At 68.7% G+C, this 112,533-nt stretch carries 108 protein-coding genes, 1 tRNA gene and 1 pseudogene (2 of these 110 only partly in view); 66 read left to right on the forward strand and 44 right to left on the reverse strand.

Features of this window, described 5'->3' with window-relative positions; translation table 11 throughout:
• From MOX01_RS04010 to MOX01_RS04025, 4 genes are all read left to right on the forward strand, one after another.
• On the forward strand, window positions 1–157 hold the 3' portion of the coding sequence (locus MOX01_RS04010; RefSeq protein WP_046747569.1) for an alpha/beta fold hydrolase. The gene continues 695 nt to the left of window position 1, outside the view; the window shows 157 of its 852 coding nt (coding positions 696–852); the start codon falls outside the window, past its left edge; it ends in the stop codon at window positions 155–157.
• Window positions 158–420: 263 nt separating this feature from the next.
• Window positions 421–1,158, forward strand: coding sequence for a DUF1684 domain-containing protein (locus MOX01_RS04015; protein WP_046747570.1), 738 nt, complete (start codon window positions 421–423; stop codon window positions 1,156–1,158).
• Between the two features lie 38 nt (window positions 1,159–1,196).
• A complete protein-coding gene (gene lplAB, locus MOX01_RS04020) occupies window positions 1,197–2,246 on the forward strand; it encodes a lipoate-protein ligase LplAB (RefSeq protein ID WP_046747571.1) in 1,050 nt (349 codons plus the stop codon).
• Between the two features lie 137 nt (window positions 2,247–2,383).
• Complete coding sequence (locus tag MOX01_RS04025; RefSeq protein ID WP_230977860.1) at window positions 2,384–3,334, forward strand: DNA-methyltransferase; 951 nt, start codon at window positions 2,384–2,386, stop codon at window positions 3,332–3,334.
• A gap of 34 nt (window positions 3,335–3,368) precedes the next feature.
• On the opposite strand, the gene MOX01_RS04030 is transcribed toward MOX01_RS04025, so the two are convergent.
• Window positions 3,369–3,938: a TetR/AcrR family transcriptional regulator gene (locus tag MOX01_RS04030; protein WP_141368474.1), complete on the reverse strand. Its 570-nt coding sequence runs from the start codon at window positions 3,936–3,938 to the stop codon at window positions 3,369–3,371.
• 166 nt (window positions 3,939–4,104) lie between these two features.
• On the opposite strand from MOX01_RS04030, the gene MOX01_RS04035 reads away from it, so the two are divergent.
• Window positions 4,105–5,412, forward strand: a complete 1,308-nt coding sequence (locus MOX01_RS04035) for an MFS transporter (protein ID WP_141368476.1) — start codon at window positions 4,105–4,107, stop codon at window positions 5,410–5,412.
• A gap of 29 nt (window positions 5,413–5,441) precedes the next feature.
• Window positions 5,442–6,950 (forward strand): carboxylesterase/lipase family protein, encoded by a 1,509-nt coding sequence (locus MOX01_RS04040; RefSeq protein ID WP_141368478.1) that lies wholly within the window; start codon window positions 5,442–5,444, stop codon window positions 6,948–6,950.
• A gap of 24 nt (window positions 6,951–6,974) precedes the next feature.
• Here the strand turns inward: MOX01_RS04040 and MOX01_RS04045 are convergent, their stop codons facing one another.
• From MOX01_RS04045 to MOX01_RS04055, 3 genes are read right to left on the reverse strand one after another with little or no spacing between them, the layout of a single operon-like run.
• Complete coding sequence (locus MOX01_RS04045; protein WP_058632923.1) at window positions 6,975–7,322, reverse strand: cupin domain-containing protein; 348 nt, start codon at window positions 7,320–7,322, stop codon at window positions 6,975–6,977.
• Window positions 7,319–8,722: an NAD(P)/FAD-dependent oxidoreductase gene (locus MOX01_RS04050; protein WP_113681565.1), complete on the reverse strand. Its 1,404-nt coding sequence runs from the start codon at window positions 8,720–8,722 to the stop codon at window positions 7,319–7,321. The genes MOX01_RS04045 and MOX01_RS04050 overlap by 4 nt, the downstream gene beginning before the upstream one ends.
• A gap of 28 nt (window positions 8,723–8,750) precedes the next feature.
• Window positions 8,751–9,218 (reverse strand): Lrp/AsnC family transcriptional regulator, encoded by a 468-nt coding sequence (locus tag MOX01_RS04055; RefSeq protein ID WP_046747577.1) that lies wholly within the window; start codon window positions 9,216–9,218, stop codon window positions 8,751–8,753.
• A gap of 99 nt (window positions 9,219–9,317) precedes the next feature.
• Here MOX01_RS04055 and MOX01_RS04060 point away from each other — a divergent pair, with 99 nt between their 5' ends.
• Complete coding sequence (locus MOX01_RS04060) at window positions 9,318–10,769, forward strand: gamma-aminobutyraldehyde dehydrogenase (RefSeq protein ID WP_141368480.1); 1,452 nt, start codon at window positions 9,318–9,320, stop codon at window positions 10,767–10,769.
• A 26-nt stretch (window positions 10,770–10,795) separates the two neighbouring features.
• On the opposite strand, the gene MOX01_RS04065 is transcribed toward MOX01_RS04060, so the two are convergent.
• Both MOX01_RS04065 and MOX01_RS04070 read right to left on the reverse strand, forming a co-directional pair.
• Window positions 10,796–11,320, reverse strand: coding sequence for a GNAT family N-acetyltransferase (locus MOX01_RS04065; protein ID WP_058632920.1), 525 nt, complete (start codon window positions 11,318–11,320; stop codon window positions 10,796–10,798).
• Window positions 11,321–11,371: 51 nt separating this feature from the next.
• Window positions 11,372–12,139, reverse strand: a complete 768-nt coding sequence (locus tag MOX01_RS04070; protein ID WP_046747580.1) for a M23 family metallopeptidase — start codon at window positions 12,137–12,139, stop codon at window positions 11,372–11,374.
• Between the two features lie 984 nt (window positions 12,140–13,123).
• Between MOX01_RS04070 and MOX01_RS04075 the strand changes: the two genes are divergently transcribed.
• From MOX01_RS04075 to MOX01_RS04090, 4 genes are all read left to right on the forward strand, one after another.
• Entirely contained in the window at window positions 13,124–14,650 is a 1,527-nt protein-coding gene (locus tag MOX01_RS04075; protein ID WP_170224114.1) for an HNH endonuclease signature motif containing protein, read from the forward strand.
• A gap of 242 nt (window positions 14,651–14,892) precedes the next feature.
• Window positions 14,893–16,041: an ROK family transcriptional regulator gene (locus MOX01_RS04080; protein ID WP_061015520.1), complete on the forward strand. Its 1,149-nt coding sequence runs from the start codon at window positions 14,893–14,895 to the stop codon at window positions 16,039–16,041.
• Between the two features lie 91 nt (window positions 16,042–16,132).
• Window positions 16,133–17,062 (forward strand): polysaccharide deacetylase family protein, encoded by a 930-nt coding sequence (locus MOX01_RS04085; RefSeq protein ID WP_058632961.1) that lies wholly within the window; start codon window positions 16,133–16,135, stop codon window positions 17,060–17,062.
• Window positions 17,059–18,411 carry an MFS transporter gene (locus MOX01_RS04090; RefSeq protein ID WP_141368484.1) on the forward strand — a complete coding sequence of 451 codons (1,353 nt, stop codon included), beginning with the start codon at window positions 17,059–17,061 and terminating at the stop codon, window positions 18,409–18,411. Before MOX01_RS04085 ends, MOX01_RS04090 begins: the two co-directional genes overlap by 4 nt.
• Before the next feature lie 3 nt (window positions 18,412–18,414).
• On the opposite strand, the gene galE is transcribed toward MOX01_RS04090, so the two are convergent.
• The 3 genes from galE to galT are packed head-to-tail and all read right to left on the reverse strand — an operon-like array spanning window position 18,415 to window position 21,845.
• Window positions 18,415–19,395, reverse strand: coding sequence for a UDP-glucose 4-epimerase GalE (galE, locus tag MOX01_RS04095; RefSeq protein WP_113680804.1), 981 nt, complete (start codon window positions 19,393–19,395; stop codon window positions 18,415–18,417).
• Window positions 19,396–19,443: 48 nt separating this feature from the next.
• Window positions 19,444–20,646, reverse strand: a complete 1,203-nt coding sequence (gene galK / locus MOX01_RS04100) for a galactokinase (RefSeq protein WP_141368486.1) — start codon at window positions 20,644–20,646, stop codon at window positions 19,444–19,446.
• Complete coding sequence (gene galT, locus MOX01_RS04105; protein WP_141368488.1) at window positions 20,643–21,845, reverse strand: galactose-1-phosphate uridylyltransferase; 1,203 nt, start codon at window positions 21,843–21,845, stop codon at window positions 20,643–20,645. Before galT ends, galK begins: the two co-directional genes overlap by 4 nt.
• 162 nt (window positions 21,846–22,007) lie before the next feature.
• On the opposite strand from galT, the gene MOX01_RS04110 reads away from it, so the two are divergent.
• The 6 genes from MOX01_RS04110 (at window position 22,008) to MOX01_RS04135 (ending at window position 28,610) form a co-directional block, all read left to right on the forward strand.
• Window positions 22,008–22,964 (forward strand): LacI family DNA-binding transcriptional regulator, encoded by a 957-nt coding sequence (locus MOX01_RS04110; protein ID WP_141368834.1) that lies wholly within the window; start codon window positions 22,008–22,010, stop codon window positions 22,962–22,964.
• Window positions 22,965–23,111: 147 nt separating this feature from the next.
• Window positions 23,112–24,275 (forward strand): Gfo/Idh/MocA family protein, encoded by a 1,164-nt coding sequence (locus MOX01_RS04115; RefSeq protein ID WP_046747686.1) that lies wholly within the window; start codon window positions 23,112–23,114, stop codon window positions 24,273–24,275.
• 7 nt (window positions 24,276–24,282) lie between these two features.
• On the forward strand, window positions 24,283–25,446 hold the full coding sequence (locus tag MOX01_RS04120) for a dihydrodipicolinate synthase family protein (RefSeq protein WP_141368490.1): 1,164 nt from the start codon (window positions 24,283–24,285) through the stop codon (window positions 25,444–25,446).
• Window positions 25,443–26,321, forward strand: coding sequence for a sugar phosphate isomerase/epimerase family protein (locus tag MOX01_RS04125; protein WP_058632967.1), 879 nt, complete (start codon window positions 25,443–25,445; stop codon window positions 26,319–26,321). Before MOX01_RS04120 ends, MOX01_RS04125 begins: the two co-directional genes overlap by 4 nt.
• A gap of 76 nt (window positions 26,322–26,397) precedes the next feature.
• The gene (locus MOX01_RS04130; protein WP_141368492.1) at window positions 26,398–27,462 is read left to right on the forward strand and encodes a LacI family DNA-binding transcriptional regulator; all 1,065 of its coding nucleotides are present in this window, start codon (window positions 26,398–26,400) and stop codon (window positions 27,460–27,462) included.
• A complete protein-coding gene (locus MOX01_RS04135) occupies window positions 27,459–28,610 on the forward strand; it encodes a glycerate kinase (protein ID WP_141368494.1) in 1,152 nt (383 codons plus the stop codon). Before MOX01_RS04130 ends, MOX01_RS04135 begins: the two co-directional genes overlap by 4 nt.
• A 31-nt stretch (window positions 28,611–28,641) precedes the next feature.
• On the opposite strand, the gene pgm is transcribed toward MOX01_RS04135, so the two are convergent.
• Window positions 28,642–30,285: a phosphoglucomutase (alpha-D-glucose-1,6-bisphosphate-dependent) gene (pgm, locus tag MOX01_RS04140; protein ID WP_141368496.1), complete on the reverse strand. Its 1,644-nt coding sequence runs from the start codon at window positions 30,283–30,285 to the stop codon at window positions 28,642–28,644.
• Between the two features lie 169 nt (window positions 30,286–30,454).
• Here pgm and pheA point away from each other — a divergent pair, with 169 nt between their 5' ends.
• On the forward strand, window positions 30,455–31,405 hold the full coding sequence (pheA, locus tag MOX01_RS04145; protein ID WP_045264466.1) for a prephenate dehydratase: 951 nt from the start codon (window positions 30,455–30,457) through the stop codon (window positions 31,403–31,405).
• A gap of 30 nt (window positions 31,406–31,435) precedes the next feature.
• Here pheA and MOX01_RS04150 read toward each other — a convergent pair whose 3' ends face one another.
• The 3 genes from MOX01_RS04150 to MOX01_RS04160 form a co-directional block, all read right to left on the reverse strand.
• Window positions 31,436–31,645: a hypothetical protein gene (locus tag MOX01_RS04150; RefSeq protein ID WP_045264467.1), complete on the reverse strand. Its 210-nt coding sequence runs from the start codon at window positions 31,643–31,645 to the stop codon at window positions 31,436–31,438.
• An 83-nt stretch (window positions 31,646–31,728) separates the two neighbouring features.
• A complete protein-coding gene (locus tag MOX01_RS04155) occupies window positions 31,729–32,769 on the reverse strand; it encodes an LLM class flavin-dependent oxidoreductase (protein WP_127012689.1) in 1,041 nt (346 codons plus the stop codon).
• Between the two features lie 113 nt (window positions 32,770–32,882).
• Window positions 32,883–33,305, reverse strand: coding sequence for an Hsp20/alpha crystallin family protein (locus tag MOX01_RS04160; protein WP_058632973.1), 423 nt, complete (start codon window positions 33,303–33,305; stop codon window positions 32,883–32,885).
• 134 nt (window positions 33,306–33,439) lie between these two features.
• Here MOX01_RS04160 and MOX01_RS04165 point away from each other — a divergent pair, with 134 nt between their 5' ends.
• Window positions 33,440–33,766, forward strand: a complete 327-nt coding sequence (locus MOX01_RS04165) for a MerR family transcriptional regulator (protein ID WP_046747595.1) — start codon at window positions 33,440–33,442, stop codon at window positions 33,764–33,766.
• A gap of 54 nt (window positions 33,767–33,820) precedes the next feature.
• A complete protein-coding gene (locus MOX01_RS04170; RefSeq protein WP_058632974.1) occupies window positions 33,821–35,551 on the forward strand; it encodes a cation:proton antiporter in 1,731 nt (576 codons plus the stop codon).
• Window positions 35,552–35,738: 187 nt separating this feature from the next.
• On the opposite strand, the gene MOX01_RS04175 is transcribed toward MOX01_RS04170, so the two are convergent.
• From MOX01_RS04175 to MOX01_RS04190, 4 genes are all read right to left on the reverse strand, one after another.
• Window positions 35,739–37,163 (reverse strand): dicarboxylate/amino acid:cation symporter, encoded by a 1,425-nt coding sequence (locus MOX01_RS04175; protein ID WP_174799748.1) that lies wholly within the window; start codon window positions 37,161–37,163, stop codon window positions 35,739–35,741.
• Window positions 37,164–37,307: 144 nt separating this feature from the next.
• Complete coding sequence (locus MOX01_RS04180; RefSeq protein ID WP_046747597.1) at window positions 37,308–37,544, reverse strand: helix-turn-helix domain-containing protein; 237 nt, start codon at window positions 37,542–37,544, stop codon at window positions 37,308–37,310.
• The gene (locus MOX01_RS04185; protein ID WP_141368498.1) at window positions 37,541–38,188 is read right to left on the reverse strand and encodes a hypothetical protein; all 648 of its coding nucleotides are present in this window, start codon (window positions 38,186–38,188) and stop codon (window positions 37,541–37,543) included. The genes MOX01_RS04180 and MOX01_RS04185 overlap by 4 nt, the downstream gene beginning before the upstream one ends.
• Window positions 38,188–38,817, reverse strand: a complete 630-nt coding sequence (locus MOX01_RS04190; RefSeq protein ID WP_141368500.1) for a hypothetical protein — start codon at window positions 38,815–38,817, stop codon at window positions 38,188–38,190. Before MOX01_RS04190 ends, MOX01_RS04185 begins: the two co-directional genes overlap by 1 nt.
• A gap of 204 nt (window positions 38,818–39,021) precedes the next feature.
• Here MOX01_RS04190 and MOX01_RS04195 point away from each other — a divergent pair, with 204 nt between their 5' ends.
• From MOX01_RS04195 to MOX01_RS04215, 4 genes are all read left to right on the forward strand, one after another.
• Window positions 39,022–41,556, forward strand: a complete 2,535-nt coding sequence (locus tag MOX01_RS04195) for an ATP-dependent Clp protease ATP-binding subunit (protein ID WP_046747599.1) — start codon at window positions 39,022–39,024, stop codon at window positions 41,554–41,556.
• Between the two features lie 275 nt (window positions 41,557–41,831).
• Entirely contained in the window at window positions 41,832–42,332 is a 501-nt protein-coding gene (locus MOX01_RS04205; RefSeq protein WP_046747600.1) for an amino-acid N-acetyltransferase, read from the forward strand.
• A 71-nt stretch (window positions 42,333–42,403) separates the two neighbouring features.
• Entirely contained in the window at window positions 42,404–43,054 is a 651-nt protein-coding gene (locus tag MOX01_RS04210; protein WP_046747601.1) for a hypothetical protein, read from the forward strand.
• A 374-nt stretch (window positions 43,055–43,428) separates the two neighbouring features.
• Window positions 43,429–43,839 (forward strand): hypothetical protein, encoded by a 411-nt coding sequence (locus MOX01_RS04215; protein ID WP_046747602.1) that lies wholly within the window; start codon window positions 43,429–43,431, stop codon window positions 43,837–43,839.
• Window positions 43,840–43,919: 80 nt separating this feature from the next.
• On the opposite strand, the gene radA is transcribed toward MOX01_RS04215, so the two are convergent.
• A complete protein-coding gene (gene radA / locus MOX01_RS04220) occupies window positions 43,920–45,287 on the reverse strand; it encodes a DNA repair protein RadA (protein ID WP_058630739.1) in 1,368 nt (455 codons plus the stop codon).
• Between the two features lie 100 nt (window positions 45,288–45,387).
• Here radA and MOX01_RS04225 point away from each other — a divergent pair, with 100 nt between their 5' ends.
• The 5 genes from MOX01_RS04225 to cydC are packed head-to-tail and all read left to right on the forward strand — an operon-like array spanning window position 45,388 to window position 51,895.
• Window positions 45,388–46,098 (forward strand): helix-turn-helix transcriptional regulator, encoded by a 711-nt coding sequence (locus MOX01_RS04225; RefSeq protein ID WP_029259881.1) that lies wholly within the window; start codon window positions 45,388–45,390, stop codon window positions 46,096–46,098.
• Entirely contained in the window at window positions 46,085–47,500 is a 1,416-nt protein-coding gene (locus MOX01_RS04230) for a cytochrome ubiquinol oxidase subunit I (RefSeq protein WP_029259882.1), read from the forward strand. The genes MOX01_RS04225 and MOX01_RS04230 overlap by 14 nt, the downstream gene beginning before the upstream one ends.
• Before the next feature lie 14 nt (window positions 47,501–47,514).
• The gene (gene cydB, locus MOX01_RS04235) at window positions 47,515–48,543 is read left to right on the forward strand and encodes a cytochrome d ubiquinol oxidase subunit II (RefSeq protein ID WP_029259883.1); all 1,029 of its coding nucleotides are present in this window, start codon (window positions 47,515–47,517) and stop codon (window positions 48,541–48,543) included.
• On the forward strand, window positions 48,540–50,210 hold the full coding sequence (cydD, locus tag MOX01_RS04240) for a thiol reductant ABC exporter subunit CydD (protein ID WP_141368502.1): 1,671 nt from the start codon (window positions 48,540–48,542) through the stop codon (window positions 50,208–50,210). The genes cydB and cydD overlap by 4 nt, the downstream gene beginning before the upstream one ends.
• Entirely contained in the window at window positions 50,207–51,895 is a 1,689-nt protein-coding gene (gene cydC, locus MOX01_RS04245) for a thiol reductant ABC exporter subunit CydC (protein WP_141368504.1), read from the forward strand. Before cydD ends, cydC begins: the two co-directional genes overlap by 4 nt.
• Window positions 51,896–51,935: 40 nt before the next feature.
• On the opposite strand, the gene MOX01_RS04250 is transcribed toward cydC, so the two are convergent.
• Window positions 51,936–52,712 (reverse strand): hypothetical protein, encoded by a 777-nt coding sequence (locus tag MOX01_RS04250; protein ID WP_046747607.1) that lies wholly within the window; start codon window positions 52,710–52,712, stop codon window positions 51,936–51,938.
• A gap of 128 nt (window positions 52,713–52,840) precedes the next feature.
• Here MOX01_RS04250 and MOX01_RS04255 point away from each other — a divergent pair, with 128 nt between their 5' ends.
• The 3 genes and pseudogenes from MOX01_RS04255 to MOX01_RS19560 all read left to right on the forward strand — a co-directional run.
• Complete coding sequence (locus MOX01_RS04255; RefSeq protein WP_141368506.1) at window positions 52,841–53,887, forward strand: hypothetical protein; 1,047 nt, start codon at window positions 52,841–52,843, stop codon at window positions 53,885–53,887.
• A 51-nt stretch (window positions 53,888–53,938) separates the two neighbouring features.
• Window positions 53,939–54,029: transfer RNA gene (locus MOX01_RS04260), tRNA-Ser, on the forward strand.
• 50 nt (window positions 54,030–54,079) lie between these two features.
• A pseudogene (locus MOX01_RS19560) lies at window positions 54,080–54,232 on the forward strand (hypothetical protein); the annotation flags it as partial.
• Window positions 54,233–54,304: 72 nt separating this feature from the next.
• Here MOX01_RS19560 and MOX01_RS04265 read toward each other — a convergent pair.
• Together MOX01_RS04265 and MOX01_RS04270 are read right to left on the reverse strand one after the other, a co-directional pair.
• Entirely contained in the window at window positions 54,305–54,922 is a 618-nt protein-coding gene (locus MOX01_RS04265; RefSeq protein ID WP_141368508.1) for a hypothetical protein, read from the reverse strand.
• Window positions 54,923–55,197: 275 nt separating this feature from the next.
• On the reverse strand, window positions 55,198–56,139 hold the full coding sequence (locus MOX01_RS04270; protein ID WP_141368510.1) for a LysR family transcriptional regulator: 942 nt from the start codon (window positions 56,137–56,139) through the stop codon (window positions 55,198–55,200).
• Between the two features lie 121 nt (window positions 56,140–56,260).
• On the opposite strand from MOX01_RS04270, the gene MOX01_RS04275 reads away from it, so the two are divergent.
• The 4 genes from MOX01_RS04275 (at window position 56,261) to MOX01_RS04290 (ending at window position 60,985) form a co-directional block, all read left to right on the forward strand.
• Window positions 56,261–57,265, forward strand: coding sequence for a DUF1852 domain-containing protein (locus tag MOX01_RS04275; protein WP_058630750.1), 1,005 nt, complete (start codon window positions 56,261–56,263; stop codon window positions 57,263–57,265).
• 20 nt (window positions 57,266–57,285) lie between these two features.
• On the forward strand, window positions 57,286–58,320 hold the full coding sequence (locus tag MOX01_RS04280) for a methionine synthase (protein WP_058630749.1): 1,035 nt from the start codon (window positions 57,286–57,288) through the stop codon (window positions 58,318–58,320).
• 141 nt (window positions 58,321–58,461) lie between these two features.
• The gene (locus MOX01_RS04285) at window positions 58,462–59,211 is read left to right on the forward strand and encodes a dienelactone hydrolase family protein (protein ID WP_141368512.1); all 750 of its coding nucleotides are present in this window, start codon (window positions 58,462–58,464) and stop codon (window positions 59,209–59,211) included.
• Window positions 59,212–59,560: 349 nt separating this feature from the next.
• The gene (locus MOX01_RS04290; protein WP_141368514.1) at window positions 59,561–60,985 is read left to right on the forward strand and encodes a serine/threonine-protein kinase; all 1,425 of its coding nucleotides are present in this window, start codon (window positions 59,561–59,563) and stop codon (window positions 60,983–60,985) included.
• A 33-nt stretch (window positions 60,986–61,018) separates the two neighbouring features.
• Here the strand turns inward: MOX01_RS04290 and MOX01_RS04295 are convergent, their stop codons facing one another.
• The gene (locus tag MOX01_RS04295; RefSeq protein WP_141368516.1) at window positions 61,019–61,453 is read right to left on the reverse strand and encodes a hypothetical protein; all 435 of its coding nucleotides are present in this window, start codon (window positions 61,451–61,453) and stop codon (window positions 61,019–61,021) included.
• A 216-nt stretch (window positions 61,454–61,669) separates the two neighbouring features.
• Between MOX01_RS04295 and MOX01_RS04300 the strand changes: the two genes are divergently transcribed.
• On the forward strand, window positions 61,670–62,008 hold the full coding sequence (locus tag MOX01_RS04300) for a DUF7882 family protein (RefSeq protein ID WP_141368518.1): 339 nt from the start codon (window positions 61,670–61,672) through the stop codon (window positions 62,006–62,008).
• Window positions 62,009–62,076: 68 nt separating this feature from the next.
• Here MOX01_RS04300 and MOX01_RS19080 read toward each other — a convergent pair whose 3' ends face one another.
• A complete protein-coding gene (locus tag MOX01_RS19080; RefSeq protein ID WP_170224116.1) occupies window positions 62,077–62,226 on the reverse strand; it encodes a hypothetical protein in 150 nt (49 codons plus the stop codon).
• Window positions 62,227–62,329: 103 nt separating this feature from the next.
• Between MOX01_RS19080 and MOX01_RS04305 the strand changes: the two genes are divergently transcribed.
• The 3 genes from MOX01_RS04305 to MOX01_RS04315 all read left to right on the forward strand — a co-directional run bounded on the left by MOX01_RS04305 (window position 62,330) and on the right by MOX01_RS04315 (window position 63,831).
• Window positions 62,330–62,860 carry a hypothetical protein gene (locus MOX01_RS04305; RefSeq protein ID WP_141368520.1) on the forward strand — a complete coding sequence of 177 codons (531 nt, stop codon included), beginning with the start codon at window positions 62,330–62,332 and terminating at the stop codon, window positions 62,858–62,860.
• Between the two features lie 65 nt (window positions 62,861–62,925).
• The gene (locus MOX01_RS04310; RefSeq protein ID WP_058630721.1) at window positions 62,926–63,222 is read left to right on the forward strand and encodes a DUF7882 family protein; all 297 of its coding nucleotides are present in this window, start codon (window positions 62,926–62,928) and stop codon (window positions 63,220–63,222) included.
• A gap of 36 nt (window positions 63,223–63,258) precedes the next feature.
• Window positions 63,259–63,831, forward strand: coding sequence for a hypothetical protein (locus tag MOX01_RS04315; RefSeq protein ID WP_141368522.1), 573 nt, complete (start codon window positions 63,259–63,261; stop codon window positions 63,829–63,831).
• Window positions 63,832–63,881: 50 nt separating this feature from the next.
• Here the strand turns inward: MOX01_RS04315 and MOX01_RS19085 are convergent, their stop codons facing one another.
• From MOX01_RS19085 to MOX01_RS04320, 3 genes are all read right to left on the reverse strand, one after another.
• The gene (locus MOX01_RS19085) at window positions 63,882–64,052 is read right to left on the reverse strand and encodes a hypothetical protein (protein ID WP_157543558.1); all 171 of its coding nucleotides are present in this window, start codon (window positions 64,050–64,052) and stop codon (window positions 63,882–63,884) included.
• A gap of 46 nt (window positions 64,053–64,098) precedes the next feature.
• Window positions 64,099–64,248, reverse strand: coding sequence for a hypothetical protein (locus MOX01_RS19090; RefSeq protein WP_170224118.1), 150 nt, complete (start codon window positions 64,246–64,248; stop codon window positions 64,099–64,101).
• 146 nt (window positions 64,249–64,394) lie between these two features.
• Window positions 64,395–65,795 (reverse strand): threonine/serine exporter family protein, encoded by a 1,401-nt coding sequence (locus MOX01_RS04320; RefSeq protein ID WP_058630719.1) that lies wholly within the window; start codon window positions 65,793–65,795, stop codon window positions 64,395–64,397.
• 361 nt (window positions 65,796–66,156) lie between these two features.
• Here MOX01_RS04320 and MOX01_RS04325 point away from each other — a divergent pair, with 361 nt between their 5' ends.
• The 3 genes from MOX01_RS04325 to MOX01_RS04335 all read left to right on the forward strand — a co-directional run bounded on the left by MOX01_RS04325 (window position 66,157) and on the right by MOX01_RS04335 (window position 67,265).
• Window positions 66,157–66,507: a hypothetical protein gene (locus tag MOX01_RS04325; RefSeq protein WP_058630718.1), complete on the forward strand. Its 351-nt coding sequence runs from the start codon at window positions 66,157–66,159 to the stop codon at window positions 66,505–66,507.
• Between the two features lie 63 nt (window positions 66,508–66,570).
• The gene (locus MOX01_RS04330) at window positions 66,571–66,825 is read left to right on the forward strand and encodes a hypothetical protein (protein ID WP_046747623.1); all 255 of its coding nucleotides are present in this window, start codon (window positions 66,571–66,573) and stop codon (window positions 66,823–66,825) included.
• Complete coding sequence (locus tag MOX01_RS04335; RefSeq protein ID WP_113680136.1) at window positions 66,822–67,265, forward strand: BLUF domain-containing protein; 444 nt, start codon at window positions 66,822–66,824, stop codon at window positions 67,263–67,265. The genes MOX01_RS04330 and MOX01_RS04335 overlap by 4 nt, the downstream gene beginning before the upstream one ends.
• 18 nt (window positions 67,266–67,283) lie before the next feature.
• On the opposite strand, the gene MOX01_RS04340 is transcribed toward MOX01_RS04335, so the two are convergent.
• From MOX01_RS04340 to MOX01_RS04355, 4 genes are all read right to left on the reverse strand, one after another.
• Window positions 67,284–67,934, reverse strand: a complete 651-nt coding sequence (locus MOX01_RS04340; RefSeq protein WP_141368524.1) for a TetR/AcrR family transcriptional regulator — start codon at window positions 67,932–67,934, stop codon at window positions 67,284–67,286.
• On the reverse strand, window positions 67,931–70,111 hold the full coding sequence (locus MOX01_RS04345; protein ID WP_141368526.1) for a YhgE/Pip domain-containing protein: 2,181 nt from the start codon (window positions 70,109–70,111) through the stop codon (window positions 67,931–67,933). Before MOX01_RS04345 ends, MOX01_RS04340 begins: the two co-directional genes overlap by 4 nt.
• Window positions 70,108–73,044 carry a YhgE/Pip domain-containing protein gene (locus MOX01_RS04350; RefSeq protein ID WP_141368528.1) on the reverse strand — a complete coding sequence of 979 codons (2,937 nt, stop codon included), beginning with the start codon at window positions 73,042–73,044 and terminating at the stop codon, window positions 70,108–70,110. Before MOX01_RS04350 ends, MOX01_RS04345 begins: the two co-directional genes overlap by 4 nt.
• A 66-nt stretch (window positions 73,045–73,110) precedes the next feature.
• Entirely contained in the window at window positions 73,111–73,665 is a 555-nt protein-coding gene (locus tag MOX01_RS04355; RefSeq protein WP_058630715.1) for a P-loop NTPase family protein, read from the reverse strand.
• Between the two features lie 122 nt (window positions 73,666–73,787).
• Here MOX01_RS04355 and MOX01_RS04360 point away from each other — a divergent pair, with 122 nt between their 5' ends.
• The gene (locus tag MOX01_RS04360) at window positions 73,788–74,615 is read left to right on the forward strand and encodes an SDR family NAD(P)-dependent oxidoreductase (RefSeq protein ID WP_058630714.1); all 828 of its coding nucleotides are present in this window, start codon (window positions 73,788–73,790) and stop codon (window positions 74,613–74,615) included.
• Here the strand turns inward: MOX01_RS04360 and MOX01_RS04365 are convergent, their stop codons facing one another.
• Both MOX01_RS04365 and MOX01_RS04370 read right to left on the reverse strand, forming a co-directional pair.
• The gene (locus MOX01_RS04365; protein WP_061015057.1) at window positions 74,616–75,269 is read right to left on the reverse strand and encodes an NADPH-dependent F420 reductase; all 654 of its coding nucleotides are present in this window, start codon (window positions 75,267–75,269) and stop codon (window positions 74,616–74,618) included.
• A gap of 11 nt (window positions 75,270–75,280) precedes the next feature.
• Window positions 75,281–76,381: an LLM class flavin-dependent oxidoreductase gene (locus tag MOX01_RS04370; RefSeq protein ID WP_141368836.1), complete on the reverse strand. Its 1,101-nt coding sequence runs from the start codon at window positions 76,379–76,381 to the stop codon at window positions 75,281–75,283.
• Window positions 76,382–76,477: 96 nt separating this feature from the next.
• On the opposite strand from MOX01_RS04370, the gene MOX01_RS04375 reads away from it, so the two are divergent.
• Entirely contained in the window at window positions 76,478–76,984 is a 507-nt protein-coding gene (locus tag MOX01_RS04375) for a MarR family winged helix-turn-helix transcriptional regulator (protein ID WP_141368530.1), read from the forward strand.
• 49 nt (window positions 76,985–77,033) lie between these two features.
• On the opposite strand, the gene MOX01_RS04380 is transcribed toward MOX01_RS04375, so the two are convergent.
• Window positions 77,034–77,606: a GNAT family N-acetyltransferase gene (locus MOX01_RS04380; RefSeq protein ID WP_141368532.1), complete on the reverse strand. Its 573-nt coding sequence runs from the start codon at window positions 77,604–77,606 to the stop codon at window positions 77,034–77,036.
• Between the two features lie 2 nt (window positions 77,607–77,608).
• On the reverse strand, window positions 77,609–77,920 hold the full coding sequence (locus MOX01_RS04385; protein WP_046747632.1) for an NIPSNAP family protein: 312 nt from the start codon (window positions 77,918–77,920) through the stop codon (window positions 77,609–77,611).
• A gap of 77 nt (window positions 77,921–77,997) precedes the next feature.
• Between MOX01_RS04385 and MOX01_RS04390 the strand changes: the two genes are divergently transcribed.
• Both MOX01_RS04390 and MOX01_RS04395 read left to right on the forward strand, forming a co-directional pair.
• Window positions 77,998–78,891, forward strand: a complete 894-nt coding sequence (locus MOX01_RS04390) for a formylglycine-generating enzyme family protein (protein ID WP_061015054.1) — start codon at window positions 77,998–78,000, stop codon at window positions 78,889–78,891.
• Between the two features lie 87 nt (window positions 78,892–78,978).
• Entirely contained in the window at window positions 78,979–80,481 is a 1,503-nt protein-coding gene (locus tag MOX01_RS04395; RefSeq protein WP_141368533.1) for an arylsulfatase, read from the forward strand.
• A 47-nt stretch (window positions 80,482–80,528) separates the two neighbouring features.
• Here the strand turns inward: MOX01_RS04395 and MOX01_RS04400 are convergent, their stop codons facing one another.
• Window positions 80,529–81,557, reverse strand: coding sequence for a LacI family DNA-binding transcriptional regulator (locus tag MOX01_RS04400; protein ID WP_058630710.1), 1,029 nt, complete (start codon window positions 81,555–81,557; stop codon window positions 80,529–80,531).
• 127 nt (window positions 81,558–81,684) lie between these two features.
• On the opposite strand from MOX01_RS04400, the gene MOX01_RS04405 reads away from it, so the two are divergent.
• The 7 genes from MOX01_RS04405 (at window position 81,685) to MOX01_RS04435 (ending at window position 92,244) form a co-directional block, all read left to right on the forward strand.
• Complete coding sequence (locus MOX01_RS04405) at window positions 81,685–82,920, forward strand: amino acid ABC transporter substrate-binding protein (protein WP_174799749.1); 1,236 nt, start codon at window positions 81,685–81,687, stop codon at window positions 82,918–82,920.
• 7 nt (window positions 82,921–82,927) lie between these two features.
• Window positions 82,928–83,812 carry a branched-chain amino acid ABC transporter permease gene (locus MOX01_RS04410; RefSeq protein WP_141368535.1) on the forward strand — a complete coding sequence of 295 codons (885 nt, stop codon included), beginning with the start codon at window positions 82,928–82,930 and terminating at the stop codon, window positions 83,810–83,812.
• Window positions 83,796–84,911, forward strand: a complete 1,116-nt coding sequence (locus MOX01_RS04415; protein WP_230977798.1) for a branched-chain amino acid ABC transporter permease — start codon at window positions 83,796–83,798, stop codon at window positions 84,909–84,911. The genes MOX01_RS04410 and MOX01_RS04415 overlap by 17 nt, the downstream gene beginning before the upstream one ends.
• Window positions 84,908–85,687, forward strand: a complete 780-nt coding sequence (locus MOX01_RS04420) for an ABC transporter ATP-binding protein (RefSeq protein WP_046747638.1) — start codon at window positions 84,908–84,910, stop codon at window positions 85,685–85,687. The genes MOX01_RS04415 and MOX01_RS04420 overlap by 4 nt, the downstream gene beginning before the upstream one ends.
• On the forward strand, window positions 85,677–86,429 hold the full coding sequence (locus MOX01_RS04425) for an ABC transporter ATP-binding protein (protein WP_046747639.1): 753 nt from the start codon (window positions 85,677–85,679) through the stop codon (window positions 86,427–86,429). The genes MOX01_RS04420 and MOX01_RS04425 overlap by 11 nt, the downstream gene beginning before the upstream one ends.
• Before the next feature lie 261 nt (window positions 86,430–86,690).
• Window positions 86,691–90,809, forward strand: a complete 4,119-nt coding sequence (locus tag MOX01_RS04430) for a PQQ-dependent sugar dehydrogenase (protein ID WP_230977799.1) — start codon at window positions 86,691–86,693, stop codon at window positions 90,807–90,809.
• 136 nt (window positions 90,810–90,945) lie between these two features.
• On the forward strand, window positions 90,946–92,244 hold the full coding sequence (locus tag MOX01_RS04435) for an MFS transporter (RefSeq protein WP_052748684.1): 1,299 nt from the start codon (window positions 90,946–90,948) through the stop codon (window positions 92,242–92,244).
• A 15-nt stretch (window positions 92,245–92,259) separates the two neighbouring features.
• Here MOX01_RS04435 and MOX01_RS04440 read toward each other — a convergent pair whose 3' ends face one another.
• From MOX01_RS04440 to MOX01_RS04450, 3 genes are read right to left on the reverse strand one after another with little or no spacing between them, the layout of a single operon-like run.
• Window positions 92,260–93,477, reverse strand: coding sequence for an LCP family protein (locus MOX01_RS04440; protein WP_141368539.1), 1,218 nt, complete (start codon window positions 93,475–93,477; stop codon window positions 92,260–92,262).
• Window positions 93,478–93,536: 59 nt separating this feature from the next.
• A complete protein-coding gene (locus MOX01_RS04445; protein WP_141368540.1) occupies window positions 93,537–94,922 on the reverse strand; it encodes a sensor histidine kinase in 1,386 nt (461 codons plus the stop codon).
• Window positions 94,919–95,584 carry a response regulator transcription factor gene (locus tag MOX01_RS04450; protein WP_061016657.1) on the reverse strand — a complete coding sequence of 222 codons (666 nt, stop codon included), beginning with the start codon at window positions 95,582–95,584 and terminating at the stop codon, window positions 94,919–94,921. The genes MOX01_RS04445 and MOX01_RS04450 overlap by 4 nt, the downstream gene beginning before the upstream one ends.
• A 125-nt stretch (window positions 95,585–95,709) precedes the next feature.
• On the opposite strand from MOX01_RS04450, the gene MOX01_RS04455 reads away from it, so the two are divergent.
• Window positions 95,710–96,090: a hypothetical protein gene (locus MOX01_RS04455; protein ID WP_046747641.1), complete on the forward strand. Its 381-nt coding sequence runs from the start codon at window positions 95,710–95,712 to the stop codon at window positions 96,088–96,090.
• A 27-nt stretch (window positions 96,091–96,117) separates the two neighbouring features.
• Window positions 96,118–96,969 (forward strand): hypothetical protein, encoded by an 852-nt coding sequence (locus MOX01_RS04460; RefSeq protein WP_141368542.1) that lies wholly within the window; start codon window positions 96,118–96,120, stop codon window positions 96,967–96,969.
• Window positions 96,970–96,997: 28 nt separating this feature from the next.
• On the opposite strand, the gene MOX01_RS04465 is transcribed toward MOX01_RS04460, so the two are convergent.
• Window positions 96,998–97,363, reverse strand: a complete 366-nt coding sequence (locus MOX01_RS04465; protein WP_046747643.1) for a winged helix-turn-helix transcriptional regulator — start codon at window positions 97,361–97,363, stop codon at window positions 96,998–97,000.
• A 99-nt stretch (window positions 97,364–97,462) separates the two neighbouring features.
• Between MOX01_RS04465 and MOX01_RS04470 the strand changes: the two genes are divergently transcribed.
• Entirely contained in the window at window positions 97,463–98,818 is a 1,356-nt protein-coding gene (locus MOX01_RS04470) for an MFS transporter (RefSeq protein ID WP_170224120.1), read from the forward strand.
• 9 nt (window positions 98,819–98,827) lie between these two features.
• Here the strand turns inward: MOX01_RS04470 and MOX01_RS04475 are convergent, their stop codons facing one another.
• Window positions 98,828–99,424 (reverse strand): TetR/AcrR family transcriptional regulator, encoded by a 597-nt coding sequence (locus tag MOX01_RS04475; RefSeq protein WP_058630700.1) that lies wholly within the window; start codon window positions 99,422–99,424, stop codon window positions 98,828–98,830.
• A 46-nt stretch (window positions 99,425–99,470) separates the two neighbouring features.
• Between MOX01_RS04475 and MOX01_RS04480 the strand changes: the two genes are divergently transcribed.
• The 3 genes from MOX01_RS04480 (at window position 99,471) to trpS (ending at window position 103,098) form a co-directional block, all read left to right on the forward strand.
• Complete coding sequence (locus MOX01_RS04480) at window positions 99,471–100,490, forward strand: DMT family transporter (protein WP_230977800.1); 1,020 nt, start codon at window positions 99,471–99,473, stop codon at window positions 100,488–100,490.
• A 77-nt stretch (window positions 100,491–100,567) separates the two neighbouring features.
• Entirely contained in the window at window positions 100,568–101,869 is a 1,302-nt protein-coding gene (gene aspS / locus MOX01_RS04485) for an aspartate--tRNA(Asn) ligase (protein WP_141368546.1), read from the forward strand.
• 188 nt (window positions 101,870–102,057) lie between these two features.
• Window positions 102,058–103,098 (forward strand): tryptophan--tRNA ligase, encoded by a 1,041-nt coding sequence (trpS, locus tag MOX01_RS04490; RefSeq protein ID WP_141368548.1) that lies wholly within the window; start codon window positions 102,058–102,060, stop codon window positions 103,096–103,098.
• A 29-nt stretch (window positions 103,099–103,127) separates the two neighbouring features.
• Here trpS and MOX01_RS04495 read toward each other — a convergent pair whose 3' ends face one another.
• Window positions 103,128–103,883: a class I SAM-dependent methyltransferase gene (locus MOX01_RS04495; RefSeq protein WP_058630697.1), complete on the reverse strand. Its 756-nt coding sequence runs from the start codon at window positions 103,881–103,883 to the stop codon at window positions 103,128–103,130.
• A gap of 118 nt (window positions 103,884–104,001) precedes the next feature.
• Between MOX01_RS04495 and MOX01_RS04500 the strand changes: the two genes are divergently transcribed.
• Window positions 104,002–105,810 (forward strand): oleate hydratase, encoded by a 1,809-nt coding sequence (locus MOX01_RS04500; RefSeq protein ID WP_141368549.1) that lies wholly within the window; start codon window positions 104,002–104,004, stop codon window positions 105,808–105,810.
• Window positions 105,811–105,824: 14 nt separating this feature from the next.
• Here MOX01_RS04500 and MOX01_RS04505 read toward each other — a convergent pair whose 3' ends face one another.
• A complete protein-coding gene (locus MOX01_RS04505) occupies window positions 105,825–106,421 on the reverse strand; it encodes an HAD family hydrolase (RefSeq protein ID WP_141368551.1) in 597 nt (198 codons plus the stop codon).
• An 86-nt stretch (window positions 106,422–106,507) separates the two neighbouring features.
• Here MOX01_RS04505 and MOX01_RS04510 point away from each other — a divergent pair, with 86 nt between their 5' ends.
• Window positions 106,508–107,278 carry a glycosyltransferase family 2 protein gene (locus tag MOX01_RS04510; protein ID WP_141368553.1) on the forward strand — a complete coding sequence of 257 codons (771 nt, stop codon included), beginning with the start codon at window positions 106,508–106,510 and terminating at the stop codon, window positions 107,276–107,278.
• Between the two features lie 25 nt (window positions 107,279–107,303).
• Here MOX01_RS04510 and MOX01_RS04515 read toward each other — a convergent pair whose 3' ends face one another.
• On the reverse strand, window positions 107,304–108,194 hold the full coding sequence (locus MOX01_RS04515; RefSeq protein WP_230977801.1) for an alpha/beta fold hydrolase: 891 nt from the start codon (window positions 108,192–108,194) through the stop codon (window positions 107,304–107,306).
• 93 nt (window positions 108,195–108,287) lie between these two features.
• Between MOX01_RS04515 and MOX01_RS04520 the strand changes: the two genes are divergently transcribed.
• From MOX01_RS04520 to MOX01_RS04535, 4 genes are all read left to right on the forward strand, one after another.
• Complete coding sequence (locus MOX01_RS04520) at window positions 108,288–110,042, forward strand: MDR family MFS transporter (protein WP_218867287.1); 1,755 nt, start codon at window positions 108,288–108,290, stop codon at window positions 110,040–110,042.
• Between the two features lies 1 nt (window position 110,043).
• Entirely contained in the window at window positions 110,044–110,499 is a 456-nt protein-coding gene (locus tag MOX01_RS04525) for a MarR family winged helix-turn-helix transcriptional regulator (protein ID WP_046747651.1), read from the forward strand.
• Window positions 110,500–110,565: 66 nt separating this feature from the next.
• Window positions 110,566–111,081, forward strand: a complete 516-nt coding sequence (locus MOX01_RS04530; RefSeq protein ID WP_141368557.1) for a MarR family winged helix-turn-helix transcriptional regulator — start codon at window positions 110,566–110,568, stop codon at window positions 111,079–111,081.
• Window positions 111,082–111,144: 63 nt separating this feature from the next.
• Window positions 111,145–112,233 (forward strand): alkene reductase, encoded by a 1,089-nt coding sequence (locus MOX01_RS04535; protein WP_230977802.1) that lies wholly within the window; start codon window positions 111,145–111,147, stop codon window positions 112,231–112,233.
• A 15-nt stretch (window positions 112,234–112,248) separates the two neighbouring features.
• Here MOX01_RS04535 and MOX01_RS04540 read toward each other — a convergent pair whose 3' ends face one another.
• A protein-coding gene (locus MOX01_RS04540; RefSeq protein WP_141368561.1) for a DNA/RNA non-specific endonuclease crosses the window boundary here: on the reverse strand, window positions 112,249–112,533 show its end. The gene runs 501 nt beyond the window's last position; only the last 285 of its 786 coding nucleotides appear in the window; the start codon falls outside the window, past its right edge — the gene reads right to left on this strand; it ends in the stop codon at window positions 112,249–112,251.

Genomic DNA, 112,533 nt, shown 5'->3' on the forward strand with positions numbered 1-112,533 from the left:
CAAGCTCGCCGACGAGTACCGCAACCGTTCAGGTCTCACCGACGTCACCACGCTCGTCTACCCCGACGCGCGCCACGAGATCTTCGCGGAGCTGCAGCAGGACGAGGTGCGCGCCGACGTGCTCGCCTGGCTCGACACGCACATCCCCGCACGCTGAGCTCCCGGCTCCACCGCCGAGACCCATGCTCCTCGTCCACACCCACTGTGGCGACCGCTCGCCGCGGTGGGTCTCGGCGGGGAGCGTGGGTCTCGGGCGAGATGTTCCCGCGTGGTGCGGATGTAACGCGACGTTACGCGCGGTGAAGGCGTGTGACACGGGCGTCTCGCGCGCCGCGGGGTCACCGTAGATTCGGGGCAATATTCCGCGCATGAGCGAGGAGTGCCCGCTCGGCGGCACCCCGCACGGGAGGGAGCGCTCCGATGAGCTTCGTGAAGGACTGGCAGGACTGGCACGCGTCCAGGGAGCGGTACGCGGGATCGGAGTACGGCCCGTCGGCACTCGAGTCGACGAACTGGCTCATCACGGAGGCCGCGGCCGTGGACGGCATCCCCGGGCTCTGGGCGCTCACCGGCGACGGCGGCATCCGCGGCAGCGAGCTGGGCCAGGCGGGATCCACCGTCACGCTGCGGGGCACGCAGAGCATCCGGCTCGGGCGCCGCGAGCTGCGCGTGTTCGAGCGCCACGGCACGATAGCGCTGCGTGTGCTGAATCCGGCTCGTCCGCAGCGCGAGTGGTTCACTGCGATCGATGCCTATGCCCCCGACGAGCGCTGGCGTCTGCCGGCTGTCTTCGAGGAGACACCCGACGAGCAGATCGTGATCACGTCGGTCGACGGCGATGCGCGGGAGACGCCCGTCGCCGGTCGGCTGCGCTTCGAGCTGGCGGGCGCGCCGCAGACGCTCACCGTGACCCGAGGTGCTCAGGGCGGGCTGAGCGCGGTGTTCGCAGACGGGACGAACGGCCTCGAGACCTACCGCTTCCGGTTCCTTCCGGTCGACGAACCGGCCGTGGACGGCACTGCCGTGATCGACTTCAACCGCGCCTATCTGCCGCCGTGCGCATTCTCCGACCAGTTCGTGTGCCCGCTGCCGCCCGCCGGGAATCGATACTCGACCCCGATCCGCGCGGGTGAGCGCGTCGTCGTGCTCGGAGGCTGACCCGCCGTAACAGGGGCCGCGCGCCTTAAGCTGGAACCGTGCACGGTGAATACAAGGTCCCAGGTGGAAAGCTCGTCGTCGTCGACCTCGAGATCGAGGACGACCGGATCTCCCGCTTCCGGCTCGCCGGCGACTTCTTCCTCGAGCCCGACTCGGCGCTGGACGACATCAACGCCGCCGTCGACGGACTGCCCGTGGAATCGGACGCGACGGCGATCGCCGCAGCCGTCCGCGCCGCGCTGCCCGACGGGGCCCAGCTGCTCGGGTTCACACCGGAGGCCGTCGGAACCGCGGTGCGTCGCGCACTCGTGACCGCCCCTGGGTGGCGCGACTTCGACTGGGAGATCGTGCACGAGAAGGCTGCGTCGCCGCGCATGAACCTCGCGCTCGACGAGGTGCTCACCTCCCGCGTCGGCGAGGGGCGTCGCCGTCCCACCCTGCGCATCTGGGAGTGGGACCAGTCGGCCGTGGTGATCGGATCGTTCCAGTCGTACCGCAACGAGGTCGACCCCGAGGGAGCTGCGAAGCACGGATTCGACGTCGTCCGTCGTATCTCGGGCGGTGGGGCGATGCTCATGGCCGCGGGGCAGATCATCACCTACTCGCTGTATGTGCCGGCTTCACTCGTGGCGGGGATGACCTTCGCCGACTCCTACGCCTTCCTCGACGACTGGGTGCTGCAGGCGCTGCGTTCGCTCGGCATCGATGCCGTCTACCAGCCGCTCAACGACATCGCGAGCCCGACCGGCAAGATCGGCGGCGCCGCCCAGAAGCGGTTGGCGAACGGCGGAGTGCTCCACCATGCGACCCTGTCGTACGACATCGACGGTCAGGTGATGACCGAGGTGCTGCGCATCGGACGCGAGAAGCTCAGCGACAAGGGAACCGCCTCTGCCGCCAAGCGCGTCGACCCGCTGCGCAGCCAGACCGGCCTCGAGCGCGCGGAGATCATCGAACGGTTCAAGGACACCTTCCGCTCGCTGACCGACGCCGAGACCGGGTCGATCTCGGCCGACGAGTACGCCGCCGCCGAGGCGCTCGTCGAATCGAAGTTCGCCACCGAGGCCTGGCTGCATCGGGTGCCGTGACGGCGCCGGACACTCACCTCCCCCCTGCGGCGGACACCCCTGACGTCGTGTCAGACACCGTGTCCGTGCCGCAGCCGGTCGTGCCCCACCCGGTCGTGCCGGAGCCGGTCGTGCCGCAGCCGCTCGTACCGGGTGCGGTGACGATCGTCGAGGGCGACAACCTCGCCGTCGCCGCGACCCTGCCTTCCGGTTCGTTCACGCTCGTGTACCTGGACCCGCCGTTCAACACCGGCCGCACGCAGGAGCGTCAGGTGGTGACCGCACGGCGGACGTGGGCAACTCCTCAAGAATCGGTGCCGGCCACGGAACCGGTCCCGGGGATCCACGACCTCGGGGGAGTGACCGGCACGGATCTGCGGAGTTCTTCACCGGAGCCGGGAGAGACCGCGCCGGCCGCTGACACCGAGGTGCGGCACGGCTTCCACGGCCACGCCTACGAGCGGGTGCGCGGGATGCTGCGCGCCTATGACGACCGCTTCGACGACTACGGCTCGTTCCTGATGCCGCGGCTCGAAGAGGCCTGGCGGTTGCTCGCCGACGACGGCACGCTGTACCTGCACCTCGACTACAGGGAGGCGCACTACGCGAAGGTCATGCTCGACGCGGTGTTCGGGCGGGACTGCTTCCTCAACGAGCTGATCTGGGCGTATGACTACGGCGCCAAGTCGCGCAGCCGCTGGCCCACCAAGCACGACACGATCCTGGTGTACGTGAAGAACCCTCGAGGGTACGTGTTCAACTCCGACGAGGTCGACCGCGAGCCGTACATGGCGCCTGGGCTCGTCACCGCCGAGAAGGCGGCGCGCGGCAAACTGCCGACCGACGTGTGGTGGCACACGATCGTGCCCACCACCGGTCGGGAGAAGACCGGCTATCCCACGCAGAAGCCCGAGGGGATCCTGCGGCGCATCGTCACGGCGTCGAGTCGTCCTGGCGACCGTGTGCTCGACCTCTTCGCGGGCAGTGGGACGACGGGAGCGGTGGCCTCGGCCCTCGGACGCGACGCCGTGCTGGTCGACGACAACCCCGAGGCCGTCAGGATCATGAAGACGCGGATGCCGCACGCCGAGGTGACGTCGCTTCGCTGAACCACACTCAGCCGGAGTAGCCGCGACCGTTCCGTCAGGAGGGGCGGAGCAGCACGAGGAACCGCTCGATCTCTGCGGCCATGTCGAGCGAGGGATCGAGCATCCACGCAGCCTGCAGCCCATCGGCCAAGGCATGCAGGGTGCGGACGACCCATGCCGGGTCGAGGTCGGCGCGGATCCGCCCCTGTTCTTGGTCGATGATGAGCTGAGCGCGGGTGAAGGTCTCGATGCGCTCGGTGCGCTCGCGGAAGTAGGCGTGGGCGGGGTGGGCAGGATCCCCGGCTTGGGCGGCCAACTGCGCGTAGAGCTGCACGAGACCGGGGACGGATGCGTTGTGACGGATGACCGCAAGGAACGCGGCCGAGGCGTCTTCGCCGGCGTACTGCTGCTCGTCGCGGTCGTCTCTGGCGCGGAGGATCGCGACGAACAGCTCCTCCTTGCTGCCGAAGTAGTGCAGCAGGCCCGCCGGGCTGAGTCCGGCGGCGTCCGCGATCTCCCGGACCGACGCCTTGCGGTAGCCGTGCTCGGCCACGACGGCGAGTGCGGCCTCGAGGATCTCCTCGCGCTTGGCGACGCCCTTCGCGTATGCCCCCCGTGTAGCCATCGCTCCAGGGTAACCGTCACGCTCGGATCACAAAAACCAAACAACGTTCGTGAAACGCTTGCGCGGACAGTCGACGATCTGTCAGCATGTCCGACGAATACCAAACACCGTTTGGTATTGACCTGATCACGCTCACCGACCCGATCACGCTCAACGAGGAGCCGACATGTCCGTGTCCCCGCTCGACCCCGCCGCTGAAATCGCCCCGACCGGCACCATCCGCGCCGTTCCGCCCGCCGCGGGGGAACCGGCGGCGAGTCCGCCCGCGAATCGGCGGCTGCTGCCCAGCTTGCTGATCGCCTCGCTGACCCTGTTCGCCACCTACGGCGGACTCATCGCGATCCTGCTGCCCAGCCAGGTGCTGATGATCGACGAGGCGAACAAGGTCGGCAACCTCGCCGTCGTGACCACGATCTCCTTCGTCTTCACGCTGTTCGCGCAGCCGATCGTCGGGGCGTTGAGCGATCGCACGCGCTCGCGGTTCGGACGCCGGGTGCCGTGGATGGTGCTCGGCGCGATCATCGGCGGCATCTTCCTGTTCGGCATGGGCTCATTGACCGACATCCTCTGGATCACGGTGTTCTGGGTCATCATCCAGGTGGCGCTGAACTTCTTCCAGGCTCCGCTGACGGCCATCACCGCCGACAGGTTCCCGCGGTCGAAGCGCGGCGGCGCGAGCGCGATGATCGGTATCGGCACGCAGGTCGGCATGACGGTGGGCATCATGCTCGCCGGGGCGTTCGCCGCGCAGATCGGCATCGGCTACGCGGCGTTCGGCGGTGCCGTGATCGTGGCGGCGCTGCTGTTCGCCGTGGTGAACCGCGACTGGTCGTCGAAGCACGCCGCGGTGGCCCCGTTCCGATGGGGCGCCTTCTTCCGGGGCTTCTGGATCGACCCGCGCCGCCACCCCGACTTCGCCTGGGCGTTCGGGGCGCGGTTCCTGCTGATCCTCGGCTACTTCGTCGTCAGCTCGTACCAGCTCTACATGCTCACCGACTACATCGGGCTGCCCCTGGCGGAGGCCCAGGGCGCCGTCGTCACGCTCACCCTCGTGGCCTTCATCCCGACCCTGGTCGCCATCGGTCTCTCCGGGTGGTGGAGCGACAGGGTCGGTCGCCGCAAGGTCTTCATCTACGCTGCGTCCGTCGTGATGGTGGCAGGGCTGGCGATGCCGCTGCTGCAGCCGAACATGACCGGCATGATCCTGATGAGCATCATCAACGGCGTCGGGTTCGGGTTGTACATGTCGGTGGACGCCGCGCTCATGACCGAGGTGCTGCCGAACGAGGGCGTCTCCGCGGGGAAGGACCTCGGCATCCTGAACGTGGCGACCAACGTGCCGCAGGCCCTGAGCCCCGCGATCGGCGGTGTCATCATCACGGCGCTCGGAGGCTACGCGATGCTGTTCGTCTTCGCGACCGTGTTCGTGATCCTCGCCGCCGTGGCGACCGCGCCGATCAAGGGAGTGCGCTGATGACCGGGAACGACCGGGAGAATACTGTCATGACCGATACCGATTCCGAGACGACCGCCGACTTCGTCGAGGTGGCCACGGCCGCGGGACGAGTGCGTGGCCGCTGGCGTCCGACCACGGGAGGGCGGGGCAATCCCCGATCGGCGGCTTTCCTCGGCATCCCGTTCGCCGAAGCACCGATCGGTGCGCTGCGCTTCCAGGCGCCCGTGCCGAAGGCACCGTGGGAGGGCGTGCGCGATGCGCTCGAGTTCGCGGCGACCGCGCAGCGCGGAGACCCCGGCGTCACGCTCATCCCCGAGCCGAGCATCGAGGGTGACGCCACGCTCAACGTGAACGTGTTCACCCCGAACCCGAGCCGCGCGGGGCAGGGGGACGGGCTCCCGGTACTCGTGTGGATCCACGGCGGCGGCTACTTCGCGGGCTCGCCAGCCAGCCCCTGGTACGACGGCCGCAACTTCAACCGCGACGGTGTCGTCACGGTCTCGCTCTCCTACCGGCTGGGCTTCGACGGCTTCGGCTGGATCGAGGATGCGCCCTCGAACCGTGGTGTGCGCGACTGGCTGCTCGCCCTCGAATGGGTGCAGCAGAACATCGCGGAGTTCGGCGGGGATCCGTCGCGTGTCACGATCGCCGGACAGTCCGCGGGCGGCGGTGCGGTGCTCACCCTGCTCGGCATGGAGCAGGCGCAACACCTGTTCCACGGCGTCTACGCGATCTCGGGCGCGCTCGCCGATGTGAGTGCCACCCGGTCGGAGGCCTTCGGGCGTGCGCTCGCCGCGGCGGCGGGGGTCGAGCCGACCGTGGCTGGGTTCTCGCCGCTGCGCGAAGAACGCATCCTCGAACTGCAGAAGAAGGCCACGGAGCTCGGTCCCTCGTCCCTGGGCAGCGTGATCGACGAGGGGCTCCCGCTCGGGCCGACGGTCGACGGTGATCTGCTGCCGCGCTCCACGCGCGAGGCTCTGCGGGCCGGCGTCGGCGCGGACAAGCCGCTCGTCCTCGGGGCGACGGACGACGAGTTCACGATGGTCCTCTCCGGGGCCGAGAAGAAGCTGCGCTGGGTGCCGAGGTCGCTCCTGCTGAACAAGCTGGGACTGCCGAAAGCCGTACGGAGGGAATACCTCGCCGCGAACGCCGACATCGCAGGCCTCGGCAAAGCGCGCCTGGGCGGGCGTCTGCTGACCGACCGGATGTTCCGGACGGCGCTGCTGAACGTGCTCGCCGACCGCGGCTCGGCACCCACCTGGCTGTACCGGTTCTCCTGGCCGTCAGGGCACTTCGGCTTCGCCGAGCACTGCCTCGACGTGCCGTTCTTCTTCGACTGCCTCGACGGCCCCGCCATGGAGCCACTCGCCGGACCGAACCCTCCACAGGAGCTGGCCGACGAGGTGCACGGAGCGGCCGTCGCGTTCATCGCCGGAGGTGACCCCGGGTGGCCGCGCCATCGGGGTGCCGCGGGCATCGCCCGGGTCTACGACGTGCCGACGCGCGACGTCGCCGATGCCTACGCGTCCGTGCGTCCGCTGCTGCGCGCGACCTGATTCGAGAGCGCCCGCGGTGCGGACTCAGGCGACGTAGATCTTGCGGAGGGTCTCGGTGACGGTCCAGGTCGTGCGCATTCCCTCGGCGAGACGCACGACGGAGCCGGGTCCGACCTCCAGATCGGGCAGCCCGGACGAGGCGAACGCGATCGTGGCGTGACCGGACAGCACCACGAACACCTCATCGGCTTCGGTGTCGGTCGCGGTGCCAGGGGTCATCTCCCAGACGCCGATCTCGATGCCGCCTAGCGTCGCCAGCTCGCGGATCGCGGTCGTCGGCGTGCCGGAGAGCACGTCGTCGGAGGGCAGCGGCTCATGCGCGAGGGGCAGGGCCCCGACATCCACCGCACTCCCCGCGGCGAGACCGTTCACGAGTCGAAGCCCATGCCGACGGCGTCGAGCGCCTTGAGGAACAGGTTGCGCCTGCCCTGGTTGTGGTCGGCCTGGTTCATGGCGGCGCGCACGAGATTGACGCCGATCGATGCCGCGGGCTCCGGCGGGAACGGGATGGGCTTCTCACGTACCATCCGAAGCTCCGTGCGCTCCGTCTGCTCCCCGGACAGCTTGTCGAGCATGACGTCGGCGGCGAAACGCGCCGCGCCGACCCCCAGGCCCGTGAAGCCGGTCGCGTACGCCACGCGTCCCTTGCGGGCAGTGCCGAAGAACGCGCAGAAGCGGCTCGACGAGTCGATGGCTCCCGCCCAGCGGTGCGTGAATCGGAGACCCTCCAACTGCGGGAAGGTCGTGAAGAAGTGGGAGGCGAGCTTGCGGTGGCTCTCGATGCGGTCCTCGTACTCCGCACGCACCTTGCCGCCGAAGTGGTAAATGGCGTCGTAGCCGCCGAACAGGATGCGGTTGTCCCCGGTGAGCCGGTAGTAGTGGAACTGGTTGGCGCTGTCGGCCAGACCCTGACGATTCGACCATCCGATGGATGCCAGCTGCGCGGTCGAGAGCGGCTCGGTCATCAGCACGTAGTCGTACACCGGAACGGTCATCAGCCGGTTGCGCTTGAGGAGCGAGGGGAAGACGTTGGTGCCGAGGGCGACGGCGTCCGCGACCACACGGCCGTCCGGAGTGACCAGGGTGATCGGACCGGACCCGTCGCCCTCGATCGCGCGGACGATGCTGTGCTCGTGGATCTCGACGCCGAGGTCGGCGGCCACACGTGCCAGCTCGACGCCGAGCTTGGCGGGGTGCACCATGGCGCAGCCGTCGCGATCCCAGTCTCCGGCGAGGAAGGTCTCCGAGTGCACCTCGGCCTGCACGGCTTCGCGGTCGAGGAAGCCGGGCTCTTCGCGATACCAGTCCACCTGATGCGGCTCGACGGCGACCGCCAGCTGACCCGTGCGCTCGAACTCCGCATCCATGCCGTACCGCTCGACCGTCTCACCGATCCCATCGAGGTTCGCGTGGCCCAGCTCCTCGAGCCGATCGATCTCCTCCGGCCATCGGTTGACGCCGTTCTCATGGCCGTGGGTGAGGCTCGACTCGCAGAATCCGCCGTTGCGCCCGGAGGCGGCCCAGGCGATGCGCGAGGCTTCGAGCAGGACGACACGACGTTCGGGGTCGCGTTCCTTGGCGCGCACCGCGGTCCACAGTCCGGCGTACCCTCCGCCGACGATGGCGAGGTCGGCACGGACAGTGCCGTTCAACGGCGGGTGCGTCGGCCGCTCGACGTCGTCGAGCCAGAACACCCGCAGGGCGGTGTCCCGGAGCGAGGCGTCGATGACGCTCGCTGAAGGTCGTTGGCGTTCGAAGACGGTGGTGCCCATCGTTCTCTCCGTTCCTCGGAGGCTCGCGTCAGCGCGTGCCCCAGTTGTAGAGGTCCTTGTACAGGCCGGCGTAGAGCAGGCTCTCGGTGTGCGTGATGCCGGGGATCGTGCGGATGCGGGTGGCGATGAGTTCGATGAGGTGCTCGTCGTTCTCGCACACCGCCTCGACGAGGATGTCGAAGGTGCCGAGCGTCACGACCACGTAGGCCAGCTCAGGGATCGTTGTGAGCTCCTGCGCGATCTCGCGCGGGTTGCCGGAGACTCGGATGCCGATCATCGACATGCGGTGGAAGCCGAGCTGCATCGGATCGGTGACCGCCACGATCTGGATGATGCCCGCCTCGGTCATCCGCTGCACACGCTGACGAGCGGCGGCTTCGCTCAGCCCGACCTCCCGCGCGATCTCGGCGTAGGGGCGGCGGCCGTCCTCCTGCAGCAGTTCGACGATGCGCTTCGAGATGTCATCAAGGGCAGGCTGGGACGGCTTCGTGCTCATGTGTCGATATTGTCAGTCGATGTGTGATCCCGCAACTGATTCAGTCGAATCTACGGGAGGTATCTTCAGATTCCGCAGGGATGTCGATACCATGACCCCATGTCGACTCATCTTCTGAAGGATTCAGCGCCGTTGCAGAACTTCATCGGCGGACAGTACGTGCCCGCACACGGCGCCGGTCGGATGCCGCTTCTGGATCCTGTCACGGAAGACGCGTACGGCGAGCTCCCGGTGTCGGACGTCACCGACGTCGATGCCGCCTACGCAGCTGCGGCTGCGGCCTTCCCGATCTGGCGCGACACCACGCCAGGGGAGCGGCAGCTGGCGCTCTTCCGCATCGCCGACGAGATGGAGTCGCGCGCAGACGAGTTCGCCGACCTCGAGTCGCAGGACACCGGCAAGCCGCGCGCGAGCCTGGTCTCGGACGAGATCATGCAGTCGATCGACCAGCTGCGCTTCTTCGCGGGTGCTGCCCGCAGCCTCGAGGGCAGGGCCGCGGGGGAGTACCTCGCCGGACACACCTCGTTCGTGCGTCGCGAGCCGGTCGGTGTGATCGGCCAGGTGACCCCGTGGAACTACCCGCTGAACATGGCGGTGTGGAAGATCGCGCCCGCGCTCGCCGCCGGCAACACGGTCGTGCTGAAGCCCGCCGAGTCGACACCGCTCACGACGCTGCTTCTCGCCGAGATCGTCGCGCTGCACACGCCGGTGGGCACCCTCAACGTGGTGCTCGGCGACCGCAACACCGGTGTCGCCCTGGTGGAGCACCCCACGCCGCAGATGGTCGCGATCACGGGTTCGGTGCGGGCGGGCATGGCCGTCGCACGCTCGGCGGCGAACGACGTCAAGCGGGTGCATCTCGAACTCGGCGGCAAGGCTCCGGCGATCGTGTTCGCCGACGCCTCGATCGAGAAGGCCGTCGAGGGCATCACCACCGGCGCCTTCTTCAACGGCGGACAGGACTGCACCGCCGCCACCAGGGTGCTGGTGCACGCCTCACTCCACGATGAACTGGTCGCCGCGCTGGTCGCGAGGGCGCAGACGCACGCCCGCACCGGGGGGCCGCGCGAGGAGGGTGTGCTCTACGGGCCGCTGAGCAGTGCGGCCCAGCTCGCGCAGGTGCAGGGCTTCATCGACCGCCTCCCCGCGCACGCGACGATCGAGACCGGTGGACGCCGCCAGGGAGATCGCGGCTACTTCTGGGAGCCCACCATCATCTCCGGTGTGCATCAGGACGACGAGGTCGTGCAGGGTGAGATCTTCGGACCCGTTCTCACAGTGCAGTCGTTCACCGAGGACGCCGAGGCCCTGGGGATGGCCAACGACGTGCCCTATGCGCTCGCCGCCTCGGTGTGGACGACCGATCATGCTCGAGCGATGCGCTTCTCGCGCGACCTCGACTTCGGGTGCGTATGGATCAACACGCACATCCCGTTCGTGTCGGACATGCCCCACGGCGGATTCAAGCACTCCGGCTACGGCAAGGACCTCTCGCAGTACGGCTTCGACGACTACACGCGCATCAAGCACGTGATGAGTGCGCTCGACTGAAGGGGCCGGCGAGGGGCCCCGGGCGCTCAGGGGGCGAGCTGCTTCACACGACGGTGCTCACGCAGGGTGAGCTGGGGGCGCTCCTCGATCTTGACCGCGCCGTCCTCGTCCCAGCCGTGGCGTGCGTAGAACGCATCCGCGCGATCGTTCCCATCGAGCACCCACAGGTACGCGCGTGCGTACCCGGCCTCGGCGATCCGCTGCTCCGCCGCCTCGAGCAGGGCGTGGCCCGCACCCGTCGACCAGGCGGCGGGGTCTGCGTAGATGCCGTAGACCTCGCCGTCGGCGAGCCCGTCGGGGTCGCGGCCGGAGCCCAGCGATGCCCAGCCGACCAGGCGGTCGCCCCGCACGGCGACGAGGGTGCCGAGGCCCGTGGGCAGCGGCTCCGCGATGATGCGCCGCCAACCCTCGGCTCGCTCCTCGACGGACAGTCCGTCGAGGACGGACTGATCGATGAGTCCACGGTAGGCCGCCTGCCAGGAGCGGACGTGCACGCCGGCGATGCTGTCGGCATCTTCGGCGCGGGCGTCGCGGATCACCAGCGGAGTCATCCATCCAGCCTAGGGGGATCGCCGTGGCCGGAGGGGGGTGGACGCTGCGGGTCAGCTCACGTTCTTCTTGAGCCAGGGCAGGGGATCCACGGCGACGGTGTTGATGTGGACCTCGAAGTGCAGGCACGACCCGAAGACGTAGCCGGTCGATCCGACGTCTCCGATGTACTGGCCTTCGTCGACGCAGTCGCCGACCTCGACAGCCCGGCTTCCGTAGGTCATATGCGAGTAGACGGTGCTCACGGCCTGTCCGTCGACGATGCTCTCGATCTGGATCGTCACGCCGTAGCCCTGGTAGCTCTCCGTCGATCGGGAGACGCAGCCCTTCATGGCGGCGTTGATCGGAGTGCCGACCGGCGCGGCGAAGTCCTGTCCGAGGTGCGATCGCCCCGGTCGTGAAGCGCCGAACCCGTCGGTGAAGGAGTATGTTCCGTCGGCCATCGGCATCACGATGCGTCCGGCGAGGGGGATGTCCAGCGCGCTTCCCAGCGGCATGCCTGCGGCGATCGCGGCGGCCGCGGCACGGGAGCGCGTCTCCTTGATCTCCTCGGGCGTCGTCGCCGAGAAGTTGCCGCGCGGGGCGATCTCCGCCCGGATCTCGTTCTTCGATGTGTAGGACTGGGACATTCCGTCGGCAAGAGTCGAGACGGGGGCGCTGGCAGCAGCCGCGGGGCCGCTGGTGGGGTTCAATGCAGGAAGCGCGGCTCCGGTGATCAGGACCCCGATCGCCAGGGTGGCGCCGAGTGCCTTGGACTTCGCCCACGTGCGCTTCTCGCGGCGGACCCGGGTCTGAGGAGTCGACGCCGCGCGAGGAGCCATGTGTCGGGGGCGCAGGCGAGGATCCCAGGAACGGGGGCCCTGTGCTGCCTGGGGCTGGGGGTCCGTGGTCTGGGGCTGTGTTGGCTGGGACTGCGTTGGCTGGGGCGCCGCGGTCTGGGGCACCGCGGTCTGGGGTGCCGTCGTCTGGGGCTGCGTTGCGCGCGGTGCCGTCGCTGGAGTCGGCTTCGTCTGAGACCGTGCCTGAGTCTGCGTCGCCTGCGAGTGGAGGGCTGTGGCGTCCTGGGCCGAGTCCGCGGCTGCGGTCGCTGTGTGAGCTGCCGCGGCTCTGCGGCGTGCGCGCGAGGACCTGAGTGACGGGGCGGCAGGCGCGACGTCTGCGTCGAGCGCGAGGTCGGCTGCGGGTGCGGGGTCTGCTTCGGGTGCGGGGCGGGCTTCGGGTGCGAGGCGGGCTTCGGGCACGAGGGCTTCGGCGGACGAAGAGGTCGCGTCGGCGAGGGGGAGCGTGTCGGCGGCGTTCGACGGAAGGGGGGAGTGCGCGTCTGCGGTCGCCTGGCGTCGACGATGACGACGGAGAAGCGGTCGAGTCGGATCGGGGACTTCTGTCGGAGCTTCCGAGGCTTCGTGAGCGCGCTCGGGGGGCAGGGAATTCGTGACGGGATCCTTCCGGGAGGCAGATGTACGCGGCGGTCGATCCCCCCGGATGCCACCGTTACCGATCTGTAATTTAATTCGTGAACTCGCGAGCGTCAAATCGAGATCGGACGCGTCGGCATCGATGTGGCCTTCGCCGCGCTCTGTCGTCCATCGATATCCGCGGAGAGCGTGACGCCAGGGGGTGTGTCGATTCTGCATCCGGTGCGGAGTGCTCGGGGTGCCCTGGCTTCTCGGTGCGCGGCAGCTGTGGAGTACTCGCTTTCCGCCGGCTTGGTGGAGTGTTGGAGGCCTCTATCTGTGTTCTGGAATATCGCTCTGAACTGGGCTTATCCCGGGATGAATGTCGGTGGCCCCGAGTTGACTTCGGGTATGAACACTCCTGTGGATGCGCTCAGCCAGGTCGTCGCCGACCTGGATGCGGTGCTGCGTTCCGAGGCGGTGGTGGGTTTGAGCGACGAATCGAAGATGGAGCTGCTGCGAATGGCGGGTGAAGCGCAGCGGCGCGTGGAGGCCGTGGTGGTGGGGGTCGTCGCATCGGTGGAGTCACGCCCGGCGGGTTCGGGCGACCTCGCGTTCTGCGGCCTCTTCGGGTGCCGAACCGTCGGCGAGCTTCTGCAGCGGGTGCTGCGGGTGGATGCGACGGGTGCCACCCGGGTCGTGAAGGCCGCGAGGGCGGTGCGGCGGGAGGTCGATCTGACGTCGGGCGGCTGGTTGCCGGCACGGTGGCCGGCATTGCGCGCGTCCCTCCTCGACGGGACGGTGGGGGTCGACGGGGTTCTCGCGGCGATCGGTCCGATCGAACGGGCCGGCGCCAGGGTGGGGACGGCGGACAGGTTGCGGGCCGATGCGGAGTTGGCGGCGTATGCGCGCGGGCTTCCGGTCGCCGAGCAGCGCGCGGATGACCACGGCGGTGCGGAGTCGGGGGTCGACGACGACACCGCTCCTCCGGCGACTCCGGAAGACCTGCGGGTGCTGGCGCAGGTGATGGTGCAGTATCTCGATCCGGATGGTGCCGAGCCTGCGGACGAGATCGCCATGCGGGCGCGGGGGATCGTCCTCGGTCGGGCCAAGGACGGGGTGATCCCGATCCGGGGTGGGCTGCTCCCCGAGGTCGCAGGACAGCTGCGACGCCTCTTCGACGCGTACCTGAACCCGAAGGTCGACGGCCCGCCGCAACCTGGTGTCGCTTTCCGGCCCTCCGACACGGCGCGCACCTCTTCGCCGGAGGTCGAGGGGGCGGATCATGGCTTCCTGCCATCCGAGGACCCGGTGCGGACGATCGACCCCCGGACGCGCGCGCAGAAGCAGCACGACACGCTCGCCGCCGTGCTCTCCATCGCTGCACGTCACGATGACACGCCCCGCCTGGGAGGTGCCGCACCGACGCTGGTCGTCACCGTCACCGCCGAGGACTACGCCACCGGTTCCGGGTGGGCTCGCATCGAAGGGATCGACACCCCCGTGTCCACCGGAGTCGCCGCGCACACCGCGTGCGGGGGCGGCGTGCAGCGGGTCCTGTTCGACCCGGCTGGGCGCATCATCGGAATCCACACCTCCGACCGCATCTTCAATGCCCATCAACGCCGGGCGATCACTCTCCGCGACCGTGAATGCCTCATCCCCGGCTGCCATGTGCCCGCGGCCTGGTGCGAGATCCATCACGTGGACGAGCACGCCCGCGGTGGAGCGACTCATACCGACAACGGCGTCGCGCTGTGCTGGCACCACCACCGAACCCTCCCCACCAGTGGATGGGAGATCCGGATGCGACATGGCGCACCCTCCGTCCGCGGCCCTGCCTGGTGGGATCCGAGCCGGCGATGGCGAACACCACGACCGACCAGCGCTGCTCGTTCCCGACCGACGGTTCGACGCAAGGAGCTGCTGCGGACATGAAACCCGGTGGCAGCGGAACCTTTGGTGGCAGTGGAGGTGGAGGTGGAGGTGGAGGTGGAGGTGGAGGTGATGGAGGAGGAGGAGATGTGCCTGTGCCTGTGCCTGGTTCTGCGCGCATGCGGTCCGACGGAACCGGTCCGGGGTGTCGACTGGTGCGACACGATGTGGCATGCTTGCGGGCACTGCGCCCGGCACAGCCAGTGGTGCACGACGCGACGAAGAGAGGCGAACCCGCAACCCCTATGTCCAGACCACTCGCGGGACCGCAGGGCCTGCTCCGCACGCTCAACGGCCGCGCGATCCTCGAAGCTCTCGCGCGCAGCGGTCCGCAGACCCGTTCGGACCTGATGTCGACCACCGGACTCTCACGGACGGCGGTGACCCAGGTGCTGCGGATGCTCGAGAATGCCGGTGCCGTCGCCCCCGCGGGCATCGACCGTGACACGAGGGGTCCTGCTGCAGGACGCGTCGCCCTGCACCCCCGGCTCGGTTTCGCCGCGGCCGTGCACGTCGATCATCACGCCGCCCACGTCGTGCTGGTCGACGCGACCGGCACTGTGCAGGCGGAGGAACACGGGCCCTTCGCCGAAACGGATGACCGCGTGGCCCACATCGTCGGGCTCGTGGAACGCTGCCGACGCTCGGTGAATGCGGCGAAAGCGGCCGTGCACCTGGCGGTGGTCGGAGTCCCCGGCATCGTCACGGCGGACGGAGGCATCCGAGACGACTTCGGCCCCGACGGCGGCCTCTTCCGCTCGGCTCTTTCCACGGCCCTGGACTGCCCCGTCCGCGTCGAGAACGACGTCAACCTCGCAGCCCTCGCCGAGCTCACGGGCGGTGAAGGCGGCACGCTCGCGAGCTTCGCGCTGCTGCTGCTCGACGACGGGCTCGGTGCAGGCATCGTCATCGACGGGGAACTCCACCGCGGGTTCTCCGGCGTCGCAGGCGAAGTCATGTACTTGCCGCAGACGCCCATCCCGATCGGTGCGCCCCTCGCCGGCGACGCGGTGGTCGGAGACCTGGCTCTCGGCGTCGGACGAGACCCCGATGCGTCGCTCGACGACCATCTGGAAGCAGCCGAGCGCGGAGACGAGGCGGCTGTCCAGATCGTGTCAGAGCTCGCCCGCCGCATCGTCCTCGTCGCGGGCACCGTGGGGCTGGTGCTCGACCCCGAGGCGTTCATCCTCAGCGGCAAGGCCGCACACCCGGCCCTCGTCGCCGCGATCGAGCGCATCGCCGCCGAGTACGAGGCGCAGCTTCCGCTCCGGTTCCTGGTCTCGTCGTTCGGCACCGAGGCTCCGCTCATCGGTGCGGTCGACCAAGCCGCGGCAGCGCTCCGCAGCGACCTCTTCAGCCGCATCCTCACGCCCGCACCCAAGGGTGGCCGCTGAACGACCACCCTGACTCGACCGCCGAAGCCCACTCACCGGCACCACGCCACGCCTCCGAGCAACGCCGCTCGACCACCGACAGGATCATCCGATGACCGCACCCTCCGAACTCGCCGACCGCCTCGGACTCGCGCCCGGCACGCGGGCCATCATCCTCAATGCGGATGACTTCGGCATGTGCCATGCCGCGAACACCGCCATCGTCGACCTGCTCACGTCCTCGCGCATCGACTCGAGCACCGTGATGGTCCCGTGCTCCTGGTCGCCCGAAGCGCTCGCCTTCGCCGCCTCCCGTCCGGATCTCGACGTCGGTGTGCATCTCGTGCTCACGAGCGAATGGGCGCGCTACCGGTGGCGTCCGCTCACCGGCTCGGACACGAGCCTCGTCGACGCTGCGGGTTTCTTCCCGACCGATGTGCTCTCCGTCGAGCAGAACGCCTCAGACGAGGATGTCGCCGCCGAACTCTCCGCCCAACTGCAGACCGCGCTCGATGCCGGCGTGGATGTGACGCACCTCGACAACCACATGGGGTCGGTCTACGGGCTCGTGACGGGACGGGACTTCCTGCAGCCGGTCTTCGAACTCGCCGCACGGCACGGCCTGCCCTTCCGGCTGCCCCGCAGCATGGACGGTGTGGGCGAGAACCCCGCCCTGCAGGCTCAGCTCGATCGCGCCGCAGCGGCCGCCGACGCGTCCGGCGTCGAGATCATCGATCGCCTCTGGTCGCATCCGTTCGAACTCCTGCGCGAAGGCGCACCCGACGAGGAGACGTATGAGGAGGTGCGAGCCGGTTTCATCGCGCTGCTGCGGGCGGTGCCGGCCGGAGTCACCGAGATCTACCTGCATCCGATGGTCGACGACGACGAGCTCCGCGCGGCCGTCGACTTCAGCGCGAGGAAGCGCGGCTATGAGCTGCGTCTGCTGAGCGACCCGGTCGTGCTGCAGGCCATCGAGGATGAGGCGCTCGTGCGCATCGGCTGGCGCGACCTGCGAGACCTGCAGAGGGGCAGCGCCCGGTGACCTCTCTGCGCGAACGCGTACGGGACCGACGACTGGATGCGGCGCCCACCAGAGCGCAGACGATCGCCTTCGGCGCATCCGGCTTCCCGACGCAACTGATGGCGCAGACCTTCTCGGCCTTCGTCGTCTACTTCTACGTCTCGCACCTCGCGGTCCCGGCGACGGGCGTGGCGATCGCCATGATCGCCCACGGGGTGCTGAACGCCGTGCTGAACCCCGTCGTCGGCACGATCTCCGACCGGCTGCGCACGCCCTGGGGTCGGCGCATCCCGTGGATCGGCCTGGGCATCGTGCCACTCGTCGTCGCCTTCGCGCTGGTCTGGATGCCGCCGGATCTCCCGGTCACCGGCCTCATCGTCTGGTTCCTCGTCGTCGTGGCCGTCTACGACGTGGCCTTCGTGGTGGTCGTGCTGAACATCTCGGCGCTGTTCCCTGAGATCTTCCGCACCACCGAGGAGCGGGCCCGCGGCAACGCGCCGCGACAGATCTTCGCGATCCTCGGCATGGTGCTCGGCACGGCCGGCGCTCCCGCCCTGTACGGCGCCATCGGCTGGCCGGGAATGGCCATGGTGCTCGGGGCCGTCTGTCTCGTGCTGCTCGTGTGGTCGTTCCTCGGAGGCATGATCGAGCGCCGGACGCCGGAGACATCAGCGGAGTCGTCATCGCCCGACAACCCGGGGGAGGCCATGCGCTGGCGTGATCAGCTGACCTATACCTTCCGCAACCGTGCGTTCGTCCCGTACGTCCTCGGCTCGCTGTTCGTGCAGACGTCGATCGCCGTGATCCTCGCCGCCGTCCCCTTCTACGTGCGCTACTCGCTGCACGCGCCGGAGGGAGAGGGCAGTCTGCTGCTCGGGTCGATCTTCGTGACAGCGATCCCCTCGATCGTGTTGTGGAGCGCGGTCGTCCGCCGCACCTCGCCGCGCACGGCCATGCTGTGGAGCGTCGCGGTGTTCGGGACGGCCGTTGTCGGCTATCTCGCCCCCTCGACCGTGCTCGGCGCTGCGCTGGTCGGCGTGGCCGTCGGTGTGGGTGTCGGGGGTCTGCTGCAGCTGCTCGAGGTCATGCTCGCGCAGATCATCGACGATGACGCGACCCGCACCGGGCGCCGTCGAGAAGGCGCCTACTTCGGGGTGAACGGATTCGTGGTCCGTGGCTCGGTCGTGCTGCAGGCGATCGTCGCCGCAGTGGTGCTGAACGCTGCCGGGTTCGATGCCACTCTCGGCGACGCACAGCCGGACAGTGTCGACGGAGGCATCCGGCTGATGCTCGCGGTGATCCCGCTCGGGTTCACGGCCGTCGCCTGGCTGTGCTTCTGGGCATACCCGATCCGCGCCCGCGACGTCTGACCGTCAGGGGCGAGCTGCCTGTCGGGCCTCCCAGCCCGTGCGCACCATCTCGTCCACCGAGTACCGCATGGTCCAGTCGAGGTCGCGTGCGGCGAGCTCGCCCGTCGCCACGATGCGGTCGGGGTCTCCGGGGCGCCGGGGGCCGACTTCGGGGGTGAAGTCGATTCCGGTCACGCGGGCGACGGCATCCATGATCTGCTTCACGCTGAGGCCGTCGCCGGAGCCGAGGTTGTATGCCGCTTCGAGGGGCTGGCCGGACGTGAGGCGCTGGGCCGCCGCGACGTGGGCGGCCGCGATGTCGCCGACGTGCACGTAGTCGCGTACGTTCGTCCCGTCTTCCGTGTCGTAGTCGTCGCCGTTGATGCGCGGGGTCTTCCCCGCGATCAGCGCCTCGAACACGATGGGGAACAGGTTGTGCGGGCTGACGTCGTAGACCGTCGGATCGGCGGATCCCACCACGTTGAAGTACCGCAGCGAGGTGTGCCGCAGCGGGCGCTCCGAGTCCGCCGTCGCGATCGCCTGGTCGCGCAGCAGCCACTCGCCGATGAGCTTGGATTCCCCGTAGGGGCTGGCAGGCTTCTTGGCGGTGTCCTCGACGACGAGGGCGACGTCTGGGGTGCCGTACACCGCGGCGGACGAGGAGAAGACGATGTTCGCGACACCGGCGGACTCCATGGCCTCGAGGATCACGCGTGTGCCGTCGACGTTCTGCGCATAGGTGTGCAGGGGGCGCTGCACCGAGACGCCGGCGTACTTGAAGCCGGCGACGTGGATCACCCCTTCGGCGTCATGCTCGCGCAGCGTGCTCTCGACGAGCGCGCGGTCGAGGATGCTGCCCTGCACGAACTCCACGCCTTCGGGCACGAAAGACGGGACACCGCTGGAGAGGTCGTCGAGCACGACAGGCGTGAGCCCCGCGTTCGCAAGCGCACGCACGACGTGGGAGCCGATGTAGCCGGCCCCGCCGGTCACGATCCAGGACATTGCTTCCTCTCCTGCCGCGGATTCGTCGCGGCCCGATGGATCATTCTGTCATGCGTCGCGCCGAGGACCGGCTGAGGGGAGGACCGCGAACAGCAGGGGTTCCACGAACCCGTGCGCCGCGAAGGAATCCCTCACGGCCTCCGAAACCGAGGCGACGTCGGACGCTTCGACCAGAGCGATCGCCGCACCGCCGAAACCGCCGCCCGTCATCCGCGCCCCCAGGGCGCCGGCGGCCAGGGCGGTGTCGACGGCCGTGTCGAGCTCGGGGGTCGAGATCTCGAAGTCGTCCCGCATCGATGCGTGCGAGGCGACCAGGAAGTCGCCGATCGCTCGCACGCCCCGCTCGCGCAGCACCCGCACCGTGTCGAGCACCCGCTGGTTCTCGGTCACGATGTGGCGCACGCGGCGGAAGGTCACGTCGTCCATCAGACCCTGCGCCCGCGGCAGGTCGTCCACCGTGACGTCGCGCAGTGCCGGCACACCCAGGAGCGAGGCGCCGAGCTCGCAGGAAGCGCGCCTCTCGCGATAGCCGCCGGTGGAGTGGGCGTGCTTCACGCGCGTGTCGATCACGAGCATCGCGAGGCCCGTCTCGGCGACGGCGAGTGGGACGAGTTCGGCGTCCAACGAGCGGCAGTCGAGGAAGATCGCGGTGTCGGGCTGACCGAGCATCGACGCCATCTGGTCCATGATGCCGGTCGGCGCGCCCACCGCTTCGTTCTCGGCACGGCGCCCGATGCGGGCGAGGTGCGTGCCGTCGAAGCCGGTGTTCCACAGGTCGTTCAGCGCGGAAGCCGTCGCGCCCTCGATCGCGGCGGACGAGGAGAGTCCCGCCCCGACGGGCACGTCGGACGCGATGGTGAGGTCGAATCCTCCGAAGGGCCCGCTCTCCGTCGCGGCCTGTCGCATCGCCCAGGCGACTCCGAGGGGGTACGCGGCCCATTCGGGGACGGCAGGGTGGGCGCCCGCGGGGGTGGGGAAGAGCCGATCCAGATCGTCCAGGTCGACCTCGACCGGCTCCTCGGCGAAGGTGGAGGCGACTCGGACCCGGTCGTCGTCGCGCAGGCCGACGGCGGCCACCGTGCGCTGCGGGATGGCGAACGGCAGCACGAACCCGTCGTTGTAGTCGGTGTGCTCGCCGATGAGGTTCACGCGTCCGGGTGCCGACCAGAATCCGTCCGGCTCGCGGCCGGTGAGGCGCGCGAACAGGGATCCGGCGTCATCGTGTGCGGCGTCGTCGTGTGCGGCGGTCATGCGGAGGCTCCCGGATCGGTCTGGTCGTCTGCTGTGCGCTCGATGGCCTCGCGGAGTCGCGCGGCTCCGACCTCCGGCGGCACCTCTGCCGCCCACGCCCACATCGCGGCCTCCGAGCCGGCGAGGAACTTCAGCTTGTCGGCGGCACGGCGCGGGCTCGTCAGCTGCAGGTGCAGGCGCACGGTGTCGCGGCCCACGTGCACCGGTGCCTGATGCCAGGCGGCGATGTACGGGGTGGGGGAGTCGTAGAGGGCGTCGACGCCGCGCAGCAGACGCAGGTACAGGGGTGCGAGTTCGTCCCGCTCGGCCGCCGAGGTCTCGGCGAAATCCGCCACGTGACGGTGCGGCATCAGGTGCACCTCGAGCGGCCAGCGCGCGGCGAACGGCACGAACGCCGTCCAGTGCTCGCCCCGGAACACGACGCGCTCGGACGCCTGCTCGGAATCCAGGATGCGCTGGAAGAGGTCGGGCGCCGTGCGGTCGATCGACTCCAGCACGCGAGCGGTGCGCGGGGTCACGTACGGGTAGGCGTAGATCTGGCCGTGCGGGTGGGGCAGCGTCACGCCGATCGCCTCGCCGCGGTTCTCGAACGGGAAGATCTGCTCGATGCCGGGCAGCCGGGAGAGCGCGGCCGTGCGGTCGGCCCACGCCTCGATCACGGTGCGCGCGCGGGTGACCGACTGCGTGCCGAAGGAGCCTGCGTGCTCGGGGCTGAAGCAGACGACCTCGCAGCGTCCGACCGAGGTGCGCGTGCGACCGAGGCCCAGGGCGACGAGGTCGTCGAGACCGCGGGGAGCATTCGCAGCCTGCGGTGCGGTGCCCACCGCCTCGGCGAGAGCAGGACCGAATGCGGGGGAGCGGTTCTCGAACACCGCGACGTCGTAGCGGGACGGCACCTCCGACGGATTGCTCGGCGTCTGCGGGGCCAGGGGGTCGGCATCCGAACCCGGCATCATCACGCGGTTCTGCCGGTTCGCGGCCACCGTGATCCAGTCGCCGGTGAGCACGTCGAGGCGCATGGTCGCGGTGTCGGGTCGAGGGCCGAGGGTGCGGGCATCCACGGAGCGCTCCGGTCCGAGTGTCGTCCCCGGGTCGTCGTAGTAGATCAGATCGCGGCCGTCGGCGAGGGTGGTGGCGCGTTTGACGACGCCGGCGCCGAGGGTCTCGGTGCGCGTCTCCGGAAGCTCGGGCGTGTTCACGTAAACATGGTAGGCGCAGCCCCGTGATAACGTCAACACGAGCGAGTCGCGCATCCACCGTGCGCGGGACGGAGGCGGCGGGTGCGAGCACGCGGGAGTGGCGGAGAAGGCGTCGACGTGCCCGGTTCCGACCGCGGGCGTTCGTCCTCCCGCCGGGTGTCGATGGCCATGGTCGCCGAGCGTGCCGGTGTCTCGGGTCAGACGGTCTCCCGTGTCGTCAACGGCAGCCCCCGCGTGGACCCCGATACCAGAGCGCGTGTCGAGACCGCGATGGTCGAGCTCGGATACCGCCCGCACCGCGCGGCCCGCGCCCTGCGCACCGGGCGTTCGCAGACCATCGGACTCGTCGTCACCACGCTCTCGACGGTCGGCAACTCCCGCATGCTCCAGGCGACGGCGGAGGCGGCGGCGGAGCGCGGATACGCCCTCACGCTGGTGACTGCCGCCCGGGGCATCGGTGAGGCGTTCGACCGGCTCGCCGAGCAAGAGGTGGACGGCGCGATCGTCCTGAACGAGGCGTCGGCCCTGGTCTCCGACACCGAGCGCCCGAGCGGGCTCAGGCTCGTGGTCGTCGACGCCCCGACCGAGGCCGGCTTCGCCTCGGTGCACAGCGATCATGCCGGTGGCGCAGCGGCGGCCACGGAACGGCTCCTGGAGCTCGGGCACTCCACGGTCCATCACCTCGCCGGTCCCGCCGACTCCTTCGCCGCCATGGAGCGGGAACGGGGCTGGCGCGAGACCCTCGCCGCTGCCGGCATCGATGCTCCGCCCGTCGTCCGGGGTGACTGGAGCGCCGATTCGGGCCACCGGGCGGCAGCTGCACTGACGGCGGCCACCGCGGTCTTCTCCGCCAACGACCAGATGGCGCTGGGCTTGCTGCGCGCGCTCTCCGACGCGGGGCGCCGGGTGCCGGAGGATGTCAGCGTGATCGGCTTCGACGACGTGCCGGATGCGGCGAACTACCGCCCTCCACTGACCACCATCCGGCAGGACTTCACGGCCCTCGCCCAGTGCGCGGTCTCGTCGTTGATCGACGCCATCGAAGGGGTGTCGAAGGCTCGCGCCGCCTCGGTCGTCGGAACCGAGCTCGTCGAGCGCGCCAGCACGACATCGCGCTGACCGTCACACCCTCCTGATGCGCCTGTTGCAGTTCGCCTCGATGTCGTGCCATGATGCCGGAAAGCGTTTTCCCATCTGGTGGCCTACCAGCAGGTCCGACCACCGGGGAAGCGCACCGACGGCCTCCTGCGACAGAAACGGAACACCATGGCACAGGCGAACACCCGCGAGATCGGGATCATCATGAACGGCGTCTCCGGGCGCATGGGCTACCGGCAGCATCTGGTGCGCTCGATCCTCGCGATCCGCGAGGAGGGCGGCATCGAACTCGCCGACGGCTCCCGCATCACGGTGAAGCCGATCCTGGTCGGACGCAACGAGGCCAAGCTGGCCGAGCTGGCGGCGAAGCACGGCATCGACGACTACACGACCGATCTCGACGCGGCGCTCGCCGACCCGCAGTGGGAGATCTACGCCGACTTCCTCGTGACCAAGGCCCGCGCCTCCGCGATCCGCAAGGCCATCGCCGCAGGGAAGGCGATCTATACGGAGAAGCCCACTGCGGAGTCGCTCGAGGAGGCACTCGAGCTCGCGCGCCTGGCGGACGAGGCGGGCGTCAAGACCGGCGTCGTGCACGACAAGCTGTATCTCCCCGGTCTGCAGAAGCTCAAGCGCCTGATCGACTCCGGATTCTTCGGCCGCATCCTCTCCGTACGCGGCGAGTTCGGGTACTGGGTGTTCGAGGGCGACTGGCAGCCCGCGCAGCGTCCGAGCTGGAACTACCGCACCGAGGACGGCGGCGGCATCATCACAGACATGTTCCCGCACTGGAACTACGTGCTGGAGAACCTGTTCGGCGAGGTCAAGAGCGTGTACGCGCAGGCCGCCGTGCACATCGCCGACCGCTGGGACGAGAAGGGCGAGCACTACACCGCCACTGCGGAGGACGCTGCGTACGGGATCTTCGAGATCGAGGGCGGCGTGATCGCCGAGATCAACTCCTCCTGGACCGTGCGCGTGAACCGCGACGAGCTCGTCGAGTTCCAGGTCGACGGCACCCACGGATCCGCCGTGGTCGGACTGTTCGGCGCGAAGATCCAGCCGCGCAACGCCACCCCGAAGCCCGTGTGGAACCCCGACCTCGAGGACACGCGCGACTACGACGCCGACTGGCAGGACGTGCCGACCAACGACGTCTTCCTCAACGGCTTCCGCCAGCAGTGGCAGGAGTATCTGGTCTCCTACGTCGAGGGCACCGAATACCCGTTCGACCTGCTCGCCGGTGCACGGGGTGTGCAGTTCGCCGAGGCGGGACTGACCTCCAGCGCCGAGGGTCGCAAGATCGCCCTGTCGCCGCTGACCCTGGGCTGAGGCGCGCATGAGCACTCTGCGCCTCCTCCGCCCCAGCGGTGAGACGTTCGCCGCCGCCCTCAACGACTCGGGCGCATACGCCCGCCCGACGACGCCGCTGCAGAGTCGTGTCGCCTACGCCGCTGCACACGTCGTGCCGAAGGTGCATGCCGACAACACCCCGGGACAGCCCGCCGACATCGACTGGGATTCCACCCTCGCCTTCCGCCGCAACGTGTACTCCTGGGGTCTCGGCGTCGCCGACGCGATGGACACGGCGCAGCGGAACATGGGTCTCGATGCCGCAGCCACCCGTGAGCTGATCGCCCGCAGCGCTCAGGTCGCGCGCGAGGAGGGCGGTTCGGTCGTCGTCGGCGTCAACACCGACCACATCGCCGAGACGCACATCCCCCTCGAGCAGGTGATCACGGCCTACACCGAGCAGTTGCACTTCACCGAGGAGCAGGGCGCCGGACCCGTGCTGATGGCCTCGCGCCACCTCGCCCGTGTCGCCGCCGACGCCGCCGATTACCGCCGCGTGTATCGGGAGGTGCTCTCGCGCGCGACGACCCCCGTGGTGCTGCACTGGCTGGGTACGGCTTTCGACCCCGAGCTCGCCGGCTACTTCGGTGCGGAGGATTGGCAGACGGCGTCCGAGGTGCTGCTGCAGATCATCGCCGAGAGCCCTGGCAAGGTCGCGGGTGTCAAGATGAGCCTGCTGAACGCCGACTCCGAGATCGCGGTGCGCTCGCGCCTCCCCGAGGAGGTCAGGATGTTCACCGGCGATGACTTCAACTACGTGGACCTGATCGACGGCGCTGCGGACCGTGCCCACTCCGACGCGCTGCTGGGAGCCTTCGCCGCGATCACCCCTGTCGCGTCCGCGGCGATCCAGGCGTTGGATGCGGGTGACGCTGCGGAGTACCGGCGGGTCCTCGGTCCGACCGAGGCACTGAGCAGGCAGGTGTTCGCGGCACCCACCTTCTACTACAAGACGGGTGTGGCGTTCCTCTCCTGGTTGAACGGGCACCAGCCCGCGTTCCAGATGGTCGGCGGGCTGCATTCCGCGCGCAGCCTGCCGCATCTGAGCCGCATCGTCGAGCTCGCGAACGACTCGCTCGCGCTCGAGCAGCCCGACCTCGCCCGCGAGCGGTGGCACAGCATGTTGCGTGTGAACGGAGTGGACGCATGACCCGCGAAGCGCAGACTCCGGATCCGCGACTGTCGATCAATCAGGCGACCATCAAGCACGCCGACCTCGCGACGGCGCTGCGGGTCACGGCCGCCGCCGGCGTACGGTCGATCGGACTCTGGCGTGAGCCCGTGAACGACGTCGGGCTCGACGTCGCGGCGCGGATGCTCCGAGACTCGGGGCTCCGGTTCTCGACGCACTGCCGAGGCGGATTCTTCACGCTGCCGGACGGCCCGGAGAGGCGCGCGGCGCTCGACGACAACCGCCGTGCGATCGAGGAGACGGCGACGCTCGCGGCCGCGGGAGCCGCGGGATCCACCGCTGTGCTGGTGCTCGTCGCCGGGGGGCTGCCCGCGGGATCGCGCGACCTGATCGGAGCGCGCGAGCGCGTGCGCGATGCCATCGGCGTGCTGGCCCCCGAGGCGAAGGCGGCGGGTGTGACGCTCGCGATCGAGCCGCTGCACCCGATGTACGCCTCCGATCGCGCCGTCGTCTCGACGCTCGGTCAGGCGCTCGACATCGCGGGCGACTTCGAGCCCGATGTGGTGGGCGCGGCCGTCGACACGTTCCACATCTGGTGGGATCCGCAGGTGCTCGAGCAGATCGCGCGCGCCGGCCGGGAGGGACGCATCGCCACGTACCAGGTGTGCGACTGGAAGACGCCCCTCGCGGACGATGTGCTGCTCTCACGGCACTACACCGGCGACGGGGTGATCGACTTCGCCTCGCTCACGCGCGCCGTGATCGCGACCGGATACGACCGTGACATCGAGGTCGAGATCTTCAACGCCGACATCTGGGCGGACGCTCCGGATCACGTCGTACGGCGGACTGCCGAGACGTTCGCCGAAGCCGTCTCCCCGTACCTGAGGTGAGGATGTCCGGTCGCCGGCGCCGCGTCGTCCCTCGCGGTGATGCTGAGGCGGGACCGTGGCAAGTAGGATCTGGGTCATGACCAAGCCCGCAACGTCCGCGGAGCGGCCAGCGCGGTCTCCGCGTCATGTGCGAGGGCCCGCCCCCACCCTGCACGACGTCGCACGCGAGGCGGGGGTCTCGCTCGCGACCGCATCGCGCGTGCTGAACGGCTCCGAGCGGAAGGTCGCCGAGTCGTTCCGGGAACGGGTGGAGTCCGCGGCCGGGAAGCTGGGGTACACCGCCAACGTCTCGGCCCAGTCGATCGCGAAGGGCACGTCGCCGGTCATCGCCCTGCTCGTCGCCGACATCGCCGACCCCTATTTCGGACAGATCGCGTCAGGCGTCGCCAGGGGAGCGGACGAGGAGGGGCTGGTCGTGACGATCGCGATCACCGAGAGGGACCAGGCGCGGGAGGCGCGGATCGTGCGCGCCCTGCGCGGGCAGCGGCCCCGAGGCCTGATCCTGGCCGCCTCTCGCACACAGGAGGCCACAGAGGCCGAGACCGCGCACGAGCTCGCGGAGTTCGTGAGGCAGGGCGGCCGCGTCGTGGCGTTCGGACCAGACGGCGAGGGAGAGCGTCACATCGAGATCGACAACCGCTCCGGTGCGGAGGCGTTGGGTCGTCTGATGGCAGAGCGCGGATACCGCCGTGCCATCGTTCTCGGCGCGGCGGACGGGGTGCGCACATCGGATGATCGTCTCGTCGGCTTCCGCGCGAGTTTCGAGCAGGCGGGTGGCGTCGTCGAGAGCGTGCATCGTGGCGACTTCCGCCGGGAGTCCGGGGCTGCCGGGATGAGGGCGGCCCTCGACCGCGGAGTGGAGGCCGGCACCCTCGTGTTCGCGATCAGCGACGTGGTGGCGCTCGGGGCGATGTCCGCGATCCGTGACGCGGGGCGCGAGATCGGCACCGACATCGCGGTCTGCGGTTTCGACGATGTCCCCGCGAGCAGCGATGTCTCCCCGGCACTGACGACGGTGCGTGTGCCGTTGAGCGACGTCGGGTACCAGGCGTTCCGCGCGACGGTCGACGTCGAGTGGGTGCAGGCCCCGTTGCCGCTCGAGGTCATCGTGCGTGCCAGCACTCCGATGGTCGGCTCGTGACCAGGGTCGTGCTGGCCCCCGACAGCTTCAAGGGCACGGTCGCCGCGGTGGAGGCGGCCGTCGCGCTCGCGGAGGGCTGGGCATCGGTCGAACCCGAGGCTGAGTTCGTGCATCGACCGATGGCAGACGGTGGTGAGGGGACCGTTGCGGCTTTCGAAGCGGCGGTGCCAGGCGCGGTGCGGATGCCCCTCGCGGTCGACGGGCCTGCCGGGGTGCGGGTCGACACCTTCTGGCTGTTGCTGCCGCCGACGGTCGACGCCCCCGACGGCACAGGTGTGATCGACCTCGCCTCGACCTCGGGCATCGAGCTGCTGCAGGAGCTGCGTCCCTGGGATGCGGATACGACCGGCCTCGGCCAGGCCCTGGCCGCAGCCATCGATCATGGTGTCTCACGCCTCGTCGTCGGCATCGGCTCCAGCGCGTCCACCGATGGAGGCACCGGGATGCTCTCGGCCCTCGGCGCGCGGTTCCTCGATGCCACCGGCGTTCCGGTCGCTCGCGGCGCGCGTGGCCTCGCAGACATCGCGTCCGCCGATCTCACCGGGCTGCGCGCGGCACCCGACGTGCGGGTGCTCACCGACGTCACGAATCCGCTCACCGGCCCGCGCGGTGCGGCCGCGGTGTTCGGCCCCCAGAAGGGGCTGCGATCGGTCGACGACATCGCCATCGTCGACGACGGCCTCGGCCGGCTCGCCGAACTGCTCGCCATCGATCCCGCAGGGCCAGGCTACGGCGCGGCCGGCGGAACCGGAGCAGCCCTCGTCGCGTGGGGTGGCGAGCTCGCTCCCGGTGCCGCGGAGGTCGCCGAGCTCATGGGTCTCGCCGATGCGCTCTCCGATGCCGACGCGATCATCACGGGGGAGGGGTCGTACGACGGCCAGTCCGGAGACGGCAAGGTGCCGTCGTTCCTCGCGAATCTCGCGGCCGAGGCCGGAGCCGTGGCGATGCTGGCGGCAGGGCGGGTCACCGCAGACGCCGACACCTCGTCGTTCGCCGACGTCGCGTCTCTCACCGCGCTGGCCGGTTCGTCGGAGGCGGCGCTGGCCGAACCCGTCCGCTGGTTGCGCGCCGCCGGCGCCGTTCTGGCTCGCACCGCCGCAGCTCGCACCGCCGCAGCTCGCACCGCATCTGCAGGCGAACCGTCCTGACCGCCGGCGCGAGACCGACGGTCCGCCGCCGTCAGTCGCCGAGCGCGGCGGAGACCACGGCGCGTGCTTCGGCCTGCACCTCGGCGAGGTGCTCAGGACCGCGCAGGCTCTCCGCATAGAGCTTGTAGACGTCTTCGGTGCCCGAAGGGCGAGCGGCGAACCAGGCGTGCTCGGTCTGCACCTTGAGGCCGCCGATCGCCGCACCGTTGCCAGGGGCGTGCGACAGCTTCGCCGTGATGTCCTCGCCGGCGAGCGCGGTCGCCGTCACCGCCTCGGGAGCGAGCTTGCCGAGGGTCGCCTTCTGCTCCGGGGTCGCCGGAGCGTCGACGCGCTGATACGCCGATGCGCCGAAGGCGGTCTCCAGCTCGTGGTACCGCTCCGAGGGGGTCTTCCCGGTGACGGCGATGATCTCGGCGGCCAGCAGGCACAGCAGGATGCCGTCCTTGTCCGTGGACCAAACCGAGCCGTCCTTGCGGAGGAACGAGGCACCGGCCGACTCCTCCCCGCCGAACGCGACCGAGCCGTCGAGCAGCCCGGGGACGAACCACTTGAATCCGACCGGAACCTCCAGCAGGCGCCGTCCGAGCGACTCGGCGACGCGGTCGATGATCATGGACGAGACCAGCGTCTTGCCGATCGCGGCGTCGCGGGGCCACCCCTCACGGTGCGAGAACAGGTAGTCGATGGCGACCGCGAGGTAGTGGTTCGGGTTCATCAGTCCGGCGTCCGGGGTCACGATCCCGTGCCGGTCGGCGTCGGCGTCGTTCCCGGTGAGGACGTCGTAGGAGCCCTTCTTCGCGACCAGGGATGCCATCGCCGAAGGGGACGACGGATCCATCCGGATCTTCTCGTCCCAGTCGAGCGTCATGAAGCGCCATGTCGGGTCGACCTCGGGGTTCACGACGGTGAGGTCGAGGTCGTGCATCTCGGCGATCAGCGACCAGTACTCGACGGAGGCTCCGCCCAGCGGGTCGGCGCCGATGCTGACGCCGGCGCTGCGGATCGCATCGATGTCGATGATCGACGGCAGATCGCGCACGTAGGCGTCACGGAAGTCGTAGCCGGTGAGGGAGTCCCAGTCGATGTCGGCGAAGCGCTCCAGCTTCACGCCCTCGAGCCCCGCGGCGATCAGGGTGTTCGCCCGGTCGGCGATCCAGCTTGTCGCGTCGGTGTCGGCGGGCCCGCCGTGCGGAGGGTTGTACTTGAAGCCGCCGTCGCGCGGAGGGTTGTGCGAGGGGGTGACGACGATGCCGTCGGCGCGACCGGGGTCGTCTGCCGCCTTGCCGCGGTTGTAGGTGAGGATCGCGTGGCTGAGGGCCGGAGTCGGCACCCACGAGTCGCGGGAGTCGACGCGCACGTCGATGCCGTTCGCGAGCAGCACCTCGATCGCGCTGCGCTCGGCGGGGAGCGACAGCGCGTGCGTGTCGCGTCCGAGGAACAGCGGACCGGTGATCCCCTGCGCGTCGCGGTAGTCGACGATCGCCTGCGTCGTGGCGAGGATGTGGTTCTCGTTGAAGCTGTTCGACAGCGACGATCCGCGATGGCCGCTGGTGCCGAACACGACGCGCTCTGCGGCCACCTCCGGGTTCGGCGTGCGGTCGTAGTAGGCGGCGATCAGTTCGTCGACGTCGATCAGGTCACTTTCCTCCGCGGGGAGGCCGGCACGGCTCGTCATCCTCTCAGTCTGCCCCCTGTTCGGCGTGATCGCATCCGGAAGAGGCCCTCTTCCTCTCCCGCCTCGCCGTTCTCGTCGCGATATGACAGCCAGAACCGCCGACGAAGGTGGAATATTGCGACGGGAGGGGAAGTCACGCGGGGGAGCGGCGCCGTCACCGAGGGATAAGGTGAAACCCGTGACTGAACGCCGCACCTACAGCTATCTCGGCCCCGCCGGCACCTTCACGGAGGCGGCGCTCGATCAGGTGGCCGAGGCCCGCGGGCAGGACTGGCGCCCCGTGCACAATGTGGGCGAGGCCCTCGCCGACGTGCTCGAGGGGCGCAGCGACGCCGCGATGATCGCGATCGAGAACTCGATCGAGGGAGGGGTGTCCACCACGCAGGACGCTCTGGCGACCCTCCCCGGTCTGCGCATCATCGGCGAGTACCTGGTGCGGGTGAACTTCGTGCTGGTCGCCCCGCGCGGCACGACGCTCGACCAGGTCGAGGTCATCGCGGCGCATCCCGTCGCCTACGCGCAGTGCCACGGCTGGCTCGGCGCGCACCTGCCGTCGCACTCGCACGTGCCGGCCTCGAGCAACGTCGCCTCCGCGATCGGCGTCCTCGACGGAACGCTGCCCGCCCAGGCCGCCATCGCGGCTCCCGGCATCGTGAACCACTACGACGTCGATGTGCTGGCGGAAGGCATCGGCGACAACGCGCAGGCGGTGACCCGTTTCGTGCTGGTCACCCGCACCACCCGCTCACCGGAACCGACCGGTGCAGATAAGACGTCCCTGATCGTCGAGCTTCCGCACGACCACCCCGGATCGCTCCTGGAGATGCTCGAGCAATTCTCCACCCGCGGTATCAACCTGTCGCTCATCGAGTCTCGGCCCATCGGCGATGAGTTGGGTCGCTACCGGTTCGTGATCGACGCCGACGGCCACATCGAGCACGAGCGCATGGCCGATGCGCTGCTCGGCATCCGCCGGTTCAGTCCCCGCGTCGTGTTCCTCGGGTCGTACCCGCGGGCGGACCGTCAGATCGTGCAGTACCCTGACCGCTACTCGGACGACGTGTTCGTCGAGGCGCGCGATTGGCTCCGCGGGATCCTCTCCGGCGAACCGGAGTCCTGACTCTCCCGGTCCGTCAGGCCGTCGAGCCGCTCAGTGCTCCTGGAAGCGCGGCCAGTCGCTCCCCGGCGTCATGTGCGAATGCAGCGCACCCTTCGCCGAGGCGAGGCTCGGGTAGGTGCCCGTCGTCGCGTCGGCCCCGACCATCGTGACCGTGTAGCCGTCCTCGTCGTGGCGGATGCTGCCCACAACGCCGTTGCGTCCGTAGGCCACCCAGAGTGCGAGTGTCTTCGTGGTGCTCATCGTCGAACCCCTCTCTCTGCCGCCGAGGCTACGCCTGCCCGCAGGGGAAGGCCAGGGCTTGACAAGCGGCCATCACTGTCGGCTCAGAGCGCAGCGGCGATGAGCTCCAGAGTCTGCGCTCGTCCGGTCGGGGCATCCTTCGGCTCGGCGTCGTAGGCACCGGCGACCGGTGAGAGCATGACCTCGTCGACGCCGTGGCGCTCGGCGAAGGCACGCACCTCGGCCGCGACGCTCTCACCCGTGCCGACGAACCAGCGAGAGCGGGCGGCCTGCACGACCTCGTCGGTAGCCGGGTCGGTGACGGCGGACATCGCTTGCTCGACGGTCTCGAGAGCGGCGAGGGGTTGATTGAGCCGCAGGCGCGCCATCATCCGCAGCTGCGGCAGCGCGCGAGCCTCCGCCTCGTCCTGGGTCGGCGCCGCCACCGCGTTCACGGTGAGGAACGTGCGCGGCTCAGGGTGCTCTTCGCTGGGGCGGTACCCGGTGCGGTAGAGATCGAGCGCGCGTTCGAGACCCTGCCCCGAGAAGTGGTTGGCGAAGACGTAGGGCAGCCCGTGGGATGCGGCGAGCTGGGCCGAGTAGTCGCTCGATCCGAGCAGCCAGACCTCGGGGGTTCCGGTCGCGGCCGGAGTGGCGCGCACCGTGTACTCCCCGCCAGAGGTGAAGCGCAGGGCGGCTCCCTCGCCGGAGAGGAGTGCGGCGATGTCCTGCACATGGCGCGGGAACTGCTCCACGTCGCTCGTCGTTCCCGAACCGCGGAGCAGCTGGGTGATGACCGGGTCGCTTCCCGGAGCGCGCCCGAGGCCGAGGTCGATGCGGCCGGGCGCGATCGCCTCGAGTGCCGCGAACTGCTCCGCGACGATGAGCGGCGCGTGGTTGGGCAGCATCACGCCGCCCGAACCGAGCCGCACGCGCGAGGTGCGGGTGGCTGCGGCCGCGATCAGCACCGGGGGAGTGGTCGACGCGACCGACGGCATGTTGTGGTGCTCGGCGAACCAGTAGCGGCGATAGCCGAGGCGGTCGGCGACCTCCGCGAGAGCGAGCGAGGCGGCGACGGCCTCTGCGCTGGTCTGGCCGGTGCGAACCGGGACGAGGTCGAGGACGGAGAGAGCTGTATCGGGCATCCTCGGTTGCAACGCGTCCGCAGGCGCCGTCATTCCCCGTCTTGCCCGGTTCGTCCGGCGGTGTTCAGGGCCCAACGGGGTGGGGGCGACAGTCACGCCGCCCCCACCGTTCGTCAGGCGTTGATCGCCTCGCGCTGATCAGTGGACTCCACCGTGATCTTGCGCGGCTTGGCACGCTCGCTCACCGGGATGATGACGGACAGCACACCGCTCTCGTACGAGGCGCTGATGCCGTCGAGGTCGACACCCTCGCCGAGCGAGAACTGCCGCAGGAAGGAGCCGGATCCGCGTTCACGGGCGAGCCAGCGCACACCGTCACGGGTGTCGGGGGTGCGCTGTGCGCGGATCGTGAGCTGACCGCCGTCGAGATCGACGTCGATCGAGCCGGGGTCGGCCCCGGGAAGGTCGGCGTGGAGCACATACCGGTCTCCGTCGCGGAAGAGGTCCACCGGCATCGGCCGGGGAGCGCGAACGGAGTCCAGCACGCTCGCGGCGAAGCGATCGAGCTGGCTGAAGGGGTCGAAGGTCAGTGCCATGAGGTTCTCCTTTCGTGCTGCCCTGAGGGCGAATCGGTGGTGCAGGAGATCTGCACCATTGCTATAGATTTTTTATACGACAACTCGTGTTAGATTTGCAACTCCGAATCCCGCCGACCTCAGGGGGTGGCCGCATGCCGCATCGTGACAGCCGGACGCCGCTCTACGGCATAGCCGTCGCAGCGCAGCTGGTCGAGCTCCCCGAGGCGACGCTCCGCCTGTTCGAGAGCAAGGGCTTGCTCACCCCCGCCCGCAGCGAAGGCGGGACCCGCCGCTACAGCGATGACGACATCGAACGGCTGCGGCGAGCGGCCTCACTGCGCGAAGACGGCGTGAACATCGCCGGGATCGCTCGGATGCTCGACCTGCAGGATGCCAACGACGACCTGCAGGTGCGCAACGAGCAGCTCCGCGAAGCTCTCGATGCTCAGCGCGGGAGAGGCCGCCGCTCCGCCGACTGATCGATGGTGCGACGCGGCCGACCGTCCATCGGGCCCGACCACTACCGTTGAGGCATGGAAGCAGGCATCTTCTACGTCCTCGTCGGTTCGGTCGCCGTCGCCGCCTTCGCGCGGTGGCGTGGATGGCCTGCACCTCTGCTCGTGACGGTGGTCGCGCTCGCCGCGTCGTTCCTCCCGTTCGTGCCCGATCTCGACATCGACGGGCATGTGCTCCTGAGTCTCGTGCTGCCCCCGCTGCTGTACTCGGCCGCCCTCGATGTCTCCTTCGTCGGGTTCAAGCGCAGCCTGCCGCAGATCCGCCGTCTCGGGATCTGGCTCGTGCTGCTCACGGCCCTCGCTGTCGGGTTCGTCGCCTGGTGGATCCTGCCCTCGCTCACGCTTCCCGGCGCACTGCTGCTGGGCGCGATCGTCGCTCCTCCCGACGCGGTGTCCGCCGCGGCGATCGGTCGTCGGCTCGGACTGCCTCGACGCATCATGACCGTGTTGTCGGGCGAGAGCCTCATCAACGACGCGACCTCGCTCACCCTGTACCGGGTGTTCGCGGCGATCCTCGCCGGGGCGACGGTCTCGGTGTGGGGCGGTGTCTTGCAGTTCCTGCTGGCTGTCGGCGTCGGTGTCGCCGTCGGACTCGTCTTCGGGATCGTCCTGCACCAGCTGCGCATGCGCATCAGCGATCCGGTCGTCATCGGCACCTTCGGACTGCTCGCTCCGTTCGGTGCGTACGCGATCGCCGAGCATCTGCTCGGATCGGGAGTCCTCGCCGTCGTGGCGATGGGGCTCTACGTCGGTTACAACTCGCCGCGCACCGACTACACGACGCGCCAACAGGAGAAGCCGCTGTGGCTCTCGGCCGACCTGTTGCTGGAGAGCTTCGTGTTCGCCTACATCGGGCTGCAGTTCCCTCGCGTGCTCAGCGACCTCGGCAGCGAGTCCGTCGGACAGATCCTGCTGCTCTCCGGCGCGGTGCTGCTCGTGGTGGTCATCGTGCGGCCCCTCTACATCTACCCGACCAGTGCGTGGTCGAACTTCCAGGACCGCAAGCGTCTCGAGCGCTGGGATCGCGGTGTGGAATCCGGGGAGTTCGAGAAACGTCACCGCAGGTCGCGTCGCTGGGGGAACTACACGGCGGACGAACTGCGCAGCCACATCGTTCGGGAGCAGATGGCGGGACTCACCCTCACGTGGAAGGACAGCGCCGTCATCTCCTGGGCGGGCATGCGCGGGGTGGTGACGCTGGCGATCGCGGTGGCGGCGGCCGACCTCGCGACCCTCGACACCGAGGCGTCGCACGCGATCGTCGTCGTCGCGTTCATCGTCACGGTGGGCACCCTGCTGCTGCAGGGGCTCACGCTGCCCATGCTGATCCGTGGTCTCGGCATCGAGCGCGACGCGGATGAGGCGGAGGACGAGGCGGCTCTTGCGGAAGTGCGGGAGAAGAGCCGCGAGGCCGGCAAGGCCTATCTCGCCGAGAAGCGCGTGGAGTGGGAGGCGAAGTACGGCGAGGTCGATCTGAGCGTGTTCGACGCGTTCACGAAGCGTATGACCCGGGTGGAGAAGGACACCGACGAGGCGCAGAAGGTCGAGGACGCCGTGACCCGGCCCTCCTATGACGACCTCGTCGCGCTGTCCAGAGGGTGGTTGCAGGTGCGCCGCGACATCCTCCTCGCCGAGCGCGACGCCGGCAATCTCGATGAAGAGGTGATGCGGGAGCTCATCGCCGCGATGGATGCCGAGGAGCTCGCGCTCGACACGCGCGGTGCCACCCGTCAACAGAGCCGCGCCTGACGATCCCTCCCGCTCCCCCCCTCCTCACCTCCTCCCCTCCCCTCCCGCTCCCCGTCCCCCCTCCCCACCTCCGCCGAGACCCATCGTCGTCGCCCAGACCCATCGTCTGAGACGTCTGCGACTGTGGGTCTCGACGACGCGCGTGGGTCTCGGCGGAGGAGAGAGGGGGAGGGAGAGGGGGAGGGGGTCAGCGTGCGCTGACCGGCTCCTTGTCGGCGGACGCGTCCGCCTCGGGAGCGTCGTCGTCGCCGGAGTCGTCGGCGAAGGGGAGGCCCTCGCGCGGAGCGTTGTAGAGCTCCTCGTTCAGGATCCCCTCGCGCTTGGCGACGATGGTCGGGATCAGCGCCTGACCCGCGACGTTGACCGCGGTGCGGCCCATGTCGAGGATCGGGTCGATCGCGAGCAGCAGTCCGACGCCCTCGAGCGGCAGACCGAGCGTCGACAGCGTCAGCGTGAGCATCACGACCGCGCCGGTGGTTCCGGCGGTGGCGGCGGAACCGACGACCGAGACGATCACGATCAGCAGGTACTGCACGAAGTTCAGCTCGATGCCGAAGAACTGTGCCACGAAGATCGCGGCGATGGCCGGGTAGATCGCGGCGCAGCCGTCCATCTTCGTGGTCGCGCCCAGCGGCACGGCGAACGAGGCGTAGGAGCGGGGCACTCCGAGGTTGCGCTCGGTCACGCGCTCGGTGAGGGGCAGCGTGCCGATCGAGGAACGGCTGACGAAGGCCAGCTGCACCGCGGGCCACACGCCGGAGAAGTACTGCTTGATCGACAGGCCGTGCGTCTTGACCAGGACGGGGTAGACGACGAACAGCACGAGCGCGAGGCCGATGTACACCGCGGCGGCGAACCAGCCGAGTGAGGCCAGCTTCTCCCAGCCGTACTTGATCACTGCAGAGCCGATGAGGCCGAACGTGCCGAGCGGGGCGATGCGGATGATCCACCACAGCACGCGCTGGATGACCTTGAGCAGCGACTCGGTGAACACGAGGAACGGCTCTGCCTTCTTGCCGGCCTTGAGCGCGGCGATGCCGACGACGGCCGCGACCACGATGACCTGCAGGATGTTGAAGCCGACGCTGGAGCTGAAGGTGCCTTCGACGGCACCGGGGTTGGTGCTGACCGTGAGCCCGAGGAAGTTCTGCGGGATGAGACCCAGCAGGAAGTTCCACCAGGTGCCGACCGTGTACGGGTCGCCGGTCTCGAGGCCCTCACCGGCGCGGTTGCCCGGCTGGATCACGAGGCCGAGGACGATGCCGATGATCACGGCGACGAACGCGGTGATCGCGAACCACAGGATCGTCTGCCCTGCCAGGCGTGCAGCGTTCTGCACGCGGCGCAGGTTCGAGATGCTGGCGACGATGGCCGTGAAGATCAGCGGGACGACGGCGGCGCGCAGCAGCGTCACGTACGAGCTGCCGATCGTGTCGAGGGTCGCCGACAGGCCGTTCGGGTTCTCGGCGGTGGCGCCGAGCTGGCGGCCGATCAGACCGGCGGCGACGCCGAGGACGAGGGCGGCGAGGATCTGGAAGCCGAACGACGTCAGCAGCTTCCGGACCGGTCCGCGGGTGTCTGGCGCCTTCTGGGCGCGTGCGGTGGTGCTCATGGGGTGGGGACTCCAGGATCGCGGCGCGCCGAGTGCGCGCCATGAGGCCCAACGCTATGACTCCCTGAGAATTCCCTGGGTGGATATGACGAAGGATGACGCTCCCGAGCTCAGCGGGGGAGTGAGTTCAGCGGGGGAGGGGGCTCAGCGGGGAGCGAGCACCAGCAGCTCGCCCACTTCGCAGTCGAGCGCTTCGCAGATCGCGCGAAGGGTGGAGTAGCGGATGGCGCGGGCGCGGTCGTTCTTCAGGACCGACAGGTTCACGATGCTCACCCCGACCGCGGCGCTCAGCTCGGTGAGGGTCATCCCGCGATCGGCGAGTAGCTCATCGAGTCGGCAGTGGATGCCGGTGAACTCGTCGTCGCTCTCCGCCGGGGTCACACCAGCCCCTCCGTTTCCTTCTCGAGCGCGAGCTTCTCGTTCTGCAGGCGGATGCCGCGGCGGAACGCGACGGCGATCAGGCCCACGGTCACGCCGGTCGCGAAGATCGGGGCGACGCTCCAGAACTCGATCGGATGCGCAGGCTCTCCCTCACCGAGGCCGAGTGCTGAGGTGACGCCGTTGCGGCCCATGGTCTCGAACATGACGATCAGGATCGGCGCGACGACCAGGGTCCAGCCGATCACATCGAACGCGCGGGCGTTGCCGCGCACGAAGAAACGTCCGCGCAGGAAGTTCCAGGCGACCAGCGTGACCGACCCGATCACCAGCAGGGCCGCGAGCGCCCACAGGGTGATGGCGGCGATGATCGCCCCGACCGACACCGCGTTCACACCGGTGGCGAAGACCATCGCATCCTGGGCTATCCCCTCGACGGAGATCGCGCCGGAGTCGGTGGTCGCCGAGATCGGCTGCTCGTCGATCGGGATCGACCACGCGATCCCGGAGTCGCGGAAGGTGCCGGCGACGCGAAGGATCGTGGCGAACGCCACCGTCACCAGAGCCGCGGCGGCGTAGAGGATCACGGCGATCGCGTCCGCCGTCTCGGAGCGGGTGGCCTTGGTTGCGGCTGCGGTGGTGTTCATCAGACGAGTCCTTCCGTGTCGCGCTGCAGCCGCTGGCCGATCTCGAACGCGCCGGCGACGACCACGAGCGCGAAGCCCCACCCGAACGGGGCGAGGTCGATCGACATCTCGAACGCCGGAACGCCAGCGGAGACGAGGTTCAGCTCGGAGGTGATCTCGCTGAACGCGTTCGCGCGCACCGCCTGGCTCATCAGACCGCCCGCCATGACGGCGAGCGCGGCGACGGCGATGCCCCAGGTCGCCGCACTGCCGAAGGGGCGACCGATGAAGAGGCGGATGCAGAGCCAGGCCACCGCGACACACAGCACGATCGGGCCCAGGACTGCGAGAGCATCGGCGATGGCGAGCAGGAGGCGGGGAGAGAGGCTGAGGCCGGAGGCGGTGAGCGTGACGGTGTCGTACTGTGCATCGGAGATGTTCGAGGACGCCGCGAGCACTGCGGGCGCCTCGGCCGTGCTCAGCGGCATCGACGGGACGGTGACGGACGGGCTCGTCATCAGGACGGCGGTGCGGATACCTGCGGCGATCAGATCGACGACGGCGATGGCTCCCGCGGCTCCCGCGATGACACCCAGCACGGTCTTCTCCACCAGGCTCGCCGCTCTGGTCGCGGTCGGTACATCGGTCATGGCGCCTCCTTCTCCGTGGCCCGGTTCGGACCCGTTGTTATCGACTTTCGTTAACATAACGACAGTCGATAACCCCGTCAACCTCCGGTATGCCCACGGCGAACACGGGCATACGTGCCGTTCGCGGTGGTTACTCTCGATGTACAGGCGCAGAGAACGCCATAGGTGTCAGCGCTTCGCCCCGTGCGAATAAGGAGTCACAGCATGTTCGAGAGATTCACGGACCGAGCCCGTCGAGTGGTCGTCCTCGCCCAAGAAGAGGCGAAGATGCTCAACCACAACTACATCGGAACCGAGCACATCCTGCTCGGTCTCATCCACGAGGGTGAAGGTGTCGCTGCCAAGGCGCTCGAGTCGCTCGGCATCTCCCTCGACGCCGTGCGCGAGCAGGTGCAGGACATCATCGGCCAGGGTCAGCAGCAGCCGACCGGCCACATCCCGTTCACCCCGCGCGCCAAGAAGGTTCTCGAGCTCAGCCTCCGCGAGGCCCTCCAGCTCGGCCACAACTACATCGGCACCGAGCACATCCTGCTCGGCCTCATCCGCGAGGGCGAGGGCGTCGCCGCCCAGGTGCTCGTCAAGCTCGGCGCCGACCTCAACAAGGTGCGCCAGCAGGTCATCCAGCTGCTCTCCGGCGCTCCCGGTCGCGAGCCGGCGTCCGTCGGTGCGCAGACCAACGACTCGCAGGCGGGCGCTCAGGGCGGCTCGGCCGTGCTCGACCAGTTCGGTCGCAACCTCACCCAGGCCGCACGCGACAACAAGCTCGACCCGGTGATCGGGCGCGAGAAGGAGGCGGAGCGGGTCATGCAGATCCTCTCCCGCCGTTCCAAGAACAACCCCGTCCTGATCGGCGAGCCGGGCGTCGGCAAGACCGCCGTCGTCGAGGGGCTGGCCCAGGCGATCGTCAAGGGCGATGTGCCCGAGACGCTGAAGGACAAGCAGCTCTACTCGCTCGACCTCGGCTCGCTCATCGCCGGTTCCCGCTACCGCGGTGACTTCGAGGAGCGTCTGAAGAAGGTCACCAAGGAGATCCGCACGCGCGGCGACATCATCGTCTTCATCGACGAGATCCACACCCTCGTGGGTGCGGGCGCCGCCGAGGGTGCGATCGACGCGGCCAGCATCCTGAAGCCTCTCCTCGCCCGCGGCGAGCTGCAGACGATCGGTGCCACCACGCTCGACGAGTACCGCAAGCACTTCGAGAAGGACGCCGCGCTCGAGCGCCGCTTCCAGCCGGTGCAGGTGAACGAGCCGACGCTGCCGCACGCGATCAACATCCTCAAGGGTCTGCGCGACCGCTACGAGGCGCACCACAAGGTGCAGATCACCGACGGCGCGATCGTGGCCGCGGCGAACCTCGCCGACCGCTACGTCTCGGACCGCTTCCTCCCGGACAAGGCCATCGACCTGATCGACGAGGCCGGCGCACGTCTGCGTCTGTCGATCCTGTCCAGCCCGCCCGAGCTGCGTGAGTTCGACGAGAAGATCGCCGCCGTGCGCGAGCAGAAGGAAGTCGCCTCCGAGGAGCAGGACTTCGAGAAGGCCGCCTCCCTGCGCGACGAGGAGAAGAGCCTCCTCGCGGAGCGTCTGCGCCTCGAGAAGCAGTGGCGTGCGGGCGACGTCGCGACCCAGGCGGTCGTCGACGAGGGCCTGATCGCCGAGGTGCTCGCCCAGGCGACCGGCATCCCCGTGTTCAAGCTGACCGAGGAGGAGTCCAGCCGACTCGTCTTCATGGAGAAGGCGCTGCACCAGCGCGTCATCGGTCAGGAGGAGGCCATCGCCGCCCTCTCCAAGACCATCCGTCGTCAGCGTGCCGGCCTCAAGGACCCGAAGCGTCCCTCCGGCTCGTTCATCTTCGCCGGCCCCACGGGTGTCGGAAAGACCGAGCTGGCCAAGGCTCTCGCCGAGTTCCTGTTCGACGACGAAGCTGCGCTGATCTCCCTCGACATGAGCGAGTTCGGTGAGAAGCACACCGTCTCGCGTCTGTTCGGTGCCCCTCCCGGATTCGTCGGATTCGAAGAGGGTGGCCAGCTCACCGAGAAGGTGCGGCGCAAGCCGTTCAGCGTGGTCCTCTTCGACGAGATCGAGAAGGCGCACCCGGACATCTTCAACTCGCTGCTTCAGATCCTGGAAGAGGGTCGTCTCACCGACGGTCAGGGTCGGATCGTGGACTTCAAGAACACGGTCATCATCATGACCACCAACCTCGGTGCGCGCGACATCGCCGGCGGACCCGTCGGCTTCCAGATCGAGGGCAACGACTCGACCAGCTACGACCGAATGAAGGGCAAGGTGAACGAAGAGCTCAAGCGGCACTTCAAGCCCGAGTTCCTCAACCGTGTCGACGACATCATCGTGTTCCCGCAGCTGTCGAAGGAAGAGCTGGTGCAGATCGTCGATCTGTTCACCAAGCGCCTCGGTGAGCGTCTGCTGGACCGCGACATGACGATCGAGCTGTCGCAGGCCGCCAAGGAGCGTCTGATCGAGATCGGCTTCGACCCGGCCCTGGGCGCCCGACCGCTGCGTCGCGCGATGCAGCACGAGGTCGAGGACCGTCTGTCGGAGAAGATCCTGCACGGTGAGCTCAACTCCGGAGACCACGTGAAGGTCGACGCGAAGGACGGGCAGTTCCTGTTCGAGCACGGCCCGCGCGATGGCGGTCCCGTCGCGGTCGGTGTGAACACCGGCGGCGGCGCGATCTCCGGCACCCCCGACCTGGCGGTCGCCAGCGGGGAGTGACCTCCCGGAACCACGAGAAGGGGCGGATGCTGCGGCATCCGCCCCTTCTTGCGTCCCCGCCTCTTGTGTCCCCGCCTCTTGTGTCCCCGCCTCTTGTGTCCCCGCCTCTTGTGTCCCCGCCTCTTGTGTCCCCGCCTCGTGCGAAAACCCAGACCATGCCGCGGCGCCTCGGCGCGTCCAGGCCGGACACGCCTCGAGGGCATCGGATGGTCTGGGTTTTGGCATACCGACCCCGGCTGAGGGACATGCCCAGGGGTGGGTTCTAGGCTTGTGGTGTGAGCGAGTACATCGTCCGTCCGGCGCGCAGCGCCGACATCGTCGGCATCCGTGACCTGCTGCAGCCGCTCGTCGAACAGCGCATCCTGCTCGGCAAAGACCTGGCGGTGCTGTACGGCGCGGTGCAGGAGTTCGTCGTCGCAGAGGCCGATGGCGTGCTGATCGGATGCGGTGCGCTGCACGTGTTCTGGGAAGACCTCGGCGAGGTGCGCACTCTGCTCGTGCGCGACGACTGGCTGCACCACGGTGTCGGGCGCGCGATCGTCGACCGTCTGGAGGAGAACGCCAAGACGCTCGGCCTGACCCGCCTGTTCTGCCTCACGTTCGAGGTCGACTTCTTCGGGCGGCGCGGTTACACCCCGATCGGCGAGCAGGTGGTCGACTCGGACGTGTACTCGCAGCTGTTGCGCAGCGGTGACGCGGGTGTGGAGGAGTTCCTCGACCTCGCCCACGTCAAGCCGAACACGCTCGGCAACACGCGCATGCTCAAGGTGCTCTGACCACGCACGTTCGTCCGCGTGTGCCGTGGGGCCTCCCAGGCTGAGCGCGGCGGATCGCTTAGCCTGGAGTCATGCCCCGTCGCTCTGCCGCCGTCTACCGTCGTCGGCGACTGGTCGTCATCCTCGGTCTCATCCTGGCCGTCGCCGCGATCGGCATCGGCGCCTGGTTGCTGATCGCCCGCCCGTGGGCCTCGGCCGACACGTCATCGACGCCGACGTCCACCCCCTCCACGTCGCCGTCACCGTCCGCGGGCGCGACGACCGAGGGGCAGTCGCCCTCTCCCGATCCCTCCTCCGAGCAGACGCCGGCGATCGTCGCCTGCGAGGCGGCGGACATCGAGGTCGCCGCCGTGACCGACGCCGAGAGCTATGCGCCCGGCGTTCTGCCGAAGCTCTCGATCTCGCTGACCAACAAGGGCACGAAGGACTGCACGCTCGACGTCGGTTCCGCCACCCAGGCGTTCACGATCTCCAGCGGCTCGGACGAATGGTGGCGTTCGACCGACTGCCAGGAGAACCCGAGCAGCATGATCGCCACGCTCACGGCGGGTACCACGGTCACGAGCAAAGACCCCGTCACCTGGGATCGCACCCGGTCGAGTGTCGAGACCTGTGCCCAGGAGAATCGACAGCGAGCGCCTGGGGGCGGAGCCTCGTACCACGTCGAGGTATCCATCGGCGGTTTCACGAGCCCCTCGAGCGCGCAGATCCTGCTCTACTGAACGACGTCGCACCGACGACCGATCGCTGCGCAGCTCCGTCCCGCTGAGTTCGAAGCGATCTCAGACGGCGCCTTCGAAATCCGTCGTCGCTCGACGGGTATCGCACGAAATGGAGCGATGTCGCCTGCCTTCGCCGCACGATGCTGACATCCCCCACTCTTTGGGATACCATAGAAGCGACTCTCCGCATCTGCGGCAACAAGCCATCCCCAGTGGCGTCGAACTACAGCGTCCCCAGCGCTTCGACATCGCCGCACGAGAGTCCGAGGGCCCTCTCGAGTACCCCAGTCCCCAATGTGGGACTCGAGAGGGCCCCAATCGTCTCCGCTGTCGGATCGGCACTCTGAGCCCGGCGCTCTGCATAAGCTGGATGCATGGCAGCGAAGAAGGCGAAGTCCGGAAAGAACAAGCCGGCACCCGAGGATTTCCGTTCGGACGCTCTGGCGCAGGCTCTGGAGAAGCAGGATGTCGCTGCGGTCGCGCTCGCCCTCCGGCACGGCACCACGATCGTCCCGCTCATCAAGCCCGGCGCGCGGGACAACCCTCTCGACAGCGGCGAGGTGTGGACGTATCGCGACCCGAACACCGGTGACCTCGCCCTGCTGCTCTTCAGCGACGCGAAGAACAAGCCTGCCAACTTGCCTCCAGGAGTGGGCATCTACAGCGCGGACTGGCTGCGGAAGTTCCTCGCGGCGCACCCGATCACGACGGTGTTCCTCGATATCGCCGGGCCGCACCCGATGCAGGCCGATCCCGCTGAGCTGCTCAAGGCGCTCGACGCCTGACACGCGACGTCAGACACACGGCGTCAGACCCTCCATGCCTGACCTTCGACGTCAAAACCGCGACGCGGAAGGGCGGGCGGTCAGAACGGGGGGATGTCGCGGTCGGATCGGCGTGAGGTGTTGCGCGCGCGCACATCGCTCAGCGCGGCTCGGAGCGTCTTCGAACGATCGTCGACCACCTGCTCATAGCCGAGGCGCGCGGCCTCGGAGCGTCGCTGGGCCGCCTGCGTGACCGGCCTGATCTCCCCGGCGAGGCTCAGCTCGCCCACCGCCGCGACCGTGCGCGGAACCGAGATCTGCTGGATGGAACCCGCCACGGCGATGGCGATCGCGAGGTCGGCCGCGGGTTCGGTGAAGCGCACACCGCCGACCGTGGACACGTAGACGTCGAGGCTGCCGGTCGCGATGCCGGCTCTCTTCTCGAGGATGGCCAGCACCATGGCGACCCGCGAGGAGTCGACGCCGTGCACGATGCGGCGCGGGTTCGGGGCGTTGCTCGGCACCGTGAGCGCCTGCACCTCGACGGGGAGGGCGCGTCGACCCTCGAGCGAGATCGCCACGCACGTGCCTGGCTCGGTCGCCCCCTGCGAGAGGAAGAGCCCTGAGGGGTCTGGCACCTCGGCGATGCCGTCGCCGGTCATCTCGAAGCAGCCCACCTCGTCGGTCGGACCGAAGCGGTTCTTGAGCGCGCGGACGAAGCGCAGCGAGGTCTGCCGGTCGCCCTCGAAGTGACACACCACGTCGACGAGGTGCTCGAGCACACGGGGCCCGGCGACCTGACCGTCTTTTGTCACGTGGCCGACGATGATGATCGGCAGGTCACGATCCTTGGCGATGCGGATCAGTGTGGCAGCCACCTCTCGCACCTGGCTGGGCTGCCCGGCGGCGCCGTCGATCAGGGACGACGAGACGGTCTGCACCGAGTCGACGATCACGAGCTGCGGCTTGACCTCGTCGATGTGGCCGAGGATGGTCGCCAGATCGGTCTCGCTCGCGAGATACAGCTCGTCGTGCAGCGCGCCAGTGCGCTCGGCGCGCAGGCGCACCTGACCGGGGGATTCCTCGGCGCTCGCGTAGAGCACACGGCGTCCGCCGCGAGCCGCCTGCGCTGCCACCTCGAGCAGAAGCGTGGACTTGCCGACGCCGGGTTCACCGCTGAGCAGGATCGCCGCCCCCGGCACGATGCCGCCGCCGAGGACACGGTCGAACTCGCCGACGCCGCTCGAACGACGCGGTGCATCCTGCGTCGTGATCTGCGTGATGGGCCGGGCGGCACGGTCGGCCGTCGGCGCGACCGGCCCCACCCGACGGAGGATGCCGGTCTGCGCTGCCTGCTCCTGCACCGTTCCCCACTGCTGGCACTCGCCGCAGCGTCCGACCCACTTGGCGGTGGTCCACCCGCATTCCGTGCACACGTACGCAGGAGGAGCGGGTTTCCGGGTGGCCATGCCCCCAGGCTATCGCCGGCATCAGACATCCCTATCGGCCAGGTGTTTATTCACGGCCCATCCTCTCGGCAAACTCGCAGTGTCGCGGGATACTGGGTTCATGGCCAACGGCGGGCCCGTCTGCGGGCCGATCTCGAGCTACTCCCGGGTGCAGATCCTGCACTTGCTCTTCGAAGCGGGAAGTTCGCAGACCCGGGGCGAGCTCTCCATCACCCAGCTGTGCGAAGCCACAGGGCTGCACCCCAACACGATCCGCGAGCACCTGCAGCGCCTGATCGAGGGCGGCTACGTGATCCCGACGATCGAGCACCGCACGACACGGGGCCGACCGCGCACGCTGTACAGCGCGGCGACCGGAGCGCCAGGGGCCTCCAGTCCCGTGGCCCGAGACAAGGCGAAGGCGGCAGCCCGTCGCGGCGACCTGATGCGGAGCATGCTCCCCGACGCGGCGTCCGGACTCGGTCGCGAAGCCACCTATCAGCTCGATGCGCTCGTCGAGCACCTGGAGGAGAGCGGCTTCGAGCCCGTGCTCGACGACCGCAGTCTCACGGTCGACCTCAGTCCGTGCCCGCACGCCGCCGGACGGTCGGAGGACCGCCCGATGCTGTGCCGCGTGCACCTGGAACTCATGCAAGGCGTCCTGAACGAGGCAGGCGGACCACTCGAAGCCGAGTGCGTGCGCGACGCTGTCCTCCCGTCGGACTGCACCGTGCAGCTGCGCGACACCACCGCGCCGCTGGTCGAGGGAACGCTGCGTCACAGCACGAAGCAGCGGCACCACAGAACAGGAGTCGTGCATGGAATGGCTTGATCCGCTCGCTCTGGCCCGATGGCAATTCGGCCTGACGACCGTCTACCACTACCTCTTCGTGCCGCTCACGATCGGCATGGCGCTGGTCGCGGCGATCTTCCAGACCGCGTGGGTGCGCACCGGAAAGGTGCAGTACCTGCACCTGACCCGCTTCTTCGGGAAGATCTTCCTGATCAACTTCGCCATGGGCGTCGTCACCGGCATCGTGCAGGAGTTCCAGTTCGGCATGAACTGGTCCGACTACTCCCGCTTCGTCGGTGACGTGTTCGGCGCCCCGCTCGCCTTCGAGGGCCTGCTGGCCTTCTTCTTCGAGGCGACCTTCATCGGCCTCTGGATCTTCGGCTGGGACAAGCTCCCGCAGAAGCTGCACCTCGCCACGATCTGGTGCGTCTCGATCGGCAGCATCCTGTCGGCGTACTTCATCATCGCCGCCAACGCCTTCATGCAGAACCCCGTCGGGTACACGTTCAACGAGGCGACCAACCGCGCCGAGCTGACCGACTTCTGGGCGCTGCTGACCAACCCCGTCGCGCTCGCCGCGTTCCCGCACACGATCTTCGGTGCGTTCATGTTCGCCGCCGGTGTCGTGATCTCGGTCTCGGCCTGGCACCTCTCGCGCGGCCAGCACTTCGACACCATGCGCATCTCGCTCAAGTTCGGGCTGTGGGCCATGATCGTCTCGACCGCGGGCGTCGTGCTCACGGGCGACCAGCTGGGCCTCGCGATGTACGCCGCGCAGCCCATGAAGATGGCGGCGGCCGAGGCCACGTTCAACACGGTCTGCGGTCCCGATGCCTCTTTCAGCATCTTCACGCTCGGCACCCCGGACGGCAGCTCCGAACTGTTCTCCATCCGCGTGCCGTATCTGCTCTCGCTGCTGTCGACACACACCCTCGACGCGTGTGTGCACGGCATCAACGATCTGAACGCCGAGTACGCGCAGACCTACGCCGCCACCGGTCTGACCGACTTCGCCCCGGTGCTGTGGATCACGTACTGGGCCTTCCGCTGGATGATCGGCCTGGGCATCGCCGCGGCGCTCGTCGCCGTCGCGGGCCTCTGGGTCACCCGCAAGGGCGCCAAGAAGCCGGTCGCACCGTGGATGTGGAAGGTCGCCATCTGGTCGTTCCCGCTCGCGCTGGCCGCCAACATCATGGGCTGGGTCTTCACCGAGATGGGCAGACAGCCCTGGATCGTGTTCGGGCTGATGACGACGCAGGACGGTGTCTCGCCGGGCGTCAGCGGGCTCGAGGTGCTGATATCGCTCATCGCGTTCACCGCGATCTATGCGGCGCTCGCCGTCGTGGAGATCCGCCTCATCATCCGGGCCGCCCAGAAGGGGCCCGACACCGAAGAGAAGCCGCATGACGAGACGGCCCAGCTGCCGTCGGTCGTCTACTGAGAGGGAGGAGCATCATGGATCTCGCAACACTCTGGTTCTTCATCGTCGCCTTCTTCTTCGTCGGCTACTTCGTCCTGGACGGCTTCGATTTCGGAGTCGGCATGTCCCTGCCGTTCCTCGGCAAGAACGACGTCTCGCGCCGACAGGTCATCAACACGATCGGCCCGGTCTGGGATCTCAACGAGACCTGGGTCATCGTGGCCGGCGCCGTGCTGTTCGCGTCGTTCCCCGAGTGGTACGCCACGCTGTTCAGCGGCTTCTACCTGCCGCTGCTGCTGATCCTGCTCGCGCTGATCCTGCGCGGTGTCTCGTTCGAGTACCGGCACCAGCGCGACAGCGCGAAGTGGAAGGCCGGCTTCGACCGGATGATCGTGATCGGCTCTGTCGTTCCCGCGCTGCTGTGGGGTGTGGCGTTCGGCAACATCGTGCAGGGCGTCGCGATCGACGAGAACCACATCTTCGTCGGCGGCTTCTTCTCCCTGCTGAACCCCTACGCACTGCTGGTGGGCGTCACCACGCTGCTGCTCTTCTTCCTGCACGGGGTGCTGTTCGTGGCACTCAAGACCGATGGTCAGGTGCATGAGGATGCGCAGAAGCTCGCGAAGAAGGCCGCCATCCCGACGATCCTCGTCGCAGCCGCGACGGTGATCTGGACGGTCGCGATCGCGATGGGCCGCGAGGCTCCGCTGCTCTGGCTGGTCATCGCAGCCGGTGCGCTCGCGGCGGTCAGCCTGATCGCGGCGGTCGGCTTCTCGCTCGTCCGTCGCGACGGGTGGGCGTTCTTCGCCGGCATGCTCACGGTCATGTTCGCCGTGGTCATGCTGTTCTCCGCCCTGTTCCCGTACGTGATGCCGTCGACGATCGACCCGGCCTACAGCCTCACGATCGCCAACGCCTCGAGCACCCCGTACACGCTGCAGATCATGAGCTGGACGGCCCTGATCGCGATGCCGCTCGTGCTCGCGTACCAGGCGTGGACCTACTGGGTGTTCCGCAAGCGCGTCACCCGGAAATCCATCGAGGGGGCTCCGGCGCACGCGTGAAACCCGTCGATCCGAGACTGCTGCGATACGCGGGTGCCGCGAGGGGTTTCCTCGCGGCATCCGCCTTGATCGGCGTCGTCCAGACGGCGGTCACGATCGTCTTCGCGTGGCTGCTGACCGACGCGATCACGGGGGCCCTCGCGGGGCGTGACGTCACCTCGTCGCTGCTCTGGCTGCTGCTCACGGCTCTGCTGCGCGGCCTGCTCATCGCGGCCTCGGATGCCGCGGGCACACGGGCGGCCGCCAAGACGGGGATGCAGCTGCGCACGGCGCTCGTGGCTGCGGTCGGGAGGCTCGGGCCAGGGTGGCTCGCGCAGCGCAATCAGACGGCGCTCGCGGTCACGGCCGGTCACGGGCTCGAAGCTCTCGACGCCTACTTCGCCCGGTACATCCCGCAGCTCGTGCTGACCGTGATCGCGACGCCGGTGCTCGTCGCGGTCATGTGGTGGCAGGACTGGCCGAGCGGACTCACCGCAGTGATCACGCTGCCGCTGATCCCGTTGTTCCTCATCCTGATCGGCATGGCGACCCGCACCGTGCAGACCCGGCAGTGGCAGACGCTGCAGCGCCTCGCGGCACGCTTCGCCGACACGGTGCAGGGGCTGTCGACGCTGCGACTGTTCGGACGCGACCGGCGTGCGGCCGACCGCATCGAGGTCACCGCCGACGAGTACCGCCGCGAGACCATGAAGGTGCTGCGGTTCTCGTTCCTGTCCGGCTTCGCGATGGAGTTGCTGGCCTCGATCGCGGTGGCCCTGATCGCGGTGTCGGTCGGCTTCCGGCTGCTGTCGGGCGATCTGACCCTCGAGGTGGGGCTGTTCGTGCTGCTGCTCGCTCCCGAGGCGTTCCTGCCCATCCGGCAGGTGGGGGTGCAGTTCCACGCGGCGGCCGAGGGGGTCGCGGCGACGGAGGACGTGTTCGAGGTGCTCGATGCGGCGGGGGAGCGCGCGCGGATGCAGGAGCTTTCGACGGATGTCGGAGGAATCGCCGCCGAAACCCCCGGCATCCGTGAATCGGTCATGCATGTGGACACCACCGTGGCACCGGCCAACGGCGGAAACCTCGTGGTCGAGGGTCTGCGGGTTCGCGACCTGCCGCCCGTGTCGTTCGCAGCCGGGCCGGGGACCATCACCGTCATCGAGGGGCCGAGCGGGTCGGGGAAGTCGTCGCTGCTGGCGGCACTCCGGGGCGCTGTCGAGTTCGAGGGGACGGCGTTCTACGGCGGCGCGGACGTGCGGGGGATCGCGCCGTCGGTGTGGCTCGCCTGGGCCGGACAGGCACCTGGACTGACGCGCGGGACCGTGGCGACGAACGTCACCCTCGGTGATCCTGTGCCGGACGCAGGTCGGGTGCGCGCTGCGCTCGACGACGCCTGCGCCGAGGGGATCGACCCCGCGCTGGAGCTCGGCGTGCAGGGGGCGGGACTGTCGGGCGGGCAGGCGCAGCGGGTGGCCGTCGCCCGCGCCCTGTATCGCCAGGCAACGGCGTCCGGACGGGTGCTCGCACTCGATGAGCCGTCGAGCGCGCTCGACCCCGAGACCGAGGACCGGCTGTGGCGATCGTTGCGCGAGAAGGCGGATGCCGGGGCGACGATCCTCCTCGTCTCCCACCGTCGGACCGCACGGGAGATCGCGGATCAGATCGTGGCGCTGGGGGTGAACGCATGACTGCACCCCGCACAACCGATGCCGCGCATTCCCGCGGTCACCTGGTCGGCGCCATCCTGCGACTCGCGCAGCCGCCACTCGGCCGCTTCGTACCGGGACTGATCTGGGGTCTGCTCTCGGCCGCCGCCGCCGTGAGTCTGCTCGCGGTCAGCGGGTGGCTGATCGTGAGCGCCTCGATCGTCGATTCGCTGGTGCCGCTGTCGATCGCCGTCGTCGGTGTGCGCTTCTTCGCCGTCTCGCGCGCGGTCACCCGCTATCTGGAGCGCCTGAGCGGACACGATGCCGCGCTGCGTCAGCTCGCCTCGACTCGTGCCGACATGGTGCGCCGGCTGATCCCTCTGTCGCCGGCGGGACTCGGCTCGACGGACCGCGGGCAGGTGCTCGCAGCTCTCGTGGACGACGTCGAGAACCTGCAGAACCTGCCGCTGCGAGTGGTGCAGCCGCTCGGTGTGGCGGCGCTCGTCGCGGTCGGAGCGGTGGGCTTCCTCGCGTTCGTCTCGCCCCCGGCCGCCCTCGCTCTCGCGGTCTGCCTCCTGGCCGCCGCGGCTGCAGCGATCGGACTCGGTTGGGCGTTCGGCTCGCACGCCGAAGCACGGGTCTCGGAGCGTCGGGCAGAGCTCTCCGCAGCTCTCGTCGACTACCTCGGGAGCCTCGACGTGCTCATCGCCTACGGGGCGGAGCAACAGGCGCGGGCGCGGATCACCGCCGCCGATGCGGCTCTGCGACGCGTGGTCGACCGTGCCTCCCTCGCTCAGGCCGTCGCGGCGGGTGTCGTGTCCGCCGTGGCCGGGGTGGCATCGGTCTGGGCGCTCGCCGTGGCGGCTCCGGGCCTTGCGGACGGCTCGATCGACGGTCCGTGGCTGGCCGTGGCGGTGCTCGTGCCGATGGTGGTCTTCGAGGTGTTCGGAGCGGTGCCGATCGCTGCGGCGTCATGGCGGAGCGTACGCGCGAGCGCCGGGCGCATCGTCGACGTGCTCCCGGAGCGGATGCCGGAGGAGTTGCGTTCCGACGAGGGGGATGACGTGGAGTTCGAGCGCACTCCCGAGCTGCATCTGCGCGGCGTCAGGGCGACCTGGCCCGGCGGCACGCCCGCGCTGAAGGGAGTCGACCTCGACCTCCGCGCCGGTGAGCGCGTGCTGGTCGCGGGACCGAGTGGGGCGGGCAAGAGCTCGCTCGCGGCGACCCTGGTCGGCTTCCTGCGCGTGGAGGGCGAGTATCTGGTGGGTGGTCGCGACGCCGCAGAGCTCTCGGGCCCGGCGCTGCGACGCGTGATCGGACTGTGCGAGCAGAGCCCTCAGCTGTTCGACGAGGACATCCGCCAGAATCTGCTCTTCGCGCGCGACTCCGCCTCGGACGAGGAACTGCTGGCGATGCTCGACCGGGTCGGACTCGGTGACTGGGTGCGGGAGCGCGGGGGCCTCGATGCGAGGGTGGGTGACCGCGGCGCGCTGGTGTCCGGCGGTCAGGCGCAGCGAATCTCGCTCGCCAGGGCGCTGCTGCGCGGCTTCCCCGTGCTGGTGCTCGACGAGCCGACGGCGGGCGTCGATCCTGAGGCATCGGATGCCCTGCTGCGCGATCTGCTGCTGGCCGCGGGGGAGCAGTCGGTGCTGCTGATCTCGCACGTGGCGCCGCCGGCGGGGACGGTCGACCGCGTGGTGCGGATCCACGACGGCCGCACGGTCTGACACCGTTGGCTCCGTGCGGGGAGACCTGCGGGCCGACGTCTCAGACGTTCATGTCCACGGGCGGTTCCATCACGATGCCCTGTGCTTCGAACGCGCGACGGCGCTCTTCGATGCGGCGGTGCAGCTCGATCTGGGCGGCGTCGACGAACCGGGGATCGAGGTCGACGGTCTTCGGGTGCGGGTCGCCGTGGTTGGCGGCGATGTACGCGTCGAGCTCGGGGCCGCTGGTCCACGAGGTGATGAGGGCGTAGCGCGGTGCCGTGCCGCGGTGCCAGACCGCGTGCCAGAAGCGCTGCGTGTCGACGATGATGCGGGAGCCGGCGCGCAGCGGCAGGCGGATCTCGGTCGCGGGGTCGAAGCGGTCGGAGCGCAGGATCAGCATCGACTCGGTGTCGTCGGAGAGGTTGAAGAAGCCGCGGACGACCCAGCCGGTGCCCTCTTCGTTGAGGCGGTTGTTGTCGTCCTGGTGCAGGTTGTAGATCGCGTCGGCGTACTCGTTGGGCTGCAGCTCGATCACGCGGCATCGGCCGATGCCCGCGCCCGGTTCCTGGGCCCGGCGCTGCAGCGTCGGGGCGATCGCGACCTGCGAGTCGACCCAGACACCGTCCTTGTCGGTGCGCGGCGGGGTGTGGTTCCAGAAGCCGTTGCAGTCGACGTCGCCGGCGTAGCTGGTGAGCGGGGCGAAGCGCGTGATGCCGGAGGAGCGCCAACCGACGTACTCGAGGCCCAGCCATTCAGCGGGATCGGTGGCGGAGGTGTGGTCGTCGAGCACGACGTAGCCGGTGTCGGCCAGTGCCTCGGACGTGATGAAGCCCATGATGGAACCTTCCCGTCATCGCTGCCCCCACAGGCGGCGGGTTGTAAGGCCATCCTAACTCGATCGCCCCCGTCCTGGCGGATCCGCTGCCGGGGAAAACGCCGCCGACCCGCCGATATTCTGGGGGCATGACTCAGCCGCAGGGTGCCCTCCTCGTGGGCAGCGTGAACTACGACGACGCCGAGACCACGATCCGCACCGCCGCGGAGACGCTCGGCACTCGACTCCGCCGCATCCCGGACGGCGAGGTCGGCAAGCGGTTCCACTGGATCATGTTCCAGCCCGACGTGATCGGTCAGGCCGAGGGCATCGAGCGCATCGGCGATGAACCCATCCCGTTCCCCGCCGGCATCGATGCCCGGGGTCTGCGCATCGGCGAGGGCGCGGATGCCTCGGCCATCGAGCTGCCGCCGCTCGGCTACGCAGCCGCCGCGATCGAGTCGTATGCGGTGTTCGAGCGACTGCGCGCCGAGGGTGCGGTTCCGGCGGAGGTGCGGTTCCAGGTGTCGTTGCCCACGCCGCTCGCCGTGATCGCCTCGTTCTTCCACGGCGATGATCGCGGCGCCATCGAGCCCGTCTACACCGCCGCGATCCTGCGCGAGCTCGAGGAGATCCTGGCAGCCATCCCGCACGAAGACCTCGCCGTGCAGTGGGACGTCGCCAGCGAGATGGGCATCATCGAGCGCGCGGCCGGGTACGGATCCGTGATGGAGGCCTGGTGGCCCGGCGAGCCGTTCGCCGGACTGGTCGCACGGCTGGCCGCCCTGGTCGACGCGGTGCCCGCCGACGTCGAGGTGGGCGTGCACCTCTGCTACGGCGACGCGGGGGAGAAGCACTTCTTCGAGCCGCGCGACGCGGCGAACCTGGTCCGGTATGCGAACGCCGTCGTGGCCGCATCCGCGCGTCCGCTCACCTGGCTGCACCTCCCCGTGCCGATCGACCACGACGACGAGGCCTACTTCGCCCCGCTCACCGACCTCGCACCGGTCGACGAGCTGTACCTGGGGCTCGTGCACCGGGAGGACGGTGTCGAGGGTGCCGCACGTCGCATCGCCGCCGCTGCTCCGTTCGTCTCCGCGTTCGGGGTCGCGACGGAATGCGGGATCGGCCGCGCACCCGCCGGATCGACCGAGGGCATCCTGCGCACGCACGCCGAGGTCGCCAGCACCTGGTGAGCTGCTGCTCTCGATTCGCGTGGACGCCCGGCGTCGCGTAAGCTGTTCCGCGGTGACGTGTCCGAGCGGCCGAAGGTGCAACTCTCGAAAAGTTGTGTAGGGTAACCCCCTACCGTGGGTTCAAATCCCACCGTCACCGCCACCACGAAGGCCCCGACTCCCTTGTAAACACTGGGATGCGGGGCCTTCGTCATGTTCGGTGATCGGTCTGCGGTAACGCAGCAAGGGCGTCTCCGCGGATATCTGTTGGCAGGACGTGACGCGGCAAACTGCGATCTGTGCGGCCGACGGCTGCCTGCGTCGCTGCTAGTGGCAGCCCACATCGTGCCGCGGTCTGTTTCCGACGAGGACCACCGGAAGGACTTCGCAGCGATCGCGATGCTCGCCTGCAACCTGGGGTGCGACGAGCTGTTCGAGCTATCGTCCCGCTGTCACATTCGCGAGACTCTCGGCGAGCTCCTCCGCGCCTTCAGAGACATCGAGCGCGGTGTGACGAGGGAGCTCCCCGTCCTCGCCGCGAGCGTAGAACGCGGCCAGGAGCGCGATGATGTTCGGGTACTTTCCCTCGGGTCCGTCCCACTGTGATGCATACTGCGAGTTGCCGACCAGGCGGCCGGTGCAGACCAACACCCGAACGAGGATCTGCTCGACTTCGGCGATCGAGGGTGCGGGCCCGGTCTTCAGTCGTTCGAGCACCGGGAGGACGGAGCGACCCTCCCACTGGATGTCCTGCTGGAGGATCGCCTGGGGGTCGAAGGTCGCTGGGTCGTAGTGGAAGCTGTGCCGCACCCCGTCGTTCTCCGTGATGAGCGCCGAGAAGCCGACCCCGATTCGATCGATGTAGCCCTCTGCGGCGATACGCACTTCGTCCCGGCTGCGCTGAGCCGAGGCGGCGGTACCGATGTAGAGGATGTCGCGGTCGGGAGCGGCATAGATGTAGGTGTTCTCGGGGTGAGCCTCGTCGGCACGCACCAGCGCGATGCCGGCGCCGCGGGCGATCGCGACGAGATCGTCGACCTTCATGAGTTTGACCATGGTGTCACTGCTTCCTGTGGGTGATCATTCGCCGGAGTCATGCGTGACTATCGGCGCGATCGCCCGTGTGGGAAGCCATGCACGAGGGGTGCCGCAGTCGGTGCAGGAGCGTGACCCGGGAATCTGTCCGAGCTCTTACCTCCTTCGATGCCGGCGACGAAAGGCACAGTCCGATGCCGAAGGGGGCGAGTGGTGATGCTCCGGGCGCTCGACGCCGCCTTCGGGCTTCACTGAGCCGCCGCTCCGGGAGGGGGATGGGCGATGAGGTCTCGACCTCACCCGAGCAGTTCCACGCCGAACTCGGAGACGACGGCGCGCAGTTCGGCGAGGTAGCGTTGCGCCTGCTCGGTGAGCGGGATCGCCGCGTGGCCGATCCAGCCGATCTCGATGTTCTCGTCGACGTCGAGCGGGATGGCGACGATCTCGGGGTCGAGGTCGTCGCTGATGATGCCGGTCGAGATGGTGTAGCCGTCGAGGCCGATCATCAGGTTGAAGATGGTCGCGCGGTCGGAGACGCGGATGTCCTGCGGACTCGAGAGGGTGGAGAGGATCTCCTCGGCGAAGTAGAAGGAGTTGTTCGCGCCCTGGTCGAACGTGAGCCTCGGCACGTCGGCGAGATCGGCGAGCGTCACGCGCTTCCGCGCGGCGAGGGGGTTCTTGCGGGAGATGAAGATGTGCGGGTCTGCGACGAAGAGCGGGTGGAAGGCGAGCCCGGAGTCGCGGAGCAGCTTGTCGATCACGTTGCGGTTGAAGTCGTTGCGGTAGAGGATCCCCAGCTCGCTGCGGAGGGTGCGGACGTCTTCGATGATGTCCCAGGTGCGCGTCTCGCGCAGGGAGAACTCGTATTCGGTCGCCGCGGTCGCCTTCACCATCCGCACGAGGGCGTCGACAGCGAACGAATAGTGCTGGGTCGAGACGCCGAGGAGTCGCCGGGACGGCGGACGACCGAGGTAGCGCTGCTCCAGGAGCGCCACCTGCTCGACGACCTGCCGGGCGTACCCGAGGAACTCGACACCATCGGTGGTGAGCGTCACGCCCCGGGCGGAGCGGATCAGGAGTTCGCGCCCCACTCTGCCCTCGAGATCCCTCATCGCCGCGGACAGGGTGGGCTGGGCGACATAGAGCAGGTCGGCGGCGGCACTGATCGATCCCTCCGCGGCGACTTCGATGTAATAGGTGAGCTGCTGGAGGGTGATGCCGTTCGAACGCTTGGCCATAGATTCAACCTATGCCACGGCATAGTCGACGCGCATTACCCGATGGGACCTTGCAGTCGTCATCATGGAGAAACCCCCGATCGAGGCCGAGCCCGGCCGATCTTCCACCGATTGGCCGCTCATGGCATCCGAATTTACGTTCCGCATCACGACGACCCGTTTCGACGAGGACTACTCGCCGTCGGACGACTCGCGCATCACCACGAACTTCGCCAATCTGGCGCGCGGCGAGCACCGTCAGCAGAACCTCCGCAACGCCCTGACGATGATCGACCGGCGGTTCAACGATCTGGCGCACTGGGACAACCCGAGCCGCGATCGCTACACGCTCGAACTCGAGATCGTCTCGGTCGCGATCCAATTCGCCACGGAGGGGGAGGATCGGGAGTTCCCTCTTCTCGAGGTGCTGGAGGTGACCATCGTCGATCGGTCGACGGGCACGCGCACTCAGGGCATCGTGGGCAACAACTTCTCGTCGTACATCCGCGACTTCGACTTCAGCGTGCGGTTGCCGGCGGCCACCGCGGCCGCGGGAGGCTTCACCGTTCCCGACGACTTCGGCGACCTGCACGGCAAGCTCTTCCAGCACTTCCTCGACTCCGAGGCGTACCGGGAGCGGTTCACGCTGTCGCCCGTCATCTGCATCAGCGTCTCGACGAGCAAGACGTACCGTCGCACCGAGAACCACCACCCGATCCTCGGTGTCGAGTACGAGCAGAAGGACGGCTCGCTGACCGACGAGTACTTCGGCAAGATGGGCCTCTCGGTCCGCTACTTCATGCCGCGAGGCAGCGTCGCCCCGCTGGCGTTCTACTTCCGCGGGGATCTGCTCAGCGACTACACGAACCTCCAGCTCATCGGCACGATCAGCACGATGGAGACCTTCCAGAAGATCTATCGACCGGAGATCTACAACGCGAACTCCGAGGCCGCGAGCATCTACCGGCCGACCCTGGAGCAGCAGGACTACTCGGTGACCAAGATCGCCTACGACCGGGAGGAGCGCAGCCGGCTCGCGGCCGAGCAGGGGCGGTACGCCGACGCGCATCTGATGACCCCGCACGGCGAGCTCCTCGAGAGGTGGGCCGTCGGCCGTTCCGCAGACTCGCTGGTGTCCGTCGGATGACGAACGGACGAGCCCCGATCATGCCCGAGATCCTTCCCACCTCCATCGTCGGCAGCCTGCCGAAGCCTTCCTGGCTGGCCGAGCCCGAGACGCTCTGGTCCCCGTGGAAGCTGGAGGGCGATGCCCTGGTGGAGGGCGTGCAGGACGCGCTTCGCCTCACTGTGCACGAGCAACGTCAGGCCGGCATCGACATCATCAGCGACGGGGAGCAGTCGCGCCAGCACTTCGTCACGACGTTCATCGAGCACCTCTCCGGTGTCGACTTCGACCAGCGGGAGACCGTGCGGATCCGCGACCGGTACGACGCCAGCGTGCCCACCGTGGTCGGTGCCGTGAGCCGCGAGAAGCCCGTGTTCGTCGAGGACGCGAAGTTCCTCCGCCAGCAGACCGACCAGCCCATCAAGTGGGCTCTGCCCGGTCCGATGACGATGATCGACACGCTCTACGACCGTCACTACAAGAGTCGCGAGAAGCTGGCGTGGGAGTTCGCGACGATCTTGAATCAGGAGGCGAAGGAGCTCGAGGCGGCCGGGGTGGACATCATCCAGTTCGACGAGCCGGCCTTCAACGTGTTCTTCGACGACGTGCAGGACTGGGGCGTGGCCGTGCTCGAACGCGCAGCCGAGGGTCTGCGCGCGGAGACCGTGGTGCACATCTGTTACGGGTACGGGATCAAGGCGAACACCGACTGGAAGGCGACCCTCGGCTCGGAGTGGCGGCAGTACGAGAAGTCGTTCCCGCTTCTGCAGCAGTCGAGCATCGACACCGTCTCGCTGGAGAGTCACCACTCGCACGTGCCCCTGGACCTCATCGAGCTCATCCGGGGCAAGAAGGTCATGCTCGGAGCCATCGATGTGGCGAGCCCCATCATCGAGACTCCGGAGGAGGTCGCCGATACCCTGCGGAACGCCCTCCGCTTCGTCGACGCGGACAAGCTCGTGCCGAGCACGAACTGCGGGTTGGCGCCGTTGTCGCGTGACGTCGCCCGCGGCAAGCTGCGGGCGCTCAGCGCAGGTACTGCTCTCCTTCGTGAGGAGCTCGGCTCCGCGCTCTGATAGCCTCGAGCTTCCGTGCAGCAACCTGAGGAGGTGGTACCCGTGAACGAACTCACGTCGGTGCTCCTCCAGGGAGACACGGTCGGGCGATAGGTCGTCCGGGAGCGCCGCTTCTTCGCCGCACTCCCGAGAGGTACGACCATGCATTTCACTTCACGACGAATCCTCGACGACCGCGTCACCGAGCGCACGTTCACACTCGGCGACGTCTCCGGCATCCTGTGGACGCCGCCCGCCGCAACGCCGACCGCTCCCGTCCCGCTCATCCTCATGGGCCAGCCCGGCGGCATCGGCATGCGGCGCATGTATCCGAGACTGGTCGCGCGTGCCCGCAACGCCAGCGCGCAGGGCTTCGCCGCCGCGACTATCGAGCTGCCGGGGGCAGGCGAACGCGCTCCACTGCCCGGCGCCGAGCTCGCCAGGGCCGACCTCGTTCGAGCGATCACCGCGGGAGAGAAGCCTTCCGCGGATGTCGTGGACCGGCTGATCCTCCCTCTGGTCGACCGGGCTGTTCCCGAATGGCAGGCGACGCTCGACGAGGCCCTCGGGCTTCCGGAGATCGGCGACCGGGTCGCGTTCTCCGGAGGGGTGATCGCGATCGGCACCCGCCTCGCCGCGATGGATGCACGCATCGTGGCCGCCGGACTCTTCGCCGGCAGCTTCGTCCCACGCTCGACGATGGCAGAGGCCCGACGGGTGACGATCCCGCTGCACGTGCTGCTCCAGTGGGACGACGAGGGCAACGACCGCCAGATGGCACTCGACCTGTTCGATGCATTCGGCTCGACGGAGAAGACGCTGTACGCCAACATGGGCGGCCACACCGGAGTGCCGGCGTTCGCCGGGGAGGACGCCGCCCGGTTCTTCGCCCGTCACCTCGGGGGTGCGTGAGGGCAGGAGGCCGAGTGATCTGACCGGGGCGCGGAGGCGAGGCGCTCGCCGAGGGGGAGGGATCCGGCGAACGCCCCGTCTGCACCCGATGCCTGCGAGCGCGGCCCCCCACGATCTCGCGCTACGACCGGAGCACGATCAGGATGCGCCTGATGGAGCCGGAATGCAATGCACTCCCGCGTTTAACGGCACAGTCTGGACAAAAGTCCCTGCCGAGAACCCCACGACCGTGGCGCCGGATCCGTCCGGACGGTTCCCGCTCCTGTCAAGGCCCGATACGTCGAGGACGGATCATCCTAAAGTCATCGAATGCCGCCCTTGACCCGACGGGTGGCAGGAGGACTCGCCGATGACCGAAGACTCTGCGCCCACCGACTCTGCGCCCACGCAAGAGCTGCTCGGCGGGCGCTATCAGCTGCGGGAGTGCGTCGGACAGGGCGGAATGGCCCGCGTGTACCGCGCCGACGATGTCCTGCTCGGCCGGACAGTGGCGATCAAGCTGCTGAACGGGGGGAGCGAGGGCGTTCCGTCCGAACGCGCGCGCAGCGAGATGACGCTGCTGGCCTCGCTCAACCACCCCGCGATGGTCACGCTCTATGACGCCCAACTGGTGCCGGGCAAAGCCGAGTACCTGGTGATGGAGTTCGTCGACGGCCCGACCCTCTCCGCCCGCATCGCCCAGGGCCCCGTGCCGCCGACCGACGTGGCCATGATCGCCGCGGATCTCGCCGAAGCGCTGCATGTGGTGCACGGTGCCGGCGTGGTGCACCGCGATGTGAAGCCGTCGAACGTGCTGCTCTCGCCCACCTCGCTTCCGGGGAGCCGTTCGGGCGCGAAGCTCGCCGACTTCGGTATCTCCGTGCTCGTCGACGATGCCCGGCTGACGTCGCCCGGTGTCGTGATCGGCACTGCTGCGTACCTCGCCCCCGAGCAACTCCGGGGCGCGCCTCCTGCTCCGGCGGCCGACATCTACTCCCTGGGACTCGTGCTGCTGGAGGCGCTCACCGGGAAGCGGGCGTTCGGCCAGGCGGAGGGGATCGGTGCGGCGATGGCGCGTCTCATCGAGGTCCCTGAGGTGCCGAGATCCGTGGGTCCGCAGTGGGCCGATCTGCTGACCCGGATGGTGGCGATCGCCCCCGAGGACCGGCCCAGTGCCGCTGCCGTGTTCGCCGCGGCGTCCATGCTCGCGTCTGCGCCGGCCATCCCGCCTCGCCCTCCCGTGCCCGTGATCGCCCCTCCGGTCCCGGCCACGAGTGCCGCTTCTGCTGCTGCCACCACCGCACCGACACTGCTCCTCTCCTCGAAGCCTTCGGACCGTGTGGTGCCCACGCGTCGCCCGACGCGACGGTGGGGAGTGATCGGCACCGCCGCTGCCGCGGTCGTCGCCGCCTCCGTGCTCGTGGGGGTGTGGGCGGCAGGTCAAGGGTTCGGAGACACCGGCGACCTGGAGACCGGCGATGTCGATTCCGTCGTCACCGAGCAGACGCCGGGAAGCTCGCCCTCGCCGGATCCGACACCGGATCAGGCTGACGCGCAGCAGGACACCTCCGGGACTGTCGTCCCCGTCGTCCCGGCTGAGAACACGCAGCCGACACACGTCGATCAGGTCGTCGATCAGACGAAGGACGAGCGCAAGGCGGCGGAGCAGGCGGCCAAGGACGAGCGCAAGGCGCAGGAGGAAGCCCAGAAGAAGGCCGATCAGGAGCAGAAGAACGCAGACAAGGAACAGGAGAAGGCGGACAAGGAGCAGGAGAAGCGCGACGCGAAGAACTAGTGCTGCCCGACCCGATCGGCCCACCCGACCCGATCAGCCCGCGGCGGCGCGCTCCCCGTCGGAGTTCGGCGTCCAGCCGTACCAGCCGCCGTCCGTGGCCATCACGGCCCAGTCGCCGCAGACGAAGACGGTCTTCGCCCTGTACGGATCGGGGGCGCCGTCGAGCGTCCAGGACGGCGCCGACTGCCGCTCGACCTCGGTGCAGGCATCGGCGAGGTCGGAAGCGCTGGTGAGGAGGATGACCGCGTCCTCGGCCTTCTCGACCGTCGAGGTGCGCACGGTGATCTGCGAGGAGTCTGCGGGAATCCAGTCCGCGTCGACCTCCGCCCCCTTCGCGAAAGCGGCCGCATCGTCGAAGGTGGAGGTGGACTGCTTGTGGACGATGCTGTCGAAGGCAGAGCATCCGCTGAGGGAGAGTGCGCCCACGACGATCAGGGCGGAGGCGGCGAGAAGCGGTCGTACGTTCATGCCCCCAGCCTCGCGGCTGTGACGCCCTCGCGGCATCCCTCGCGCGAGGTATCGGCGTACCTCGGACGGATGACTCGTGGGTCGTGTCGTGAGTCGTTCCGCGACGCTCGACGGTCCGGATGTCCCCCATGTGTGCGATGCTGGAGAGGACCACTCAGCGATCATCTCGGTCGCGCCTCTGGCACGGGTTCCCGTGGCGAAACAGAGGAGCGCCTCATGGGCAGGTTCATCTATGAAGGCGACGTCAAGACCGAGATCGAGGATCGTGCGCTGACGCACATCCAGCTCGTCATGACCGCGAAACTCCGTCGAGGCGAGCCGTTCGGTTTCAGCTGGAAGGAAGACGTCAGCATCGGCGGCGGACGCACGACCGTCTGGGTGCATGGCGGCAGCGCGCTCGTCTTCAAGTACAGCGGGAGTCGTCAGCCCTCGATCAATCGCGAGTGGATCGAAGCGCTTGCTTTCACCGCGAACTCGCCGAGCGGTCTGTATCTCGTGCCAGAGCCGGTGGACGCCGCGCCCCGCGAGCCGAACCGGGTGCTCGAGCGGGCGTGACCCAGAACGACGCATCCGCCCACGGTCGATTCGGCCGCGAACGGATGCGGTCGTCATCTGCCGGGGGTTCAGCCGCCGGACGGGTTCTCGAGCGGTTTCCCGTCTTCGTCGGTGGTCTCGTCCTCGAGCACCTCTTCGGTGTCCGGAGCGCCTCCCGATGCGGTGTCGGCCTCCTCATCGGAGCCGGGGGTGCCCTGGGTGTTCTTCGGATCGCTCATGCTTCTCTCCTCTCGTCGGGACTGGCGACGGTAGTCCTCGGTGCCGATCGGCGTCAGGGGGTTGACCGCGCGCGGGCGCAGGGGTGCTGATAATCTGCGGGCCATGCAGCCACCCGAAGACGAGCATCCTCGATCGGGCGGAGAGTCGGCCGACGTCGTCACCGCCGCGATCAAGGAGCGGATCTACGCCACCTTCACCGGCCTCGCCATCGTGCTCGTCCAGAACTCGAACGTCGAGCACACCAGCGCCGCGCGGGCGAGCATCACCCTTCTCGTCGGCATCGTCGCGATCGCGGTGGCCGGGTTCGTGGCAGAGCTCCTTGCCCACCTGGCCGTGCACGCGACCTTCCCTGATCGGCGGGAGTTCGTGCGGATGCTCCGCCTCACGAGCACGGCGATCGCCTCGGCGGCCATCCCGCTCCTTGTGCTCCTCCTCGCGGTGGTGGACTGGATCGAGCTGGGCACCGCTCTCACGATCGCCTCGATCGTCTACGTCGCCATCCTCGGGTTGATCGGGTACATCGCCGTCCGTCGTACCCGAGCGCCTTGGTGGAAGCAGGTGATCGCGCTGGGGATCCTGGTCGCCCTCGGCGGGCTGGCCATCCTCATCCAGCAGCTCGCCCACGGACACTGAGGGCTCTGCTCCCGCGTCGGGCGCCGGAACCCGAGAAATGTCCTGCTCCGGAGTAATCTCAGAGGATGGGAACTCTCGAGTACAACAGCTCTCGTCCTCCGATCAAGGTCGACGACGCGACGTTGGCGCACCTGAAGATCGTGATCGGCACCAAGCTGCGTCGACACGAGAGTTTCATGATGACGTGGCTGCCCGAGGAGAAGAACCCCGCCGGTCGTCTCACCATCTGGATGCACCCCGCGATCCCGCTGATCCTCGCGTTCGACGGCTCGTCCATGCCCGAGATCGACACCAAGCGGATCGAGCGCATGATGGAGCACCTCAACGCGCGCGGTGAGCTCGTCCTCGATCAGCTCGGCTGAACACGTCCGCTCGTCCCGCTTCCCTATAGTGGGGTCATGCGACGTCGCTCCGCCCTGGCCCTCGGTCTGTCCGCCGTCCTTCTGTTGACGGGGTGCGCCTCCGCGGTGGGCGACGGCTCCGCCGCGCCCACGTCCGAACCCACCGCCACGCAGAGCGCACCGCCCGCGGGAGTCGACGCAGCAGCCGAGGAGCAGGCACAGGCCTGGCTGGATGCGGCCGTCGTGCCGCCGGGGGCAGTGCGCGTGACCGAGAAGCCGGTCTCGTTCGGCTCGTACCAGGGGTGGCCGTGCCAGCCGGTCGCCCAGCTCGAGGGCTACTGGACCGTGGCCGACTCGACGGTTGCAGGGGCTGCGAACTGGTTGCGAGACAACCCGACAGCGGATCTCGTCAGCACGGCATCGGGCATGGCGTGGCCCGAGGATCCGAACCTCGACGGCGTGCTCATCGGCTACATCCCCGCCGACGAATCGCAGCAGGGCGTCGTCTACACCGTCGCGAAGATGGACTCGGGCGTCGCGATCCGGGCGGAGGTCGCGGCCCTCAGCGCTTCGGCGACGTGTCCTTCCCTCGCGCCCGGAGAGATGCTGGGCAAGCCGGGACAAGGCTGAGCGCCCCCGCGGAAGTCCGCGAAGGCGCTCCTCTCACCTGCTGAAGGCCGTCAGTCTTTGCCGGGGTTCTCGGCGTCGGTGCTGTCGTCCGTGCCGGCGTCCTTGTCCGTCGGCGGCACGGTCGGCGGGGTTCCCTTGCCGTCCTCGGCCCCGAGGTTGTCGTTGTCCTCCGGCCCGGGAGAGGGCTCGGTGCTGATGTCGTTCCGGTCGTTCGTGCTCACGGGAGCCTCCTTGGTCGCTGTGGGTTCTCGACGCGCGTCGACGTTCTCAGGGCAGGTCTTCGACGTCGATGCCGTCCTCGTCGCCGTCGCCGTCGCCGTCGTCATCGATGTCGTCGTCGGTCGATGGCATGTCCGGGTCGATGCCCTGGGCTTCGACCTCGGGGGTGTCGTCTGAGTGGTGCTGGGGATCTGACATGCGGTTCTCCGATCGATCAGTGGGCTGGACGACCAGTGTCGCCTGACTTCCGTGCGGTCCGTCTGCCCGTTGACAGGTGGGCGCCCGTGAGCGGACAATCCCGGTTGCAGCTCGGCGGGCGTGCGCTCGGGGGAAAGGGGGAGGGGTCAGCGGCGGGTGCGGGCTCGGGTCTTCGCGACGCTGGCGAGGGTGGCGCGGACGGGGGTTCCGAGGTAGAGGCCGAGCGAGGCACCGGAGGCCAGACCGATCCCGATCACGGCCGCATCGATGAGGGAACCGCCGGCGAGCAGCATCCCCGTCGACGTGCCCGCCGCGTGGACCATCTCGAGCAGGCCCTGGAACACGGCCACTCCGGGAACGAGCGGCACGATCGCCGCCGTGGTCACCGCGACCGAGGGGACATGCAGGTTTCGCGCGATCAGCATCCCGAGGAAGCTCGCCAGCAGCGCGCCCACCGCGCTCGCCGCCGCGGGGTGCAGGTTCAGCGCCACCGATCCCGTGTAGCCCGCGAGGGTCACGGCGCTCAGGAGCGCGCTGACCAGGATGATCCGGATGCCGGCGCCGTTGAACACCGCGACGGCGACCGCGATGATGATCGCACCGGCGAACTGGTTCACGGGCGGCCCGAACGGTGCGGGGTCGTCCGGGAGGTCCATCGTGAAGCCCAGGACGCCGCCGAGTTCGAGGCCGACGAGGATGCCGATCACCACGCCGAGGGTCTGCATGGTTAGATCCAGGATGCGCCCGCCTGCGGTGAGGGCGAAGCCGTCGATCGCATCCTGTGCCGCGCCGACCACCGTGAGACCGGCGAGCATCAACACGATGCCCGAGGCCACGATGATCGATGGGCGGATGCCGACGAACGGCTCGATCCCCGCGGTGCCGAGCGCCGAGACCACCACGGCCACGATCGTCGTCACCAGGCCTCCCGCGATCTGGCTGAAGAACAGGGGGACGCGGAGTCGCGCGAGCCCGGCCTGGGTCAGGGCTGCGCACAGCGCGGCGACGAATGTGAGTCCGACGATGATCGGTGCGGCACCGAGCATGATGCTGACCCCGACCGCGAGCAGAGCGCGCGCGACGATCACGACCGGCTGCTGGTAGCGGAACGGCACACGCCGGATGGCACGGAACGTGGTGCGGGCGGATTCGAGGTCGAGGCCGCCGTCGATGTCGGCGACCAGGGCCTGCACACGCTGCAGCTTCGCGTGGTCGGGCGCGGTCACCCGCACCACCCGCACCAGGGTCTCGGGCCAGACCTCGCCGCTCAGGTGGAACGACACCGTGATGGAGTTGTACGTGACGTCGACCTGCACGCCGCGCATCCCGTAGGCGTCGCACACCCGCGTGATCGCGAGCGTGACCTCGTGCGCGGAGGCGCCGACGGCGAACATCGACTCCCCGATGCGCGTCGCGAGGTCGAGCACGCGGGGGACCGTGCGCTCGTCGATGACGGGCATGGCCTCGGTGTGCGCGACCGCTGACGGATCGGTGTGCAACAGGCGACGTACGGAGGAGAGCAGCGGCCGGCGGGAGTTCGCGGACATATGGTCCATTCTCTCGCCGGTGCCGCCGATCGCGCGGAAGACTGTCCGGTCCTCCGCGACCCGAACGCGGAGGACCGGCGAAATCGAGTGAGCGGGTGCGCAGACGCACCCACCCCCGAGCCGCCGCCCGGACCCGAGAGAGAATCCGAACACGCCGCCGGTTCGACCGACGTAGAGCGCTGAAGCGGCTCTTCGTGTCGGCCACGATACGCGGGAACCGCGGCAACACTGCCATCGGGCACCCTCCCTTGACGTTAACCCCGACGCGCTGGTATCGACGTGGTGAGCATAGTTAGCGTCTGAGAGGGCCGCGATGCAACCCCCTTGGGTGTGCTGCGCCGATCGTGGCACCGTCGCGGATATGAAACTCGTGTCCTATGCAGGCCAACAGGTGGTCACGACCGATGACGTCGCCGACGCGCTCGTCGCGCTCGCCGCCGCCATCGCGAGCGAAGGCGAGTCGGCGGCGCTCCGGCTCCCGATCGTCATCGATGGGAAGAAGGATTCCGCCGATCTGATCGTCGGCGTCGGCAACGACCTCCTGGTCGGGCCGCAGACCTCCGACGGCGACGATCCGGACTTCTCCGACGAGGCAGCGGAGATCCGACGCCACCCCCTCTTCCCCCAGCGCGCCACCGGGGATGAGGATGAGGATGATGAGATCGGGATCGCGTCGATCGACTTCGACATCGACCACGGGGCACGTGCGTAGCGCACCGACGCGACCGCTGTAAAGGGGAGCGCGTAACGGATACCGTGCGCCTAGTCTGCTGAGGTGCCGAACTCCGCCCTGCCCGATCCCGACGTCCTCTGGGCATGCGTCGAGGAGGGTTTCCATGTCGGGAGCCGCCGCGGCGACTTCCTCGGATACATCGACAGGCAGCCGGACGGCGAGTACCGCGCGTTCGATGCCCGATCACGGTCGCTCGGCGACTTCCCGACCCTGCGGGCAGCGACCGCCGCGGTCGAGCAGCTGACAGACGCGGCATCGTCCGAGATCCACGACGGCGAGCAGGGGGCCGCGCTGTGAGCTCGGCTTCGGCCACCGGTCTGGTGTCGCTCGTCTACACCAGCACGGCGGCACAGCCGTTCAGGGAGACCGCGCTCGAGCAGCTGCTCGCCGTGTGTCGTCGCCTCAACGACGGGCGCGGCATCACCGGCATGCTCCTTCACCGAGACGGTCGCTTCATCCAGGTGCTGGAGGGGCAGGCGGACACGATCGCCGGCCTCGTCGACACCATCCGCCGTGACTCCCGGCACCGCGACCTGCGCGTGCTCCTGACGCAGTCGATCACCGAGCGCCGCTTTCCGGACTGGACCATGGGGTATCGCGCCCTGCACGTCGGCGAGAGCCGCCCTTCGGGCTTCCGGGACTCGTTCGCCGACCTGGACGCCGGTGCAGACGTCGACACCACGCTCAGGGCACTGAACGAACTCACGCTGTGGTTCCGGGTACGGGCGCGCGACTGAGCACGCGTCAGCAGGCGCTCAGCCCCGGGCGAAGATCTCGGGATGCGCGTCGATGAGCTCGGCCTGCTCGGTCCAGGAGAGCCCCACGATGCTGAGCACCACGCGCACGACGGTCGCGTCGGCGTCGGTCGTGGTCAGCCGCAGCTCGCGCAGCGTGGCCCTGGCCGTCTCCTCGATCAGGAAGGCGAGCAGTTCAGGGGGCATGTCGCCGCGGAAAGCTCGCGATCCCACCCCCACTGCGGTCAGGTCGCGGATGCGTCGTCGCAGCGGAGCCAGGGCGCGGACGGTGTCCGCCAGATGCGCGTCGTCGAGTGCGATGTTCGCCGAAGCGCGCACGGCCGAAGCCTCCCGCCAGAGCCGAGTCGCCATCCGCGCCAGGGTCACGCGCGGATCGGACTCGTCCGTGGTCTCGGCGATCGCGTTGAAGCGCTGCGCCCCCACCGCGATCACCTCGCGCAGCAGGCTGTCGCGGTCGGCGAAGTGGCCGTAGACGGCTCGGCGTGTGAGACCCGCGGCCTGCGCGATCGCATCGAGGGAGGCTGTGGGATTGGTCGCGAGCACCGATTGCGCCGCCCGCAGCAGGGACTCTCGGTTGGCCAGGGCATCGCGACGCCGGCGCGGAGCCGGAGCGGCGGTCTCCTGCCCGTCTCGCGGAGTCGCGGTGCTCACGACATCACCTTGGTCGAGGCGAGGGCATCGACCAGTTTGCGGTTGTAGTTCACGAGCGGTCGCCGCAGCACGAGACCGAGGAGGAGAGCGGGGACGATGAACAGCGCGAGAGCACCGAGCGACCACCAGAAGTCGCCCTGATAGATGCCGGCGATCGCCGAGCGAACCATGTTCACCGCGTAGGTCGCGGGAAGGAAGGGGCTGATGCTCTGGAACCAGTCCGGCAGCAACTGCAGCGGGTACGCGCCGCCCGAGCCCGAGATCTGGATCACCAGGAGAAGCACCGACAGCGCCTTGCCCGCGTTGCCGAACGCCACGACCGCGGTGTAGACGATCAGCGTGAACACGGTCGAGATCGCCCACCCCGCCAGGATCAGCAGCAGCGGATGCGCCGGTTCGATCTGCACGAACAGGATCAGTCCGAGCGTCAGGAGCGTGCTCTGCGCGAGGCCCACCAGACCGAAGACGCCGTAGCGGCCGAGGTACTTCTGCGTGGGGGTGAGCTCCGGCCGGTCGGGCAGCGTCTCGGCGTTCACGTCCGTGCGGATCGTCACGGTCATCAGAAGAGCGCCCACCCACAGGGCGAGGATCATGTACAGCGGAGCCATGGCCGCGCCGAAGCCTGCCACGGGGAACACCGCCGTGCGGTCGAGACGCACGGGCTCGGCGAGCGAGGTCGCCAGCACACCGGGGTCCGCGCTGATCAGGGCACTGAGGTCACCGGTGTCGGCGGCTTTTCCGATGGACTGCTGCACGCCGTCGAACCTGTCGGCCAGGGAGTTCAGCGCCGCCGACAGCCCGGTCGTGGCCTCCTGGGCACGGGACAGGGTGGACAGTACGGAGTCGGACGCCCCGGACAGACCCGACGTGATGCCGGACAGGTCGGAGCGGATCGCCGAGACGTCGGAGCCGATCTGCGCGAGCGTCGACGAGAGGGCGTTCAGCTTCGTCTTGAGCCCGTCGTCGTACGCGGTTCGCGCGTCGGCGATCGCCTTCTTGGCGTCGGCGATCGCGGCGCTGATCTCCTGGTGGGAGCCCTGCGCCGCGTCGTTGCCGGCCGCGATCTGCGTCGCCGTGTCCTGGAGCCGCTGCTGCAGGGCCTGCTGGCGCGCGATCGCCTCGTCGAGTCGGCTGATCACCGCGTCGAAGTCGGACTGCGCGGAATCCGGCAGGTTCGGTCCGACCTGGGTCTCCAAGGTGTTCTTCACGGCCTGGTACTGGTCGATCTGCTGCTGCACGCGCTCGGCGAGCGTGGTGATCGCCTGCACCTGGCTTCCGCTGAGCGAGTCCGCGCCGGCGTACAGCTCGTCGATGCGCTGACCGACGGCGTCGTAGCTGCTCGACGTCGCCGCGAGGGCGTCCGCCAGCGACTGCGCGGCCGTCTGCAGGGTCGACTTGAGAGCGCCCGCCGCATCCACACCGCTGCCGAGGGCGCCAGAGGTGTCCTTGAACGCATCGCCGGCCGAACCGACCAGGCCAGAGGCGCTTTCCAACAGAGGACGACTCGCCTCGAGCAGAGCGGTGAACGTGTCGGCGGTCGTCGCCCCGGACCGCAGTTGGTCCCCGACGCTGCCGAGTCGCGCCTCGATGCGGTTCAGCGCCGCCTGCGTGTCGTCATCCGTGAGATAGTCCGACATCGATGAGACGAGGCCGAGCGCCACATCGCCGAGCGTCTGGGCGAACGTGTCGCTGATCGCGGACGACACCCCTTCCGCACCCTGCCCCGTGATCTTGGGGGCCAAGGCGTTCTTCTTCTCGTTCGTGTAGAGCGCGATGTGCGTGCGGTCGCCGCCGTCGGCGTAGAACGTCAGCATGTCGGCACTGAAGGTCTCAGGCAGCACGATCGCGGCGTAGTACTCGCCCGACTTCGTCCCGTCGATCGCATCGTGCTCGTCGGTGATGACCCAGTCGAGCTGGTCGTTCCCGCGCAGCTGGGAAAGCACCTGTTCGCCGACGTTCACGCGGATCGGCACGAGATCGCTCTCGTACCCGGCATCCGTGCTCGCGACAGCGATCTTCAGATCCTTGGTGTTGGCGAACGGGTCCCAGCTGGCGATGACGTTGAACCACGTGAACAGCGAGGGGATGACGACGAGGCCGAACAGCACGATGCAGGCCATCACGTTCTGGGTGGCGTGACGCACGTCGCGGCGCGTCAGATCCAGGATGTTCTTCACGCGCGGTCCTCCCCTTCGGCTCGCTCGGCGGTGTCTTGTTCTGCGGTGTCTTGTTCTGCGGTGTGTTCTTCGGCCGTGTCGTCTTCAGTTATGAGTTCGGGCGCGGTGTCGGGTTCGGCGGTTCGGCGCTCTGCGGGTCGGCCCTCAGCGGTGGCGGATGCGGAGCTGTCGGGCTCGGGGGCCGGGCCCTCGGGCTCCTCGACCGACTCCGTTTCTCCTTCCGGCTCGAACCACTCGGTGAGCAGCGCGTGTGCCTCGGCACCCGAAGCCGTCTCGGTGTCGGCAGCGGGCGCGGTGTCGGCAGCTGTCTCGGTATCGGCAGCGGGCGCGGTCATGGTGAGCGGAGCGGTCGTGGACACGTCGTGGGCAGCGGTCCCCACGGGCAGGGCCGCGTCCCGGACTGCGGGTCCGGCGAGCGCGAGGCGGCGCAGCTCGGTGTCGTCGAGCGCCGCGACCTCGGCACCGTTCTCGAAGCTGTGCTTGATGTATTCGATGGCGACGAGGAATCCGATGACGAGGAGGATCCACAGGGTCCACAGGCCCAGCAGCAGGGCTTTGGATCCGGGGAGAGCCCAGGTGAGGACACCGAGCACGACGAGGCCCGCCACCCCGGTGAGCACCGTGCTCTTCAACAGCATCGGGTACCGGCGCGTGAACGGTTCGGCGCGCCGTGCCAGATCGTCGCGGTAGTCGCTGCGGTTCGAGAGGGCTCGGATCACGTCGGTGAGCCGGTATCCGTTCCCGACGACCTGCACCTTCTCGCCGATGAGCAGGTCGGTGGCGAGCACCTGTCGGTTGAAGAGCAGGGTGAAGTTCGCGAGACGGCGGCGCAGGACGAGTCCGATGAGGAAGGCGAGCACCACGAACACGGCGAGGGCGCCGAGGAAGCGCCAGTAGTGACCGTCGTAGAAACCGCCGATGGTCTCGCGCATCGCGTCGATGCCGTAGGAGAACGGCAGGAGCGGATAGATCGCGCGGAAGAAGCCTGGCATCAGCTCGATCGGGTACAGGCCGGAGGCGCCGGGGATCTGCATGATCACGAGGAGGATGCACAGTCCGCGGCCGACGTGCCCGAACGCCACGCACAGGGCGTAGACGATGCTCACGTAGGCGAGGGCGATGAGCACACCCGTGCCGACGAAGGCGAGTGCGCTGACCGTCTGCACCCCGATGATGAGGTTCCCGGTGCACACGATCAGCGCTTGGCCGACGGCGAGCGTCGCGAAGAGGAAGAAGCGGCCGAAGTAGGCCTCTCGCACCGTCACACCCTCGACCCCCTCGGTGTCGACCTCGACGCGGAAGATGACCATGAGCACGAAAGCGCCGATCCACAGCGACAGGTTCGTGAACAGCGCGGCCATCGCCGAGCCGTAGGTGTCGACGGGGAACACCAGGTGCTCGTCCACCTCGACCGGGGAGGATATGAACTGGGCGATCTGCTCGGGCTCCAGGTCGGTGAGGGTGCCGAGCAGACCCCATTCGGATGCGGCGTTCAGCGCGACCACGTCGGTGCGCGAGGTCTGCAGGCCCTGTTCGATGCCGGCGAGGTCGCCGTCGAAGCTCGTGAGTGCCGCGGAGGTCGCGACGAGCTGTGAGTCCAGTCCGCCGAGCAGCTGGTCCGCCTGGGCGAGTACACCCTTCTGCGCATCCAGTGCGGCGGAGAACGAGCCGACGCTCGCCGACAGCTGCGCCATGGCGCTGTTCAGCGCGGGGACGGTGCCGGTGAGGATGTCGCGCATCGAGGACGACGCGTCCCTGGTGTCCTGCATCGCGCGGTCCACGGCATCGGCCGTCGCCTGGATCGAGCCGACGGTGTCGGCGGCGCCGGCCTTGAGGGTCTTCAGGTCGGCGAGCAGCTGCTGGTCGGTGGCGTTGCGCTCCTGCAGGGAGGCGATCACCTCGGTCAGGCGCTGCTTCGTGTCCTCGCTGAGGTCGGTGTCGTCGAGGAGCGCCTGCAACCGGGCGGCTGCCGCCTCGTTCGCCTTCAGCACGGTGGAGACGTCGTCGATACCGGCATCGATGCGCACGCCTGCTTGCTCGAGGCTCTGGGTGAGGCGCGTGATGGAGACGTTCGCCTTCGAGGAGGCGTCGGCGAGCAGGGTCGTCCCCTGCAGGAACGCGGTGGTGGCGCTGTCGGTGAAGGTGATCACCTCCTTCTGCGTCTCGGCGATGATCGACTGCGTCTGGGCGAGCGATCTCTGTACGTCGCCGAGGGTCGTGTCGACGTCGCCGAGGGTGCTCCGTGCGGACGAGAGCGTGTTGCGGGAGGAGGCGAGACCGTCCTGCGTCTCGGCGAGGTTCTCTCGAGCCGAGGCGAGTGTCTGCGCTGCCTGGTCGAAGGCGTCGAGGGTGTTGTCCCTCGCGTTCAGCAGGCGGAGCTCGGTGGAGTCGCCGACCTCTTTGAGGGCGTTCGTCGCCGCCAGGGCGACCTGCTCCTTGAAGGCGCTCGTGACCTGCTTGTCGAGCTCGGAGGCACCGACATCCGTGATCTTCGGGGCGATCGCCCCGGCCTTCTCGTTGACGTAGTACTTCAGCGCCGGCTGGGTGAAGTCGTCGCTGGTGATGCTGATCAGGTCTTCGCTGAACGATGCCGGGATGACGATGGCGGCGTAGACGTCGCCGCTCTTCACGGCCTCCTGGGCTTCGTCCTCGCCCATGAACGTCCACCGGAGCTGGTCGTTGTCCTCGAGCTGTGTCGTGACCTGCTCGCCGATGTCGATGTGGCCGGTGAGATCGGAGGTGGCTCCCTCATCGAGATCGACCACCGCCACGCGGATGTTCGCCGTATTGGCGTAGGGGTCCCAGAACGCGTTGATGTTGAACCACGCGTACAGGGCCGGCGTGATGAGCACGCCGATGATGATGATCCACGCCTTGGGCACGCGGGAGAGTCTCTTGACGTCGCGCTTGTAGACCCGCCAGCTCTGTTTCACAGGACGAGTTTACACATTACGTGCACACCAACGTGCAAGTTAGCTGAAGAAACGGCGTCGCGCACATCAGTCGAGCGTGGTGACGGTCATCTCGTTGGTCGCGGTATCGCACATCGTCAGCTGCCACGACGGTGCGCCGTCCTTCATGACGCGCGCCATCTCGACGATGAGCGGACTCGGATAGGTCTCACCCGAGAGCTGGGCCGCGCTGTAGGCGCTGCTGCCGTCCATCTGCTGCTCCGCTGCGGTGAGCTCGGTCTCGCCCGTGGCGATGACCTCCAGCGTGCGGACATCGACCAGGGACTCCTTGCCGAAGCTCGGATCGTCGACCGGCTCGCCGAACATGTCGTGCCGGGTGTCGGCGCTGCGCAGGCGCCAGACGAAATCCCCGTCGACCCACTCGAGGCGAAGGCCGACGATGCGCCCGCCGATCGCCTCGGACTCCCCGGGGAGGGATTCGAGGAAGTCGGAGGGCCACGAGACCTCCGCCGGCAGGCAGGTGCCGGGGAAGCCGTCGCCGACGGCCGTCGGCGCGCTCGGGATCGCGGCGGAACACCCGGCGCACGCCAGGACTCCGGCGAGGAGGAGCGCGCTCGCGCGCAGGCGGGGGGAGCTGGGCATCGGTGCCTCCATGGTCGGTGGTGCGCGTCGTGATCGGCCGCTGACGGGCCGCGTCGTCGCGCTCCTGGGATCCTAGCCGCGGGCTCTCGCCCGGTCAGCGGCGACAGGTCTAGAGTCACCCCATGAACGACATCGCACTGATCACCGGCACTTCATCGGGCATGGGGCTGCACGCCGCCGTCGAGCTGGCACGGCACGGGCTGCACGTCGTCGCCACGATGCGCGACACGGGGAAGGCCGGAGCGCTGCGGGAGGCGGCGGCCGTGGCCGGCGTCGAGCTCGACGTGCGCGCCCTCGACGTGGTCGACCACGAGGCGGCGGCACGTCTGGTGGCCGAGGTCGAGGCCGAGCTCGGCGGCATCCGCGTGCTGGTGAACAACGCGGGGCAGGGGAGCGTCGCCACCGCGGAGCAGCTGACGATGGCTCAGATCCAGGCGCAGTTGGACGTGAACTACCTGGCACCGGTCAACCTCGCCAAACTCGTGCTGCCCGGCATGCGCGAGCGCGGCACCGGTCGCATCCTCACCGTGACGAGCGTGGGCGGGGCCGTCGGGCAGCCGTTCGCCGATGCGTACTGCGGGGCGAAGTTCGCCGTGGAGGGATTCATGCAATCGCTGGCGGTGGTCGCCGAGCGCTTCGGCGTGGGGGTCAGCGTGATCGAGCCGGCCGCAGTCGCGAGTGCCTTCGTCGAGAACGCCGTGCGTCCGGAAGGCGGTGGACCTTACGGCGCGCTGTTGGATGCGTACATCGCACGGACCGCCGGCGCCTTCGCGAACGCGCAGACAGCGGAATCGGCAGGGTCCGCCATCGCCGCCGCAGCGCTGGCGGACGAGTACCGGTTCCGTTGGCAGAGCTCGGAGGGGGCGACGCGATTCGTCGGCGTCTCGCTCGCCGACACCGACGGCGGCGCGGTGCTCGACTTCACCCGCCCGTGGATCGCCGCGGGCTGATCACCGCGCCGCCACCTGCTGCGGGATCAGCCCGCGCAGCTCCGCCGCCGTGACGTCGGCGCCGAAGGCGCGTGTGCCCGGCTGCAATGCGGCTCCCGATGCCAGGGTGTCCATCACCACCGGATCGAAGCCGAGCCTGTCGATGAGCGCCGCGACGACGGCGGTGTCCGAGGCGTCGTCCCCGGCGATGGCGATCGCCTTCCGTCCCGGCGCTCCTGCCGGTCGGGCCTCGTCTTCCAGGTCATGGTAGCCCATGTGGTTCAGTGCCTTCACGACGCGTGCGTCCGAGAGGTGCTCCTGCACCAGCTCGCTGGTCGAGGTGCGCGGATCGCTCAGATCGTCGCGGATGCCGTCGGTCTCCCACCAATAGTTCATGGCATCGAGCACGAGCGTGCCGCGCAGCTGCTCGACCGGAAGGGTGCGGTACTTGCCGAGCGGGAGAGCGAGGATCACGGCGTCCGCTCCGGCTGCCGCCTCCTCGGCTGTCGTCGCGACCGCACCGGGGGCGAACACGTCGACGGTCAGGGCGATGCGCTCCGGAGCGCCGGAGCCGGCGATGAGCACGCGGTAGCCCGCAGCCAGCGCCAGGCGTGCGATCGTGGTGCCGACCTTGCCGGCGCCGAGGATCCCGATGGTCTCGATCGTGTCGTTCATGACGCTCTCCTTCAGGCGTGGACGGCCTTGCCGTCCTTCGTGATGCGGGCGAGACCGGGGTCGGCGAACGCGCCCTCTCCCGGGTCCTCCGCGAGCAGTTCGCGCACGCGCGGCGCGACCACCTCCCCGAAGAGACGGATGCTGCGCTCCCGCACATCCTTCGGCAGGTGCATGATGTCGTACTTCAGGTCGAACCGCGACAGGTGGTTGCTGCGAACGGCCGCCGCGACCTTGTGCGCGACCGACTCCGGGGAGCCGACGTAGAGAGCGCCGGTGTCGACCTCCTCCCGGTAGCGCTCGAGGGTGGGTGCATAGAAGCCGCGCTCCTTGCTCATCTGCGTCACGACCGGCTCCCAGAACTTCCAGTGCACGTTCTTGGCCTCGTCGTCGGTGTCGGCGATCAGGCCGATCGAGTGCTGCCCGATCGGGAGCTCGGGCCGACCGAACTGCTCCAGCGCGCGCAGGTACAGGCGTGCGTGCCCGGCGAACCGCTCAGGACGACCGCCGATGATCGCCATCATGAGGGGCAGTCCGTGCTCGGCGGCACGGATGACGGAGTCGGGGCTGCCGCCGATGCCGATCCACGCGGGGATGCCGCCCTCCGGCATCCGAGGGTGCAGTCGCACGTTGTCCAGGGGACTGCGGTAGGTGCCGTTCCAGGTGACGCTGTCCTCCCGCATCAGGCGCAGGAACAGGTCGAGCTTCTCCTCGAAGATCTGCTCGTACTCCGCGATGTCGTAGCCGAAGAGGGGGAACGACTCGATCGCCGATGCGCGCCCCAGGATGAGCTGCGCTCGGCCGTTCGAGATGCCGTCCACCGTGGCGAACTCCTGGTACAGCCGCACCGGATCCTGCGTCGACAGCACGGTCACCGACGTGCCGAGCCCGATCGTCGACGTCGCCTGCGCCGCGGCAGCCAGCAGTACGGGGGTCGCGGAATCCACCTGCCCCTCGCGGTAGTGCTCGCCGATGCTGAACACGTCGAGGCCGACGGACTCCGCCAGCTGCGCCTCGTCGATGAGCAGCCGTACCGTCTCGCCGTCGGACATGACCCGGCCTGCGTCCGTCGCCACCTCGCCGAAGGAGTTCAGTCCGAACTCGAGTTCCTTCATGTCCGCCACGACCTTTCTCGCGTCACCGGCCACTCCGGATTGACGTGTCAATAGGCTGCAACCGTAGGATTGACACATCAATTCCCGGGAGGTCGCATGACCGACGAACGTCATCGCCGTACACCGACACCCGAGCAGCTGCGCGTCTGGCGAGGCTTCGTCGAGACGTCAGCGACGCTGCGGGAACGACTCGCCGCCCGACTGCAGACGTCGTCGGCGCTCTCCACCGGCGATTACCAGGTGCTCCTCGCCCTGAGCGAAGCGCCAGGACACACGGCGCGGTCGTCGGAGCTCGCTGCCCTCATCGACTGGGAGCGCAGCCGCCTCTCGCACCACCTCGGGCGGATGGAGAAGAGGGGCCTCGTGCGACGGGCGCCACGCGCCGATGGGGTGCACGGGGTCGAGGTGCACCTCACCGACGAGGGCGCCGCCGCGTTCCGGTCCGCGAACGTGCCGCACCTCCGCGCCATCCGCGACGTGTTCGTCGACGCGCTGTCCCCCGAGCAGCTCGCGAACCTCGACGACATCACCTCCGCCCTGCGTCGGCACCTCGACCTCGACCTCGAGAGCGAGGACGGGGACGACGGGCCGGGTCGGCGGTAGCGCCGATCAGAGGTCCCGCCTGGGCGGACGACCTTCCGTCTCCTCCCGATCAGCGTGCGGGGCGCTCGTCCGTGCTCAGCGCCGACATGAGGATGGAGTCGACCCACTCGCCGTCCCAGAACAGCGTGTGGCGTTGCCGTCCTTCGTACCGGAACCCGGCCTTCTCGTAGGAGCGCTGGGCGCGGGGATTGAACGAGAAGACATCGAGACTCACGCGGTGCAGCCGGATGCGGTCGAACGCGTGGTCGAGAACGGCGTGCGTGGCCTCGGTGCCGAAGCCGCGTCCGAGGCGACCGGGGTTCAGGGCGATGCGGAAGTTCATCGCCGCATCGTCCACCTCCAGTTCGTTGAGCACGACCTCGCCGACGTACCCGCCGGTCTCGAGGTCGATGATCGCCCAGTCCGCGCGGTCGTCTCTGCCGCCGATCGATTCGAGATGCCGCACGACCGCCTCGCGGGTGAACGTCTGGCGCGTGCCGGTGAGCCGCATGCTCTCCTCGTCGAACAGCCCCTCCCACACGCCGTCGATGTGCGCGACGCCGAGCGGTTCCAGTCGCAGCCGCGGGGTGGTCAGGGTGGCGACTTCCGTGAGCGCGGAGACGTCGACGGCCGGTGCGTCCACGCCTACGCTCCGTCGAAGACCGGGCTGAGGAAGCGGCGCTCGTATCGACGGATGCACTGCGTCCTGCGCGCGAAGTCGAAGGCCTCGATGCACTCCGGATCGGTCTTGGATGCCGTCCGATACACCTCGTACTCCGCGAGGGAGGGGAAGGTGAACAGGGCGAAGGCCTCGTCGCTGTCGCCCTCGCTCGGCAGGAAGTAGCCGTGGTGGGTGCCGCCGTGCTTCTCGACGAGACGGATCCAGGTGCGGCCGTAGTCGGTGAACTCGTCCAGCTTGTCCGGATCGATCTCGTAGCGCAGATGAACGGTGATCATGCGGATGATCTTCCCAGATCACCCGGACCGCGGGCGAACCGGACACTACGCTCGGTCTCGTGACGAACTCCCGCGACATGGTCCACATCCCCGGCGGTACGTTCCTGATGGGATCCGAGGACTTCTACCCCGACGAGCGCCCGGTGCACGAGCGCGAGGTCGCCTCGTTCTTCATCGATCGCTACCAGGTGACCAACGCCCAGTACGCCGAGTTCGTCGATGCGACCGGGTACGTGACGGTCGCGGAGCGTCCTCTCGATCCCGCGGCCTTCGCCGGTGCGGATCCGGCCGACCTCGTGCCCGGGGCGATGGTGTTCACGCCGACGTCGGGTCCGACGAACCTCGGGGACTGGCGCAACTGGTGGCGCTGGCAGCCGGGAGCGTACTGGCGTCGGCCGTTCGGCCCCGACTCGTCGATCGACGACCGGCTGCAGCATCCGGTCGTGCACGTCGCGTTCGAGGATGCGGTCGCGTACGCCGACTGGGTGGGGATGCGACTGCCCACCGAGGCCGAGCACGAGTACGCGGCCCGCGGCGGTCTCGAGGGTGCTCGTTTCGCATGGGGTGACGAGGCCTACCCGGGCGGCGTCGCGCAGGCGAACTCGTGGCTCGGACGCTTCCCGTACGACAACCAGGGGGTGGGCGGCACGGCCCCGGTCGGCTCGTACCCTCCGAACGGCTACGGCCTCTACGACATGATCGCGAACGTCTGGGAGTGGACGACCGACTTCTACACCCCGCGCCACCTCCGCCTTTCGGACACCCCCGTCGATGCCGGCAAGCGCACGAACCTCCTGGCTGCCGCGAGCGCGCAGGAGGGATTCCCCGACATTCCGCGCCGCGTTCTCAAAGGCGGATCGCACCTCTGCTCGCCCGACTACTGCCTGCGCTTCCGGCCGGCGGCGCGCTCGCCGCAGGCCGAGGACACGGGCATGTCGCACATCGGGTTCCGGCTCACCTGCTCCGAGTGAGACCCGCTGGGTTTCCGTGAGGGGAACTGTTTGGCTTCGACCGAGGGTGATCGCCCTCGCCTCACCGGTTGAAGCAAGGAGTCTCCCATGGCTGAGAAGCCCAACATCCTCATCATCTGGGGCGATGACATCGGCATCAGCAACCTGAGCACCTACTCCGATGGTCTGATGGGCTATCGGACCCCCAACATCGACCGGATCGCCGACGAGGGCGTGAAGTTCACCGACTACTACGGCGAGCAGAGCTGCACCGCCGGGCGCGCGGCCTTCATCACGGGGCAGAACCCGTACCGCACCGGACTCACCAAGGTCGGGATGCCGGGGGCGAAGCTGGGACTGCAGCCCGAAGACCCCACGATCGCCGACGCGCTCAAGCACCACGGCTACGCGACGGGACAGTTCGGCAAGAACCACCTCGGTGACCGCGACGAGCACCTGCCGACGGCGCACGGCTTCGACGAGTTCTTCGGCAACCTGTATCACCTCAACGCCGAGGAGGAGCCGGAGCACCCGGACTACCCGACCGACGAGGAGTTCCCGGGCTTCAGCGAGCGGTTCCGTCCGCGCGGCGTCATCCATTCCTGGGCGAACGGCGACGGCACCCAGCGCATCGAGGACACCGGCCCCCTGACGAAGAAGCGGATGGAGACGGTCGACGAGGAGTTCCGTGATGCGGCGGCCGACTTCATCCGTACCCAGGCAGAGGACGACACTCCCTTCTTCGTCTGGTTCAACTCCACGCATATGCACTTCCGCACCCACACCAAGGAGGAGAGCAAGGGGCGTGCCGGCCGCTGGCAGTCGAACTACCACGACACGATGCTCGATCACGACGACGTCGTCGGCAGTCTGCTCGATCTTCTCGACGAGCTCGGCCTCGCCGAGAACACCATCGTGATGTACTCCACCGACAACGGACCCCACATGAACAGCTGGCCGGACGCCGGCATGACGCCGTTCCGCAACGAGAAGAACTCCAACTGGGAGGGCGCGTATCGAGTGCCGGCGATGGTCCGCTGGCCCGGACGCATCCCGGCGGGGTCGACTCTCAACGGCATCGTCAGCCACAACGACTGGTTCGTGACGCTGCTGGCGGCCGTGGGTGACGGTGACATCGCCGAGAGGCTGGCAGCGGGGACCGAGCTGCACGGCGAGCAGTTCACAGTGCACCTGGATGGTCATGACCAGCTCGACTACATCACCGGCGCCGTCGAGCACAGTCCGCGTCGGCACTTCTTCTACGTCTCCGACGACGGCGATCTCACGGCCCTGCGCTTCGAGAACTGGAAGCTCGTGTTCCTCGAGCAGCGCGCCGCGGGAACGCTGCAGGTCTGGCAGGAGCCGTACATCGAGCTGCGATTCCCGAAGCTGTTCAACCTGCGCACCGACCCGTATGAGCGCGCGGACATCACCTCGAACACCTACTGGGACTGGGTGCTCGAGCACGTCTTCCTGATGATCCCCGCGCAGGCCTACGTGGGCCGGATGCTGCAGTCCCTCGCCGAGTTCCCCGCCCGTCAGAAGTCGGCGTCCTTCACGATCAATCAGGTGATGTCGAAGCTGGAGTCATCGACCGCGGGCGCCTCCTGACGACTGCTCCCGTCGCGATATGACAGCCAGAAGTCGGACTGGGGCTGTCATATCGCGACGGGAGCAGTGCGCGGTGGGCCGGAGGAGCCCCGCACGATCAGCTCGTGCGTGGTCTCGATCGTGCGCGCCTCATCGCTCGCGGGTCGGAGGATGAGGGACACCGCGTGCTGGCCCATGTCGAACATGGGGATCCGCGCAGTCGTGAGCGCCGGGGCCACATCGGCGGCCACGGCGATGTCGTCGAACCCGACGACGGACATCTCCTCTGGCACGCGGATGCCGTGCTGTCGCAGCTCGCTGAGGATGCCGATGGCCATGGCGTCGTTGAGCCCGACGATGGCCGTGACGTCGCGATCGAGCAGCTCCCTTGCGCCCTCGATGCCGCCTTCGCGGGTGAACGCGCGCGAGATGACGGTGAGCTCCACGCCGGTGCCGTCGGTGCCCTCGCGCAGACCGGCGATGCGGTCGGCGACCGTGTTGAGGTCGAGGGGGCCGGCGACGACGCCGATCCTGCGGTGCCCCAGCCCGGCCAGGTGACGCCCGACGGAGACGCCGGCGCCGTGGTTGTCCGGCAGCACGGCGTCGACGGGGAGGTGGTGTCGACCGATGACCGCGGCGCGTCCGCCGGCGAGGGTGAAGTCGAGGAGCGCTTCGGACATGCCCTGCTCGCGATCGGAGTCGGCGTACCCGGAACCCGCGATGATGATCGAGCCGACGCGCTGACGCAGCAGCGACTTCACCTGGGCGAGCTCGCTGTCGGGTGTGCGGTCGGCCTGCGCGATCTGCACCGAGCGGTTCTCGAGGGTCGCACTGCGGATGACGCCGCTGGCGATGTCGGAGAAGTACGGGTCGCCGATCTCGTGCACCACGAGCCCGATGGTCGGCACGAGCCCGCCGGCCAGCCCCCGTGCGTGCATGTTCGGCTCATAGCCGAGCTGCTTCGCGATCACGCGCACGTGTGCCGCCACCTCGGGGGAGATGCCCGAGCCGCCGGTCATCGCTCGGGAGGCACTCGCCAGGGAGACCCCGGCAGCCTCGGCCACGTCGATGAGTCGTGGCGCGCCCTCACGCTTCACGAAGCCTCCCCCTGAGGAGCAAGATCGACGCTGATTGCGCTGTAGGTTGCTCTTCGTTCTTCCCTCCCACTATAGTGGCGGAAGCGCTTACGAAAGCGCTTTCGCTACGATGACGTAGGAGACTCGGATGACTGCACCCAGACACGGTCGACGGATCGCTGCGGCGATCGGAACGCTCTCGATCGCCGCGCTCACGGTTACGGCCTGTTCCGGAACCGGCGACCAGGGTGGGGGAGGTGGCGCCGACGATCCCATCGTCATCGGCATCTCGCTTCCCCTCACCGGAGACTTCTCGGAGCCGGGGAAGGGCGTCGAGCGCGGGTACGAAGCCTGGCGCGACATCGTCAACGAGAACGGCGGACTGCTCGGGCGGCAGGTCGAGCTGAAGATCCTCGACGACCAGTCCAACGCCGACCGGGTCGTCTCCGACTACGAGTCGCTGATCGCGCAGGACGGCGTCGACCTCGTGTTCGGCCCGTTCTCCACTCGTCTCGTCGTCCCCTCCGCCCGCGTCGCGCAGGAGTACGGCATGTTGTTCGTCGAGCCGGCCGGTGCCGCGGAGGAGGTCTTCGAGCAGGGCTTCGACAACCTCTTCTACGCCGCCCCCGCGATCGCGAACGACCACTACAACAACCTCGCCGAGTACCTGCTGGCCCTTCCCGAGGACCAGCGTCCCGAGACCGCGGCCGTCGCGGCGATGGACGACCCCTTCGCGCAGGGCACCGCCTATGGTCTGCGCGACAAGCTCGAGGATGCGGGCGTCGAGATCCTCGTGAACGAGGTCTATCCGCCCAACACCACCGACTTCTCCACGATCGCCGCGAAGATCGCGCAGTCGAACGCCGACATCGTGATCGGCGGGACGCAGTACCAGGACGCGGTCAACCTGATCATCGCGCTGCAGCAGCTGAACTATCAGCCCGAGCTCGCCGCGTTCTCCACCGCTCCCACCAACCCGGAGTTCGCGTCGGCGATCGGTGGCGCGACCGAGGGGATCCTGGCGCCGACCGGCTACTCGCCGAAGTCGCAGTTCCCGAGCAACGTCGAGTTCGTCGAGAAGTACACCGAGATGCACGGCAACCCGCCATCCGAGGATGAGGCGAACGCCTATACGACCGGTCAGGTCGTCGCGGCGGCGGTGGAGGCCGTGGGCTGCGCCGAGCAGGGCGACTGCCAGCAGAAGCTCATCGACTGGTTGCGCGACAACGAGGTCGAGACGGTCGTCGGTCCCCTCAGCTGGGACGACACGGGCAAGCCCACCGGCGCCCACCTCATCCAGCAGTGGATCGACGGCGAGATCCTGATCGTCCTCCCCGAGGACGTCAAGGAAGCCGACTTCCTGTACCCGAAGCCGACGTGGTGATCTGCGCGTGAGTGGAGCACTGCTGCTGCAAAGCCTGATCCTCGGCGTCCTGCTGGGAGGGCTCTACGCCCTCCTGGCGGCCGGGCTCACGCTGTACTTCGGGATCATGCGCGTCGTCATGATCGCGCACTCGGCCTTCCTCATCCTGGCCGCCTACCTCGCCTGGTGGTTCAACCGGGAGACGGGCATCGATCCGCTGGTGTCGCTCGTGGTCACCGTGCCGCTGTTCTTCGTGACCGGCGTCGTGATGCAGCGTCTGCTGGTGTCGAGGCTCAAGCCCCTGACCCTGACCATGATGTCGGTGCTGCTCACCTTCGCGGTGGCGCTCATCATCGAGGGAGCGCTCGGGTTCTTCTTCTCCGGCACCCAACGCCGCATCCCGCTGCCGTACGCGAGCGCGAGCCTCGAGGTCTTCGGCGCGCAGGTTCCGGTGGTCAAGCTCATCGCCTTCGGTCTCGCGGCCGTGGCCCTCGCCCTCCTGTTCGTGCTGCTCAAGTACACCAAGTTCGGCCAGGCGCTGCGGGCGACGATCCAGCACCCCGAGGCTGCACGGCTGGTCGGCATCAACACCGACCGCGTCGCCGGCTACGGATTCGGGCTCGGACTCGCGACCGCGGCGATCGGGGGCACCGCGCTCTCGCTCGACGCCACGATCTACCCCTCGCTGCACTGGCACTGGATCGGCCCGCTCATGGCGATCATCGTCGTCGGCGGCCTCGGCAGCATCCCCGGTGCCGCCATCGCCGCCCTCGTGCTCGGGGTCGCGCAGAGCCTGCTCCAGCTCCCGCTGGGGCCGACGTGGGCGCAGACGATCTTCTACGTCGCCCTGTTCGCCACGCTCATGTTCCGTCCGCAAGGTTTCTTCGGAGGTCGTCTTGCCCAGCGTTTCTAGCCGAGAGCCGATCGCCACCGAGACGGTCGTGATCGCTCCACCCGCCCCGGTCCGCAGGACCTCCACGAAGTGGGTGAACATCGTCCTCCTGATCGTGGGGGCGGCGCTCGTCCTCTCGTTCCCCACCATCGCCCCGAACCCCTACATCCTGTCGGCGGGCGTGGTGATCCTCAACTACGCCGTGCTGTCGACCGGGTGGAACTTCATGGGCGGCTTCACGGGGTACATCTCCCTCGGCCACGCCGCCTACTTCGGGCTCGGAGCCTATGGCACCGGGCTGCTGATCAAGTACCTCGACCTCCCGGGATTCCTGGCCTGGATCCTGGCCGCGGTCCTCGTGGCGGTCATCGCGATCCCGATCGGTATCGCGGCCCTCCGCGTGCGTGGAGCCTCGTTCGTGATCGTCTCGATCGCCTTCGTGCTGATCATGCTCCTGGTGTTCCAGAGCTGGCGGGATGTGACCGGCGGATCGGAGGGACTGAACGTCCCGCGTCCGTTCGACGTGCTGCGGCCGGAGCACCACCGCATCTTCTACTATCTGTTCGCCGGCCTCCTCGCGGTGGCCCTCGTGGTGTGGTGGATCATCGACCGGTCGAAGTTCGGCACGGCGCTGAAGTCCATCCGCGAAGACGAGGACAAAGCCCAGGCGCTGGGCGTGCCGACGACGAGGTACAAGCTGATCGCCTACGTGCTGTCGGCCCTGTTCGTCTCGCTCGGCGGCGGACTCTACGCCCTCTGGTTCGGCGACCTGGATCCGATCTTCCAGTTCTCGATCCTGATCGGCTCGTACATGGTGCTGATGGCGCTGCTCGGCGGGGTGCGGAACCTCTTCGGTCCCCTGCTCGGAGCGGTCGTCGTCGGCATCGCGCTGGAGTACTTCAAGCTCGAGTTCGGCGACACGCAGTTCCACCTGATCGCGACGGGCATCCTGCTCGGCATCGTCGTGCTCTTCATGCCGGACGGCATCATCCCGGCGGTGAAGGGCCTCTTCACCCGGTCGTCGAGCGCCGCCTCGATCCGTGAGGTGACCGCCGGCGAGCTGCTGGAGCAGAACAGGACGCGAACAGCGGATGCCTCGACGAAGGAGACGTCGTCATGAATGCCCCCACGGCTCAGCACACAGCCGCTCAGCCCACAGCCACGCTCGAGAGCCTCAGCACCGTCGCGATGACGAAGTCGTTCGGCGGCGTCACAGCGGTCGACGGCGCCACGGTCACGTTCCAGGAGGGCAAGGTCAACGGCCTGATCGGGCCGAACGGCTCCGGGAAGACCACCTTCTTCAACTGCGTGACCGGCATGATCAAGCCGGACTCCGGAGAAGTGCGCTATCGAGGACAGGCGATCACGCGCAAGTCACCCGACCGCATCGCACGCGCGGGCATCGGGCGCAGCTTCCAGCTGTGCCGGGTGTTCCCCCGCATGACGGTGATGGAGAACCTGCTCGTGGCCGTGCGCAGCACGAGCATCCGTCAGCAGCTGCGCTCGGCCCACGACCCCGATGAGCTGGAGCGGGCGCGCGGTTGGCTGCGGCGCGTCGGCATCGACCACCTCGAGCACGCCGAGGCGCGCAACCTCAGCTACGGCCAGCAGAAGCTGCTCGAACTGGCCGGCGTGCTCATGGGCGAACCCGACACGATCATGCTCGACGAGCCGGCCGGAGGTGTGAACCCCGCCCTCATCGGACGCATCGCCACCCTGGTGCGCGAGCTCAACGACGAGGGCAAGACGTTCATCATCGTCGAGCACAACATGGAGATGGTCATGAGCCTGTGCGATCACGTCGTGGTGTTCGACCGCGGTCGCCAGATCGCCGAGGGAACGCCGGAGATCATCCAGCAAGACCCGCGAGTCCTGGAGGCCTACCTTGGAGTCTGAAACGAAGAACCTGCTCGAGCTGCGTGACATCGAGGCGGGCTACGGACGTGCCGCTCTTGTGCTCAGGGGTCTCACGGTCGAAGTGCCACCGGGATCGGTGGTGTGCCTGGTCGGCCCGAACGGCGCCGGCAAGTCGACCGTGCTCAAGGTGGCCAGCGGCATGCTCAAGCCCCGATCCGGACACATCACCGTCGACGGCCGGGACATCACGGGCGAGGGACCGCAGTCGATGCTGCGTCACGGACTCGCGCACGTCTTGCAGGGGCACAGCGTCTTCCGCGAGATGACGGTCGGCGAGAACGTGATGCTGGGTGCCTTCACCCTGAAGGACCAGAAGGTCATCCAGGAGCGCGTCGAGTTCGTGCAGAACCTCTTCCCCATCGTGGGGGAGCGGTGGAAGCAGCTCGCGGGCCTCCTGTCCGGCGGTCAGCAGAAGCAGGTGGAGTTCGCGCGGTCGCTCATGGTCAGCCCCAAGGTGGTCCTGCTCGATGAGCCGTCGATGGGGCTCGACCCGAAGACGACCGAGAAGGTGTTCGAGCAGATCGTGCGGATGCGCGATGCAGGGACCGCCGTGCTGCTCGTGGAGCAGAATGCGCGGCGGGCCCTCGAGACCGCCGACATCGGTTGCGTCCTCGACCTCGGTCGGGTGCACATCTCGGGCCCCGCATCCGAGCTGCTCGCCGACCCGACCCTGGCCGCACTGTATCTCGGCGGCAAACCTTCGGTCGCCGACGCGGGCTGATCCTCGGCGGAAGGAGGCAGTCGCTGCCTCCTTCCGCCTTTCACGTCCATTCGGCGAAAGCGCTTGCGAGAGCGCTTCCGCCCTGAGCTGCAGTACCGCTTCACGTCTTCCCCGCTGCAGTGCCGCCCCGGGGAAGGGGCACGAACCATCGGCACGACACCGCACGACGACGACGTTGAGAGGTTTCTGATGCACGAACGAATCATGCGACCCGCAAGCTCGAGCACCCGGTCGGCGGCACCACCCCCTCGATCCTTCGGGGTGCGACGAACAGGTGCGCTGGTCGCTGCAGCGGCCGTCGTCGGAGCCCTGCTGACCGCGACGCCCGCTGCCGCAGCGGAGCCTTTCACCGAGCTGATCGATTTCGAGACGTACGAGCGCGTGGCGCTGAACGGCCAGGACGGATGGGCGGCGTCGGGCGCCCCTCGCGTGATCGCCGACCCGTTGAACGGCAACAATCAGGTCGTCGAGTCCGTCGGGGGAGGGCAGCAGTCGTACCGCGCCATCCCCGCCATCGCGGAGGGAGACACCGGCACGCTGTTCTTCCGGTTCCTGCGCACCGGCAGCGTCGACACCTCGTTCGGACTCACCGACGTGGATGCCCCGAACGACTACGCGCACAGCCGGGCCTATGTGAACAACCAGAACGACGACGTGCTGCGCGTACGCGACGGCGGCGCCTTCAAGCCCGCCGGCGTGTGGTCGAAGGACGCCTGGCAGTGCGTGTGGATCGTCGCCGACAACGCGACCGACAAGGTCACCGTGTACAGCCAGGGTGGCGCGTACGAGGAGCAGACCCGCCTCCCGGAGGGGACAGAGCAGCAGTTCGGCTTCCGGCAGGCCGTGAACGGCGCGCTCGACCGGTTCTTCTGGAAGAACGGCGCCACGAGCACGGGGCGCCTGCTCCTCGACGATGTCGCGGTCGACAACACCGGGGAGAACCTCGCGATCGCGACGGGCAACCCCGGCGACTGCGCGCCCGGCGACACGGCGAGCGAGCCGCTGCTCAACCCGCTTCCCGACCCCGCACTCGCCGACCTCGGCATCGAGGTGACCGAGCTCGCGCAGCTGCCGAAGTCGCAGACGACGCCGGCCACGCAGGACCAGCGCCTGGTGCGCCACAACCGCATCACGCACCTCGATGAGGTGCCGGACGACTCCGGTCGGCTGATGGTCCCCGACAACAACGACATCCTCTACCTGGTCGACAAGGAATCGGGCGAGTACGTGCCGTACCTCAACGTCCGCAACGAGTTCATCGACAACTTCCACAACAGCGCGGGGCTCGGAACGGGTCTCGGATCCGCCGAGTTCCACCCCGACTTCGCCGAGAACGGGCTGTTCTACACCGTTCACACCGAGGGCGGCACGGCGCTGACCGAAGACACCCCCGACTTCCCGGCCTTCGGCACCACGGCATTCCACAGTGTGATCACCGAATGGAAGGCGAGCGATCCCTCCGCTGAGACCTTCTCGGGAACGCACCGCGAGGTCATGCGGATCCCCTTCGCCGGACGCGTGCACACCGTGCAGCAGATCGCGTTCAACCCGACCGTTTCCGCGGGCGACGTCGACTACGGCAACCTGTACATCCTCGTCGGCGACGGCGGCAACGGCGTGGGCAACGGCAATCCGCAGGACCTGGCGACGCCGCAGGGGAAGATCCTGCGCGTGAATCCGACAGGCGACGACAGCGAGAACGGCGAGTACGGCGTGCCGGGGGACAACCCGTTCGTCGACGAGGACGGTGCTCTTCCCGAGATCTACGCCGTCGGCATGCGCGACCCGCACCGCATCAGCTGGGACGCGGAGGGCGACCACACCATGTATCTCGCGCACATCGGCGAATGGCAGGTCGAGTCGATCTATGCCGTCGAACCGGGAGACAACTTCGGCTGGTCGGTGCGCGAAGGCTCGTTCCTGGCGGAGAATCGACAGATCTTCCCGCTGCCGGAGGACGATGCCGAGAACGGCTTCACCTACCCGGTGGCCGCCTACGACCACAACCGCGACCCCGGTCAGACCGGCGATGCGGGAGTGGCCGTGAACGGCGGATTCGTCTACCGCGGCGAGATTCCCGAGCTGCAGGGGCGCTACCTCTTCACCGATCTGGTGCGCGGCTGGGTGCTGTCCACCGATGCGGAGGAGATGGTGCGAGGTGACGGGGACATCGCCGACCTCGCCACGATCGAGGAGCTGCGGGTCTTCGCCGACGGCGTCGAGACCACGTTCCAGGAGCTGGTGGGCGACAAGCGTGTCGACCTGCGGTTCGGCTCCGATGCCGACGGCGAGCTCTACCTGGTGTCGAAGGCGAACGGGAAGATCTGGAAGGTGACGGGTGCGCGTTCGGTCGATGAGCCGGCCAACCCGTTCGTCCTCCCGGCGCTCGCGCCGAACCTCGTCACGCATCACGACTTCGATCACCCGGATGCCGCGAAGCCGACGGTCGAGCTCGACCAGGGACGCTCCGGCACCCCCATCTCGCTGATCAACGGCGGGGTGGAGATGCGGGTCGCGGATCGCGCCTACCCGGGTGCGGGCGAGGCGCTGCAGACGCAGCAGATGAGTCCGCGCACCGCCTCGAACGACGACTGGAAGGCGGGCATCTACGACGCGAAGGGTGTGGAGTCGCTCGACCGATTCGCCGATACCGACAAGGCGTCCGTCATGGGCTGGTTCAAACCGACCGGTGACCACCCGGCCCTGAACTCGGGGACCGCGAATCCCGACGACGTGTACAACGCCATCGGCCTCGCGGGCGTGCTCACCGGCACCTCCGACGGACATGCCGTGCGGGCGCTGCTCGAGGTCATCACCGTCGACGGCGAACTCAAGCTCGTGGCACTCGGGCGCCGCGTCGACGGTGCCGGCTCCTGGACGTTCGCGGCTGACCTGCCCTGGAACGAGATCCTCAAGAAGGGGCAGTGGGTGCATCTCGCCGCGACCTTCGACTTCGCCGCGGGTGAGATGAAGCTGTTCATGAACGGCGAGGAACTCGCGGGGAAGTACACCGCGGCGAATCCGTGGGGAGAGGGGTCCACGTCAGACACCGCGCCGGCCGGCATCAAGATCGGCGGGAGCTTCCCGCAGAACACGAAGGAGGCCAACCCGTTCAACGGACGGATGGATGACATCATGCTGCTCGACACGGTGCCGACGCCGGAACAGGTCGCCGCGCAGTACGCGCTGTACGCGGTGCCGCCCGTCGTGCCGCCGGCCCCGCCCGCGTGCATTCCGGACGGGGAGACCCTCACCGATGTGATGGCGAAGGACGACTGGGCGCCGCGGACTCCGGCGAAGTGGAGTTTCCCCGGTGACGAGGTCGTGCTCACCGAGGCGGGAACCAACCCGAACGACGGGATCCGCCGACCGTTCGAGTACGCCGTGCTCACGCAGGGTGAAGAGCTCGGCTCGTTCGACCTCACCGGGCAGGTGCGGCTGGACGAGAAGGCATCGGTCAACAACCGCGACGTCATCATCGTCTTCGGGTGGAAGTCGGACACGGAGTACTACTACGCGCACCTCTCGCAGGACAACTCGATCTACCCGCACAACGGCATCTTCAAGGTGGACAAGGCCGACCGCGAGCGGATCGACGACCAGTGGGACGGCACTGTCGGTGCACCCCCGGCGGTCACCGACGAGGAATGGCACGACGTGCGCGTGCTCCGTTGTGCCGACAGCGGCGACATCGCCGTCTACGTCGACGGGCTCGACACCCCGCTGATGACCGCGAACGACAAGACCTTCCCCGAGGGGCGGGTGGGCTTCGGCTCGTTCGACAACTTCGGGCGTCTTCGCGACCTCTCGGTCACGGCCGCTGCCGAGGACACCACCGCACCCGTCGCGACCGTCAAGAGCGGGTCCGACTTCACGGTCGGACGTGACGGCGTCTACAGCAAGGTGTCGTTCAAGCTCCAGGACGCCGGCAAGATCGATCGGCTGACGCTCAACGGCGTCGAGAAGGATCTGACGAACGATGTCTGGTCCGACCTGAACGGCGTCGTGCCAGGCGCGTTCGGCGCAGTGGAAGGGTCCAACACGCTCGTTGTGTACGACGTGGCCGGCAACACGACCACCGTGAACTTCACGCTCGATGTCACCGCCCCCACGGTCACGGTCAAGGACGGCGGACAGTTCACCGTCGGGGCCGACGGCGCCCACAGTCTGGTGTCGTACAAGCTTCACGACGCGGGCAAGGTGGATCGACTGACCCTCAACGGGGTGGCGAAGGATCTGACGGACAACGTCTGGTCCGACCTCAACTTCGTGAAGCCCGGAGCCTTCGGAGCCGTCGCCGGGGCGAACACCCTGGTCGTGTACGACGTCGCGGGAAACGCCGCGACCGTCCCGTTCACGCTCACGGCCGCAGCCGGATAGCGGGCGTCCGGACAGTAGCAGTCCGGACAGCGGCAGTGGAGACTCGAGCCGGCGCCGCCGGCTCGAGTCTCCACGCGCTCCGTCCTCGATAGCATGGCCGTTCCCCCTTTCGCACGGCACACGAGGATGGTTCTGCGTGGCATCTCGGCTTTCGGAGACCGCGGAATCGTCGAGCAGACCGCTGTCCGCGTCGCGCTACATCCTCCGCTCCCGGCTCCTGCGCGGAGTCTTCATCAGCCTGGTCATCTCCGGTATCGGGATCTCCGTCACCGTCCCGCAGATCACGCTGTTCCTCGTGGGAGAGCTGCATCTGTCCACGGCTCAGGCCGGCCTCTACTTCCTGACCAACCTCACCGCGCCGATCGCCGGATACCTCGTGGGCTCACTGTCCGACCGCGCCGGCTCGCGACTGCTGGTCTTCCGGCTCTCCGCCATCGCGGGGTTCCTCGGATGGGTCCTGATGGCGGTCGCCATGCAGGCGTGGATGCCGTTCGCCATCAACATGCTGCTGCTGAGCACAGCCGGAGCGGGGGCGGCGCAGTTGCAGGCCGCGGTGCGGGACGAGCTCAACCGCAGGCCGACGCCCGCCGACAACGAGGTCGTCGCCGTGATGCGGATGGCCATGGCGTTCGGGTGGATCGTCGGGCCGGTCATCGGCGCCGTCCTTGGCGCTGTCATCGGTCTGCGTCCCCTGCTGCTCGTGACCGGCCTCTGCGTGCTGCTCTCGCTCGTGCCCCTCATCGGTGTGAAGTCCGACTCGGCCGCGGCACGGCGGGCGCTGTCCACGCCGATCCGTGAGCCAGGCCAGGCCGTCTCCTCGCCCACCGAGCCGCCCGTTCCGCACCCGCGCTCCATGTTGCCGCTCCTGGTCTTCACCGCGATCTACGTGCTCATCATGTGCGGTGAGACCGTGAAGCTCGCCTACCTGCCGCTGTACATGGACGGCGAGCTGCGCGTCGACGCCGGCGTGCGGGGGGCGATCATCGGCTTCCAGCCCCTCGTCGAGCTCCTCCTCATGCCGTTCGCCGCACGACTCGCGACACGCTTCGGCCTCGCCCGCGTGCTCACGGCCGGTGCGCTGATGGCGGTCGCCGCGCACATCTCCTATGCCGCGGCGGGCCAGATCACGCCGCACATCGTCCCGCTCATCGTGGGGCAGGTGCTGATGGCAGGAGTGATCGCCACCTTCGGAGTGCTGGGCATCACCGTGGCCCAACGCCTCGTCCCCACCCGCGTCGGCATGGCCACGAGCGTCTTCATGAGCTCCTATGCGATCAACGCCGCCGTCGGAGGCTTCGTGGGAAGCATCGGCTCGCTGTGGCTCGGCCTTCCCCAGTTGTTCTGGATCCCCGCCGCGATCTCCGCCGTCGGGGGCGTCGCGCTGCTCATCCTGAACTCCCGCGTTCCGCTCGATCCACCCGCACGCGACCACTGACCAGTCGCGTAGCCGCTACCCGGCGTTCGGACGCACGCAGGTGTCCTGGGCCGCGCTCTGCCCGTCGACGTTCGACGGCAGGGTGTTCGCATCGGGCTGTGTCGTATCGGGCTGTGTCGTCTCCGGTGGCGTCGTCTCCGCGCCCTCGGAGTCGTCGGACGGCGGGGTAGCCGGCGGGGAGAGCTCGCTGCCACGGCCGGTGTGGTCGGAGCTGATGCTCACCGTCTCACCGGAGATCACCCGCTCCATCAGCGCGGCGGCCGACTGCTCGTCGGGGACGACGCGGTCACCCGCGGGAAGGTGCGGGTACGACACGAACGCGATGTTCTCGAGCGGCAGGTCGCTGAACACCTTCGCCATCGAGGCGAGCGTGCCGAGGTCGGCGAGCGGGGTCGACAGCGTCATGTTCCTGGTCGCCGCGTCGGCGATGCCGTACAGCTTCACCGGGTCGGTCAGGGTCGACTGGTCACGGAGCGTCCGCACGAGCGAGGAGAGGAACACCTGCTGGGTCGAGATGCGAGCCAGGTCACTCCCGTCCCCGATGCCGTAGCGGGAACGCAGAAGCGCCAGGGCCTGCTCGCCGCTGAGGTCGTAGGTCCCGGCCTCGGGGATCTCCAGTCCGGAGTGGCGATCGTGGACGGGGCCGGCGAAGCAGATCGGCACGCCGCCGACGGCGTTGGAGGCATCGATCACCCCCGTGAAGCTGATCTCCGCCGCGTAGGCGAGATCGATACCGGTGAGGGCCGTGACCGTCGAGGCGACGCAGCCCAGCCCGCCGCGGGAGAGCGACTCGTTGAACTGCACCCGGTGCCCCGCAGCCCACGTCTTCCCGGTGTCGGGATCGCTGCAGGAGGGCATGTCGACGAGCAGGTCGCGGGGGAAGGAGATCACGGTCGCCGCGTCGTGAGCGTCGTTCACGTGCAGCAGCAGGGTGACGTCGTTCCGGCTGCCTTCGACGTCTCCGCCCTCTCCGTACTGGGCTCCCTGCCCCGCGCGGCCGTCCGAGCCGACGAGCAGCACATCGAATGCGCCGTCGAAATCCGCCACGACGGGAGGCTCATCCGTACGGGCGGGGTGCAGTTCGACCGTGGTGACGTTCTGGGACAGCCGGAGCGCCGCGACGGCCACCGTGCCCCCGCCGATGACCAGGACCGCGACGGCGGCCAGGGTGAGGAAGCGCCGGAGGCGCCTCCGGCGCCGTCGGCTCGGAGCTGGAAGCGGGGGAAGACTCATGGGGAAGACCTCTCGGCATCGGCGAGCAGCCAGTGTCGAGCACGAATGTCACACGAGTGTCACAGTCGAGGAACGGTCACCCGGAAGGTCGCGCCCGGGGATCCGGACAGCAGCGCGAGATCACCGCCGAGGAGGCGGGCGTTGTCACGAGCGATCGCGAGTCCGAGTCCGGTCCCGGCGCCGTCCGAGCGCGACCGATCCGTCGTGACGAACCGGTCGAACACCCGCTCGCTGTCGGCGCCGGCGATGCCGGGCCCGTGGTCGCCGACGTCGATGTGCAGCACGTCACCGTCCTCCCGCACGCGGATGACGACCGGCGGGCGCCCGTGGCGGGAGGCGTTCGTGAGCAGATTGGCCACCACGGTGTGCAGTCGTGCCGCATCGGTACGCAGTCGCAGGCTCGGCGCGACCGACAGCTCGTCGACGTCGACTCCCGTCGTGTCGACCACATCGGCGAGCAGGTCGTGCAGCACCACGGTCGTGCGGTGCACGCGTGCGACTCCGGCGTCGAGGCGGGAGAGCTCGAGCAGGTGCTCGATCAGGGTGTGCAGTCGGCGCGTCCCCGTGCGCACGACCGCTGTGGCGACCGCTCGCTCCTCGGCCGTCGTCTGCTCGCCGTCGTCGAGCATCTCGTCGACCGCCATCATCGAGGTGAGGGGGGTGCGCAGCTCGTGGGCGACGTCGCTCACGAGCTGCCTCGACTCCGCCTCGCGCTGTCGAAGCCGCCCGATGGTGTCGCCCAGGCGTTCTGAAGAGAGGCGGAGTGCGTCGGCCACACGGTCGACGTCGTCGAACGACGGCTTCCACGCCGGAGGGCCCTCGCCGGAGCCCACAGCCCGCGCCGTGTCGACGAGGCGGCGGAGCGGACGCGTCAGCGCACCGCCCAGCAGGCGCTCGAGCAGGATGACGAGGACCACGACGCCCGCGCTGAGGAGCACCCCGGAGACGACCAGCTCCCGCACCTGCTCCTGCTGCGGCTGCATCGAGTACGCGGTGACCACGGCGAGGCGGCCGCTCGGGTCCTGGGGGAGGTCGTCGCGGACGACGGAGACGAAGAACACCTCTCGGTCGTCGAGCGTGGTCATCAGCGAGGTCACCTCGCCGGAGCGGCGGCTGTCGTCGATGCGCAGGGCGTCCGGCACCTGATCCGGTCGGAGCTCGCCCGCGCTGCGGCCACTGCCGAGGTCGATGATGACCGTCTCGCCGGGGAGGATCTCGGCATAGTAGCTCCACGTGTCTTCGGGAGACACCGTGGAGATGGACGTGAACAGGGCATCCGCCGTCGTCGAGAACTCATCGAGCAGACCCTGCTGCCTGGACTCGTAGACGATCCTGCCCGCGGTGAAGACGACGACGCCGGTGACGAGGACGGAGACGGCGACCGTGCTGCCGATGAGGGCGAGGGCGATGGCGGTGCGGAGCGTGAGCCGGCGACGGGCCGTCATCGCAGCCGGTAGCCGATCCCGCGCACGGTCTCCAGCTGCGGAGTCGCGACGTTCGCAGCGGTCAGCTTCGCACGCAGCCGCTGGATGGCGGTGTCGACGACGCGGGAGGTGTCGGGCGGTGACTGCGCCCAGACGGCGTCGATCAGGCGCGAACGGCTGAGGGTGTGCCCGTCGTTCAGCGCCAGCTCATGCAGCAGGCGGAACTCGGTCGCACTCAGCGGCAGGGCCTCGCCCCCCGCCAGGGCTTCCGCCGAGTCCTCGTGCAGCTCGAGGGATCCGACCCGCAGCGGCTCCGCGGTGAGCCGGGAGCTGCGACGCAGAACCGTCCGAAGACGTGCCTCGAGCACGGCCACGCTGACCGGCTTGGCGATGTAATCGTCCGCTCCCGCGTCGAGACCGACGACGACGTCGGCATCCTCGTCGCGGGCGGTCAGCATCACGGTGGGGAAGCCCCAGCGCGCCCGGATCTCCCGGCACAGCGAGAACCCGTCGCCGTCGGGGAGCATGACGTCGATGATCGCGACGTCGGGGGTCGTGCGTTCCGCGAGCAGGCGTGCGGAGGCGACGTCCTCGGCGGTCTCGACGGTGTGACCGCGACGTCGCAGCGCGGTGGTGAAACCGAGACGGATCTCCGCGTCGTCGTCCACGAGCATGATCTTCATCCCACCCCACCTCCCGGACACCGCGCGCTTGCGATGATAGACGGCGGCGCCCGTGCATAGGCTCCGAGCAGAGGCGCCGAGGCGGGTCGCAGGGGCTCGTCAGGTCGAGCGGCTACCCTCGTGCCATGCGCCGAATCGTGGTCCTTCCTCTCGTCCTCGCTGCCGGACTCGGTGCCGGGGCGCTCGCCGGCTGCTCGCAGGTCACGCAGATGGCGGGCGACGCCGTCGGGATCGACGTGCAGGCGACCTGCACCACGATCGACGATGCCTACGGGCAGTACCAGGCGCTGCTCGATCAGGGCGCGGTCTCGGCCGAGCAGGCCGACGCCGCGCGCGACGACCTCGTCGCCTCGCTCGAGGGGATCGCGGCGAACGTCGACGGACAGCTGGGCGATCTGATCCGCTCCGGCGCCACGCAGATCGGCGGCATGACAGACCTGCAGGCTCCGGAGACGGTCGAAGCGATCGAACAGCTCAAGGACTCGGCCTCGGCGTTCTGCGGCTGAGCTCCGCCGTGTGAGACGATGCCGGAGATGAGCACTGCGGCTGATGAAGAGCTTCGCGCCCTCCGGGCCCGCGCCTATGGTCCGACGGCGGACATCGAGGACGATCCCGCCGCACTCCGACGGCTCCAGCAGCTGGAGGCACGGAGACAGCCGAGGCCCAGGGCCGAGGACGTCGTCCCGCCCGCACCGGCGATGGAGACCATCGACTCGGAGCCGACGCGCGCTGCGGAACCGGTGAGCCGCGCCAGACGGTCGAGGCGACAGCCCGAGGACGCGGAAGACGATGCGCTCGGCGTCTTCGACACCTCGGTCGACGACGCCGATGCGGCCCCGCCGACGGCGGAACCCGCCGAGCGTCTGGCGGCGTGGTTCTCGGTGCGCACGACGAGGATCCTGTGGGTGGTCGCGATCGTCGCGGCGGCAGCGATGTCGGCTGCCGTCACGTTCGCCCTGGTGAAGGTGACCCCCGTCGCCTCCTCCGCTGGCGCTCCGCAGATCGCCACGCTCGACGCGACCTCCGACGTGGCGATCCCGGCCGGATGGATGGGGGTGGGTCCGAGCTCCGCGGTGTTCGACTTCTACGGGTTGGTCATCGTGGAGAGCTCAGGCGGTTACTACAACGGTTCGGTCGGCTCGGACTGCCTCACGGTGGCCAGAGCGGATCAGGTGCCGGACAAGGACGACTTCGACTCGTCCAACGGCTGGACCTACGACGGGCCCATGTACACGGGGTGCGCCGTCGGCGCGTTCCCCGCGACCGTCGAGGTGCCGTTCGACACCAACATGCCCAAGGAGCTGACCGAGCGCTTCCCCGACGGGACGGCGCTGCAGTTCGTGTACGAGGCCGATCACGTCGGGGTTTTCCTCGACAGCGAGTGACCGGCCCCCGCGAACTCACACCGCGGGCTCAGGAGACGGTCGTCGCAGCGCGCTGCTGCTCGGCGTACTGCGTGCCCCACCGCGTCAACTCGACGAGCAGGGGCGTCGCGCTCGTGCCCAGCTCGCTGAGGCGGTACTCGACCTTCGGCGGCACCTGCCGGTAGACGGTGCGGGTGATGAGGCCGTCTTCCTCCAGCTCGCGCAGCTGTCGGGTGAGCACGCGGGCTGTCGGGTTCTCCAACAGGCGGCCGAGTTCCCCGAACCGCAGCACCTCGTGCTCGCCCAGCAGCGTGAGGATGCTCGGTTTCCAGGCGCCGCCGAGCACAGCGATGGACACTTCCGCATCGCATGACTCCGACCACTCGCGCACGATCCGCTCGGTCTTCTCCCGCATCGCACGCTCCTCTGTCGTCCTTCTCGGTATCCGAAGTGTCAGTACGTGACAGAAATGACAGTACTTGCAGCTTCTGTCTGTACTTTACAGACTGAGCACGTGACTTCCACCCCCACTCAGTCCCCGTCGCGTTCGACCCTCCGTCTCTGGTTCGCGATGGTGCCCCTGCTCCTCGGAATACTCATCGGCGCCCTCGCCATCAGCAGCGTCTCCACGGCGCTCCCGGCCATCCGCGGCGAGCTGGCACTCAGCGACACCGAGGGGCTCTGGCTGGCCGACGTCTATGCACTCTCCCTCGCCGCCACCCTCATCCTCGCTGCGCGGATCGGCGACGCCTTCGGGCGCAAACGGATCGTGCTGATCGGTCTCGGCGGATTCGCCGTGCTCAACGCGGTGGGCGGATTCGCGCAGAGCGGTCTGCTGCTCATCGTGATCCGGGCGCTCCTCGGTGTGGCCGAGGCGTTCGTCGTCGCCGGGGTGGTCGCCACGATCGGGGCCAAGTATCACGCCAGGGAGCGGGTGCTCGCCTATGGGCTGTGGACCGCGACCTTCGGAGTGGGCAGCGCGCTCGGTCCCGTTCTCGGCGGACTCCTGGCGGAGGGCCCAGGGTGGCGCTGGCTGCTGCTGGGGAGCGTCCCGCTGGCGGCGCTCGCCGGAGTGCTGGCCGTGTGGCTGGTGCCCGACTCCCGCAGCTCGCGGACGCCGTCGTGGGATCTCCCGAGCATCGTCACGTCGGTCGTGGCCCTCGGCGCACTCGCCTTCGCACTGCATGAGGCGCTCGCCGCCCCCGTGCCGGCGGTGATCGCCGCGGTGGTCGCTGTCGGCAGCCTCGTGTACTTCATCCTGCGCCAGCGCCGACTGCCCGAACCGCTCATCGACATGCGCCTGTTTGCGATCCCCGGCTTCAGCCCCGCGATCACCCGCATCCTCGTCGCCAGCGGGGTGTCCTCGGCGTCCGTCCTGCTCGTCAGCCTGCATCTGCAGGACACGAGGGGCTGGACCGCGGCGGAGGCCGGCCTCGCGATCCTGCCGCAGGCCGCCGCGATCGCGATCGGCGGGGTGATCGCCCCGATCGCGCTCCGCTGGCTGCGGACCGAGACCCTGACCGTGGGTGCGCTCCTGCTGCAGGCGGTCGGGATGCTGTGGCTGTTCACCGATCCCGAGGTCGTGGCGGCTCCGCTGGTGCTCGTCGGTCTGGGGTTCGGCATCGGCGCGACGCTCGCCGCGACGGCGCTGTTCGACGTCACCGTCGAAGACGACGCCGGACAGGTCGGAGCGATCCAGGAGGTCGGATTCGCCCTCGGCGGAGGTCTCGGCATCGCTGTGCTCGGAACGATCGCCGTCGTCGCGACGGGCGGTTTCGGCACGGCTGCGCTCGCCGCCGCGATCGTCGTGGTGGCGTCCGCCGTCGTGCCGCTCCTGCGTCGCAGGGTTCCTCGCCCCTCGAACAGCTGAGGGGGCGGGTCAGCCTCGATCCTGCTCCAGGGTCGAGCGCGCGAGTCGCCGTGCGACGACGAACGGCTCGCTGAACGTCTCCATGCCGACCGTGACGATCGCGCCCTCGTAGAGCAGCATCATCGCCTTCGACATCAGCTCGGGTTCGGTGACCCCGGCCTCGCGGCACAGCTCGAGGAAGAGGTCGAGCAGCCACGCCTTCTGGCGCGACACCTCGGGGAAGACCGGGTGACCGTCGTGGCCGTCGCCGATCTCCGCCCGCGCGTTGATGGCGCTGCACCCTTTCGGGCTGTACTCGTCGGACCAGGTGATCGCGGCGTCGAACACGGCGAGCACCCGCTCGACCCCGGGTCCGGAGACGGATTCCAGGTGTCGTGCGACGTGGGCGCGCCAGAGGGCGTCGCGGTGCTGCAGGTAGGAGACGACCAGGGCCTCCTTCGACCCGAACCGGTCGTAGAGCGTCTTCTTCGTGACCCCGGCCGCCTCTGCGATCGTGTCGACGCCGACGGCGTGGATGCCGCGCTCGTAGAAGAGCCGGGACGCCGCGTCGAGCACGCGTGTGGCGCCCGGCGTGAGCGGGGCGAGTTCGGGTACCGGGACGGCCATGCCTCCACTATAGCCGGTGAGTAAACCGACCTGTATAGTCAGACAGATGAGTAAACAGATCGGTCTACTTCACGGCATGGTGACGGTTCTGGCGGCCGCGGCGTTCGTGGTGACCTGGAGCTCCGGATTCCTCGTGCCCGCGATCGCCGTCGACGCCGTCTCTCCCCTGACACTGCTCGTCTGGCGATTCGTGCCGCTGGCCGTGGTCCTGCTCGTGGCCGTCGCCGCCACAGGTGCAGCGCGAGGCGTGAGCCGGGCGGATCTCGGGCGGCAGGCGCTCATCGGCCTGTTCGCGCAGTTCGGGTACTGCGTGTCGGTCTATGCGGCGATCGCCGCGGGGGTCGCGACCGGAACGACCGCGCTGATCGATGCGGTGCAGCCGCTCATCGTCGCGGTCCTCGTCGGGCCGCTGCTCGGGTTGCGTGTGCGCGGTGCGCAGTGGCTCGGACTCGTGGTCGGAGCCGGCGGTGTCCTGCTGGTGGTGCGGTCGCAGCTCGACGATTCAGAGGCGCACCCCGCCGCTTACGTCTGGCCCGCTCTCGCGATGGCGTGCCTGATCGTCGGCACCTTCCTGCAACGGCGCTCGGCTCCGCGCACCGGAACCCTCCTGACCCTGGCCATCCACGTGACGGTGACGACCGTGGCGCTCGTGCCGATCGCCGCGGTGTCCGGGGCTCTCGTTCCTCCGGCGTCGGTATCGTTCTGGCTGGCAGCAGGGTTCGCGGCCGCCTCTCCGACGCTCGCCGCGTACGGGCTGTACTGGTGGCTGCTCCGCCGGGTGGGCATCACAGCGCTCAACGCGCTGCTGTTCCTCGTCGCACCGACCACCGCGGCAGCGGGGGCGCTCCTCCTCGGCGAGCCGCTCACCGGCGTCACCCTCCTCGGATTCGGACTCTGCGCGGCGGGTGTCGCGGCCGTGCTGGTGAGCGAGACGCGAGGCGGGAGCGATGTGAGCGAGCCGGAGCCCGATGCTACGCTGGCGGCGGCAGCTGCGAGGAGTGACGACCCTCGGCCTCTCGGGGCGAGCGGCTCCCGCGCGTCCGGCGTATCGACGAGAGGCCGATGAGCGATCGGCGAAGGTGTGGTGGCACCGCGATCTAGCCCCCGCCCGCACCTCCAGGGCTTTCGCCACCTGGAGGAATCATGTCGCCATCCGACCCCGCCCGCACGCTCGCCACGGAACTCTCCACCATGCCCGATGGTGCCCGGATCACGCTCCTGGGTCACGTTCATCGGCGCAGGGAACTCGCCACCGTGTCGTTCCTGATCCTGCGCGACCGCACGGGGCTCGCGCAGATCGTGTTCCGACCCGAACAGCTGCCGGTGGATGGTCTGCCCGGTGAGGAGACGGTTGTGCGCATCGAAGGCACGGCCACCGCGAACGCCCATGCCCCCGGCGGGATCGAGGTGACGGCGCCGGAGATCACCCTGCTCTCCGAACCTGCGCGCACGCCGGTCGTCGAGCTCTGGCGTCCCACGCTCGACGCGGCGCTGCCGACCGTGCTCGACCATGCCGCCGTCACCTGGCGCCACCCTGCGCAGCGGGCGAAGTGGGAGCTGGCTGCGGCGAGCCTGCGCGGATTCCGTCGCACGCTCGACGCCGAGGGATTCACCGAGATCCAGACGCCGAAGCTCGTCGACTCCGTGACGGAGTCGGGGGCGAACGTGTTCCCGGTCGACTACTTCGGCTCGACCGCGTACCTCGCGCAGAGCCCGCAGTTCTTCAAGCAGCAACTCGTCGGCGTCTTCGAGCGCGTCTACGAGACAGGCCCGGTGTTCCGTGCGGAGCCGCACGACACGGTGAGGCACCTCGCCGAGTACGTGTCGCTCGACGCCGAGCTGGGCTTCATCGACGACCACCGCGACGTGCTCGCGCTGCTGCATCGGGTGCTGGCGGGCATGATCGACGGCATCCGCACCGAGAGCGGCGACGCCGTCGAGCGCCTCGACATCGCGCTCCCCGCGATCCCCGACGAGATCCCGGTGATCCACTTCCAGGACGCGCTTCGACGGGTCGGCGCCCCGGAACACGAGCCCGACCTCGCGCCGGCGCACGAGCGCGCGCTGGGGGAGTGGGCGCGGGAGCGGTACGGCAGCGACGTGCTCGCCGTCGAGGGGTACCCGATGCGCAAACGCCCGTTCTACACGCACCCCCAGACCGACGACCCGCGCTGGAGCAACAGCTTCGACCTGATCTTCCGTGGGCTCGAACTCGTCACCGGCGGACAGCGACTGCACCGGCACTCCGACTACGTCGCCGCCATCGAGGCGCGCGGTGAGTCGCTCGATGCCTACGCCTCCTACCTCTCCGCGTTCGCGCACGGCATGCCCCCGCACGGCGGCTTCGCGATCGGGCTGGAGCGCTGGGTGTCGCGGCTCATCGAGGCGTCGAACATCCGGGAGGTGACGCTGTTCCCGCGCGACCTGCACCGGCTCACGCCCTGAGCGGTCACCGGGGGCTCGCTCCGTGAACTCGTGGTCGCGGTGCGCGATAGCATCTGTTCCATGACGATCAACCGCTCTGCATGGTGGTGGCTGCGATAGCAGCCGGTTGACGTATGTTCATGGGCTGCACGGCAGTTCGTGAACAGCACCCGTGAACTCCGTGCGGCTCCCGATTCAGGGAGAGACAGATGGATTCGTTCACCACGACCGCACACCGTTCGACGGAGGTCGCCGACGTCGTGGCCCGGCATCCGGAGAGGTTCCGTGTGCTCACGGGGGAGCGCCCCACCGGGGCGCTGCACCTCGGGCACTACTTCGGCACGATCCGGGAGCGGGTACGGCTGCAGGATGCCGGGGTCGAGACGTTCCTCGTGCTCGCCGACTACCAGGTCATCACCGATCGGGATACGACGGCGCACGTGCGCGACAACGTGCACGGCGCCGTGCTCGACTACCTCGCCGCGGGGATCGATCCAGAGCGGACGACGATCTTCACGCACTCGTCGATCCCTGCGCTGAGCCAGCTGCTGTTGCCGTTCCTCAGCCTCGTCACCGAAGCCGAACTGCACCGGAACCCCACGGTCAAGTCCGAGCTCGAGGCGTCGGGTCGCGCCCTGAGCGGGTTGCTGCTGACCTACCCGGTGCATCAGGCCGCCGACATCCTCTTCTGCAAGGGGAACCTGGTGCCGGTGGGGAAGGACAACCTGCCGCACGTGGAGATGACGCGGGTGATCGCCCGGAGGTTCAACGAACGCTACGGGGCGATCTTCCCCGTTCCGGATGCGCTGATCACCGCGACCCCAGAGGTTCCAGGGCTGGACGGTCGGAAGATGTCGAAGAGCTACGGCAACGCGATCGCCCTGTCGATGACCGCGGATGAGACGGTCGCCGTGATCCGACGCACGCGGACGGATCAGGATCGGCGGATCACCTTCGACCCGGAGCACCGACCCGGCGTCTCGGCGCTGCTGTCGACGGCCGCTCTGTGCCTGGGCGCCGTGCCCGAGGAGCTGGCCGCTGCCGTCGGCGACGGTGGCAGCGGCGAGCTGAAGGCGTTGACCGCCACGGCGGTGAACGACTTCCTGGCGCCTCTGCGGGCCCGACGGCGAGAACTCGCGGCGGACGGGGACCTCGTGCGCTCCGTTCTGCAGCGCGGCAACGAGCACGCACGTGCGATCGCGGACGTCACCCTCGACGAGGTGCGTGCGGCGATGGGGACCGTGTACTGACGCGGCGCCGGCAGCGGAGCGCAAGTCCGCTAAGGGCGGCGGGCCTCGATGAGGTGACGGGTCGAGTGCGCGACGAACGGTCCACCCTCCTGGATGAGGTCGTGCAGATCGCGGAGCCGGTCGAGATTGTCGTCGACGGTGAAGCCCGGCACCCACCAGATCACCTTGCGCAGCAGATAGACGACGGCGGCGACGTCATGGATCTCGATGCGCAGGCGAGCGGTGCGCACATCGACGACCTGGAGACCGGCGGCCTCCGCGGCGGAGACCTCGTCGTCGGGATGACGACCCCGCCGCGCGTCGGGCTGCGGCCCCAGGAAGAACTCGATCAGCTCGAACGCGCTCGCCGGACCCACGTGCTGGGCGAAGTACGTGCCGCCGTGTGTCAGCACCCGGGCGATCTCCGACCACCAGATCGTCGCGGGGTGCCGGCTGGTCACCAGGTCGAAGGCCTCACTTGCGAAGGGGAGCGGCGGCTCATCGGGATCGGCGACGACCACCACGCCACGAGGGTGGAGCAGCCGCGTCGCCCTGTCCACATTGGGAGGCCACGACTCTGTCGCCGCGGCGACAGGCGGGAACGAGGCGGCTTCGGCGAGCACCTCACCGCCGCCGGTCTGGATGTCGAGCGAGGCCGACGCTCCGGCGAGGCGGTCGGACAGCAGCCGGGCGTACCCCCAGGGCGGCCGTTCTTCGGTCGCCCGTCCGTCCAGCCACGCGAAGTCCCACCCTGTGACGTCTGCGGTGCGTCCGGCTTCGATCAGCGTCTCGAAGGATTCCGTCATGCGTCGATTCTCCCAGCCTCGCCCTCTGCGGGTGAGATGACGGGCTTCCTCTTCCCTTCGTCGCGGCGCTCCTGTCTACTGGTCGCGAATCGACCGGTGGGTGGGAAGGAAGATCGGCATGTATCGAAGCAACGGCAACTACGAGGCGTTCGCGCGGCCACGCAAGCCCGAGGGTGCTGACGACAAGACCGTATGGCTGGTCGGGGGAGGGCTCGCCGCGATGGCTGCGGCGATCTTCATGATCCGCGACGGCCGGATCGCCGGGGAGCGGATCACGATCCTCGAGGAACTCGGTCTTCCCGGTGGAGCGCTCGACGGCATCAAGTATCCGGAGAAGGGCTTCGTGATCCGTGGCGGGCGCGAGCTCGAGGACCACATGGAGTGCCTCTGGGACCTTTTCCGCTCGGTACCGTCTCTCGAGATCGAGGACGCCAGCGTGCTCGACGAGTTCTACTGGCTGAACAAGGACGATCCGAACTTCTCGCTCTGTCGGGTGACCGAGAAGCAGGGGCAGGATGCCCACACGAACAAGCTGTTCACGCTGTCGGAGAAGGCGCAGAAGGACATCATCGATGTGATTCTCGCCACGCGCGAGCAGATGGAGGGCAAGCGCATCGACGAGGTGTTCGGCGAGGACTTCCTCGCGAGCAACTTCTGGCTGTACTGGCGCACGATGTTCGCGTTCGAGGAGTGGCACTCCGCGCTGGAGATGAAGCTGTATCTGCACCGGTTCATGCATCACATCGGCGGGCTGCCGGATCTGTCCGCGCTCAAGTTCACCAAGTACAACCAGTACGAGTCGCTCGTGCTGCCGATGCAGAAGTTCCTCGACGATCACGGTGTGAAGTTCCGCTTCCACCACACGGTCACCGACGTGCGCTTCGACATCACGGACGACCGCAAGCAGGCCACGCGCATCGACTGGATCGCCGACGGAGAGGCGGGCGGGGTCGACCTCGGCCCCGACGACCTGTGTCTGATGACGATCGGCTCGCTCACCGAGAATTCCGACAACGGCGACCAGCACACGCCCGCGAAGCTCAAGGACGGTCCGGCTCCGGCGTGGGACTTCTGGAAGAAGGTCGCCGCGAAGTCGCCCGACTTCGGGCACCCCGAGGTGTTCTGCAACGACATCCCCAAGACCAAGTGGGAGTCGGCGACCGTCACCACGATCGACGAGCGCATCCCCGCCTACATCGAGCGGATCGCCCAGCGGGACCCGTTCTCCGGCAAGGTCGTCACGGGCGGCATCGTCACGGCGAAGGACTCCTCCTGGCTGCTGAGCTGGACGGTCAACCGGCAGCCGCATTTCAAGTCGCAGAAGCCGAACGAGATCGTGGTGTGGGTGTACGCGCTGTTCGTCGAGACGCCGGGCGACTTCGTCAAGAAGCCGATGCAGGACTGCACGGGAGAGGAGATCGCGCAGGAATGGCTGTATCACCTGGGGGTTCCTGTCGAAGACATCCCGGAACTGGCGGCGTCGGGGGCGAAGACGGTTCCGGTGATGATGCCGTATGTCACCTCGTTCTTCCTGCCGCGCAAGGCCGGAGATCGCCCGCAGGTGGTGCCGGAGGGCAGCGTGAACTTCGCGTTCCTCGGGCAGTTCGCCGAGACGACGCGTGACACGATCTTCACCACCGAGTACTCGGTGCGCACAGCGATGGAGGCGACCTACGAACTGCTCGACATCGAGCGCGGGGTGCCGGAGGTGTTCAACTCGACGTACGACATCCGCTATCTGCTGAAGGCGACCGCACGGCTGCGCGATGGCGAAGCGGTGCACATCCCCGGTCCGAACTTCGTCAAGGGCAAGCTGCTCGACCGACTCGACAACACGCAGATGGGAGAGCTCCTGACCGACTTCGGTCTGATCCCGGAGCACGGCGGCACGACGAGGCGCGAGCGAGCGGATGACGCCGTCGAGTGAGGCGCGGGGGTGGTTCAGCTGCCTGCGACGTCCACGCCCGCTTGGACGAGTCGAGCGCGCAGGTCGTCGACTCCGTCGTAGTGATGGGTGTGCATCGAGAGGTGCTGCGCTCCCACGAGCTTCGACGCCGAATCGTCGGTGAAGAAGACCTCGGCCGCCTTCACGTCGAGCGCGTCGAGCACGTGACGGAACGCCCGGGTGTCGGGCTTCGCGTATCCGATCTCGGCGGAGTTGAAGACCGCGTCGAACCGGGAGGCGATGCCGTGGGCCGCGATCTCGGCCGGGATCGTGTCCGTGCCGTTGGTGAGTACGGCGGTGCGGATTCCTGTCTCCCGGACGTCGTCGATCAGCTCCAGGACGCCGTCGTCGATCATCGCGGGCTGCGCGCTCCACTCTTCGGCAGCAGCCGTCCCGACCCGCGCGCCGATACGGCGCACCCACTCGGCTCGGGCGATCCGCCCTGTCGTGACCTCGTCGATCAGCGGGCGGGCGAAGGCGATGCGCTCGATGTCTCCGGGGGCGAGATCGTAGCGGCGCTCGATCGTCGCCGTGTTCTCGGCGTCGAAGTGCCGGATCACGCCATCGAGGTCGAACAGGACGACACGGATCATCCGACCATCCTCGCTCAATCGCCGCGCTCGGCCGTCCACAGAGGAGACTGTGTTTGGAAACCGCCGGTCCAGGGGGGAGGAGAACGATGGTGTCCGTGTTCCCGCGCTCCGTCTCGGTGGTCATCCCCGTGCGCGACGACGCCCGGCTGCTCGAGGTGTGCCTCGCCGCTCTCGCGCGGCAGACCCGGCACGCCGACGAGATCGTCGTCGTCGACAACGGCAGCAGCGATGACACGGTCGACGTGGCCGAGAGGTTCGGCGCGCGGGTGGTGAGCGAGCCGATCCCGGGGATACCCCGAGCATCGGCGGCCGGTTATGACGCAGCCACGGGCGACATCATCGCGAGGCTCGACGCCGACTCCCGCCCCCACCCTGACTGGGTGGAGCGTATCGAGCGGACTTTCCGTGAGCGCCCGGACGTCGACTTCCTCACCGGCGACCCGCGCTTCTACGGATCGACGCCGCTCGTGCACTGGATGGGGGAGCACCTCTACATCGGCGGCATGTACGCGACCATGGCGCCCGTCCTCGGGCATGCGCCGCTCTACGGGTCGAACATGGCGATGCGCGCCGCGGTCTGGCGCACGCTGAGCGCCGAGGTGCACCGCGAGGAGACCAACATCCACGATGATTTCGATCTGTCGTTCCACGTGCGGCCGGAGATGACGGTGCTGCGTGACCGTGACCTCGTCGTCGAGGTGTCGGCCCGACCGTTCCAGGATTGGGCGTCGCTCCGGCGGCGGTTGAGCTACGTCGTGCCCACCGTGCGCCTGCATCTGTCGCCGGAGTCGTTGCGCCTTCGACGGCAGGCGCGTCGCGAGGTCGACCGATCGGGTGGATCGTCCGTCGGCCGGTGAAGCGGGCGGTGACGCGTGCGGCGAGTCAGTCGCGCGCGCGGGAGTACAGATCGAGCAGGTCGGCGGTGAGCTGATGCGGTGTCGTCTCGCTCGGGCTGTGCCCCGTCGCATACGCGCGGAACTCCGCGTCGATGGCGTGCGCGTACCGTTCATGCGCGGCCAGGGGCCACAGGTCGTGCGAGCCCGCGACGACGAGCTTGGGCACGGGCAGCGCCCGCACGCGGTCGCGCAGGTCGGGCGCGACCATCATGAGTCCCACGATCTCGTCGACACTGCGACGGCTCGTCAGGGCGAACCGTGAGCGCACGAACTCGAGTCGCCGCGGCGGGACGCGGTTCTTGTTCGTCACGATCCCCCAGATCATGAGTCCAGCGCCGCGCCGAGGACTCGCGATGGGCGCCAGCGGCCCCAGCCACTTCATGCTCGCGAACACGTTGCCGGAACCGGGGGGAGTGGTGAGCAGGGTGAGGGATCGGACGAGGTCAGGACGGCGGACGGCGACGACCTGGGCGATCGTGCCGGCGAAGGAGTACCCCAGCAGGTGCGCTCGAGTCCCTGCCTCGAGGAAGGCGATCAGATCGCCCGTGAACAGCTCATAGGTGTACCTCGCATTCGCACCGGCGGCGTGCGACTCGTACTGCCCCGCCAGGTCGAACGACTGCACGAAGTACCCCGCCTCCGCCAGCAGGGGGAGCATCAGGGCGAAGTCCTCCTTCGATCCCGTCGCTCCCGGCACCAGCACCACGCGCGGATTCGCGGGGTCGCCGAGGGAGATCACCGACAAGTCTCCGCTCGGTGCGGAGAACGTCGACCGCTGCGAGCCCGCAGGTGGCACCGTCCAATCGACGTCGCCGATGGCCGCGTCGAGGTCTGCAGGGGCACCGAGCGCCCGCCCACTCCTCGAATCCGTCGACACGCTCACAAGGTACTCCCCGGCGTGTTCGCGGGGGAGGTGCGCTCGCCGTAGCGTCGCATACGCCTTTAGTTGCACTTTGGCAACTAAAGGCGTATGGTTGACCTCGATCAACTTTCTACGCAGGAGCGTTACCCCGTGACACAGACCCCCATCCCCGCTTCCGAGACACGCTCGGCTCGCGAGGTCTTCACCGCGATCTCCGGCCTCGTCGTCGGCATGTTCGTCGCCGTGCTCTCCGGCACGGTCGTGTCGACCTCGATGCCCGTCATCATCGCCGACCTCGGCGGCACCCAGTCCCAGTACACCTGGGTCATCACCGCGAGCCTTCTCGCCACCGCCGTCTCGACCCCGATCTGGGGCAAGCTGGCCGACCTTGTGGACCGCAAGGTGCTCGTCCAGATCTCCCTCATCCTCTTCACGGTCGGCACCGTGATCGCCGGCTTCTCGACCGACACGAACATGCTCATCGCCGTTCGCGTCATCCAGGGCATCGGCGTCGGCGGCCTCATGTCGCTCGTGATGATCGCCGTCGCGCTCATCATCTCCCCGCGCGAGCGCGGCAAGTACATGGGTGTCGTCGGCGGCATCATGGCCCTCGGCACGATCGGCGGCCCGCTGCTCGGCGGACTCCTCACCGACGTGTGGGGCTGGCGCTCCAACTTCTTCGTCGGCGTGCCGTTCGCGATCCTCGCCCTCGTGCTGCTGCAGTTCACGCTGCACCTGCCGAAGCCGCAGCGTGACACCAAGGTGTCGATCGACTACTTCGGCATCGTGCTGCTCGCCGTCGGCGTCTCGACCCTGCTCATCTGGGTCTCCATGGGCGGCAACCAGTTCGACTGGGACTCCTCGACGAGCATCATGCTCATCGTCACCGCGGCGGTCGCGATCGCGGCGTTCATCACGGTCGAGTTCTTCGTCAAGGAACCGATCGTGCCGATGTCGCTGTTCCGCAACCGCACCTTCACCCTGTCGGTCATCGCCTCGATCGCGATCGGCGTCTCGATGTTCGCCACCTCGGTGTTCCTCGCGCAGTACTTCCAGCTCGCCCGCGGTGCCACGCCCACCGAGTCCGGCCTCATGACCATCCCGATGATCATCGGCCAGATGGGTGCGTCGATCATCATCGGACAGCTCGTCAGCCGTTTCGGCAAGTGGAAGGGCTGGATGCTCACGGGCTCGGTCCTCGCCACCATCGGCGTCAGCCTGATGGCCACCCTGCGCTACGACACGCCGTTCCCGCTCGTCGCCGTCTACATGTTCGTGCTCGGTGCCGGACTCGGCATGGTCATGCAGAACCTCACGCTGATCGTGCAGAACGACACTGCGCCGCAGCAGCTGGGCGCTGCGTCGTCGAACGTGAACTTCTTCCGCACGATCGCCGGCACGATCGGCGTCACCGTGATGGGGTCGCTGCTGTCCACGAGCGTCGCGAACTACATCACCGATGCGCTCGACGGTTTCGTGCCGACGACACCTGCCGAGATCGAGGCGCTCAAGCACCTCGCCTCCGGAGACGTGCCGAAGGTCGGCCAGCTGCCCGACACCATCCGCGCGATGGTCGAGGGTGCCTACGGGCACGGCATCGCGGATGCGTTCATCATCGCGATTCCGCTCGCCGTGATCGCCATCATCGCGATCGCGTTCATCAAGAACAAGCCGCTGTCGACGAAGAACGCCGCGGAGCAGATGCTCGAGCAGGCCGAGGAATCGGTGATCGAGGTCTCCGAGGCCGAGGTCGGCGCGTCACTCGCCACCGGATCCATCCGGATCGACGGCGCGGAGTCGGCGTCCCCCACCACCGGGTCGGTACGCGTGCTCGAGCGCGAAGATCGGGACCAGGAGCGCTGAGATGCTCGCCCCCGGAGCGGTGGAGTCGGCGGACGTCGACAGTGCGCTCGGTGACCTCCAGGCGCATCTGAACCTCATCTTCGCGAGGACCCGGTCGCTGTGGAGGGAGTCCGCGGCCCGGGTCCACCCGGAGTTGCAGGTGGCCGGCTACAAGCTGCTCACCTTCATCGACCGGGCGGGAACCGCGAATGCGCACGAGATCGCGGAGCGGTTCGAGATGGACAAGTCGGTCATCAGCCGGCAGGTGCGGATGCTGGAGGAGCTCGGGCTGCTCGAGTCCCGCCCTGATGAGCGGGATGGGCGCCTCCGGGTGCTGAGCGCGACCCCCGTGGCATGCACCGCGCTGGCCGAGGTCCGCCGCGAGTACGGCACCCGCCTTCAGGCCGTGATCGACGAGTTGACTCCCGAGGAGATCCGGGCGGCGTCCAAGGCCTTCCGGTTGCTCGCCGAAGTCTGAGACGAAGTCTGAGCCGAGGCCCCGCTGTCACGATCGACAGCGGGGCTTCGCCGTACACTGGCGAGCATGAGCGCCTCTCCCGACGCCCCTGCCGATCGCCCTGCATCCGCCTCGACGACGGATCGGCTCGGCGACGAAGATCTCGATCAGGCCGTCACCAGGGTCGAGCAGGAGCTGGGCCGTCTGTTCGCGCGGATCCGCATCGGCTGGCGCGAGGCGGCGGCGACCGTCCACCCCGATCTGCAGCCCCTGGGATATCAGGTCCTCACCTCCATCGCGACGGGCAAGGCGACCTCGGCTGGTGCGATCATCGAGCGCCTGCAGACCGACAAGTCCGCGGTGAGTCGTCAGGTGCGCCAGCTCGAACAGCTGGGACTCGTCGAGAGCGTGCCGGACCCGGACGACCGCAGGGCTCGCGTCCTCGTCGCGACCGATCTCGCCCAGGAGCGCGTGGCCCTCGCCCGCTCGCAGTATGAAGGACGCATCGGAGAGCGGCTGCGCAACTGGACCGCGGCCGACCTCGACCACTTCGCCGACCTGCTCGCCGGGCTCGGGGGCGGAGAGGCGCCGGCGGCGAGGTGAGACGGCCGGCGAGGTGAGATGCCGGAGGGAATACAGCGCTCCGCCCGTGCCTTGTCTCCCACTGTGACTCTCTACGAACCCGCCGTCTTCGGCGCCCTGCAGCTTTCCAACCGCGTCGTGATGGCGCCCCTCACGCGCACCCGCGCAGACGACGAGGGTGTGCCGACCGAGACCATGGCGGAGTACTACCGCCAGCGTGCGGGGCAGGGCCTGATCATCTCCGAAGGCACCTGGCCGGCTGCGGAGGGCAAGTCGTACCCTGGTCAGCCCGGCATCGTCACCCCGGCGCAGATCGACGGATGGAAGCAGATCGCCGACGCCGTGCACGACGAGGGCGGAACCATCGTCATGCAGCTCATGCACGGGGGACGCGTGGGGCACCCCGCGATCTCGGGCGAGGCGCGCGTCGTGGCCCCGAGCGCGCTCGCCGCCCCCGGACAGACGCGCACGCCGCAGGGCAAGGCCGATCTCCCGGTCGCGCATGCGCTCACCCTCGAGGAGATCCCCGTCGTCGTCGAGCAGTTCGCCCAGGCGGCGCGCAACGCGATCGCCGCGGGCTTCGACGGCGTCGAGGTGCACGGTGCGAACGGGTACCTCGTGCACGAGTTCCTGTCTCCGGTGTCGAACACGCGTGACGACGGCTACGGCGGATCAACCGCGAACCGGGCACGCTTCGCGATCGAGGTCACGGAGGCCGTCGCTGCGGCGATCGGAGCCGATCGCACCGGCATCCGCCTTTCGCCGCAGCACAACATCCAGGGTGTGCTGGAAGAGGACGCCGCAGACGTCCACGCGACCTACACCGCGGTCGCCGAAGGGCTCGCACCTCTCGGTCTCGCGTTCGTCGACGTGCTCCACGTAGACCCCGCCGGCGAGCTCGTGCAGCACATCCGCCGCACGGCCGGTGCGCCGCTGATCGTCAACACCGGCTTCGGGATCGACACGACCAGGGATGCCGCCGAGAGCCTCGTGGACGACGGGTGGGCGGATGCCGTCGCCGCCGGCCGTCCCGTGATCGCCAACCCCGACCTGGTGGAGCGCTGGACCCAGGGGGCCGAGCTCAACCCTCCGCGCCCCGAGCTGTTCTACGGTCGCACGGCCGAGGGGTACACCGACTACCCGTCGCTGGAGTCGGTCCGCGCCGGAGTCTGAGGCGGCGCGCTCGCCTCAGAGCACGATGTCCTTCGCCGTGTCGAGGGGCAGCCATCCCGTCTCACGGGCGCCCGGTCGCGCGAGCACGTCGGCCTCGGTCAGTGCGCCGAGGTCGACGCCGGTGAGGGCGGCGATGTCGATGATCGGCACCTGGAACGTGCGGAAGCCGCCGAGCGGCGGGACGGCTTTCTGCTCCTCGCGGGTGTCGACCAGGTCGGACTGATCGAGGACGAAGCCGGCTGCGGCGAGCCCATCCGGTCCTCGCCAGGCCGCCACCTTCCAGAACCGGAGCGGCACTCG

It is taken from the genome of Microbacterium oxydans, assembly GCF_006540085.1.
Lineage (GTDB): Bacteria > Actinomycetota > Actinomycetes > Actinomycetales > Microbacteriaceae > Microbacterium > Microbacterium oxydans.

Excerpts from the sequence above, each read along its gene's own strand:
- MOX01_RS04015 (WP_046747570.1), top strand. The coding sequence starts at position 421 with ATGAGCTTCGTGAAGGACTGGCAGGACTGGCACGCGTCCAGGGAGCGG.
- MOX01_RS04030 (WP_141368474.1), bottom strand. The coding sequence starts at position 3,938 with ATGGCTACACGGGGGGCATACGCGAAGGGCGTCGCCAAGCGCGAGGAG.
- MOX01_RS04035 (WP_141368476.1), top strand. The coding sequence starts at position 4,105 with ATGTCCGTGTCCCCGCTCGACCCCGCCGCTGAAATCGCCCCGACCGGC.
- MOX01_RS04040 (WP_141368478.1), top strand. The coding sequence starts at position 5,442 with ATGACCGATACCGATTCCGAGACGACCGCCGACTTCGTCGAGGTGGCC.
- MOX01_RS04050 (WP_113681565.1), bottom strand. The coding sequence starts at position 8,722 with ATGGGCACCACCGTCTTCGAACGCCAACGACCTTCAGCGAGCGTCATC.
- MOX01_RS04055 (WP_046747577.1), bottom strand. The coding sequence starts at position 9,218 with ATGAGCACGAAGCCGTCCCAGCCTGCCCTTGATGACATCTCGAAGCGC.
- MOX01_RS04060 (WP_141368480.1), top strand. The coding sequence starts at position 9,318 with ATGTCGACTCATCTTCTGAAGGATTCAGCGCCGTTGCAGAACTTCATC.
- MOX01_RS04065 (WP_058632920.1), bottom strand. The coding sequence starts at position 11,320 with ATGACTCCGCTGGTGATCCGCGACGCCCGCGCCGAAGATGCCGACAGC.
- MOX01_RS04070 (WP_046747580.1), bottom strand. The coding sequence starts at position 12,139 with ATGGCTCCTCGCGCGGCGTCGACTCCTCAGACCCGGGTCCGCCGCGAG.
- MOX01_RS04075 (WP_170224114.1), top strand. The coding sequence starts at position 13,124 with ATGAACACTCCTGTGGATGCGCTCAGCCAGGTCGTCGCCGACCTGGAT.
- MOX01_RS04080 (WP_061015520.1), top strand. The coding sequence starts at position 14,893 with ATGTCCAGACCACTCGCGGGACCGCAGGGCCTGCTCCGCACGCTCAAC.
- MOX01_RS04085 (WP_058632961.1), top strand. The coding sequence starts at position 16,133 with ATGACCGCACCCTCCGAACTCGCCGACCGCCTCGGACTCGCGCCCGGC.
- galE (WP_113680804.1), bottom strand. The coding sequence starts at position 19,395 with ATGTCCTGGATCGTGACCGGCGGGGCCGGCTACATCGGCTCCCACGTC.
- galK (WP_141368486.1), bottom strand. The coding sequence starts at position 20,646 with ATGACCGCCGCACACGACGACGCCGCACACGATGACGCCGGATCCCTG.
- MOX01_RS04110 (WP_141368834.1), top strand. The coding sequence starts at position 22,008 with ATGGCCATGGTCGCCGAGCGTGCCGGTGTCTCGGGTCAGACGGTCTCC.
- MOX01_RS04115 (WP_046747686.1), top strand. The coding sequence starts at position 23,112 with ATGGCACAGGCGAACACCCGCGAGATCGGGATCATCATGAACGGCGTC.
- MOX01_RS04120 (WP_141368490.1), top strand. The coding sequence starts at position 24,283 with ATGAGCACTCTGCGCCTCCTCCGCCCCAGCGGTGAGACGTTCGCCGCC.
- MOX01_RS04125 (WP_058632967.1), top strand. The coding sequence starts at position 25,443 with ATGACCCGCGAAGCGCAGACTCCGGATCCGCGACTGTCGATCAATCAG.
- MOX01_RS04130 (WP_141368492.1), top strand. The coding sequence starts at position 26,398 with ATGACCAAGCCCGCAACGTCCGCGGAGCGGCCAGCGCGGTCTCCGCGT.
- pgm (WP_141368496.1), bottom strand. The coding sequence starts at position 30,285 with ATGACGAGCCGTGCCGGCCTCCCCGCGGAGGAAAGTGACCTGATCGAC.
- MOX01_RS04150 (WP_045264467.1), bottom strand. The coding sequence starts at position 31,645 with ATGAGCACCACGAAGACACTCGCACTCTGGGTGGCCTACGGACGCAAC.
- MOX01_RS04155 (WP_127012689.1), bottom strand. The coding sequence starts at position 32,769 with ATGCCCGATACAGCTCTCTCCGTCCTCGACCTCGTCCCGGTTCGCACC.
- MOX01_RS04160 (WP_058632973.1), bottom strand. The coding sequence starts at position 33,305 with ATGGCACTGACCTTCGACCCCTTCAGCCAGCTCGATCGCTTCGCCGCG.
- MOX01_RS04165 (WP_046747595.1), top strand. The coding sequence starts at position 33,440 with ATGCCGCATCGTGACAGCCGGACGCCGCTCTACGGCATAGCCGTCGCA.
- MOX01_RS04170 (WP_058632974.1), top strand. The coding sequence starts at position 33,821 with ATGGAAGCAGGCATCTTCTACGTCCTCGTCGGTTCGGTCGCCGTCGCC.
- MOX01_RS04175 (WP_174799748.1), bottom strand. The coding sequence starts at position 37,163 with ATGAGCACCACCGCACGCGCCCAGAAGGCGCCAGACACCCGCGGACCG.
- MOX01_RS04185 (WP_141368498.1), bottom strand. The coding sequence starts at position 38,188 with ATGAACACCACCGCAGCCGCAACCAAGGCCACCCGCTCCGAGACGGCG.
- MOX01_RS04190 (WP_141368500.1), bottom strand. The coding sequence starts at position 38,817 with ATGACCGATGTACCGACCGCGACCAGAGCGGCGAGCCTGGTGGAGAAG.
- MOX01_RS04195 (WP_046747599.1), top strand. The coding sequence starts at position 39,022 with ATGTTCGAGAGATTCACGGACCGAGCCCGTCGAGTGGTCGTCCTCGCC.
- MOX01_RS04210 (WP_046747601.1), top strand. The coding sequence starts at position 42,404 with ATGCCCCGTCGCTCTGCCGCCGTCTACCGTCGTCGGCGACTGGTCGTC.
- MOX01_RS04215 (WP_046747602.1), top strand. The coding sequence starts at position 43,429 with ATGGCAGCGAAGAAGGCGAAGTCCGGAAAGAACAAGCCGGCACCCGAG.
- radA (WP_058630739.1), bottom strand. The coding sequence starts at position 45,287 with ATGGCCACCCGGAAACCCGCTCCTCCTGCGTACGTGTGCACGGAATGC.
- MOX01_RS04225 (WP_029259881.1), top strand. The coding sequence starts at position 45,388 with ATGGCCAACGGCGGGCCCGTCTGCGGGCCGATCTCGAGCTACTCCCGG.
- MOX01_RS04230 (WP_029259882.1), top strand. The coding sequence starts at position 46,085 with ATGGAATGGCTTGATCCGCTCGCTCTGGCCCGATGGCAATTCGGCCTG.
- cydB (WP_029259883.1), top strand. The coding sequence starts at position 47,515 with ATGGATCTCGCAACACTCTGGTTCTTCATCGTCGCCTTCTTCTTCGTC.
- cydC (WP_141368504.1), top strand. The coding sequence starts at position 50,207 with ATGACTGCACCCCGCACAACCGATGCCGCGCATTCCCGCGGTCACCTG.
- MOX01_RS04250 (WP_046747607.1), bottom strand. The coding sequence starts at position 52,712 with ATGGGCTTCATCACGTCCGAGGCACTGGCCGACACCGGCTACGTCGTG.
- MOX01_RS04255 (WP_141368506.1), top strand. The coding sequence starts at position 52,841 with ATGACTCAGCCGCAGGGTGCCCTCCTCGTGGGCAGCGTGAACTACGAC.
- MOX01_RS04265 (WP_141368508.1), bottom strand. The coding sequence starts at position 54,922 with ATGGTCAAACTCATGAAGGTCGACGATCTCGTCGCGATCGCCCGCGGC.
- MOX01_RS04270 (WP_141368510.1), bottom strand. The coding sequence starts at position 56,139 with ATGGCCAAGCGTTCGAACGGCATCACCCTCCAGCAGCTCACCTATTAC.
- MOX01_RS04275 (WP_058630750.1), top strand. The coding sequence starts at position 56,261 with ATGGCATCCGAATTTACGTTCCGCATCACGACGACCCGTTTCGACGAG.
- MOX01_RS04280 (WP_058630749.1), top strand. The coding sequence starts at position 57,286 with ATGCCCGAGATCCTTCCCACCTCCATCGTCGGCAGCCTGCCGAAGCCT.
- MOX01_RS04285 (WP_141368512.1), top strand. The coding sequence starts at position 58,462 with ATGCATTTCACTTCACGACGAATCCTCGACGACCGCGTCACCGAGCGC.
- MOX01_RS04290 (WP_141368514.1), top strand. The coding sequence starts at position 59,561 with ATGACCGAAGACTCTGCGCCCACCGACTCTGCGCCCACGCAAGAGCTG.
- MOX01_RS04295 (WP_141368516.1), bottom strand. The coding sequence starts at position 61,453 with ATGAACGTACGACCGCTTCTCGCCGCCTCCGCCCTGATCGTCGTGGGC.
- MOX01_RS04300 (WP_141368518.1), top strand. The coding sequence starts at position 61,670 with ATGGGCAGGTTCATCTATGAAGGCGACGTCAAGACCGAGATCGAGGAT.
- MOX01_RS19080 (WP_170224116.1), bottom strand. The coding sequence starts at position 62,226 with ATGAGCGATCCGAAGAACACCCAGGGCACCCCCGGCTCCGATGAGGAG.
- MOX01_RS04305 (WP_141368520.1), top strand. The coding sequence starts at position 62,330 with ATGCAGCCACCCGAAGACGAGCATCCTCGATCGGGCGGAGAGTCGGCC.
- MOX01_RS04310 (WP_058630721.1), top strand. The coding sequence starts at position 62,926 with ATGGGAACTCTCGAGTACAACAGCTCTCGTCCTCCGATCAAGGTCGAC.
- MOX01_RS04315 (WP_141368522.1), top strand. The coding sequence starts at position 63,259 with ATGCGACGTCGCTCCGCCCTGGCCCTCGGTCTGTCCGCCGTCCTTCTG.
- MOX01_RS19090 (WP_170224118.1), bottom strand. The coding sequence starts at position 64,248 with ATGTCAGATCCCCAGCACCACTCAGACGACACCCCCGAGGTCGAAGCC.
- MOX01_RS04320 (WP_058630719.1), bottom strand. The coding sequence starts at position 65,795 with ATGTCCGCGAACTCCCGCCGGCCGCTGCTCTCCTCCGTACGTCGCCTG.
- MOX01_RS04325 (WP_058630718.1), top strand. The coding sequence starts at position 66,157 with ATGAAACTCGTGTCCTATGCAGGCCAACAGGTGGTCACGACCGATGAC.
- MOX01_RS04355 (WP_058630715.1), bottom strand. The coding sequence starts at position 73,665 with ATGCCCAGCTCCCCCCGCCTGCGCGCGAGCGCGCTCCTCCTCGCCGGA.
- MOX01_RS04360 (WP_058630714.1), top strand. The coding sequence starts at position 73,788 with ATGAACGACATCGCACTGATCACCGGCACTTCATCGGGCATGGGGCTG.
- MOX01_RS04365 (WP_061015057.1), bottom strand. The coding sequence starts at position 75,269 with ATGAACGACACGATCGAGACCATCGGGATCCTCGGCGCCGGCAAGGTC.
- MOX01_RS04370 (WP_141368836.1), bottom strand. The coding sequence starts at position 76,381 with ATGAAGGAACTCGAGTTCGGACTGAACTCCTTCGGCGAGGTGGCGACG.
- MOX01_RS04375 (WP_141368530.1), top strand. The coding sequence starts at position 76,478 with ATGACCGACGAACGTCATCGCCGTACACCGACACCCGAGCAGCTGCGC.
- MOX01_RS04385 (WP_046747632.1), bottom strand. The coding sequence starts at position 77,920 with ATGATCACCGTTCATCTGCGCTACGAGATCGATCCGGACAAGCTGGAC.
- MOX01_RS04390 (WP_061015054.1), top strand. The coding sequence starts at position 77,998 with ATGGTCCACATCCCCGGCGGTACGTTCCTGATGGGATCCGAGGACTTC.
- MOX01_RS04395 (WP_141368533.1), top strand. The coding sequence starts at position 78,979 with ATGGCTGAGAAGCCCAACATCCTCATCATCTGGGGCGATGACATCGGC.
- MOX01_RS04405 (WP_174799749.1), top strand. The coding sequence starts at position 81,685 with ATGACTGCACCCAGACACGGTCGACGGATCGCTGCGGCGATCGGAACG.
- MOX01_RS04420 (WP_046747638.1), top strand. The coding sequence starts at position 84,908 with ATGAATGCCCCCACGGCTCAGCACACAGCCGCTCAGCCCACAGCCACG.
- MOX01_RS04440 (WP_141368539.1), bottom strand. The coding sequence starts at position 93,477 with ATGAGTCTTCCCCCGCTTCCAGCTCCGAGCCGACGGCGCCGGAGGCGC.
- MOX01_RS04445 (WP_141368540.1), bottom strand. The coding sequence starts at position 94,922 with ATGACGGCCCGTCGCCGGCTCACGCTCCGCACCGCCATCGCCCTCGCC.
- MOX01_RS04450 (WP_061016657.1), bottom strand. The coding sequence starts at position 95,584 with ATGAAGATCATGCTCGTGGACGACGACGCGGAGATCCGTCTCGGTTTC.
- MOX01_RS04455 (WP_046747641.1), top strand. The coding sequence starts at position 95,710 with ATGCGCCGAATCGTGGTCCTTCCTCTCGTCCTCGCTGCCGGACTCGGT.
- MOX01_RS04460 (WP_141368542.1), top strand. The coding sequence starts at position 96,118 with ATGAGCACTGCGGCTGATGAAGAGCTTCGCGCCCTCCGGGCCCGCGCC.
- MOX01_RS04465 (WP_046747643.1), bottom strand. The coding sequence starts at position 97,363 with ATGCGGGAGAAGACCGAGCGGATCGTGCGCGAGTGGTCGGAGTCATGC.
- MOX01_RS04475 (WP_058630700.1), bottom strand. The coding sequence starts at position 99,424 with ATGGCCGTCCCGGTACCCGAACTCGCCCCGCTCACGCCGGGCGCCACA.
- MOX01_RS04480 (WP_230977800.1), top strand. The coding sequence starts at position 99,471 with ATGAGTAAACAGATCGGTCTACTTCACGGCATGGTGACGGTTCTGGCG.
- aspS (WP_141368546.1), top strand. The coding sequence starts at position 100,568 with ATGTCGCCATCCGACCCCGCCCGCACGCTCGCCACGGAACTCTCCACC.
- trpS (WP_141368548.1), top strand. The coding sequence starts at position 102,058 with ATGGATTCGTTCACCACGACCGCACACCGTTCGACGGAGGTCGCCGAC.
- MOX01_RS04495 (WP_058630697.1), bottom strand. The coding sequence starts at position 103,883 with ATGACGGAATCCTTCGAGACGCTGATCGAAGCCGGACGCACCGCAGAC.
- MOX01_RS04500 (WP_141368549.1), top strand. The coding sequence starts at position 104,002 with ATGTATCGAAGCAACGGCAACTACGAGGCGTTCGCGCGGCCACGCAAG.
- MOX01_RS04505 (WP_141368551.1), bottom strand. The coding sequence starts at position 106,421 with ATGATCCGTGTCGTCCTGTTCGACCTCGATGGCGTGATCCGGCACTTC.
- MOX01_RS04510 (WP_141368553.1), top strand. The coding sequence starts at position 106,508 with ATGGTGTCCGTGTTCCCGCGCTCCGTCTCGGTGGTCATCCCCGTGCGC.
- MOX01_RS04520 (WP_218867287.1), top strand. The coding sequence starts at position 108,288 with ATGGTTGACCTCGATCAACTTTCTACGCAGGAGCGTTACCCCGTGACA.
- MOX01_RS04525 (WP_046747651.1), top strand. The coding sequence starts at position 110,044 with ATGCTCGCCCCCGGAGCGGTGGAGTCGGCGGACGTCGACAGTGCGCTC.
- MOX01_RS04530 (WP_141368557.1), top strand. The coding sequence starts at position 110,566 with ATGAGCGCCTCTCCCGACGCCCCTGCCGATCGCCCTGCATCCGCCTCG.